This is a genomic window from Micromonospora sp. L5, assembly GCF_000177655.2.
GTDB classification, from domain to species: Bacteria; Actinomycetota; Actinomycetes; order Mycobacteriales; family Micromonosporaceae; genus Micromonospora; species Micromonospora aurantiaca.
Genome location: NC_014815.1, coordinates 2,779,130 through 2,891,792, shown reverse-complemented (window position 1 = coordinate 2,891,792; position 112,663 = coordinate 2,779,130). Strand labels below are relative to the sequence as shown.

Annotated in this window: 102 protein-coding genes, 1 tRNA gene, 3 pseudogenes and 2 riboswitches (2 of these 108 cut by a window edge); of the genes and pseudogenes, 46 read left to right on the top strand and 60 right to left on the bottom strand. The window is 73.6% G+C overall.

What is annotated here, in order from left to right:
- Together ML5_RS13755 and ML5_RS32345 are read left to right on the top strand one after the other, a co-directional pair.
- Positions 1-81 carry the 3' end of a co-chaperone GroES gene (locus ML5_RS13755; protein ID WP_013288840.1) on the top strand. 267 nt of this gene lie to the left of the window's left edge, so only the last 81 of its 348 coding nucleotides appear in the window; its start codon lies beyond the left edge, outside the window; the stop codon is at positions 79-81.
- A gap of 118 nt (positions 82-199) precedes the next feature.
- Positions 200-358, top strand: a complete 159-nt coding sequence (locus tag ML5_RS32345) for a hypothetical protein (protein WP_162881441.1) — start codon at positions 200-202, stop codon at positions 356-358.
- A 27-nt stretch (positions 359-385) separates the two neighbouring features.
- Here ML5_RS32345 and ML5_RS13750 read toward each other — a convergent pair whose 3' ends face one another.
- Positions 386-1,936 (bottom strand): PrsW family intramembrane metalloprotease, encoded by a 1,551-nt coding sequence (locus ML5_RS13750; protein WP_201766726.1) that lies wholly within the window; start codon positions 1,934-1,936, stop codon positions 386-388.
- A 23-nt stretch (positions 1,937-1,959) separates the two neighbouring features.
- Positions 1,960-2,082, top strand: a riboswitch (SAM riboswitch).
- A gap of 45 nt (positions 2,083-2,127) precedes the next feature.
- On the opposite strand from ML5_RS13750, the gene ML5_RS13745 reads away from it, so the two are divergent.
- Positions 2,128-3,390 carry an aminotransferase class V-fold PLP-dependent enzyme gene (locus ML5_RS13745; protein ID WP_013475095.1) on the top strand — a complete coding sequence of 421 codons (1,263 nt, stop codon included), beginning with the start codon at positions 2,128-2,130 and terminating at the stop codon, positions 3,388-3,390.
- A gap of 144 nt (positions 3,391-3,534) precedes the next feature.
- Here the strand turns inward: ML5_RS13745 and ML5_RS13740 are convergent, their stop codons facing one another.
- Complete coding sequence (locus ML5_RS13740; RefSeq protein WP_013475094.1) at positions 3,535-4,788, bottom strand: aromatic acid exporter family protein; 1,254 nt, start codon at positions 4,786-4,788, stop codon at positions 3,535-3,537.
- Positions 4,789-4,857: 69 nt separating this feature from the next.
- Here ML5_RS13740 and ML5_RS13735 point away from each other — a divergent pair, with 69 nt between their 5' ends.
- Entirely contained in the window at positions 4,858-5,493 is a 636-nt protein-coding gene (locus ML5_RS13735; protein WP_013475093.1) for a metal-dependent phosphohydrolase, read from the top strand.
- Here the strand turns inward: ML5_RS13735 and ML5_RS13730 are convergent.
- The gene (locus ML5_RS13730) at positions 5,419-5,751 is read right to left on the bottom strand and encodes a DUF4031 domain-containing protein (RefSeq protein WP_013475092.1); all 333 of its coding nucleotides are present in this window, start codon (positions 5,749-5,751) and stop codon (positions 5,419-5,421) included. The genes ML5_RS13735 and ML5_RS13730 overlap by 75 nt on opposite strands.
- A 33-nt stretch (positions 5,752-5,784) precedes the next feature.
- Between ML5_RS13730 and ML5_RS13725 the strand changes: the two genes are divergently transcribed.
- Positions 5,785-7,185, top strand: a complete 1,401-nt coding sequence (locus ML5_RS13725; protein WP_013475091.1) for an FAD-binding oxidoreductase — start codon at positions 5,785-5,787, stop codon at positions 7,183-7,185.
- Here ML5_RS13725 and ML5_RS13720 read toward each other — a convergent pair.
- Both ML5_RS13720 and ML5_RS13715 read right to left on the bottom strand, forming a co-directional pair.
- A complete protein-coding gene (locus tag ML5_RS13720) occupies positions 7,182-7,685 on the bottom strand; it encodes a hypothetical protein (protein WP_013475090.1) in 504 nt (167 codons plus the stop codon). The genes ML5_RS13725 and ML5_RS13720 overlap by 4 nt on opposite strands.
- 66 nt (positions 7,686-7,751) lie before the next feature.
- Positions 7,752-9,569, bottom strand: a complete 1,818-nt coding sequence (locus tag ML5_RS13715) for a glycerol-3-phosphate dehydrogenase/oxidase (protein WP_030272120.1) — start codon at positions 9,567-9,569, stop codon at positions 7,752-7,754.
- Between the two features lie 68 nt (positions 9,570-9,637).
- Here ML5_RS13715 and ML5_RS13710 point away from each other — a divergent pair, with 68 nt between their 5' ends.
- The 3 genes from ML5_RS13710 (at position 9,638) to ML5_RS13700 (ending at position 13,326) form a co-directional block, all read left to right on the top strand.
- Positions 9,638-12,043, top strand: a complete 2,406-nt coding sequence (locus ML5_RS13710) for a S8 family serine peptidase (RefSeq protein ID WP_013475088.1) — start codon at positions 9,638-9,640, stop codon at positions 12,041-12,043.
- A 43-nt stretch (positions 12,044-12,086) separates the two neighbouring features.
- Positions 12,087-13,013 carry a GNAT family N-acetyltransferase gene (locus ML5_RS13705; protein ID WP_013288851.1) on the top strand — a complete coding sequence of 309 codons (927 nt, stop codon included), beginning with the start codon at positions 12,087-12,089 and terminating at the stop codon, positions 13,011-13,013.
- 70 nt (positions 13,014-13,083) lie between these two features.
- On the top strand, positions 13,084-13,326 hold the full coding sequence (locus ML5_RS13700) for a hypothetical protein (protein WP_013475087.1): 243 nt from the start codon (positions 13,084-13,086) through the stop codon (positions 13,324-13,326).
- 72 nt (positions 13,327-13,398) lie between these two features.
- Here the strand turns inward: ML5_RS13700 and groL are convergent, their stop codons facing one another.
- The 3 genes from groL to ML5_RS13685 all read right to left on the bottom strand — a co-directional run bounded on the left by groL (position 13,399) and on the right by ML5_RS13685 (position 16,992).
- A complete protein-coding gene (gene groL, locus ML5_RS13695) occupies positions 13,399-15,021 on the bottom strand; it encodes a chaperonin GroEL (RefSeq protein ID WP_013288853.1) in 1,623 nt (540 codons plus the stop codon).
- Positions 15,022-15,295: 274 nt separating this feature from the next.
- Positions 15,296-16,678, bottom strand: a complete 1,383-nt coding sequence (locus ML5_RS13690; RefSeq protein ID WP_013475086.1) for a hypothetical protein — start codon at positions 16,676-16,678, stop codon at positions 15,296-15,298.
- 110 nt (positions 16,679-16,788) lie between these two features.
- Complete coding sequence (locus ML5_RS13685; protein WP_013288855.1) at positions 16,789-16,992, bottom strand: cold-shock protein; 204 nt, start codon at positions 16,990-16,992, stop codon at positions 16,789-16,791.
- A 218-nt stretch (positions 16,993-17,210) separates the two neighbouring features.
- Here ML5_RS13685 and ML5_RS13680 point away from each other — a divergent pair, with 218 nt between their 5' ends.
- The gene (locus ML5_RS13680; protein WP_013288856.1) at positions 17,211-17,726 is read left to right on the top strand and encodes a GNAT family N-acetyltransferase; all 516 of its coding nucleotides are present in this window, start codon (positions 17,211-17,213) and stop codon (positions 17,724-17,726) included.
- A 63-nt stretch (positions 17,727-17,789) separates the two neighbouring features.
- On the opposite strand, the gene paaN is transcribed toward ML5_RS13680, so the two are convergent.
- From paaN to thrC, 3 genes are all read right to left on the bottom strand, one after another.
- Positions 17,790-19,463 (bottom strand): phenylacetic acid degradation protein PaaN, encoded by a 1,674-nt coding sequence (gene paaN, locus ML5_RS13675; protein ID WP_176921714.1) that lies wholly within the window; start codon positions 19,461-19,463, stop codon positions 17,790-17,792.
- A gap of 52 nt (positions 19,464-19,515) precedes the next feature.
- On the bottom strand, positions 19,516-20,535 hold the full coding sequence (locus tag ML5_RS13670; protein WP_013475084.1) for a GNAT family N-acetyltransferase: 1,020 nt from the start codon (positions 20,533-20,535) through the stop codon (positions 19,516-19,518).
- Positions 20,536-20,918: 383 nt separating this feature from the next.
- A complete protein-coding gene (thrC, locus tag ML5_RS13665; RefSeq protein ID WP_013288859.1) occupies positions 20,919-22,208 on the bottom strand; it encodes a threonine synthase in 1,290 nt (429 codons plus the stop codon).
- A 12-nt stretch (positions 22,209-22,220) separates the two neighbouring features.
- A riboswitch (SAM riboswitch) is annotated at positions 22,221-22,353 on the bottom strand.
- Positions 22,354-22,523: 170 nt separating this feature from the next.
- Here thrC and ML5_RS13660 point away from each other — a divergent pair.
- A complete protein-coding gene (locus ML5_RS13660) occupies positions 22,524-23,177 on the top strand; it encodes a DUF4232 domain-containing protein (RefSeq protein ID WP_143766936.1) in 654 nt (217 codons plus the stop codon).
- A gap of 55 nt (positions 23,178-23,232) precedes the next feature.
- Here ML5_RS13660 and ML5_RS13655 read toward each other — a convergent pair whose 3' ends face one another.
- The 4 genes and pseudogenes from ML5_RS13655 to ML5_RS33250 all read right to left on the bottom strand — a co-directional run.
- Positions 23,233-23,679, bottom strand: a complete 447-nt coding sequence (locus tag ML5_RS13655; protein ID WP_013288861.1) for a DoxX family protein — start codon at positions 23,677-23,679, stop codon at positions 23,233-23,235.
- A gap of 151 nt (positions 23,680-23,830) precedes the next feature.
- The gene (locus ML5_RS13650; protein WP_013288862.1) at positions 23,831-24,748 is read right to left on the bottom strand and encodes an ABC transporter permease subunit; all 918 of its coding nucleotides are present in this window, start codon (positions 24,746-24,748) and stop codon (positions 23,831-23,833) included.
- Positions 24,748-26,805: pseudogene (locus ML5_RS13645) on the bottom strand (ATP-binding cassette domain-containing protein); the annotation flags it as partial. The pseudogene ML5_RS13645 and the gene ML5_RS13650, both read right to left, overlap by 1 nt.
- 104 nt (positions 26,806-26,909) lie before the next feature.
- A pseudogene (locus ML5_RS33250) lies at positions 26,910-27,612 on the bottom strand (alpha/beta hydrolase); the annotation flags it as partial.
- A 374-nt stretch (positions 27,613-27,986) separates the two neighbouring features.
- Between ML5_RS33250 and ML5_RS13640 the strand changes: the two are divergent.
- The 7 genes from ML5_RS13640 to ML5_RS13610 are packed head-to-tail and all read left to right on the top strand — an operon-like array spanning position 27,987 to position 36,311.
- A complete protein-coding gene (locus ML5_RS13640; protein WP_013475081.1) occupies positions 27,987-29,165 on the top strand; it encodes a hypothetical protein in 1,179 nt (392 codons plus the stop codon).
- Entirely contained in the window at positions 29,152-31,848 is a 2,697-nt protein-coding gene (locus ML5_RS13635; protein WP_013475080.1) for a nitrate- and nitrite sensing domain-containing protein, read from the top strand. The genes ML5_RS13640 and ML5_RS13635 overlap by 14 nt, the downstream gene beginning before the upstream one ends.
- Entirely contained in the window at positions 31,845-32,309 is a 465-nt protein-coding gene (locus ML5_RS13630; RefSeq protein ID WP_013288866.1) for a roadblock/LC7 domain-containing protein, read from the top strand. Before ML5_RS13635 ends, ML5_RS13630 begins: the two co-directional genes overlap by 4 nt.
- Positions 32,306-32,755 (top strand): DUF742 domain-containing protein, encoded by a 450-nt coding sequence (locus tag ML5_RS13625; protein ID WP_013288867.1) that lies wholly within the window; start codon positions 32,306-32,308, stop codon positions 32,753-32,755. Before ML5_RS13630 ends, ML5_RS13625 begins: the two co-directional genes overlap by 4 nt.
- Positions 32,733-33,494, top strand: a complete 762-nt coding sequence (locus tag ML5_RS13620) for an ATP/GTP-binding protein (RefSeq protein WP_013288868.1) — start codon at positions 32,733-32,735, stop codon at positions 33,492-33,494. Before ML5_RS13625 ends, ML5_RS13620 begins: the two co-directional genes overlap by 23 nt.
- A 45-nt stretch (positions 33,495-33,539) precedes the next feature.
- The gene (locus ML5_RS13615) at positions 33,540-34,034 is read left to right on the top strand and encodes a hypothetical protein (protein ID WP_013475079.1); all 495 of its coding nucleotides are present in this window, start codon (positions 33,540-33,542) and stop codon (positions 34,032-34,034) included.
- Between the two features lie 36 nt (positions 34,035-34,070).
- The gene (locus ML5_RS13610) at positions 34,071-36,311 is read left to right on the top strand and encodes an AAA family ATPase (protein ID WP_013475078.1); all 2,241 of its coding nucleotides are present in this window, start codon (positions 34,071-34,073) and stop codon (positions 36,309-36,311) included.
- A gap of 19 nt (positions 36,312-36,330) precedes the next feature.
- Here the strand turns inward: ML5_RS13610 and ML5_RS13605 are convergent, their stop codons facing one another.
- The 4 genes from ML5_RS13605 to ML5_RS13590 all read right to left on the bottom strand — a co-directional run bounded on the left by ML5_RS13605 (position 36,331) and on the right by ML5_RS13590 (position 39,533).
- Complete coding sequence (locus tag ML5_RS13605) at positions 36,331-37,362, bottom strand: SRPBCC family protein (protein ID WP_013475077.1); 1,032 nt, start codon at positions 37,360-37,362, stop codon at positions 36,331-36,333.
- 3 nt (positions 37,363-37,365) lie between these two features.
- Entirely contained in the window at positions 37,366-37,821 is a 456-nt protein-coding gene (locus ML5_RS13600) for a hypothetical protein (RefSeq protein WP_013288872.1), read from the bottom strand.
- A gap of 149 nt (positions 37,822-37,970) precedes the next feature.
- Entirely contained in the window at positions 37,971-38,480 is a 510-nt protein-coding gene (locus ML5_RS13595; protein ID WP_013288873.1) for a GNAT family N-acetyltransferase, read from the bottom strand.
- Between the two features lie 150 nt (positions 38,481-38,630).
- On the bottom strand, positions 38,631-39,533 hold the full coding sequence (locus tag ML5_RS13590; protein WP_013475076.1) for a hypothetical protein: 903 nt from the start codon (positions 39,531-39,533) through the stop codon (positions 38,631-38,633).
- 152 nt (positions 39,534-39,685) lie between these two features.
- Between ML5_RS13590 and ML5_RS13585 the strand changes: the two genes are divergently transcribed.
- Positions 39,686-39,898 carry a hypothetical protein gene (locus ML5_RS13585; protein ID WP_013288875.1) on the top strand — a complete coding sequence of 71 codons (213 nt, stop codon included), beginning with the start codon at positions 39,686-39,688 and terminating at the stop codon, positions 39,896-39,898.
- Positions 39,899-39,904: 6 nt separating this feature from the next.
- Here the strand turns inward: ML5_RS13585 and ML5_RS13580 are convergent, their stop codons facing one another.
- The 4 genes from ML5_RS13580 to ML5_RS13565 all read right to left on the bottom strand — a co-directional run bounded on the left by ML5_RS13580 (position 39,905) and on the right by ML5_RS13565 (position 43,466).
- Positions 39,905-40,393, bottom strand: a complete 489-nt coding sequence (locus ML5_RS13580; protein WP_013475075.1) for a DUF3263 domain-containing protein — start codon at positions 40,391-40,393, stop codon at positions 39,905-39,907.
- Between the two features lie 136 nt (positions 40,394-40,529).
- Positions 40,530-41,543: an ABC transporter permease subunit gene (locus ML5_RS13575; protein WP_013475074.1), complete on the bottom strand. Its 1,014-nt coding sequence runs from the start codon at positions 41,541-41,543 to the stop codon at positions 40,530-40,532.
- Positions 41,540-42,538 carry an ATP-binding cassette domain-containing protein gene (locus ML5_RS13570; RefSeq protein WP_013475073.1) on the bottom strand — a complete coding sequence of 333 codons (999 nt, stop codon included), beginning with the start codon at positions 42,536-42,538 and terminating at the stop codon, positions 41,540-41,542. The genes ML5_RS13575 and ML5_RS13570 overlap by 4 nt, the downstream gene beginning before the upstream one ends.
- A gap of 142 nt (positions 42,539-42,680) precedes the next feature.
- A complete protein-coding gene (locus ML5_RS13565; protein ID WP_013475072.1) occupies positions 42,681-43,466 on the bottom strand; it encodes a DeoR/GlpR family DNA-binding transcription regulator in 786 nt (261 codons plus the stop codon).
- Between the two features lie 199 nt (positions 43,467-43,665).
- Here ML5_RS13565 and ML5_RS13560 point away from each other — a divergent pair, with 199 nt between their 5' ends.
- The 4 genes from ML5_RS13560 to nagA are packed head-to-tail and all read left to right on the top strand — an operon-like array spanning position 43,666 to position 46,803.
- Entirely contained in the window at positions 43,666-44,595 is a 930-nt protein-coding gene (locus tag ML5_RS13560; protein ID WP_013475071.1) for an SIS domain-containing protein, read from the top strand.
- Positions 44,592-44,768 (top strand): hypothetical protein, encoded by a 177-nt coding sequence (locus ML5_RS32340; protein ID WP_013475070.1) that lies wholly within the window; start codon positions 44,592-44,594, stop codon positions 44,766-44,768. Before ML5_RS13560 ends, ML5_RS32340 begins: the two co-directional genes overlap by 4 nt.
- Positions 44,765-45,697: an ROK family protein gene (locus tag ML5_RS13555; protein ID WP_013475069.1), complete on the top strand. Its 933-nt coding sequence runs from the start codon at positions 44,765-44,767 to the stop codon at positions 45,695-45,697. The genes ML5_RS32340 and ML5_RS13555 overlap by 4 nt, the downstream gene beginning before the upstream one ends.
- Positions 45,694-46,803: an N-acetylglucosamine-6-phosphate deacetylase gene (gene nagA / locus ML5_RS13550; RefSeq protein ID WP_013475068.1), complete on the top strand. Its 1,110-nt coding sequence runs from the start codon at positions 45,694-45,696 to the stop codon at positions 46,801-46,803. Before ML5_RS13555 ends, nagA begins: the two co-directional genes overlap by 4 nt.
- Positions 46,804-46,816: 13 nt before the next feature.
- Here nagA and ML5_RS13545 read toward each other — a convergent pair whose 3' ends face one another.
- A complete protein-coding gene (locus ML5_RS13545) occupies positions 46,817-48,025 on the bottom strand; it encodes a DUF4032 domain-containing protein (protein ID WP_013288884.1) in 1,209 nt (402 codons plus the stop codon).
- A gap of 141 nt (positions 48,026-48,166) precedes the next feature.
- On the opposite strand from ML5_RS13545, the gene ML5_RS13540 reads away from it, so the two are divergent.
- Together ML5_RS13540 and ML5_RS13535 are read left to right on the top strand one after the other, a co-directional pair.
- Complete coding sequence (locus ML5_RS13540) at positions 48,167-48,904, top strand: phosphatase PAP2 family protein (RefSeq protein ID WP_176739874.1); 738 nt, start codon at positions 48,167-48,169, stop codon at positions 48,902-48,904.
- A gap of 85 nt (positions 48,905-48,989) precedes the next feature.
- Complete coding sequence (locus tag ML5_RS13535) at positions 48,990-51,542, top strand: glycosyl hydrolase family 18 protein (protein WP_013475066.1); 2,553 nt, start codon at positions 48,990-48,992, stop codon at positions 51,540-51,542.
- Positions 51,543-51,639: 97 nt separating this feature from the next.
- Here the strand turns inward: ML5_RS13535 and ML5_RS13530 are convergent, their stop codons facing one another.
- Positions 51,640-52,785 carry a hypothetical protein gene (locus ML5_RS13530; RefSeq protein WP_013475065.1) on the bottom strand — a complete coding sequence of 382 codons (1,146 nt, stop codon included), beginning with the start codon at positions 52,783-52,785 and terminating at the stop codon, positions 51,640-51,642.
- A gap of 298 nt (positions 52,786-53,083) precedes the next feature.
- Here ML5_RS13530 and ML5_RS13525 point away from each other — a divergent pair, with 298 nt between their 5' ends.
- Positions 53,084-54,325: an APC family permease gene (locus ML5_RS13525; protein WP_041784185.1), complete on the top strand. Its 1,242-nt coding sequence runs from the start codon at positions 53,084-53,086 to the stop codon at positions 54,323-54,325.
- Positions 54,326-54,433: 108 nt separating this feature from the next.
- On the opposite strand, the gene ML5_RS13520 is transcribed toward ML5_RS13525, so the two are convergent.
- A complete protein-coding gene (locus ML5_RS13520; protein ID WP_201766725.1) occupies positions 54,434-56,218 on the bottom strand; it encodes a TrkA family potassium uptake protein in 1,785 nt (594 codons plus the stop codon).
- Between the two features lie 87 nt (positions 56,219-56,305).
- On the opposite strand from ML5_RS13520, the gene ML5_RS13515 reads away from it, so the two are divergent.
- The 4 genes from ML5_RS13515 (at position 56,306) to ML5_RS13500 (ending at position 60,376) form a co-directional block, all read left to right on the top strand.
- Complete coding sequence (locus ML5_RS13515; protein ID WP_013475062.1) at positions 56,306-56,785, top strand: MSMEG_6728 family protein; 480 nt, start codon at positions 56,306-56,308, stop codon at positions 56,783-56,785.
- Between the two features lie 196 nt (positions 56,786-56,981).
- The gene (locus tag ML5_RS13510; RefSeq protein WP_013475061.1) at positions 56,982-58,535 is read left to right on the top strand and encodes an FAD-dependent oxidoreductase; all 1,554 of its coding nucleotides are present in this window, start codon (positions 56,982-56,984) and stop codon (positions 58,533-58,535) included.
- Between the two features lie 46 nt (positions 58,536-58,581).
- Positions 58,582-59,718, top strand: a complete 1,137-nt coding sequence (locus ML5_RS13505; protein ID WP_013288892.1) for a hypothetical protein — start codon at positions 58,582-58,584, stop codon at positions 59,716-59,718.
- 217 nt (positions 59,719-59,935) lie between these two features.
- Positions 59,936-60,376 (top strand): HNH endonuclease, encoded by a 441-nt coding sequence (locus ML5_RS13500; protein WP_013475060.1) that lies wholly within the window; start codon positions 59,936-59,938, stop codon positions 60,374-60,376.
- Positions 60,377-60,451: 75 nt separating this feature from the next.
- Here ML5_RS13500 and ML5_RS13495 read toward each other — a convergent pair whose 3' ends face one another.
- On the bottom strand, positions 60,452-61,075 hold the full coding sequence (locus ML5_RS13495; protein ID WP_041784184.1) for a TetR/AcrR family transcriptional regulator: 624 nt from the start codon (positions 61,073-61,075) through the stop codon (positions 60,452-60,454).
- A gap of 69 nt (positions 61,076-61,144) precedes the next feature.
- Between ML5_RS13495 and ML5_RS13490 the strand changes: the two genes are divergently transcribed.
- A complete protein-coding gene (locus ML5_RS13490; RefSeq protein WP_013475058.1) occupies positions 61,145-61,696 on the top strand; it encodes a peroxiredoxin-like family protein in 552 nt (183 codons plus the stop codon).
- A 48-nt stretch (positions 61,697-61,744) separates the two neighbouring features.
- On the opposite strand, the gene ML5_RS13485 is transcribed toward ML5_RS13490, so the two are convergent.
- Entirely contained in the window at positions 61,745-62,509 is a 765-nt protein-coding gene (locus ML5_RS13485; RefSeq protein WP_013475057.1) for an enoyl-CoA hydratase/isomerase family protein, read from the bottom strand.
- A gap of 76 nt (positions 62,510-62,585) precedes the next feature.
- Entirely contained in the window at positions 62,586-64,985 is a 2,400-nt protein-coding gene (locus ML5_RS13480; protein ID WP_013475056.1) for a M4 family metallopeptidase, read from the bottom strand.
- 170 nt (positions 64,986-65,155) lie between these two features.
- Between ML5_RS13480 and ML5_RS13475 the strand changes: the two genes are divergently transcribed.
- Both ML5_RS13475 and ML5_RS13470 read left to right on the top strand, forming a co-directional pair.
- Positions 65,156-65,605, top strand: coding sequence for a hypothetical protein (locus tag ML5_RS13475; RefSeq protein ID WP_041784183.1), 450 nt, complete (start codon positions 65,156-65,158; stop codon positions 65,603-65,605).
- Between the two features lie 75 nt (positions 65,606-65,680).
- Positions 65,681-66,337, top strand: coding sequence for a type 1 glutamine amidotransferase domain-containing protein (locus tag ML5_RS13470; RefSeq protein ID WP_232236698.1), 657 nt, complete (start codon positions 65,681-65,683; stop codon positions 66,335-66,337).
- Between the two features lies 1 nt (position 66,338).
- On the opposite strand, the gene ML5_RS13465 is transcribed toward ML5_RS13470, so the two are convergent.
- Both ML5_RS13465 and ML5_RS13460 read right to left on the bottom strand, forming a co-directional pair.
- The gene (locus ML5_RS13465; RefSeq protein ID WP_013475053.1) at positions 66,339-66,950 is read right to left on the bottom strand and encodes a histidine phosphatase family protein; all 612 of its coding nucleotides are present in this window, start codon (positions 66,948-66,950) and stop codon (positions 66,339-66,341) included.
- Between the two features lie 64 nt (positions 66,951-67,014).
- Positions 67,015-67,434, bottom strand: a complete 420-nt coding sequence (locus ML5_RS13460; RefSeq protein ID WP_013475052.1) for a VOC family protein — start codon at positions 67,432-67,434, stop codon at positions 67,015-67,017.
- Positions 67,435-67,594: 160 nt separating this feature from the next.
- On the opposite strand from ML5_RS13460, the gene ML5_RS13455 reads away from it, so the two are divergent.
- The gene (locus ML5_RS13455) at positions 67,595-69,475 is read left to right on the top strand and encodes a hypothetical protein (protein ID WP_013475051.1); all 1,881 of its coding nucleotides are present in this window, start codon (positions 67,595-67,597) and stop codon (positions 69,473-69,475) included.
- Here ML5_RS13455 and ML5_RS13450 read toward each other — a convergent pair.
- Together ML5_RS13450 and ML5_RS13445 are read right to left on the bottom strand one after the other, a co-directional pair.
- Entirely contained in the window at positions 69,444-69,932 is a 489-nt protein-coding gene (locus ML5_RS13450) for a helix-turn-helix domain-containing protein (protein WP_013475050.1), read from the bottom strand. The two genes, ML5_RS13455 and ML5_RS13450, sit on opposite strands and share 32 nt — an antisense overlap.
- A gap of 39 nt (positions 69,933-69,971) precedes the next feature.
- Positions 69,972-70,472 carry a GNAT family N-acetyltransferase gene (locus ML5_RS13445; protein ID WP_013475049.1) on the bottom strand — a complete coding sequence of 167 codons (501 nt, stop codon included), beginning with the start codon at positions 70,470-70,472 and terminating at the stop codon, positions 69,972-69,974.
- A gap of 160 nt (positions 70,473-70,632) precedes the next feature.
- On the opposite strand from ML5_RS13445, the gene ML5_RS13440 reads away from it, so the two are divergent.
- Positions 70,633-71,019 (top strand): VOC family protein, encoded by a 387-nt coding sequence (locus tag ML5_RS13440; RefSeq protein ID WP_013288904.1) that lies wholly within the window; start codon positions 70,633-70,635, stop codon positions 71,017-71,019.
- A gap of 83 nt (positions 71,020-71,102) precedes the next feature.
- Here the strand turns inward: ML5_RS13440 and ML5_RS13435 are convergent.
- Positions 71,103-71,179: transfer RNA gene (locus tag ML5_RS13435), tRNA-Thr, on the bottom strand.
- A 365-nt stretch (positions 71,180-71,544) separates the two neighbouring features.
- Between ML5_RS13435 and ML5_RS13430 the strand changes: the two genes are divergently transcribed.
- A complete protein-coding gene (locus ML5_RS13430; protein WP_013475048.1) occupies positions 71,545-72,636 on the top strand; it encodes an ABC transporter ATP-binding protein in 1,092 nt (363 codons plus the stop codon).
- 57 nt (positions 72,637-72,693) lie between these two features.
- Here the strand turns inward: ML5_RS13430 and rlmB are convergent, their stop codons facing one another.
- Entirely contained in the window at positions 72,694-73,809 is a 1,116-nt protein-coding gene (rlmB, locus tag ML5_RS13425; RefSeq protein ID WP_013475047.1) for a 23S rRNA (guanosine(2251)-2'-O)-methyltransferase RlmB, read from the bottom strand.
- Positions 73,809-75,224, bottom strand: coding sequence for a cysteine--tRNA ligase (gene cysS, locus ML5_RS13420; RefSeq protein ID WP_013288907.1), 1,416 nt, complete (start codon positions 75,222-75,224; stop codon positions 73,809-73,811). Before cysS ends, rlmB begins: the two co-directional genes overlap by 1 nt.
- A 63-nt stretch (positions 75,225-75,287) precedes the next feature.
- Between cysS and ML5_RS13415 the strand changes: the two genes are divergently transcribed.
- Together ML5_RS13415 and ML5_RS13410 are read left to right on the top strand one after the other, a co-directional pair.
- Complete coding sequence (locus ML5_RS13415) at positions 75,288-75,935, top strand: IclR family transcriptional regulator (RefSeq protein ID WP_013475046.1); 648 nt, start codon at positions 75,288-75,290, stop codon at positions 75,933-75,935.
- 368 nt (positions 75,936-76,303) lie between these two features.
- Complete coding sequence (locus tag ML5_RS13410; RefSeq protein WP_041784182.1) at positions 76,304-77,593, top strand: hypothetical protein; 1,290 nt, start codon at positions 76,304-76,306, stop codon at positions 77,591-77,593.
- Between the two features lie 68 nt (positions 77,594-77,661).
- Here the strand turns inward: ML5_RS13410 and ML5_RS13405 are convergent, their stop codons facing one another.
- The 3 genes and pseudogenes from ML5_RS13405 to ML5_RS13395 form a co-directional block, all read right to left on the bottom strand.
- Complete coding sequence (locus tag ML5_RS13405) at positions 77,662-79,350, bottom strand: S8 family serine peptidase (protein ID WP_030272055.1); 1,689 nt, start codon at positions 79,348-79,350, stop codon at positions 77,662-77,664.
- A gap of 88 nt (positions 79,351-79,438) precedes the next feature.
- Positions 79,439-80,124 (bottom strand): annotated as a pseudogene (locus ML5_RS13400) (HAD family hydrolase).
- Complete coding sequence (locus ML5_RS13395) at positions 80,121-81,083, bottom strand: DMT family transporter (RefSeq protein ID WP_013475045.1); 963 nt, start codon at positions 81,081-81,083, stop codon at positions 80,121-80,123. The pseudogene ML5_RS13400 and the gene ML5_RS13395 overlap by 4 nt, the downstream one beginning before the upstream one ends.
- Positions 81,084-81,155: 72 nt before the next feature.
- On the opposite strand from ML5_RS13395, the gene ML5_RS13390 reads away from it, so the two are divergent.
- Positions 81,156-81,704: a CGNR zinc finger domain-containing protein gene (locus ML5_RS13390; protein ID WP_013475044.1), complete on the top strand. Its 549-nt coding sequence runs from the start codon at positions 81,156-81,158 to the stop codon at positions 81,702-81,704.
- Here the strand turns inward: ML5_RS13390 and ML5_RS13385 are convergent.
- The 6 genes from ML5_RS13385 to ML5_RS13360 form a co-directional block, all read right to left on the bottom strand.
- Positions 81,668-82,267, bottom strand: a complete 600-nt coding sequence (locus tag ML5_RS13385; protein ID WP_013475043.1) for a GNAT family N-acetyltransferase — start codon at positions 82,265-82,267, stop codon at positions 81,668-81,670. The two genes, ML5_RS13390 and ML5_RS13385, sit on opposite strands and share 37 nt — an antisense overlap.
- Positions 82,268-82,321: 54 nt before the next feature.
- Positions 82,322-83,722, bottom strand: a complete 1,401-nt coding sequence (locus ML5_RS13380) for a class II fumarate hydratase (RefSeq protein WP_041784180.1) — start codon at positions 83,720-83,722, stop codon at positions 82,322-82,324.
- A gap of 53 nt (positions 83,723-83,775) precedes the next feature.
- Positions 83,776-86,757, bottom strand: a complete 2,982-nt coding sequence (locus tag ML5_RS13375; protein WP_013475041.1) for an AfsR/SARP family transcriptional regulator — start codon at positions 86,755-86,757, stop codon at positions 83,776-83,778.
- 248 nt (positions 86,758-87,005) lie between these two features.
- Positions 87,006-88,673: a fumarate hydratase gene (locus ML5_RS13370; protein WP_013288918.1), complete on the bottom strand. Its 1,668-nt coding sequence runs from the start codon at positions 88,671-88,673 to the stop codon at positions 87,006-87,008.
- 76 nt (positions 88,674-88,749) lie between these two features.
- Positions 88,750-90,186: a PQQ-binding-like beta-propeller repeat protein gene (locus tag ML5_RS13365; RefSeq protein ID WP_083816979.1), complete on the bottom strand. Its 1,437-nt coding sequence runs from the start codon at positions 90,184-90,186 to the stop codon at positions 88,750-88,752.
- 121 nt (positions 90,187-90,307) lie between these two features.
- Positions 90,308-90,796, bottom strand: a complete 489-nt coding sequence (locus ML5_RS13360) for an Lrp/AsnC family transcriptional regulator (RefSeq protein ID WP_013288920.1) — start codon at positions 90,794-90,796, stop codon at positions 90,308-90,310.
- Between the two features lie 140 nt (positions 90,797-90,936).
- On the opposite strand from ML5_RS13360, the gene hppD reads away from it, so the two are divergent.
- The 4 genes from hppD to hisC are packed head-to-tail and all read left to right on the top strand — an operon-like array spanning position 90,937 to position 95,032.
- Entirely contained in the window at positions 90,937-92,142 is a 1,206-nt protein-coding gene (gene hppD, locus ML5_RS13355; protein WP_013475039.1) for a 4-hydroxyphenylpyruvate dioxygenase, read from the top strand.
- A gap of 10 nt (positions 92,143-92,152) precedes the next feature.
- Positions 92,153-92,857, top strand: coding sequence for an RDD family protein (locus tag ML5_RS13350; RefSeq protein ID WP_236619412.1), 705 nt, complete (start codon positions 92,153-92,155; stop codon positions 92,855-92,857).
- A gap of 55 nt (positions 92,858-92,912) precedes the next feature.
- Positions 92,913-93,932 carry an RDD family protein gene (locus ML5_RS13345; protein WP_013475037.1) on the top strand — a complete coding sequence of 340 codons (1,020 nt, stop codon included), beginning with the start codon at positions 92,913-92,915 and terminating at the stop codon, positions 93,930-93,932.
- The gene (gene hisC / locus ML5_RS13340; protein ID WP_013475036.1) at positions 93,929-95,032 is read left to right on the top strand and encodes a histidinol-phosphate transaminase; all 1,104 of its coding nucleotides are present in this window, start codon (positions 93,929-93,931) and stop codon (positions 95,030-95,032) included. The genes ML5_RS13345 and hisC overlap by 4 nt, the downstream gene beginning before the upstream one ends.
- A 121-nt stretch (positions 95,033-95,153) precedes the next feature.
- Here the strand turns inward: hisC and ML5_RS13335 are convergent, their stop codons facing one another.
- The 5 genes from ML5_RS13335 to ML5_RS13315 all read right to left on the bottom strand — a co-directional run bounded on the left by ML5_RS13335 (position 95,154) and on the right by ML5_RS13315 (position 99,636).
- Positions 95,154-96,407 (bottom strand): PQQ-binding-like beta-propeller repeat protein, encoded by a 1,254-nt coding sequence (locus ML5_RS13335; protein ID WP_013475035.1) that lies wholly within the window; start codon positions 96,405-96,407, stop codon positions 95,154-95,156.
- A gap of 67 nt (positions 96,408-96,474) precedes the next feature.
- Positions 96,475-96,957 carry an SRPBCC family protein gene (locus ML5_RS13330; RefSeq protein WP_013288926.1) on the bottom strand — a complete coding sequence of 161 codons (483 nt, stop codon included), beginning with the start codon at positions 96,955-96,957 and terminating at the stop codon, positions 96,475-96,477.
- Positions 96,958-97,071: 114 nt separating this feature from the next.
- Entirely contained in the window at positions 97,072-97,281 is a 210-nt protein-coding gene (locus ML5_RS13325) for a DUF397 domain-containing protein (RefSeq protein WP_013288927.1), read from the bottom strand.
- Positions 97,282-97,459: 178 nt separating this feature from the next.
- The gene (gene fahA / locus ML5_RS13320; protein ID WP_041784513.1) at positions 97,460-98,659 is read right to left on the bottom strand and encodes a fumarylacetoacetase; all 1,200 of its coding nucleotides are present in this window, start codon (positions 98,657-98,659) and stop codon (positions 97,460-97,462) included.
- 110 nt (positions 98,660-98,769) lie between these two features.
- Positions 98,770-99,636 (bottom strand): hypothetical protein, encoded by an 867-nt coding sequence (locus ML5_RS13315; RefSeq protein ID WP_041784178.1) that lies wholly within the window; start codon positions 99,634-99,636, stop codon positions 98,770-98,772.
- Positions 99,637-99,730: 94 nt separating this feature from the next.
- Here ML5_RS13315 and ML5_RS13310 point away from each other — a divergent pair, with 94 nt between their 5' ends.
- On the top strand, positions 99,731-100,897 hold the full coding sequence (locus ML5_RS13310) for a homogentisate 1,2-dioxygenase (protein ID WP_013475032.1): 1,167 nt from the start codon (positions 99,731-99,733) through the stop codon (positions 100,895-100,897).
- Positions 100,898-100,952: 55 nt separating this feature from the next.
- Here ML5_RS13310 and ML5_RS13305 read toward each other — a convergent pair whose 3' ends face one another.
- The 3 genes from ML5_RS13305 to ML5_RS13295 are packed head-to-tail and all read right to left on the bottom strand — an operon-like array spanning position 100,953 to position 104,615.
- Positions 100,953-101,993, bottom strand: coding sequence for an NAD(P)-dependent alcohol dehydrogenase (locus ML5_RS13305; RefSeq protein ID WP_013475031.1), 1,041 nt, complete (start codon positions 101,991-101,993; stop codon positions 100,953-100,955).
- 45 nt (positions 101,994-102,038) lie between these two features.
- Entirely contained in the window at positions 102,039-103,190 is a 1,152-nt protein-coding gene (locus ML5_RS33175) for a lipopolysaccharide assembly protein LapB (protein ID WP_013475030.1), read from the bottom strand.
- Between the two features lie 48 nt (positions 103,191-103,238).
- The gene (locus ML5_RS13295; protein WP_236619411.1) at positions 103,239-104,615 is read right to left on the bottom strand and encodes a BTAD domain-containing putative transcriptional regulator; all 1,377 of its coding nucleotides are present in this window, start codon (positions 104,613-104,615) and stop codon (positions 103,239-103,241) included.
- Between the two features lie 150 nt (positions 104,616-104,765).
- Between ML5_RS13295 and ML5_RS13290 the strand changes: the two genes are divergently transcribed.
- Entirely contained in the window at positions 104,766-105,296 is a 531-nt protein-coding gene (locus ML5_RS13290) for a hypothetical protein (RefSeq protein ID WP_013475028.1), read from the top strand.
- Positions 105,297-105,333: 37 nt separating this feature from the next.
- On the opposite strand, the gene ispF is transcribed toward ML5_RS13290, so the two are convergent.
- The 3 genes from ispF to ML5_RS13275 form a co-directional block, all read right to left on the bottom strand.
- Positions 105,334-105,816, bottom strand: coding sequence for a 2-C-methyl-D-erythritol 2,4-cyclodiphosphate synthase (gene ispF / locus ML5_RS13285; RefSeq protein ID WP_013288935.1), 483 nt, complete (start codon positions 105,814-105,816; stop codon positions 105,334-105,336).
- A gap of 106 nt (positions 105,817-105,922) precedes the next feature.
- Entirely contained in the window at positions 105,923-106,618 is a 696-nt protein-coding gene (gene ispD / locus ML5_RS13280) for a 2-C-methyl-D-erythritol 4-phosphate cytidylyltransferase (RefSeq protein WP_013475027.1), read from the bottom strand.
- Between the two features lie 53 nt (positions 106,619-106,671).
- A complete protein-coding gene (locus ML5_RS13275; protein WP_013288937.1) occupies positions 106,672-107,157 on the bottom strand; it encodes a CarD family transcriptional regulator in 486 nt (161 codons plus the stop codon).
- Between the two features lie 328 nt (positions 107,158-107,485).
- Here ML5_RS13275 and ML5_RS13270 point away from each other — a divergent pair, with 328 nt between their 5' ends.
- A complete protein-coding gene (locus tag ML5_RS13270; RefSeq protein ID WP_013475026.1) occupies positions 107,486-108,181 on the top strand; it encodes a hypothetical protein in 696 nt (231 codons plus the stop codon).
- 96 nt (positions 108,182-108,277) lie between these two features.
- Here ML5_RS13270 and ML5_RS13265 read toward each other — a convergent pair whose 3' ends face one another.
- From ML5_RS13265 to ML5_RS13250, 4 genes are all read right to left on the bottom strand, one after another.
- Positions 108,278-108,880 (bottom strand): hypothetical protein, encoded by a 603-nt coding sequence (locus ML5_RS13265; RefSeq protein WP_013475025.1) that lies wholly within the window; start codon positions 108,878-108,880, stop codon positions 108,278-108,280.
- A gap of 39 nt (positions 108,881-108,919) precedes the next feature.
- The gene (locus ML5_RS13260; RefSeq protein WP_013475024.1) at positions 108,920-109,972 is read right to left on the bottom strand and encodes a type III polyketide synthase; all 1,053 of its coding nucleotides are present in this window, start codon (positions 109,970-109,972) and stop codon (positions 108,920-108,922) included.
- Positions 109,973-110,077: 105 nt separating this feature from the next.
- Positions 110,078-111,244 carry an acyl-CoA dehydrogenase family protein gene (locus ML5_RS13255; protein WP_013475023.1) on the bottom strand — a complete coding sequence of 389 codons (1,167 nt, stop codon included), beginning with the start codon at positions 111,242-111,244 and terminating at the stop codon, positions 110,078-110,080.
- A gap of 41 nt (positions 111,245-111,285) precedes the next feature.
- Positions 111,286-112,044 (bottom strand): methyltransferase domain-containing protein, encoded by a 759-nt coding sequence (locus ML5_RS13250; protein WP_013475022.1) that lies wholly within the window; start codon positions 112,042-112,044, stop codon positions 111,286-111,288.
- A 45-nt stretch (positions 112,045-112,089) separates the two neighbouring features.
- On the opposite strand from ML5_RS13250, the gene ML5_RS13245 reads away from it, so the two are divergent.
- Positions 112,090-112,663, top strand: partial view of a UbiA family prenyltransferase gene (locus tag ML5_RS13245; RefSeq protein WP_013288943.1) — the 5' portion only. The gene runs 257 nt beyond the window's last position; the window shows 574 of its 831 coding nt (coding positions 1-574); its start codon is at positions 112,090-112,092; its stop codon lies beyond the right edge, outside the window.

Genomic DNA, 112,663 nt, shown 5'->3' with positions numbered 1-112,663 from the left:
CTGCGCGAGCGGGACGTGCACGCCGTGGCGGCCGAGCGGGTGGAGAGCACCGCCGCCGGCTCCACCGGTCTCTACCTGTAGGTCCTTACCTGTTGCGGCGCTCCGGTGCCGGTCGCTCTGCGGCGGTGCTGTTTGCGGCGCTGCCCGGCGGGAAGCCCAGGCACCTCAGCGCGCCCTGGGGAGGGACACCATGCCGGTAGTGATCAAAAAGATCCTCGCCTGGGGATTCCTTGCGTTCCTGATCTACTTCATGGCGTTCCGGCCGGACGGCGCGGCGCAGGTGTTCAAGGGCATCGGCGGCGCGCTGATGGCCATCGCCCAGGGGCTCGGCGACTTCCTGACCGGCCTGATGAGCTGACCGGCGCCCCCGACTAGCCGGCCGGTCTCAGCGCCCGGGATGCCAGGGCGCGCCCGGGTCGTGCCAGCCGCCCGGGCCGTGCCCGGCACCCGGGCCGCCGTGCCAGCCGGCCGGGCCGTGACCGCCCGGGCCGCCGTGCCAGCCGCCCGGTCCGTGACCGCCCTGCGGGAAGGCGGGCGGCTGGGCCAGCACCACCGGGATCGGCACCACCGGGTCGTCCGGCGCCTCGACCGGGCGCTGCGAACCGTCCGGGAACCGCAGGTGGTAGCGCTGACCGTCCCAGACCCCGACCGGCGCCTGCGGGTCGCGACCGACGAAGAACGACCGGTACGCGGTGATCGCGTCCAGCAGCTCCCGTTCCTCCCGTGCCGTCCGCTCCCGCTCCTCCGGCTTGCGGTCCAGCCCTCGGCGCATCCCGTCGCGCAGCAGCGCCAGGCGGGTCGCGGCGAACTGGTAGCCGCGCATCGCGCGTACCCCGCCGTCACCGGCGACCCGCCGTGCCCAGGTGCGCGCCGCGTGCCGGCGGCCCAGGCTGCCCAGCGCCGCCACCTCGGGCGGGGTGAGCCAGCCCGCGCGGACGTAGTCGGGCAGCGTGCGCTCGGTCAGCCGGCCCTCCCAGGCGCGCAGCCAGACCGCCAGCCCGACCATCGCGAAGAAGATCGGCACCATCACGCCGATGTAGCCGTAGAGCACGATCACCACCTCCCCGGTGGCCTGGGCCAGCGAGGGCAGCAGGTTCCAGGTGCCGTGCAGGATCATCGCCAGCAGCAGCCCGGCGAGCGGCGCGAGCACCCGCACGCGCCGGTCGGCGGTACGCGCGGCGACGCCCAGCCCGACGCCGGTCATCGACGTGAACAGCGGGTGGGCGAAGCCGAACAGCAGGATCCGGACGATGAAGATCGCGATCACCTGCTGCGCGCCGGTGGCCGGGCCGTACTCGTCGGCGCCGGCGCGGTAGCCGTGCCCGCCCAGGTAGAGGATGTTCTCCACCATGGCGAAGCCGACCGCGGAGAGCCCGCAGTAGACCAGGCCGTCGGTGATCCCGGAGAACTCCCGCCGCCGGAAGATCAGCACCAGGAGCGGACCGGCCGCCTTGGTCAGCTCCTCGATGAACGGCGCGACCAGCACCGCGGTCAGCGCGACCGGCAGCCCTCGGTCCTCGAACAGCCCCGCGCTGGCCGTGTTCACCAGCAGCGAGATCGCGGTGGAGACGAAGGCGCCCCAGGCGAAGCAGAAGATCAGATACTTCAGCGGCTCCGGCTCGTAACGGTCGAGCCAGAGGAAGCAGAAGACCAGCACCGGCACCGGCAGGATCGCCGCGATCACGCCGATCAGCAGCGCCTCGGCGCCCAGGCTCTCGCCGAGCGAGAACACCATGAACAGCGCACCGGCCGCGATCAGCAGCACCACGCCGGCCAGCACCAGGAAGCGCCGCCAGCCGAGCCGGCGCAGCGGCATCCGGGGCGTCGGCGCCCCCGGCGGGGCGGCGGGCGCATGCGGTGGCGGCGGGGCTGCGCCGGGCGGGGTGTCGGCCATGCGGTCAGCGTAGTCACCTGCGACCCACTGGTCCGGTCGCATCGTGAGGGCTATGCTCCCGAACAGGTCACGAGCGCCAGCGTCAAGCCCCGGCTTGCTGGCCGGCAACCCTCGTCGAGGTTCGCGGTGGGGTGCCCCGGGTGATGACCGGGCCCGGTGCCGCTCCGCGCGCCGGGCAAGCGCGGACCCCGTCCCGGCACCACCTGGGGTCCTGTGACCCGGGAGGCTCCGGCATGACCGTCACCCTCGTACCCTCGCTGCCCGTGCTGCCCGCGCCGGTCCGGCCCGACCCGCTCGGCGTGCTCGGCGTACCGGGGGAGATCAACCTGGACCACGCCGCCAGCGCGCCGTGCGCGCGGGCCGCGGCCGACGCGGTGGCCGGGCTTCTTCCCTGGTACGCGAGCGTGCACCGCGGCGCGGGCGCGCTGTCGCGACGCTGCACACTGGCGTACGAGCGGGCCCGGCAGACGGTCGGCGACTTCCTCGGCGCCCGCCCCGACGACCACGTGATCTTCACCCGGAACACCACCGACGCGCTGAACCTGCTGGCCCGGGCGCTGCCCGCCGGCACCACCGTGATCACGTTCTGCGCCGAGCACCACGCCAACCTGCTGCCCTGGCCGCGCGGCTCGGTACGGCTGCCGGTCCCGGACAGCCCGGCCGGAGCGGTACGGTCCCTCGCGGCGGCGCTCGGCGAACTCACCCGCGACGCCCGGCCCGGCCTGCCCGTGCTGGTCGCGGTCACCGGCGCCGGCAACGTCACCGGCGAGTGCTGGCCGGTCGCCGAGCTGGCTCGGGTGGCCCACCGGCACGGCGCCCGCATCCTGGTCGACGCCGCGCAGCTCGCCCCGCACGCCCCGGTCGACCTGACCGCGCTGGACGTGGACTATGTGGCCCTGTCCGGGCACAAGCTGTACGCCCCGTTCGGCGCGGGCGTGCTGGCCGGGCGCGCGGACTGGCTGGACGCGGCCCCGCCGTACCTGGCCGGAGGCGGCGCCACCAGCCACGTCGGCGCCGCGACGCACGAGGTGCGCTGGACGACCGGCCCGGCCCGGCACGAGGCCGGCACCCCGAACCTGCTGGGTGCGGTGGCGCTCGCCGCTGTCTGCGAGGCGCTCGGCGCGGCCGACCGGGACGCGCTGCACGCCCGGGAACAGGCGCTGCTGGCCCGGCTGCGTACCGGCCTGGCCGCGCTGCCGGACGTGGTGGAGCTGCGCATGTTCTCCCCCGACGCGCCCCGGGTGGGCATCGTCAGCTTCGTGGTCGCCGGACGGGACTCCGCCGAGGTGGCCGCCCACCTGGCGAGCCGGCACCGGATCGGGGTACGCGACGGCCTGTTCTGCGCGCACCCGCTGACCCGGCGTCTGCTGGCCGAGGCCGCCGCCCGTACCGGCCGCACCGACCTGCCCCCGACCGCCCTGCGCGCCAGCCTCGGCCTGGGCACCACAGAGCCGGAGGTAGACACCCTCCTGACCGCCCTGACCCACCTCCCCTAGCTCTCTCCCCACCGCACCTCGAGCGGTGATCAAGGAGTTTGTGCACTAGTTGATCTCCTCGGAGTCCGGTAACTCCTTGATCAACGCGGCAGGGCGCCAGGGCGGGAGCGCGGGAGCCAGGGCGGAAGCGCGACCGGGCGGGGGTCAGCCGACGGGTGGGGCTGTGGGGGGATGAGCGGCGGGGTTCCGGGCTGCGGGTTCGCCCTGGCGGTTCTCGCCGAACGCCTGCCGGACCAGCCGGTTCGCCTCCTCCTGTTCGATCCCGGAGGCCACCATCAGGTCGCTCGCCGTGGTACGCACCTGGGCGATCACCACGCTGCCGGAGAAGCCGACCCCCTCGGCGTACGCCCGCCCGGCCTCGCTCACCGCGCGCAGCGACCGCTCGCGGGCCTCCTGCGGCTCCTGCCCGGCGGCGAACTCCTGGCGGAGCAGGCGCACCGACTCGGCCAGGTGACCGATCGCGTCCGGCATCGGCTCGGGGGCCGGTTCGTCGTCCTCGATCATGGTGACGGCGCGGCGGATCAGCGTGCCGGTGTTGCGCATGGCCCGGTCGATCGGGTCGGCCGCCTCCGCGTAGTGGGTCAGCTCGCTGCGCCGGTGCCAGCGGGCCGGGGACAGCGTGCTGGTCTCCTTCGCGCCCTCGATCGCCTCGGAGAGCGCGGCCAGCTCCTCCTTGTTCTCCCGCAGCCGGAACAGCGCCTGCTGGGCCGCGTCCCGGTCCCGGTTGCGCACCGCGTCGGCGCAGGCGTCGAGCTGGTCGGCGAGCAGGTCCAGCGCGGGCCGGGCGGCCCGGTTGATCACCCGGAGCGGGTTGAGCGGCAGCAGGATGGCAGTGACCAGCAGCGCGATGCCGCCACCGAGTAACGCGTCGATGAAGCGGGGGAACTCCAGGTTCTCGGTGGACGGGCTGAGCGTCACGATCAGCACCGCGGTGGCCGCGGCCTGGATCACGATGGCGACGCTCGCCCCGGCGAAGATGCTCAGCAGGATCGCCGAGGTCACCACGAGCGCGAGCTGCCACGCGCCGGTGCCGACGAAGTAGATGAGCGCGTCGCCGACGAGCACGCCGACCGCCACGCCGACAATCAGCTCGACCGTACGCCGGAACCGCTGCCCGACCGAGGCGGCGAGCGTGCCCACCGCGGAGATCGGTGCGAAGACCGGCTGGGGGTTCTTCAGCAGCCGGTGCGCGACCAGGTAGGCCAGGCCGGCGGCGAGGCCGGCCTGTACGGCGAGACCGAACGCGGTACGGACCCGGTGCAGCCGGTCGTGCAGCGTCGCCTTGCCCCGGTGCCGCAACTCCTCCATCGCCGAGGCGATCCGCTGCCCGTCCCGGTCCGCCAGCCCTTCGCGCAGCTTGCCACGACGCAGGAACTGCAGTCGTCCGTCCCGGGCCATGGCCGGTACTACCCGTACCGCTCCGGCTGAATCCCTCCGACCGGGCCGGAGTGGGGCAGACTGCACCCGATGGACGACCTGACGGCACGCTGGCGGGACACGGCACGGGCGGCGGGCGCGACCGATCCGGCGGCTGCCGACCGGGCCGGTGCCCGGCTGCTGGCGGGCTGGCGGGAGCCGCACCGGCGCTACCACGACGAGGCGCACCTGCGGGCGGTGCTCGACGTGGTCGACGCGTACGCCGGTCTGGCCCGCGACGCGGACCTGGTCCGGCTGGCGGCGTGGTGCCACGACGCGGTCTACGACCCGCGCGCGGCGGGCGACGCCAACGAGCGTGCCAGCGCCGACCTGGCCGTCGAGCTGCTGGCCGCCGCCGGCCTCCCGGCCGCGACGGTGACCGGGGTACGCCGCCTGGTGCTGCTCACCGCCGGCCACGCGGCCGGGCCGGACGACCCGGACGGCGCGCTGCTGTGCGACGCGGACCTGGCGGTGCTCGCCGCCCCGACGGAGCGCTACGACAGGTACGCCGCGGCGATCCGCGCCGAGTACGCGCACGTCCCCGAACCGGACTTCCGCACCGGCCGGGCCGCGGTGCTGCGGCACCTGCTCGACCTGCCGGCGCTGTACCGCCTACCCGAGCCGCACGCCCGCTGGGAGGACCGGGCCCGGGCCAACCTGTCCCGGGAGCTGGCCGCGCTCACCTGAGACGCGGTGCTTGGGGCGGCGCAGACCGGCGTCCCGCAGCAGCCGGACGATCTCCCGCGAGGGCACGACCGTGGCGCCCAGCCAGACCGCCGCCCGGAACCGCTCGGCGGGCACGTCGTAGTGGTCGCGGTCGAAGCCGCGCCGGGGCGCGCCGAGCATCTCGGCGAACGCGTGCAGCTCGGCGTAGGAGACGTCGCTGATCAGGTGCGACCAGAGCCGGCCGCGCCAGGGCACGGCGGGCGGGTCCAGGTAGAGCACGGCAACAGACGGTACGCCGGTAGCCTTCCCGGCATGGCCGCCCATCCCCTCCTCGACGACCTGCGGGCCGCGCTCGGTGACGCCGCCGTGCTGACCGACCCGGATCTGCTGGCCGGGCACGAGCGCGACGAGGCCGACCTGTGCGACTCGGGCACCCCGCTGGCGGTGGTGCGTCCCCGCGACACCGACGAGGTGGTGGCGGTGGTCCGCGCGGCCGGGCGGCACGGCGTACCCGTGGTGCCGCAGGGTGCGCGGACCGGGCTGGCCGGCGCGGCGAACGCGGTCGACGGCGCGGTGGTGGTGAGCACCGTGGCGATGGACGCGGTGCGGGAGATCGACCCGGTCGGGCGGATCGCCGTGGTGCAGCCGGGCGTGGTGAACGCGGCGCTGGCCCGCGCGGTACGGGAGCGCGGCCTCTGGTATCCGCCGGACCCCGGCTCGTGGGAGTCGTCCACGATCGGCGGCAACGTGGCCACGAACGCCGGTGGCATGTGCTGCGTGAAGTACGGCGTGACCAGCGAGTACGTGCTGGGCCTGGAGGTGGTGCTCGCCTCCGGCGAAGTGCTGCGCACCGGGCGGCGGACCGCCAAGGGGGTCGCCGGGTACGACCTGACCCGCCTGTTCGTGGGTTCGGAGGGCACGCTCGGCGTGATCACCGAGGTGACTGTGGCGTTGCGTCCGGCCCCGGAGGAGTCACTGACCCTGGTCGCGGTCTTCCCCACGGTGGCGACGGCAGGCGGTGCGGTCGCCGGGATCGCCGAGCGCGGGCTCACGCCGAGCCTGCTGGAACTGCTGGACCGGACGCATCTGCGGGCTATCGAGGCGTACCGGCCGATGGGTCTGCGCACCGATGCCGAGGCGCTGCTGCTCGCGGCGGTGGACACCGGCGCGCGGGCCGCCGACGACCTGGCCCGGCTCGCCGAGGTGTGTACGGCGGCCGGCGCCGACGAGGTCTACGCGGCCACCGACGCGGCCGAGGCGGCGGCCCTGCTCCAGGCGCGGCGGCTGGCCCACCCGGCGATGGAGCGGTTCGCCGCCGAGACGTTCCCGGGCGGCAACGGCGGCCTGGTCATCGACGACGTGGCGGTGCCGCGCGGCCGGCTGGCGGAGCTGCTCGACGGGGTGGCCCGGATCGCCGAGGCGTGCCGGGTGCCGATCGGGGTGGTCGGTCACGCGGGCGACGGCAACATGCACCCGAACATCGTGGTCGACCGGGCCGATCCGGCGAGCCTGGCCCGGGGACGGCGGGCCTTCGACGAGATCATGCGGCTGGGGCTGGAACTGGGCGGCACCTGCACCGGGGAGCACGGCGTCGGGCTGCTCAAGCGGGACTGGCTGGCCCGCGAGATCGGGCCGGTGGGCGTACGCGTGCACCAGGCGATCAAGGCGGCGCTGGACCCGGCCGGCCTGCTCAACCCCGGCAAGGTCTTCTAGCCCTTGTCCTCGGCCGGCGTGGCCTGGGTGACGAGCAGCAGCACGTCGTAGGCCACCTTCGGCTTCGGCTCGCCCGGGCAGTCCTGGATGGTGACTGTCAGGTCCGGCGGCACGAGCAGCGTCGAGGTCAGCACGCCGATGCAGCCCTGCTTGTAGCTGCGGGCCTGGTCGGTCTCCTTCGCGATCGCCGGGTCCGCGAGCATCCGCTGGAGCCGCGTGGTCTGCTCCGGGCTCAGCGTGCCGGTGGCGTCCACGCCGTCACCGGCGCAGTCGCGGCACTGCCAGCGGCCGGACGGGTCCACGTCGAGGTTGCGGACCGGGCCGTCGCCGAGCCGCTGCACCAGGGAGACGCGTCTGCCGTCCGGTGTCGGGCTGGCCGTGCCCGCCGCCCCGGGTGCGGTGGCGCCCTCGGCCCGTCCGAAGGAGCAGCCGGTCAGAGCGGCCGCCAGCAGGACGACGGCGGACAGAGCGGGGACGCGCGACCAGGATGGGCGAACCACGCGGGGAAACCTACACTTCCGTAGGTAGCGCGCACTACCGGCCGAGCGGCCCGGGTCGGGGATCCCCTACCTGGGGGAGGCCGGAAGTTCAACGCCCGGACCGTCGGTCCCCCGGTCGGCCTCGAATCCGCGGACGTCGGGCGCGCCGAGGCGGGCCGCGTCGGCAGCGATGTCGTCCGGCATGAGCTGCGACTCCCGCTCGGCCAGCACCCGCGCCCGGTAGTGGGCGACCTCCCGGTCCCGGGTCGCCGCGTCCCAGCCGAGCACCGCACCCATCAGCTCCGCGGCGTGCTCCGCCGACTCCAGGCCGCGGTGGCTGGTCTCGATCGAGATCCGGGTACGCCGGGTGAGCACGTCCTCCAGGTGCAGCGCGCCCTCGGCGCGGGCGGCGTACGTCACCTCGGCGGCCAGGTATTCCGGCGCGCCCGCGAGCGGCGAGCCGAGCAGCGGATCGGCGTCGACCAGGGCGAGCAGTTCCAGCGTGAGGCTGCCGTAGCGCTCCAGCAGGTGCTCGACCACGCCGACCGCCACCCCGTGCCGGCGGGCCAGGTCGGCCCGGTCCCGCCACATGGCGGCGTACCCGTCGGCGCCGAGCAGCGGCAGGTCGGCGGTACGCGAGGAGCGGGTCCGGCCGAGCCGGTGCATCGCGCGGTCGACCACGTCGGAGGCCATCACCCGGTAGGTGGTGTATTTCCCGCCCGCGACCAGCAGCAGGCCGAGCATCGGCTCCACCACGGCGTGCTCGCGGGACAGCTTGGAGGTGGAGTCCGCCTCGCCGGCCAGCAGCGGGCGCAGCCCGGCGTAGACGCCCTCGATGTCGGCGGTGGTCAGCGGCCGGTCCAGCACCATGTTGACCTGCGACAGCAGGTAGTCGATGTCGCTGGCGGTCGCGGCCGGGTGGGACCTGTCGAGTTGCCAGTCCGTGTCGGTGGTGCCGATGATCCAGTGCCCGCCCCAGGGGATGACGAACAGCACGCTCGTCGCGGTACGCAGGATCAGGCCGGTCTCGCCGACGATCGCCGAGCGGGGCACCACGAGGTGCACCCCCTTGGAGGCCCGGACCCGCAGCTTCGGGCGCAGCCCGACGTCGTTGAGCATCCGCGACATGTCGTCGCTCCACACGCCGGTGGCGGCGATCACGGTGCGGGCGCGTACCTCGAACTCGGCGTCCGGCGAACCGGCGGGCGCCTCCAGGTCGCGGACCCGCACGCCGGTGACCTCCCGGGCCTGCCGGGTCAGGCCGACCGCGCGGGCGCTCGTCACCACAGTCGCGCCGAGGCTCGCCGCGGTACGCGCCAGCGTCACCACCAGGCGGGCGTCGTCGACCTGGCCGTCGTAGTAGCGGATCGCGCCGGCCAGCTTGTCCGGCCGGAGGCTGGGGAAGATCCGGCGGGTGCCCTCGCGGGTGAGGTGCCGGTGCAGCGGCATGCCGCGACCGCCGCCGAAGATCCCGGCGAACGCGTCGTACGCGGCCACGCCGAGGCCGTAGTAGGAGCGGCGGAAGAACCGCCGGGGCAGGTCGCCCGCGCCGCCCTCGGCGGGCAGCGGCACCAGGATCGGCACCGGCCGGACCAGGTGCGGCGCGAGCCGGGTGGCGAGCAGACCGCGCTCGGTCAGCGCCTCGTGGACCAGGTGGAACTCCAGCTGCTCCAGGTAGCGCAGGCCGCCGTGGATCAGCTTGCTGGACCGGCTGGACGTGCCGGCGGCGTAGTCGCGCGCCTCCACCAGGGCGACCTTCAGCCCTCGGGAGGCGGCGTCGAGCGCGGCGCCCGCTCCGGTGACGCCACCGCCGATGACCAGCACGTCGAACCGCTCGGCCCGGAGGCGGCGCAGGTCGTCGGCGCGGCGCTCGGCGGACAGCCGGCCGGCCGTGGATCGGGACACACTCGGGTCACGCACCAGTCAACGGTAACCGTCCCGGGCGCGCGGCGACACGGCCCGGCCGTACCGTGATGACCATGCTGACCGGTCCGCCGCTCGCCCCCGTACCGCCGCCACCGCGCGAGACCGGTCCGTGGCCGGTCGTGGCGGCGGTGGCGACCGGGGTGTGGATCGTGCTGGTCACCGTGCCGGGCCAGATCACCGGCTGGCTGGTCGACCAGGTGGCGCTGGTCATCGGCGCGGACCGGCCGGTGGCGGCCTGGCCGGTGGTCGCGGTGGCCACGGTGCTGCTGGCCGGCGCCCCGGCGCTGGCGCTGGCGCTCGCGCCCCGCTCCCCCGCGCTGCGGGCGACCGGCCGGGCCTGGACCGCCGCCGTGGTCGCGCTCGGCGCGACCACGCTGCTGCGGACGGTGCCGCCGGTGCACCACGAGGCGTACCTGGCCGCGCTCGCGGTGACCGCCGCGGCGCTCGCGCTCGTCGCCGTCCGTCTCGGCCGCGTCCGGCCACCGGTCGTCGTGGACGCGGCCCCGGAGGGCCGGTTCGGGTCGGTGTCGCTGCTGGCGATCGCGGCCGGGCTGGCCGTACTCCTGCCCTGGGCCTGGGTGGGCGCGCTCGGCGGAGCGCTGGAGACGTTGCTGGCCGGCCTGGCCGCCGCCGCGCTGGGCGCGCTCGCCGGGGCACTGCTCGGCGCCGGTTTCTGGGCCGCGTTCGGGCCGGGTCCGGTCCGGGTGGTGCTCGTCGGCGGTCTGGTCGCGGGGGTCGCGTTGACGCCGCTCGCGGCCGGTGCCGGGCAGTCGGGCGTGCAGTTGCCGGCGCTGGTGCTGCTGCCGCCGCTCGGCTTCGTGCTGGCCGCGCTGGAGGCGGCGGCCCGCCACGCGGGCCGTCCGGCCGGGCCCGCGCCGGTGCGCCGGCTGGTCGGGCTCGCCCTGCTGGGGCCGCTCGCGTTCACCGACCCGGAGGAGATCAGCCTCCTGCTGTCCGCCACCCGCGACGCGCCGTTCTGGGTCGCGGTGGGCACCGGCGTGGCGTTCGCCGTCGCGGTCCTGCTCGCAGTCGGGTACGGCGTGCTGCTCGCCCGGTCCCGCGCCCGCGCGCCCCGGCGCGGTCCGGCCGCGCTGGTCGCCGCCGCGCTGCTCGCCGCCGTCGCCGTGGTGTACGTGGTCCCCGGCCGGCCCGGACTGTACGGCGAGCGGCTGCTCGTGGTGCTGCGCGAGCAGGCCGATCTGACCGGTCTGCCGGCCGGGACGCCGGGCCGGGCCGGACGGGACGTCCGGGCGACCGAGGTCTACCGGCGGCTGGTGGCCACAGCCGACCGCACGCAGGGCGACCTGCGCCGCACGCTGGCCGGGATGCGGCTGAACCCGACGCCGTACTACCTGGTGAACGCGATCGAGACGGACGGCGGGCCGGCGGTGCGGGCCTGGCTGTCGAGTCGTCCCGAGGTGGCCCGGGTGCTGGTGAGCCAGCGCCTGCGCCCGCTGCCCGCGCTCGCCCCGCAGGCGCGCGGCGACGCCCCGGCGCCGGCCGGCCCGGCCTGGAACGTCTCGCTGATCGGCGCGGACCGGGTCTGGTCGGACCTGGGCGTCACCGGGTCCGGCGTGGTGGTCGGCAGCTCCGACTCCGGGGTGGACGGCCGGCACCCGGCGCTCGCGGGCGGCTTCCGGGGCGGCGACGACTCGTGGTACGACCCGTGGGAGGGCCGCCGCGCCCCGGCCGACCGGGGTGGCCACGGGACGCACACGCTGGGCAGTGCGGTGGGCCGGGACGGGATCGGCGTGGCGCCGGGTGCGAGCTGGGTCGGCTGCGTCAACCTGGAGCGCAACATGGGCAGCCCGGCCCGCTACCTCGACTGCCTCCAGTTCATGCTGGCACCGTTCCCCGAGGGCGGGAACCCGCTCACCGACGGCCGTCCCTCACGCGCCCCGGACGTGCTCACCAACTCGTGGGGCTGCCCGCCGGTGGAGGGGTGCGACCCGGGGGCGCTGCGACCGGCGACCGCCGCGCTGACCGCGGCCGGCATCCTGGTGGTGGCCGCGGCCGGGAACACCGGCCCGTCGTGCGGCTCGATCAACGATGCGCCCGCGCCGTACCCGGACGTGCTGACCGTCGGGGCGGTGGACCGGCAGCGGCGCGTCACCGAGTTCTCCAGCCGCGGTCCGGCGCCGGACGGTCGGGCCAAGCCGGACCTGGTCGCCCCGGGCGCCGCGGTGCTGTCCGCGATGCCGGGCGGCGGGTACGCCACCCTGGACGGCACCTCGATGGCCACGCCACAGGTCGCGGGCGTGGTGGCGCTGATGTGGTCGGCGAACCCGGCGCTGGTCGGAGACCTGGAGCGGACCAGGGCGATCCTGCGCGACACCGCGCAGCCGGTCACCCAGCCCGCCGACGCCTGCGGTGGACCGCAGGACGTCTCCGGCGCCGGGCTCGTGGACGCGTACGCGGCGGTCCGCGCGGCCCGGTCGGTGGCGACCGGTTAACAACCCTGTCCATTGGTCTGCCGATGCCCTAGGGTCGGCGTCCATGGACGTGGAGATCATCGAGCTGGGCCGGGACCGGCTGCCCGAGGTGGTCGAGCTGTGCCGGCTGTCGTTCGATCTGCCGGAGGACGCGGCCGAGGCGTCAGCCGTGGTGGTCACCGTGGCGGAGCGGGCCGCAGCCGACCGTCCGGTGCTGCGCCTCGGTGCGGTACGCGACGGCGCGCTGGTCGGCGTACTCGTCGGGTCGCTGTCGGCGGCCGATCCGCGCCTCGGCCACGTCGACCTGGTCGCTGTCGCGCCCACTGAGCGCCGCCAGGGCGTGGGCGGGGCGCTGCTGACCGAGGCGGAGAGCCGGCTCGGCGCGCTCGGCGCGGCCGAGGTGCTGCTCGCCGGCAACCCGCCGCACTACGCCTGGCCGGGCGTCGACGTGCGCTACACCCCGGCGGTCTGCGCCGCGCAGCGGCTCGGCTACCGGCAGGACCGTACCGCCTGGAACATGACCGCCGAACTGTCCGAGGGGTCGGCGGCGCTGCGGCCCACCGAGGCCGCCGAGCAGCGGCTGGCCGGGCGGGGCGTGACGGTACGCCGTGCCGCCTCCGACGACCTGCCGGCGCTCGCCGCGTTCGCCAGGTCCACGTTCGGCGGCGCCTGGGACGGTGAGCTGGCCGGTTCGGTGGGGCGGCCGGACGCGGGTGTGCACCTGGCCGAGCGGGACGGCGAGATCCTCGGGTTCGCCGCGTACGGTTCGGCGCGGCCTAGCTGGTTCGGGCCGATGGGCACCGCACCGGCGGCGGAGGGCTCCGGGATCGGCGGCGTGCTGCTGCGCCGGTGCCTGCGCGACCAGGCGGCGGCCGGGATCACCGCGGCGCAGATCGGCTGGGTGGGGCCGGTGCCGTTCTACTCGAACGCGGCGGGCGCCCGGATCGAGCGGGTGTTCTTCCTCTACCGGAAAGCCATCAAAGGGGCATAGACGTCAATAGTGCCATTCAGCCTCCTTCGCCATCGACCGGGCTCTACGGTCGGAGCAGAGGAGGCGGTGCATGACCACGAATGACGAACGGGCCGAGGATCCGGCGGCGGCCCGGCGCCCGGCCGACGAGCTTCCCGGCCAGCTCCCGTTCGACCGGCTCGACGTCGGCGACGCCGAGCAGCTCGCCGAGCTGACCGGCGCAGACGCACCACCGGTGGAGGAGCCACGGCAGCCGGTGGACGAGCCGAGGCGGCCGCCACCGCCGTACGACAGGGCGCACAAGCGGCGCAACCAGCGCCCGCTGCCCACCTGAGCCGGATACGCGGAAAGGGGGCGGACCGCTGACGCGGCCCGCCCCCTTTCGGCGTACTGGGTGGAGCTGGACTCAGAAGTCCATCTCCCCGCCACCCGGGCCCGCCGGGGCGGCCGGGGTCTTCTCCGGCTTGTCCGCCACGACGGCCTCGGTGGTGAGGAACAGCGCGGCGATCGAGGCGGCGTTCTGCAGCGCGGAACGCGTCACCTTGGCCGGGTCGATGATGCCCGCGGCCAGCAGGTCCACGTACTCGCCGGTCGCGGCGTTGAGGCCGTGACCCGGGTCGAGGTTGCGGACCCGCTCGACGACGACGCCACCCTCCATACCGGCGTTGACGGCGATCTGCCGCAGCGGGGCGTCCAGCGCGATCTTGACGATCTGCGCGCCGGTCGCCTCGTCGCCGGCCAGGTCCAGCTTGTCGAAGGCGGTCTTGCCGGCCTGCACCAGCGCGACGCCACCACCCGGGACGATGCCCTCCTCGACGGCGGCCTTCGCGTTGCGGACGGCGTCCTCGATGCGGTGCTTGCGCTCCTTCAGCTCGACCTCGGTGGCCGCGCCGACCTTGATCACCGCAACACCGCCGGCCAGCTTGGCCAGACGCTCCTGCAGCTTCTCCCGGTCGTAGTCGGAGTCGCTCTTGTCGATCTCGGCCCGGATCTGGTTCACCCGGCCCTGGATCTGCTCGGCGTCGCCGGCACCGTCGACGATGGTGGTCTCGTCCTTGGTCACCACGACCTTGCGGGCGCGGCCCAGCATCTCGAGGCCGGTCGCGTCCAGCTTGAGGCCGACCTCCTCGCTGATGACCTGGCCACCGGTGAGGATGGCGATGTCGGTCAGCATGGCCTTGCGGCGGTCACCGAAGCCCGGCGCCTTGACGGCGACCGACTTGAAGGTGCCACGGACCTTGTTGACCACCAGGGTGGCGAGGGCCTCGCCCTCCAGGTCCTCGGCGATGATCAGCAGCGGCTTGCCCGACTGCATGACCTTCTCCAGGATCGGGAGCAGGTCCTTCACCGACGAGATCTTGCTGTTGACGATCAGGATGTACGGGTCGTCGAAGACGGCCTCCATACGCTCCGGGTCGGTCATGAAGTAGGCGGAGATGTAGCCCTTGTCGAAGCGCATGCCCTCGGTGAGCTCGAGCTCCAGGCCGAAGGTGTTGCTCTCCTCGACGGTGATGACACCTTCCTTGCCCACCTTGTCCATCGCCTCGGCGATGATCTCGCCGACGCTGGGGTCGGCGGCGGAGATGGAGGCGGTGGAGGCGATCTGCTCCTTGGTCTCCACGTCCTTGGCGAGCTTGAGCAGCTCCTCCGAGACGCTGGCCACGGCGGCCTCGATGCCCCGCTTCAGGGCCATCGGGTTGGCGCCGGCGGCCACGTTGCGCAGACCCTCACGGACCAGGGCCTGGGCCAGGACGGTCGCCGTCGTCGTGCCGTCACCGGCGACGTCGTCGGTCTTCTTCGCGACCTCCTTGACCAGCTCGGCGCCGATCTTCTCGTACGGGTCCTCGAGCTCGATCTCCTTGGCGATGCTCACACCATCGTTGGTGATGGTGGGGGCACCCCACTTCTTCTCGAGCACGACGTTGCGGCCCTTGGGGCCGAGGGTCACCTTCACGGCGTCGGCGAGCTGGTTCATGCCCCGCTCGAGGCCGCGGCGCGCCTCTTCGTCGAACGCGATCATCTTGGCCATACGGCGTTGTCCTCCTGGACACTCACGGGCCACCCGGATGCCCGGATGGGCCGTCTGGTGTACGCACCTTGGGGACGTCGCCACCTGGCGACGACGACGTCTCCTCGGTCGGGCCGGACAGCCCGCGACGACCGGCCTCGTACCGCTCCGGCGTCCCTTCGGACACCGGCGCGGCCGTGGCCCTACCGCCCCGACCTTCTGGCACTCACCGTACGCGAGTGCCAATGACTTGTTTAGCACTCTCCCTAGCCGAGTGCAAGCACGACAGCCCCGCTCAGCCGAGTTCCGCCGCCAGCCGGGCCGCGTTCACCGGGCCTTCCTGAGCCCGCTGTTCGGCGTACGTGACGACCAGCCCGACCTGCTGCGCCAGGTACGCCGGGGCAGCCAGCAGGGCGCCGAACACGGCGAGCGCCACGGCGCCGATCGCGGTGCCGACGGCCTTCATCGGCTCGACGCCGAACACCGCCCCGCTGATCCCGCCCACGACCGCGTCCAGCACCGTCGCCGCGAGGAGGACAGCCATCACCAGCGCGACCCGGCCCAGCACCATGCCGAACCGGCTGTGGAACATCCGCCACGCCCGCCCGATCGGCTCCCGCCGCTCGAACAGGTAGACCGGACCGAACAGGGCCAGCGCGAACGCGGCGTAGAGGCCGGGCAGCAGGCAGAAGCAACTGCCGATCATGACCAGCAGCGAGACCAGGAGCGTCCAGCCCCACAGGCCGAGGGCACGGCGCAGCCCGTACCGGAAGGCGGCGCCGAGTCCGGTCGGTTCGCCGGCCGCCTGGCGGGCGACCACCCAGGTGCCGGCGGCCCAGCCCGCCGCCTGGAGCAGGCCGAAGACCAGCCCGGCGGACAGGAGCACGCCGTAGAAGGCGAACATCTGCCCCCAGAAGCCGGCCGGCAGCACCGGCGCACCGTCCGGGGCGGTCGCCATCTCGCCCTCGGGGCTGAAGACGAGCGTGAGGACGCCGATCACCGCCGCCGGGACGACCTGGGTGAGCAGCACGATGGGCAGCAGTTGCCGCCAGCCGCGCCGCAGCGCGGCGGTACAGCGGGCGAACCAGGGACCGATGCCCGCGTGCGGCGGGTTGACGAGCGGATCCTGCGGGTCGATGCCCGGGAACCAGCCGGCGTACGCCCCGGGACCGGCCGGCACCGGGTACGCCGCACCGGGGACCGGGTAGGCCGCACCGGGCATCGGATAGCCCGGGTACGCCGGACCACCCCATCCCGGCGGCGGGGTGCCCGGCGGCGCGTTCCAACCGTGCGGAGGAGTGCCCGGCGCGTTCCAGCCCTGCGGAGGAGTGCCCGGCGCGTTCCAGCCCTGCGGAGGAGTGCCCGGCGGCACGGTCCAGCCCTGCGAGGTGTGGCCGGGTGAGGTGTCATCCGGCGCGGTCCATCCGGGCGGGGTGGCCGGGAACGGGGCGCCGGGCTGCGGGGTGTCGTACCCCGGCTCGGCCGGGACGATCGGCACGGGGCCGGTGTGACCGGCCCACGGGTCGGCGCCGGACGCGCCGGAGGCGGGCGTGGCCCCTCCGGTGGTCCCCGACGGTCCCGGTGCCGGCTCGGCGGCGGGCGGCGGGGGCGCGGTCGGGTCGGCCGGAGGGCCGGACGCCGCCGGCTCGGTGAAACCCGACGGGGGCAGATCGGACATGGGCCCTCCTCAGCGACTACGGCTGGAACGGCTCATGATCTTCCATGGTGGTCGGCCGCAACGCAGCCCCCGGGCCGGGGTCCGGTCGCGGGAGCACCGCCCGCCGCAGGTCAGGCGATGACGCGGACCCGCTCGGCCTGCGGACCCTTCTGCCCCTGCGCGATCTCGAACTCGACGCGCTGGCCGTCGTCGAGCGCCTTGTAGCCGTCCATCTCGATCGCGGAGAAGTGGACGAAGACGTCCTGCCCGCCGTCGACGGCGATGAAGCCGTAGCCCTTTTCGGCGTTGAACCACTTCACGGTGCCCTGTGCCACGGTGCACTTCCTCACTCTGCGCGGCGTTCCAACACCCGGAAACCGGCGGACCGGCACCGGTGGCGCACCGGTCCAGCGATCGGCGACGCTGAATTCGGTGACCGAAATCGCACGCTACACGAGGCGTGACGACGGCGCACGACCACAAATCGGGCATATTCCGGGGCGTACCCGGGCCTGTCGCACACCCGCTGCGGGCCGTCCGGTATGCATGCGGCATGACCAGCGTGAGCACCACGACCACCGTCCGCCGGGTCCGGCCGGAGGACGCCGGCCGGATGCGGGCGCTCCGGCTGGAGATGCTGGCCGACTCCCCGCTGGCCTTCCTGGAGACGGTGGCCGAGGCCGCCGCCCGGCCGCACGCGGAGTTCGCGGCCCGGGTCGCGGCCGTCTCCCGGGGCGACCACACCGCGCAGTTCGTGGCCGACCCGGGCGGCCGTCTGGTCGGCCACGCCGGCGGCATCGCCGCGCCGGACGAGCCGGGCCTGACGCTCGTCTACGCGGTCTACGTGACGCCGGCCCGACGGGGCAGCGGCCTGCTGGCGGCGCTCGTCGACGAGGTGGCGGCCTGGTCGCGCGCCTGCGGACGGCCCGAGCTGATGATGGAGGTGGTGGTCGGCAACGACCGCGCCTACCGGGCCTATCAGAAGCTGGGCTTCGTGGACACCGGCGTACGCGTGCCGCACCCCCGGATCGCCGGCCTGCACGAGCTGCAGATGCGCCGTCCGGCCTGAGCCGGCGCGGCGTTAATAAGGGGCCCCTCCTCTACCGGAGGCGTTAAGAAGGGGCCCCTCCTTTCAGACGTGCCGGCGGCTCTGCACGATGCGGAACCGGTTGGCCACGTACGCGCCGTCGGTCAGCGCCGAGTTGGCCGCCGCGTTCGCGCCCGAGCCGTGGAAGTCGGAGAACGCCGCCGACTGGTTGACGAACACCCCGCCGGTCAGGTTGCAGGACAGGTGCACCCCGGCGTCGATCGCCGCCGCCTCGGCCGCGTCCAGCACCGCCTCGTTCGTGGAGTAGACGCCCGCGGTCAGCGCGCCCTTCTCCCCCACCGTTTCGCGCAGGATGCGCAGGCTGTGCTCGGTGGAGTCGGTGGCGATGGCGAACGAGATCGGCCCGAACCACTCCCGCGAGTAGGTGGCGGTGTCGGACGCGTCGAGCTTCACCACAGTCGGCGTACGCACCACCGCGCCGGGGAAGGACGGGTGCTCGACGGTGCGCGACTCCAGCACCGGCTCGCCGACCTTGGTGACCTCCTCCAGCCGCTCCAGCACGCCGTCGTTGACGATCGCGCCGGTCAGCTCGACGCCCCGGGCCGGGTCGGCGGTCAGCTTGGCGACCGCGCCGGCGATCCCGGCCGCCACCTCGTCGAAGCTCTTGTGACCCTGGTCGGTCTCGATGCCGTCCCGCGGGATCAGCAGGTTCTGCGAGGTGGTGCACATCTGGCCGCTGTACAGCGTCAGCGTGAAGCCGAGGTTGCGGCAGAGCCCGGCGAAGTCGTCGGTGGAGTCGATCACCACCGTGTTCAGGCCGGCCTTCTCGGTGTAGACGGCGGCCTGCCGGGCGTTCGCCTCCAGCCAGTCGCCGTACTCGGTGGAGCCGGTGAAGTCGACGATCTTCACGGCCGGGTGCAGGGCCAGCGTGGTGGCGAGCTTCTCGCCGTCGGTCTCGGGGGCGAGCTGCACCAGGTTCGGGTCGAAGCCGGCCTCGGCGAGCACCTGGCGGGCGTACCTGACGGTGATCGCCAGCGGCAGCACCGCGCGCGGGTGCGGCTTCACCACCACCGGGTTGCCGGTGGCGAGCGAGGCGAACAGACCGGGGTACGAGTTCCAGGTCGGGAACGTGTTGCAGCCGATGACCAGCGCGACCCCGCGCGGCACCACGTGGAACGTCTTGGTCATCCGCAGCGGGTCGCCCTTGCCCGCGGCCTTCTCCCAGCCGGCGGTCCCCGGGTGGCGGGTCATCTCGGCGTACGCGTAGGCGACCGCCTCCAGCGCGCGGTCCAGTGCGTGCGCGCCACCGGCCTGGAACGCCATCACGAACGCCTGGCCGCTGGTGAACTGCACCGCGTTGGCCAGCTCGAACACGTTGCGGTGCAGCCGGTCCAGGATCTCCAGGCAGACACCGGCCCGGGCCTGCGGGCCCGCGTCGCGCCAGGCGGGCAGCGCGGCGCTCGCGGCGGACACCAGCTGGTCGGCGCCCGCGTGCGGGTAGCGCACGTCCAGCGCCACCCCGAACGGGCTGGCCTCGGTGGCCACCGTGGTGCCGTCACCGGCCTGGTCGAGCGGGAAGTCCCCGCCCAGGTACGCCTCGAAGGCGGCCTTGCCGTCGGCGGCGGCGGTCTCGCCGTACACCCGGGGGCTGGGCGACTCGGGATAGGCCGACCAGTACCCGCGCTCCGCGATGGCGGTCAGCGCCCGGTCGAGGGTCTCGCGGTGCCTGTCGTACAGGGGGTGCGGGGTCTCCGTCATGCCCGCCATCATGCAACAGAAAGGCACCAGATCAGTAGGGGCGTGTCACAACTCAGATCGTCAACTGCCAGTCGACCGAACCGGCGGCGGGGCGGAACCCGAGTTGCTCGTTGATCGCGATCATGTGGCGGTTCACGGCCGCGTTCCAGGTGTCGACGGCCCGCAACGCCGGTTCGTGCGCCAGCGCGTACTCCAGGTTCCCGGCCTTGCAGAGCAGGCCCAGCCGGTGGCCGCGGTGGCCGGGGTCGACGAGGGTGATCTGCTGCCAGGCGTGGTCGGTGCTGCTCGCGTCCAGGCTGAGCTGGGTCCACCCGACCAGGCGGCCGGTCGCCTCGTGCACCGCGCCGGTGTTGTACCGGCGTACGCCCCGGGCGTCCAGTGCCCGCTCCGCGTCCCACACCCGCGCGGCGTCCATCTGCTCCGGCTCCCAGTCCAGCTCGCCCATCGGCGCGTCGAGCAGCAGCCGGCCCTCCAGGTAGGCGACGTCCGCGACGTACTCCTCGGGCGTGTGGTCGCGCCACCGCACCGGCCGGTAGCCGGTCGCCGCGGCGCGCGCGTCGGCCAGCAGCGCGGCGAGCCGGTCACGGTCGAGCCCGGCCACGTCGAGGCGGCGGCGGACGTCGGCCAGCGCCGGCTTGGCGCCCACGGCGGCGGCGAACGCGGCACCGGGGAAGACCCGCCCCTCCTCGTCGGGCAGCGCGGCGACGGTAGCGCCGACCAGTCGTTTGCCGCCGTGCTCCCGCAGCAGCCGGACACCGTGGTCGTGCAGCGTGCGCCCGATGCCCTGCCGCCGGTACGCCGGGTCCACGGTCAGCTCGACGCTCGCGTTCTCGGTGTTGTCGATCGTGTGCAGGTAGAGCCGGAGCCAGCCGACGGGCTGCCCGTCCAACCGGGCCACCAGCCAGCGCGTGTCGATGCCGGGCATCGGGTGCCGCAGCGGCGCCTCGAACCGCAGCCGGCAGAGGTCGGGCAGGTCCGGCTCGTCGACGGCCTGCGCGCCGCAGGCGATCCGGTAGACCGCGTCGAGCGTCTGCCGGTCGGTCGGATCCAGCGGCGTCACCGTGAGCGTCATGCCACCGAGGGTGCGCCGGACACAGCGAAGAGGCCAGCGGTTTTCCGCTGGCCTCTTCGGACGTTGGTCGGGAGGGACGTCCGCACAACGCCTCCGGCGTTGGGTCGCAAGAACTTGAAAAGTCTCCGGCGGATGCCCTCCCGCACGAAGCATCTTGCGCCGTCCGGTTCCTGCCGTCAAGTCCTTGAGGGCGGTTTTCTGGCACTCACCGCACATCACCGGTTACCCACCGGTCTCACCCGATCCCCCACCCGGGCGAGCCCCACCTCCCCCACCCGGCCACCCCCGCCGACGGCGGTGATCAAGGAGTTCGTGTCACGAAACGGCCCGGCCGGCGACACATACTCCTTGATCACCGCGCAGGTGGCGGAGGACCGGAGGGGTCAGGCCAGGAGGCCGGCGTCGCGGGCGGCGCGGAGGCTGGGCTTGATGCGGTGGGTGGGGCCGACCTGGGTGGCCACCGCGTCGAGCGTCTTCAGGCCCTCGCCGGTGTTGAACACCACCGTCTCGGCGGCCGGGTCGAGCCGGCCCGACTCGACCAGCTTGCGCAGCACCGCGACCGTCACGCCGCCGGCCGTCTCGGCGAACACCCCTGTGGTACGGGCGAGCAGCCGGATGCCCGCGCGGATCTCGTCGTCGTCGGCGTAGTCCATCCAGCCGCCGGTACGCCGCACCGCCTCCAGCGCGTACAGCCCGGCCGCCGGGTCGCCGATGTTCAGCGACTTGGCGATGCCGGCCGGCTTGACCGGCACGATCGTGTCGGTGTCGCCGTGCAGCGCGGTGGCGATCGGGTTGCAGCCGGCCGACTGCGCGCCGAACACCTTCCAGCCACCGGCCGGCGCCTCGACCAGCCCGATCTCGACCAGCTCGGCGAACGCCTTGTCGATCTTGGTGAGCAGCTCGCCGCTGGCCATCGGGATGACCACCTGGGCCGGGATCCGCCAGCCGAGCTGCTCGGCCACCTCGTAGCCGAGCGTCTTGGAGCCCTCCGCGTAGTAGGGCCGGACGTTCACGTTGACGAACGCGGTGTCCTCGAACTCGTCGGTCTCCACCAGCTCGCCGCAGAGCCGGTTCACGTCGTCGTACGAGCCGTCGATGGCGACCAGGTCGCCGCCGTACACAGCGGTGGTGACGACCTTGCCCTGCTCCAGGTCGCCGGGGATGAAGACGATCGACGGCACGCCGGCCCGGGCCGCGTGCGCGGCGACGGAGTTGGCGAGGTTGCCGGTGGAGGCGCAGGCGTAGCGGGCGAAGCCGAGCGCGCGGGCCGCGGTGAGCGCCACCGAGACGACCCGGTCCTTGAACGAGTGGGTGGGGTTCGCGCTGTCGTCCTTGACCCAGAGCGGCGCGGTGAGCCCCAGTTCGGCCGCGAGGTGCGGGGCGGCGACGAGCGGGGTCAGCCCCGGGTCGAGCGTGACCCGGGTGGCCGGGTCCTGACCGGCCGGCAGCAGCGCCGCGTACCGCCAGATGTTGTCCGGACCGGCCTCGATCTGCTCACGGGTGACGGTGGCGAGCGCGGCGGTGTCGTAGTCGACCTCCAGCGGCCCGAAACACTCGTAGCAGGCGTGCTGCGCGGCGAGCGGGTACCGCGCCGAACAGGCACGGCAGACCAGGGCGCGGGCCGGGCTGAGGGTGGTGTCGATACCGGTGGCGACGGGAAGCGTCGACGTCATGTCGAGGAGTTCCTCTCATCTTTCCCCGCATCGCCGGGTGCGGCGGGGACGGAATTGGCACCTGCCCGCTGTCGCTCGTCGTCGAGCGTGCGGGTGGTTGCCGGGGCGTCGTCGGGCCGTATCCCTCAGCCCCTCTGGATGAGGTATTCAGTTGTGCCGCCGAGTCTAGGCGCTGCTCACGGCCGCGCCACCTCGGGATCCCACGCTGTGGGCCGGCTCGGCGTCCGACCACCGCGACCGGCTCCACCACAGCGGGCTACCCGGGCCTGCTCGATGCGGTCCTCGCCGAGCGCGGCCGAGTGGCATGATCACTCGATGCGGAGATCGGCGCGCCTGATCGGCGCCCTCACCGGCTTGACGCTGATGGCAGCCTGCGCCCCGGCGCAGGGGCCCGCGGAAGGACTGTCCGATCCGGTGCCCACGGCGCCGCCGCGGCCGGGTGCCCCCACGGCCGAGCCGACGCCCGCCGCCACCTGCTCCCCGGAGGGCATCGCGATCACCGAGCTGGGGGTGAGCGCCGCGATGGGGCTGCGGGCGATGGGCCTGGACCTGCTCAACTGCGGCGACCGGCCGTACGAGCTGCGCGGCTATCCGGCGGTCGCGCTCCGGGACGCCGACGGCGACCCGATCGAGGTGCGGATCATCCCGGGCGCCAAGCCGATCACCTCCGGCTTCGACCACCCGCCCACCCGGATCGTGCTGGCCCCCGGCGAGCGGGCCGGCGCGGCGCTGATCTGGCGGAACCTGGTCACCGACGCGACGGTGCCGGCGACGAACGGCACCGGACTCGACGTCGCGCCGGTGGCCGGCCGGCCGGCGCACCCGGTCGCCCTGGACGGGCCGATCGACCTCGGCAACACCGGCCGGCTGGGCGTCAGTGCGTGGGAGCGCCGCAAGCCCGGCCCGGCCGACACGCCCACGCCGGCCGCCCCGCCCTCGCCCACGACTCCGCCGGTCAATCCGCTCTAGGAACCAGAGCCCGGCACGGGAGCACCCCGACCGGGATCTGGTTCGGTGCGAACGCTCAGACCGGGACCGAGGCCGGCGCGGCGGCGGGCTCGGTCGCGGTGGACCGGCGGCGGGCCAGCAGCGCGTCGAGCGCCCAGTTTCCCGGGCCGAGCACCGCGACCAGCAGGAACGACCAGCAGAAGAGCGCGGCCAGCTCGCCGCCGTTCTGCATCGGCATCAGGTGGTGCGGCTGGTGCACCACGAAGTACGCGTACGCCATCGAGCCGGAGGCGAGCAGCGCGGCCGGCCGGGTGAACAGGCCGACGAGGACCAGCGCGCCGCACACGAGCTGGATCAGCGCCGCCCACCAGCTGGGCCAGGTGGCGAACGGGACGGCACCGCCGGTGGCCGGGTTGCCGCCGAACAGGCCGAAGATCGAGGCGGCGCCGTGGCAGAGGAAGAGCAGGCCGGTGACGATGCGGAACAGGGACAGCACGGGGTCTTTCAGCTGCGCCGGGATCATAGGGAACCTCCTGGTACGGGTGCCGGACGCCGTCCAGGATGGCGGGAGTATTGATTGATGTTAATCGATATCTTTGCAGGCGGGACAATCGCATGGGAACGCTCCCATGATATGGGCCGAGGCGCTCCCGTGGTGACCCCGTCCGATCACCTCAGCTCGTGACGTCCTTGCGGGTGAAGCGCCAGAAGGCCAGGCCCCAGAACAGCGTGGCGTAGACGACCGCCGAGAACGCGCCCTTGACCACGTCGTCGGTCTGCATCGGCGTCGACAGCAACCCCAGCCAGGCGCTGCTGTAGTGGGTCGGCAGCAGGTTCCGCAGCCCGCCCAGCGCGGTGATCTGATCCAGGATGCTGGACAGGATCCACAGCAGCACCGCGCCGCCGACCGCGCCGAGCGCGGCATCGGTGGTCACCGACAGCAGGAACGCCAGTCCGGCCACCACCAGCAGCACGACCGCGAGATAGCCGAGCACGCCGAGCAGCCGCAGCAACCCGTCCGCCGGCGCCAGCTCGGCCGAGACCTGGCTGCTCAGCGGCTTCCAGCCGTACCGGAGCGTGCCGGCGAGCAGCGCCGTGCCGGCCAGCAACAGCAGGGCCAGCCCGGAGTACGCGAGCGCGACGACCAGCTTCACCGCGAGCAGCCGGGCCCGGGGCACCGGCACCGCCAGCAGATAGCGCAGGCTGCCCCAGCTCGCCTCGCTCGCCACCGTGTCGCCGCAGAACAGCGCCACCACCACGACCAGCAGGAACGACGCGGACACCAGGATCGAGAACAGGGTGAAGTTGAGCCCGCCCGAGGTGGCCAGGTCGGCCAGGCTGGAGAACTCGCCCCGCCCGCCGCCGTCGTCGTCCCCGGCGTCGAACTGGAACGCCACCAGGATGATCAGCGGCAGCAGCACCATGAACCCCAGCGCGAGCTGGGTACGCCGGCGCGACGCCTGCCGCCGGAACTCCGCGCCGAACGGGAGCGTGGCCGAGGGCCGGTAACCGGCCGCCGCCCCGCCCGCGCCCGGCGCCGCCGTACCGGACGTGCCGCCACCAGGCGACGATGCCACAGACGAACCCGCCATCACCGGTCCCCGCTTCCCCGAGAGTTCTCGCCCACCAGGGCGAGGAACGCGTCCTCCAGGCGGCGCCGGGGCACCACCCGGTCCACCCCGATGCCGGCGCGGACCAGTTCGGCCACCACCTCGCTGCGGGCGGTGCCGTTGGTGTCGACCACCAGCCCGCCCTCGGTGTCGGGCAGCACCCGTACGCCGTCGAGCCGGTCGAGCACCGTACGCGCCGCGTCCGGGTCGCTCACCTCGAACAGCACGCTCGGCGACTCGCCGACGATCTCCTCCACCGGGCCGGACGCCACGATCCGCCCCTTGTTCACCACCACCGCGTGCGTACAGGTCTGCTCCACCTCGGCAAGCAGGTGGCTGGAGACCAGCACCGCCCGGCCGTCGGTGGCGTACCGCTGGAGCACCCGGCGCATCTCGGCGATCTGCGGCGGGTCCAGCCCGTCCGTCGGCTCGTCCAGCACCAGCAACTCGGGCAGGCCGAGCATGGCCTGGGCGATGGCCAGCCGCTGCCGCATGCCGTGGCTGTACTTCTTCGTCCGCCGGTGCACCGAGTCGCCCAGGCCGGCGATCTCCAGCGCCTCGTCGAAGTGCGCGTCCTCCCACGGCCGGCCGGTGGCCCGCCAGTACGCCTTGAGGTTGTCCAGGCCGGACAGGTGCGGCAGGAAGCCCGGCCCCTCGACCAGCGCGCCGATCCGGGACAGCACCGGCGAGCCCGGCACCAGCCGGTGACCGAAGACGTAGATCTCCCCGGCGGTGGGCTGGGTCAGTCCCATCAGCACCCGCAGCGTGGTGGTCTTGCCCGCGCCGTTGGGCCCGAGCAGGCCGACCACCTGGCCGGGGTGCACCTCGAAGTCCACGTCGGAGACCGCGACGAAGCCGTCCGCGTACTCCTTGCGCAGGTTGCGCACGGCGAGCGGGACGCCCGCGTACTCCGGGTGCACGGAGTCGTCCTGGCGACGGTGCCGGCGGCGAGTGAGCAGCACGACCACGACGAGCCCGGCCACGATCGCGACGAGCAGGCCGGCCAGAGCCCAGCGCCAGATCGCGGCGGTGGTGGGGATCGGCGTGGCGTCGACGGTGGGCAGCGTCAGCGGCCCGTCGGCGAGCGCCACCGTGTGCACGGCCGGTTCGGCGGGCGAGGCGTACGCCTGGTCCGACGTCGCCACCACGAGCCGCAGCCGGTGCCCGGCCTCGACCCGCCGGACGATCCCCGGCAGCGTCACGGTGACCGGCGTGGCCGCGTCGACGGTGGCCGGCAGGCCGGTCAGGCGCACCGGCGCGACCAGGCCGGAGGGCAGCGTGGCCGCGCCCTGCGGGTCGACGTCGTAGAGCTTCACGAACAGCACCGCCTCGCCGGTCGGTGAGGCGGCCCTGATCCGCACGGTGGGCGCGCCCACCACGTCGACCGGCTCGTCCAGCGGCGCCGACTCGAAGCGGGCGTGCTGGCCGGGGATGTCACCGGCGACGCCGTCCAGCAGCGAGCCGAGCGCGCCCGCGAACGGCACCGAGGAGATCGCCGCCGGGTTGCCGTTCGGCGGTACGGCGACCGGCTGGGGCGGACCGGCGAGCGTCACCTCGCGGCGGTCCTGCCCGGTCAGCCCCGGATAGTCGGCGGTGCGGAAACCGGTCGCCACCAGGCCCCGGTCGAGCGCGTCGAACCCGGCGATCCGGGAGAACGTGAACGTGTCGCCGGGCGCCGCCCCGTCGCCCTTGACGTAGTGGTCGAGCCACTGCGCGGTCAGGAACTTCACCCGGTCGGAGTCGGAGGTGGGCCCGGAGCCGCCGTCGTGGCCGCCGGTGAACCAGGCGACCCGCACCGGCGTGCCGGCGGCGGCGATGCCCCGGGCGTTGGCGTCCGCCTCGGCCAGCGGGAACAGCGTGTCCGCCTCGCCCTGCACCAGCAACGTCGGCGACTTGATCCGGTCCAGCACGCCGGCCGGCGACGACCGGCGCAGCAGTTCGACCGCCGCCGCGTCGGCCCGGCCGGTGGTGGCGATGCGCAGGTACGCGGCACAGACGTCGGCCGCGAAGCGCCCGCAGGACGGGTCGGCGGCGCCGGCCGGCGCGCGACCGGCACCGGTGCCCGGCCCGGCGCCCGGCTGCGGGCTCGGCGGGCCGGCCGACTCGGGTGCGCCCTCCGGTGCGGCGGCGGTGGCCCCGGAGAGCCCGGCCGGGCCGGATCCGGCGTTCCCGCCGCCGCCGAAGAAGATGCCCGCCCAGCCCTTCTTGAACACGCCGTCGGTGGGCTGCCGGCCGCTGCTCTCCGGCAGGAATGCGCGGGACAGGTCGTTCCAGGTGATCATCGGGACGATCGCGTCGATCCGCTGGTCCTGCGCGGCGAGCAGCAGGGCCAGGCCGCCGCCGTACGAGCCGCCGACCACACCGACCCGGGGGTCGCCGGCCGCGTCGAGGCGGATGTCCGGCCGCTGCGCGAGCCGGTCGAGCAGCCGCTGCGCGTCCCGCACCTCGTAGTCGGGGTTGTCCAGGTGGATCTGGCCGCCGCTGCGCCCGAACCCGCGGGCGGTCCAGGTGAGCACCGCGTACCCGCGGGCGACCAGGTCCTCGGCGTCGGAGCGGACCGAGTCCTTGGTCCCGCCGAAGCCGTGCGCCAGCAGCACCGCCGGCACCCGGTTCGACGACGAGGCGTCCTCCGGCAGGTAGAGCGTGGTGTCCAGGTCGACCGGCTCGTCGCCGGAGGGCCCGGAACGCACTGTCACCAGGGCCGGCTCGGTCCGGAAGTCCGCGCCCCGCGGCCGGGCCACCCAGACCAGCGCGGCGGCGACGAGGACGACCACCACCACTGCGGCGACGATGCGGCGCGGACGGCCGGCCAGGGCGCGCCGGAGCCGCGCGGCGGTTGATCTCATGCGCCACACGGTACGGGCCGACGGCTGAGCATTCGCTGAGATCCGCCGTACGTCTGTCCGGTTGCACCGATCGTCGCGTAGCGTCCGTCATCCGCCAAAGGTCCAGAGCATCCCAGCGGGACGTATTCGGATCATGTGAATTCACATCTACAGGCGCAAACCATCGTCGATGTCATTTCTCGGCAACACGATCACACGCTACGTACCTTTCGCCCTGACGCAGGGTCACCCAAAATGGACTGACGTGAAGCCGACTCATCGGCCGAGGTCTCACGCGCGTCCGGTTCGGCTACTTTTCCGGTCCGGTGCACGGGACTGCGTACGGCGACCTCCCGGGGCACCGATCGCCCCGCCGTCGCCGGAGGAGACACACCATGACAGTCCCCGCGTCGCGGGTTCGCCGGCGGCCCGCCGTACCGGGCCGCACGCTCGCCCTGGTGCTGGTGCTGGCGCTGCTGGCCCCGCTCGGGCTGATCTTCGTCCAGGCCGAACGCGACTTCGCCGACGACCACGACCTGGTGAGCCGGGAGCGGCTCGGCGTCCGCTATCTGCGCGCCCTCGGGTCGGTCACCGACACGCTGGTGGAGGCCCAGGCCATCGCCGTCGCCGAAGGGGCCGTCTCCCGGGCCTCGCTCACCGCCGCCATCGAGGGCGTCGCGGAGGTGGACAACGCCGTCGGCGACGAGCTGCGCACCCACGAACGCTGGGCCGGGCTGCGGGCCAAGCTGGAGGCGCTGCCGGACCGCGGGATCGGTGACCCCGAGGCCGCGTACCGAGCCTACGGCGAGGCGTCCGACCTGCTCCTGGCCCTCTACCGGAAGGTACGGGAGAGCTCCGGCCTGATCCGCGACCCGCGCTCCGACTCGTTCTTCCTCCAGGACGGCATCGGCGGGGACCTGCCCACCGCGACGGTGCTGGCCGGGCGGCTCGTCGACCTGGCCCGGCTGTCCGCCAAGCGCCCCGCCGCCGAACGCGCGCGGGTCGGCGCGGAGCTGGCCGAGCTGCGCGTCTCCGCGCTCGGTCCCGCCACCGACCTGGTCGCCGACCTGCGCTCGGCGGTCGACAGCTCGGAGAGCACCGACCTGGGCGCCAACGTGCTCACGCCGCTGGACACCTACCAGCGCTCACTGGAGACGTTCGCTGTCTACTCGGCGCCCGGCGCCGGCCGCTCCGCGCCGAGCACCGACCAGCTCACCCGCGCCGGGATCAGCGCGCAGAACGCCGCCAAGCAGCTCCGCACGGTCATCCTCGACCAGCTCGACGCGCTGCTGCGGGAACGACTCGACGCCCTGGAGCGGGACCGGCTGCTGGGCCGGATCGCCGCCGGGGCGGCGGTGGTGCTGATCGCCGGGATCGTCGCGCTGCACGTGGCCGCGCTGCGCCGGGACCGGTCCCGGGCCACCCCGGCACGCCGGGAACCGGCCGAGGCCGGGCCGGCGCCGACTGTCCACCCGGAGCCACCGCTCTCCGCGCCCGGGGCCGACCGCCAGCCGGTCGCGGTGGGACACGGTGGCGACGCCGACCGGTGGAGGCCGTTCGATGCTGCTCGGTAGGTTACGCATCCGGGGCAAGCTCGCCCTGCTGGTCATCATTCCGCTGCTCAGCATGGTCGGACTCGCCGTACCGGTCGTCATCGACCGGGTCACCGCCGCCCGGGAGGCAGCCGACACCGCCGAGACCGTCCGCGTCGCCAGCCGGGTCGGCAGCCTGGTCCAGGATCTCCAGCAGGAACGCCTGCTGTCGGTCGGGCTGCTGCTCGGGCGGGTGAGCCGGACCGAGCTGATCCAGAAGTCGGCCACCGTCGACGACCGGGTCGCGGACCTGCGCGCCGAGACGCTGCCGACGGCGGTCCGCAAGAGCCTCGACGGGGTACGCCGGCTGGAGGACGTCCGCAACGCCACGCTCGGCGGCCGGGCCACACCGCAGCAGATCCTGACCGTGTTCGGCGAGGTCGACACCGCCCTGATCGACGCGCTGCGGCTGCCCTTCCAGGTGGACACCGACACCGCGGCCGGACGGCAGGTGCTCGCCCTGGACGCGCTGCTGCGCGTCGACGAGGCACTGAGCTCGTGCACCACGCAGATCGTGCTGGTGAAGGCGACGGGCGATCCGCAGGTGGCCCGGTCGTTCGTGGCCTGCATGGCGGGGCTCAACGTCGACAACCGGCGGTTCCGCAAGCTGATCACGCCGGAGCAGCTGAAGGTGGCCGAGCTGGACGACGCGGCGGTGGCCGCCCGGACCAGCCCGACGTTCCTGGTGGACAGCCTCCGGGATCCGGACAAGGCGATCGCGCCGGTGCCGCTGGACGTGCTGTTCCCGTCGGCCCGGTCGATGATCACGCTGGGCCAGTTCGTGGAGAAGAAGGTCGTCGCGGACGTCATCGCGGAGACCCGCGCCCGGGAACGGGAGGCCCTGACCGCGGCCTGGCTGGTCAGCCTGGCGGCGGCGGCGATCCTGCTCGTCGTGGTGCTGCTGAGCATGACGGTGGCGCGTACGGTGGCCCGGCCGCTGAGCCGGCTCACCCGCTCCGCCGAGCGGGTCGCCCGGGTCACCGAGGCCGAGCTGACCCGGGTCGCCGACGACGAGTCCGAAACGGTCCCCCCGGTACGCCTCGACCCGGTGGAGGTCAGCGCCCGGGACGAGATCGGCGACCTGGCCCGCGCGTTCGACCGGGTGCAGCACACCGCCGCCCGGCTGGTCGAGCGGCAGGTCGCCGGGCGGCGCAACGTGGCGCAGATGTTCGGCCACGTCGGCCGGCGTACGCAGAACCTCGTCGGCCGCCAGATCGCGCTCATCGACCGGCTGGAACGGCAGGAGACCGACCCGGGCCGCCTGGAGCACCTCTATCGGCTGGACCACATCTCCAGCCGGCTGCGCCGCAACGCGGGCAGCCTGGTGGTGCTCTCCGGCGCCACCGGCTCGGACGGTCACGTGGCGCCGGTCCCGCTGGCCGACGTGGTCCGGCTCGCGCTCGGCGAGATCGAGGACTACACCCGCGTCGACGTGGAGGTACCGCCCGGCGTGGCGGCGGCCCCCGCCATCGCGGGCGACCTGGTGCTGACGCTCGCCGAGCTGATGGAGAACGCCACCTCGTTCTCGCCGCCGCACACCCGTGTGGTGGTGACCGGTGAGCTGACCGAGGGCGGCGCACGACTTGTCGTGGTCGACCACGGCATCGGCCTGACCGAGGACCGGATGACCGAGGAGAACGCCCGGTTCACCCGGCGGGAACGCCTCGACCTCGCCCCGACCGAGGTGCTCGGCCTGTTCGTGGTCGGCCGGCTGGCCCGCCGGCACGGCTGGAGCGTCCGGCTGAGCCACACCCCCGGTAGCGGCGTCACCGCCGCCCTGGAGATCCCGGGCGCCTCGCTCGTGATCCGCCGCCCCGAGCCGGTCGGCGCCGGCGCCGGCCGGGCCGCCGTGTCCGGCACCCGCGAGCCGGAGCCACCGGCCGTCGAGGCGCCGTCCGGCTTCGACGCCGAGCTGCTGACCCGGGCCACGCGCAGCATGTCCAGCGGCGACCCGTGGAACGCCTTCGGCCACCAGGCCGACACCGCGGAGCCGATCGAGGACCAGGGTCGGGCCACCGGCGGTCCGCCGCCGGCCTGGCCGCCGTCGGACACCCGGCCGGTCGGACCGGCGGCGCGTCCCGGGCACGTCTCCCCGCCGACACCGGTCGTCGGCCCGGCCCCGGCCGCTCCCCCGGCCGCCGGGCCGGCGACCGGCCCGACCCTGACGCCGCCGGCCACCCGCCCGGCCCCGGCGCCCGCCGGGTCATCCCCGGTCATGCCGGCGCCGACCGGGCCGAACCCGGTCGGGCCGCCCGCCGGGCGGCCCGGTACCCGCTCGCCGATCCGGCAGCGGGTGCCCGGCGCGAACCTGCCGGCCACCCCGCCCGCCGGCCCGGCCGGACCGGCCACCGGCGGACCACTGATCGGCGTACCGGCGGACCCGTCGAGCGTCCGGGCCCTGGTCGAGGCGTTCCAGGACGGGGTACGGCGGGCCGAGGGCGACGTCGACCACGCGCCCCCGGCTGCGGAACGGCCCCGGCTCAGCCGCCGGGTGCCCGGCGCGAACCTGTCCGTCTCCCCGGCGCAGTCCGTGCCCCCCACCAGCTCCGACCCCGGCGACCCCGTCGAGGTACGCAACCGGATCAGCGAGTTCGAGGCGGGCGTCGCCCGTGCTCTGCGCGAAGTCAGTACCGACCGCCGCTACGAAGAGGACCCATCACGGTGACCAGCCCCTTCCTCCACGAGAACGTCGAACAGAGCACCACCGGCGATCTCAGCCCCGAGGCACGCACCTTCAACTGGCTGCTCGACTCGTTCACCTCCAGCACCGCCGGGGTGATGGAGGCGATCGCGGTCTCCTCGGACGGGCTGCTGATGGCCATGTCCGCGATCAAGGACCGGTCCAACGCGGAACGGCTCGCCGCCGTGGTCTCCGGCATGACCAGTCTCGCCGGGGGCGCGGCGAGCTGGTACGCGCTCGGCGCGCTCAACCGGGTGATCGTCGACATGGCCGAGGGATACCTGCTGATCAGCGCGATCAGCAGCGGCTCGGTGCTCGGCGTCGTCGCCGACCGCACGGCGAACCTGGGCACCGTGGCGTACGAGATGACGCTGTTCGCCGGCCGCGCCGGCGGCGCCCTGAGTCCGCGCCTGATCGCCGAGCTGAAGAACGCCGTACAGCAATGATCCCAGGGGCCGCCGGCGCGGACCCGGAGCCGGAACCCGGCGTCCGGATCCGCCCCTTCCTGCACGCGTCCGCTCCGGTGCCGGAGCCGGACGCGGGCGACGGGGAGCCGACCGGCCCACGCCCCTTCGTGCTGACCTCCGGACGGGTGGACGGCGACCCGGCGATCGGCCTGGAGACCCAGGTCACCGCTCGTCCGGGCAGCACCTCGTGGGCGGTGACCGCCCGGTTGGCCCCGGAGCTGGCGGCGATCGTCGCGATCTGCGCCGAGCCCGTCTCGGTGGCCGAGATCTCCGCCCGGACCCGGATGCACTTCGGGGTGACCCGGGTGCTGGTCGGCGACCTTCGCGCCGCCGGCCATCTCGACGTGCACGTCGCGGACGTCGACGACGCCCTCGATCCCGACATCATCCTGCGAGTGATTGATGGACTTCGTGCGATCTCCTGAATGGCCGGCGGCCGCCACGGGTGGGCCGGCCGCCAACAGCGCCCCGAGCCGCTACGGCGGCCCGGCGCCGCTGATCGGCCGGGCCACGCCACCCCCGCCCACGCCGCCGCTGCCGTACCTGCCGCCGGGTGTGCCGCCGGCCGAACCTGCCCCGATCGTCAGCCGGGTACCGGCGCCCCGGCCGCCGATCCCGGTCAAGATCCTCATAGCCGGCGGGTTCGGGGTCGGCAAGACCACCACTGTCGGCGCGATCTCCGAGATCGCGCCGCTGACCACCGAGGCGGAGATGACCACCGCCGGCATCGGCATCGACGACCCGGGCGGGGTCGCCGGCAAGACCACCACCACCGTCGCCATGGACTTCGGCTGCGTGACCATCGACCGCAGCCTGAAGCTCTACCTCTTCGGTACGCCCGGCCAGGCGCGCTTCGGGTTCATGTGGGACGACCTGGCCCGGGGCGCGCTCGGCGCGCTCGTGGTGGTGGACAGCGCCCGGCTCGACGACTGCTACCCGGCGATCGACTTCTTCGAGCGGTCCGGTCTGCCGTTCGCGGTGGGCGTCAACGCCTTCGACGGCCGGCTGGCCCTGGACCTGCCGTCGATCCGCTGGGCGCTGGCGATCGGCGAGCACGTGCCGCTGGTGCAGTTCGACGCCCGGGACCGCCTCTCGGTACGGGACGCCCTGCTCGTCGTCCTGGACCGTGCGCTGGACCGGGCCACCCGATCCCGGGCAGGCTGAACTCGCAGTCGTTTCGATCCGTTGTCTGGCGAAGGGGTGGACGCCATGAGAGGTGATCTGGACGAGACACTGGCCCGGATGGCACGGCGCGAGGAGGCGCTGCGCCGCCGGGCGCCGATGCCCGGCGAACCCGCCGGGACGCCCGAGCGGGACGTGCCCGTGGAGGCGGCGGACGAGCCGGGCGACGAGCGGGCGGGGCGCGGCGCGTACCGGCTGCGCGGTGGCGAGGCGCCGGTTCGGCGTGACCCGGTCGAGGAGGTCGCCGAGGCGGTCCGGAGGGTGGTGGCGGAGCACCCCGGGCTGGCCGTGACGCTGCGCGTGGAACTGGGCGAGCAGGCGTACCCGCTGCGGGTCTCCTGGTCCGGCGCGGCGGTGACGGTGGGGACGGCGGCGCCGCCCGCGCCGCCGCCGGCGTGGCCCATGTCGGTGAAGACGGTGCCCGCGCCCGGCCACGACCCGCTGGAGTCCGACCCGGCGGCCCGGCTGGCCGAGATGATCCGGCGCGACCCCTCGCTGCTGGACGATCCGGGCCCGCGCTGACCGGCACCCGATGATCGGGGCGGCTACTGTCGGCGGGTGGCCGAACCCGACCTGACCCTGACCGCGACGCTGCGGCCGGCCGCGCTCGACGCCCGCCGCGGCGTGGTGCGCCTGCATCCCGAGGTGCTCACCGCGCTGGCGCTGCGCCCCGGCGACCCGGTACGCCTGACCGGCCGCCGGGTCACCGCCGGCATCGCGGCCGCCGCCGAGCCGAGCACCAGCGGCGCCCTGCTGCACGCCGACGACCTGCTGCTGGGCAACCTCGGCCTGCGGGCCGGCGGCCAGGTCACTGTGAGCCCGCTGCCGGCGACCCCGGCACGCCGGCTCACCCTCTCCGGCCCGGCCGCTGTGGTCGCCGCGGTCCCGCCGGAGATGCTGCGGCTCGCGCTGCTGGGCAAGGTGGTCACCGCCGGGGACGACGTCTCGCTGCTGCCGCAGGACGTGCTGCCGGACGCCGCCGTGCGCGGCCTGATCGAGGCCGCGCGGCGCAGTCTGGCCAGTTCCGTCGGGTACGCCTGGACGAGCACGCTGCTCACAGTCGTGTCGGCCGAACCGGCGGTCGGCGCGCTCGTCACCATGGACACGGTGGTGGGCTGGGAGCACGGCGCCGCCACCCGCGGCTCCGGCCCGGCGTCCTCGGCCTCCCCCGCGCGGTTCTCCGCCCCCGCCACGCCGCCCGGGACGGAACCCGACGGGGACCTGCTCGGCCCGGAGGACGCGCCCGACGTGGACGAGCTGCCCGGCCTGCGCGCCCAGGCCGAGGAGCTGACCGAACTGCTGGATCTGGGCTTCCACCACCGTGAGGTGCTGGGCCGGCTCGGCACCACCGTCTCGCTCGGTGTGCTGGTGGAGGGCCCGGCGGGCTCGGGCAAGTCCGCGCTGGTGCGTGCCGTCGCCGCCCGGGTCGGCGCGGGCGTACGGCCGCTCTGGGCGCCGGAGCTGGCCGCGCTCAGCAATGACGCGGCGGCCCGCCGGCTGCGCGAGGCCGCCTCGGCGGTACGCGCCGGTGGTCCCGCCGTGCTGCTGGTCACCGACGTGGAGTCGATCGCCCCGGCCGACGAGCCGGGCCCCCTGGCCACGGTGTTCCGCCAGGTGGTGGCCGAGACGCTGCGGGCCGGTGCCGCTGTGGTGTGCACCAGCGGACGCCCCGAGGCGGTGGATCCGGCGCTGCGCGGCCCGGACCTGCTCGCGCTGCGGATCACCGTGCCGCTGCCCGACGCGGCGCTGCGCCGGGAGCAGTTGACGGTGCTGACCCGTGAGGTGCCGCTCGCAGGTGACGTCCGGCTGGACGAGGTGGCCGCCCGTACCCCCGGGTTCGTCGCGGCGGACCTGGCGGCGCTGGTACGCGAGGCAGGGGTACGCGCGGCGCTGCGCCAGAAGACGGCGGAGACGCCGACGGTGGCGATGGCCGACTTCACCGCCGCGCTGGAGGTGGTCCGGCCGACCACGATGTCCGCGTCCACGCTGGAGCTGGCGTCGGTGACGCTGGACGACGTGGGCGGGCTGCACGAGGTCAAGCAGACGCTCACCGAGTCGGTGCTGTGGCCGCTCACCTATCCGGACACGTTCGCCCGGCTGGGCGTGACGCCGCCGCGCGGGGTGCTGCTCTACGGTCCGCCCGGCTGCGGCAAGACCTACCTGGTGACCGCGCTGGCCGGGTCCGGGCGGGCGAACGTGCTGTCGGTGAAGGGCGCGGAGCTGCTCTCGAAGTGGGTGGGTGAGAGCGAGCGGGCGGTCCGGGAGCTGTTCCGCCGCGCCCGCCAGGCCGCACCCACGCTCGTCTTCCTCGACGAGGTGGACGCGCTGGCCCCGGTACGCGGGCAGGCCACCGACGGCGGTACGACCGACCGGGTGGTGGCGGCGCTGCTGACCGAACTGGACGGGGTGGAGGCACTGCGCAACGTGGTGGTGGTCGGCGCGACCAACCGCCCCGAACTGGTCGACCCGGCGCTGCTGCGTCCCGGCCGGCTGGAACGGCTGGTCTACGTGCCGCCGCCGGACGGCCCGGCGCGTACGGAGATCCTCCGCGCCTCGGCCCGGGACGTCCCGCTCGCGCCGGACGTGGACCTCGACGCGCTCGGCGCGGAGCTGGACGGCTTCTCCGCCGCCGACTGCGCCGCGCTGATCCGGGAGGCGGCGCTCGCAGCCATGCGGGAGTCGCTGAGCGCGAGCACCGTGACCGCCGCGCACGTCGAGGCGGCCCGGAACCGGGTCCGCCCCTCCCTGGACCCGGTGCAGCTCGCGCACCTGGAGTCGTACGCCACCGGCCGGTCCTGACGAACCGGCCCGCCTCCGGTCAGCGCTCGTCGCGGCGGCGGGCGGCCGGGCGGCGGGGCCTCTCCGGGACACGGCGGCGGCGCTCGGGTTCGCGCTGCCCGCGTGCCGTCCGGCTGCGGGCACGCTCCGGCTCGGTCAGGACCGGCTCGTCGGCGTACTCGTCGTCGTCGAAGTCGTTGCCCTCGTCGTAGGCGGCGTACTCGTCGTCGGCCGGCCCGGCGTCTCCCCGCTCCTCCCGGAGCGCGGTCTCGTGGTCCTTGACGACCTGGGAGTCCTCGATCTCGCCGCGCCAGCCCTCGACCGCGTCCGGGTCGAGCACGGTCCGGGTCATCACGTGCCGGACGAAGTGCTTCAGCTCCAGCCGGACCCGCCGGCCCTGCGCCCGCCACAGGTTGCCGGTGTGCTCGAAGAAGCCCTGCGGGTGGTACTCCAGCACGACCAGGATCCGGGTCAGCTCCGGGGCGACCTCGTGGAAGCTGACGGTGCCGTCGACCGAGCCCTTCTCGCCCTTCGACCGCCAGTGGACGAGCCGGTCCGGGATCTGCCGGACGATCGTCGACTCCCAGCTCCGGTGCGACCAGAGCACCTGCGCCTTCCAGGTCATCTTCTCGTCGGCGTCGCAGTCGGCCTGCTCGACCTTCTTCATGAAGCTCGGGAAGTCGCCGAACGTCGTCCACTGGTTGTAGGCGACCCGGACCGGCACGCCGACCTCGACGGTCTCGACGATGTTGGTGACCTTGAGCTTCTGGCCGCCGTCCCGGCCACCCTTGCGACCGAACGCCGCCATCAGCTTCTCCTTACCGCCGGCCAGGCCGGCATGGAACATCGCCCTCACCGGGGAGGCACCCTCGGCGAGCCGTTGCGCGCCGGTGGCGGCGGCGACCAGGCCAGGATCGCCGCCCTGCTTCGCGTACTCGCTCAGCCGCCCGGTGGCGTCGGTGACCCGTTCGGTGACCACCTGCACGGCCCGCTCACCGAGCGCGGAGGCGAGGTTGCGCAGCTCACCGCCGATCTGGTCGCGGGCCCGGTCGGCCAGGCTGCCCGTCGCCACGGCTCACCGCCCCCGATCGGCTCGGGCCGGCACCGGCGCGCCGGGCTGGTCGTCCAGTTCCTGCTCCTCGTCCGGCGCGGAACGCTCGGCGCCCGGCCCGGAACGGTCCTCGTCCGACGCGGAACGCCCGGCGTCCGGCCGGCCCGTACCCGCCTTGCGGCGCAACGCACCGGCGCCCTCACGCAGTCGTCCGCCGATGGCGTCGATGCCGTTGCCGGCGGCGGCGGTCGCGGCCGCGCGGCCCGCGGCCACCAGCGGCGGTGCCAGCCCGCCGAGGTTGCGCAGCTGCGGGTTCGCGGCCATCAGGTCCGCGCCGAGCTGCTTCAGGCCGCCCGGGCGCCGGCTGGCCCGCCCGGCGGCGACCGCCGCGGCGAGCGTCAGCGCGGTACGCATCTTCTTCCGGCGACCCAGCAGGTAGCCGAGACCGACGGCGAACGCCACCCGTGTTCCGCTCTTCATCCGCTCTCCTCCGCGCTCCCCGGGAAAGTCAGGGCCCGGAGACGCGGGCAGTACCCGTCACCCCCTCGGCAAAACACTTCCGTGCAAGCACGAAACCACCCACCGAGGCGACTCTGAGCAGGAGAAACGTGATCGGGGAAGGAAGCGGGTCAGCGGATCGGCAGGGCCGAATCCAGGGACATCCGGGCGTGCAGCACTCCGTCTTCCTCACGCAGTTCCGCGCCGCACTTACGCAGCACCGAGATCGCCCCCGCGTTGTCCGGCGTGGTGTTCGCGACCACCGTGTGCATCCCGGCCCCGGCGGCGACGTGCAGCAACTGCCGCAGCGCCGCGGCGCCCAGGCCCCGGCCACGCGCGGACCGGCCGAGCCACATGCCGGTCTCCACTGTTCCCGGCTCGTCCCGGCGGGTCATCCGCACCATGCCGACGACCTCACCGCCGGAGACGATCGCGTACATGGCGGTGCCGGTCGGGCCGTTCAGCCCGCCGAGGCTGGCGCGGTGGAACTCGCGGAACGCGTCGCGGCGGGCCAGCGACCAGCCCGCGGGGGCGTCCACCGGAGGCATGACGTCCTCCGGTTCCGCCTCGGCCGCCGCTACGGAGAGCAACGGTTCCAGGTTCCGTTCGTCCACCGGCTCCAGCCGTACAGCACCCGTCACGTCGCGCAGTCTGCCGCGCGTGGTCCGGGTCGTCCACCCCTTTGGGGAGGGATTGCCGCTATGGCCGACCGCCTCGTCCGGTCGTACCCCCGGGGTGTTCCCGCCTCACGCTGCGTTGTCATCCGACCGGTCGTTCCGACGTGAGCGTGCTCACGCCGAAGGGCCGAACTCGCAGAGCACAGCCGAGGCGTCGTCGGTGCGCTTGTGCCGCCGCAGCCGGTCCGGGTGGTCCCGCTCGGCAGCGCGGACCCGGTCGATCAGCCCTTCCGGACCCTCCACGGTGAGCACCTCCAGCAACCCGGCCCAGTCGAACAGGCCGAACTGGTCGACAGCGCAGGAGGCGCCGTCGCTGAGCAGCGCGGCCCGGCGCAGCGCCCCCGGACCGCGCAGCGGAAGCGTCCCGGTGAGCGCGTGGTAGGCCGCGTCCGGGTCGCTCGCCGCCGCCCAGTAGCCGTGGGTGCGGTTCATCCGGGTCCGCTGCACGGTCGTCGCGCGCCGGAACCGGGTCACCGGGTCGGTCTCGCCGTCCGGCAGTGCGGCGACGCTGCGGCGCAGGTCCGCCACCGCGTCGGCCAGCCGGTCGTCGGTGACCACCTCGATCCCCTGGTCGGTGTCGAGCACCAGCGGGCTGTCGCAGAGCACCAGGTAGTCGACCCGGTCGCCGCTGTGCCGGAGCAGGCAGACGGTGGAGGACGGGGTGCCGGGATGGTCGAGGTCACACGTTCCGCCGTGATCGGCCCGCACCGCGAGGATCGCCGCCGCGAGGCTGCTCATCAGCGTGGCGGCGGGGCGGGCCGCGATCGCCAGGCCGATCCGGGCGGCCAGGTGCCGGACGTACCAGGCGGGACCGTGCGCGCAGCCGGTGTCGAAGCCCTCGGGCACCGTCGCGCCGTCGAGGACGCCGACGAGCGGGCCGAACCGGAAGACCGCGTCCTCGTTCTCCGGTCGGCCGGGCGCCGGGTCGGAGGCGGAACGCACCCGCATAACCGGCGCCTCCGCGACCGGGCGGGCCGGCCTGCTGCCGATCGCGTACCGGCGGTCTGGTGCCCCCATCGTCGGCCTCCGTTCGTCGTCGCGGACCGCCTACCCGGACCGCGGCCGGTCATCCGCCGGCCGACCCGATCGAGGTAACCGTGCGTCATCTTCTCCGGACTTTCGGTAGCGTCGGACGCGACCGGGTCGGTCCCGGCGACAGGGGGTTCGAGATGTTGGAGCGGTTGCACGAGGGCGGCATCCGGGCGGAGCACGCCTACCTCGCCGGGTTCGTCAGCATCGGCCTCTCGGTGACCAGCTGGTTCCTCTCCAAGCACATGGAGCGCGCCGGGGTGGCGCGGGCGGACCGCTGGGGCATCTTCATCGGTGAGTGGGCCCCGACGTTCTTCGCCATCGGCAACGGGTTGCGCACGTACGAGAAGTGACGCCGGTCAGCGGCGCCGGTTACGGGCACGCGACGAGCGCAGCCGACGCAGCCGGCCGATCAGCACCGGCTCGGCGGCGAGCGCGGCCGGCTGGTCGAGCAGGGCGTTGAGCAGCTGGTAGTAGCGGGTCGCGGAGAGCCCGAACGTGTCCCGGATGGCCTGTTCCTTGGCGCCGGCGTGCTTCCACCACTGCGCCTCGAACGCGAGGATCCGCTGCTCCCGCTCGGTCAGGCCGGCCGGCGTCGTGCCTACAGCGGCCGCCTCTGCCGCGTCTGGACCGGCCTGCTCGACCGGGGTGGCGGACTCGACGGGCGGCGCGGCGGGCCCGGCCGCGGCGGGCTCGGCGGGCCGGGCGGACTCCGACGGCTCCGACGGTGCGGTGGACTCGACGGGCGGAGCGGTGCGCGGTGGCGGAACCGTCCCGCCCGCGTGGCGCGTACCCGCTGCCGGGCCGGACCGGTCGACGGCGGCCCGCTGCGAGGCGTCGGCGGACATGGCGCTCCTCTCCGACGGCGGGTGACCGGCACGCGGAGCGCGCCGGCCGGGGGAGCCCCAGCGTAACCAGGGTCGCCCCCGGCCGCATCGGACGCGGGGTCCGCGCCGCCGGCACCGGCCGACGGCGCGGACCAGGTCAGGCGATGTCCCGCCGGCGCATCGTCCAGAACGCGGCCGCCAACGCGCCCACCAGCGCCACGCCGAACACCACAGCCGACTGCTGCCAGGTGACCACGTACGTCGCAGGCTCGCAGGCGCCCTGGGAGAACTGGCAGGTGTCGTAGTCGAACAGTTCCGCCTGCTTCAGGAACCACGACTGGGCGTACGTGGACAGCACGTACCGGTCACCGAACTGGACCCCGAGCACGGCGACCGCGATCCGGATGCCGATCTCGCTCACCGCGAAGATGCCCACCGCCGCGCCGAGCGCCATCGCCGTGTGCCGGCCGAGCGAGGCCAGCGCGAACCCGACCGCCGCCACGAGCAGCGTCATCCCCAGCGCCCGCAGACCGTCCAGCCCGATCGACTGCCACACTCCGGCGGTCATCTTCGCGGTGCTGCCGCGCTGGCTGGCGATCAGCCAGAACGCCGCCGTCCAGAGCGCGCCGAGCACCACGGTCAGGCCGAACACGGTGGTGAGCAGGGCGGCCAGCTTCGTGCCCAGCACGGTCAGCCGTTTCGGCCGCCAGAGCAACAGGTTCATCATTCCGCCGGTGTTCCACTCGGCGCCCACGAAGGAGGCGCCGACGATGAAGCCGAACAGCGCCACGGAGGCGGCGAACACGGCGATGAACAGGGGGAACTCGGCCCGGAAGTCGAACTGGTACGGCAGGTACCACTTCGCCTCGAACATGTCGGGCTGCGGCTGGTAATCCTTGCCGCAGTTCGGGCCGTACCGTTCCTCGGTCTTCTCGCCGCGCGCCTGGGCCGCCTCGCACTCCGCGATGGTGCGCTTCCATTCCGTCATCGCGGACTGGTAGTCGTTGTTCGCCTTGGCCTCGGCCTCGGCCACCACGACGGGCGAGAGCTTCTCGCTGGAGAAGCTGAACGCGGTCGCGACGGTGGCCAGGCCGAGCACCAGCAGCACGAGCATCAGCCGGGTCACCCGGCGCTTGCCGAGCCGGCGCAGCTCGGTGACGAACAGGCTCATGCGCCCCAACCTCCTGCGGTGCCGGTCTGGTCGACCTTGGCGGACTGATCGACCTGACGGTGCTGGCCGGGGACCGGCGCGGTGGCGGTCAGTTCGAGGAAGACGCTCTCCAGGTCGACGGCGACCGGGGTGAGCTCGCTGACGTACAGGCCCTGCTCGGCGAGGAGCCGGCTGACGGTGGCCGGCTTGTCCACGCCGGACAGCATCAGGTGGTCCGGCTCGGCGGCCACGTGGACCCCGGCCCGGGTGAGCGCGTCGGCGGCCTGGGGCAGGTCGCTGACCGCCTCCAGGCGTACCCGCACGGCACCCTGGGAGTGGGCCGCGAGCACCTGGTCGACCGGACCGAACGCGACCCGGCGGCCGAGTGAGATGATGGTGACCGAGTCGCAGATGAGCTGGATCTCGCCCAGGATGTGGCTGGAGAGCACCACTGTCATCCCGGCCTCGGACAGCTCCCGCATCAGCCCGCGCATCTCCCGGATGCCGCCCGGGTCGAGGCCGTTCGCCGGCTCGTCGAGGATCAGCAGCTTGGGGTTCTTGAGCAGCGCGGAGGCGACCGCGAGGCGCTGCTTCATGCCGAGCGAGTAGGTCTTGACCCGCTCGCCGGCCCGGTCGCGCAGCCCGACCAGCTCCAGCACCTCGTCCACACGCTGCTTGGGCAGCTCACCGGCCTGGGCGAGCAGGCCGAGCGTGTCCCGCGCGGTGAAGTGCGGGAAGAACTGCGGACTCTCCACGATGGCGCCGACCTGCCCGGCGACCGCCGGCAGCGCGTGCGGCAGCTCCTGACCGAGGATGGCCATCCGGCCGCCGTTCGGCTTGATCAGGCCGAGCAGCGTCCGCAGCGTGGTGGTCTTGCCCGAACCGTTCGGGCCGAGGAAGCCGTGCACCTGGCCGGCTTCCACTCGCATGTCGAAGCCGTCGAGCGCGTGGCGAACCCCGCGTTTCCGGCTTCGGTACGTCTTGCGGAGACCTTCGATCTCCAGGACAGCCGACACAGCTGACCTCCCCCGATAAGTAGGCGTCAGCGACACCATACGCGGTATGCACCGGAAGGCAATACCCGGTATGCAGTGTCGGCGCGTTAAAAAGGGGCCCCTCCTCTACCGCAGGCGTTAAGAAGGGGCCCTTCCTTGCACGTCAGGCGCAGACGACGTGGACGCCCGCCTCACGGAACGCCGCCACCACGTCCGGCGACGCGCCGGAGTCGGTCACCAGCGTCTCGACCCGGTCCACCGGGCAGATCCGGGCGAACGCGTGCCCGCCGAGCTTCGACGAATCGGCTATCACGACGACCCGCTTGGCCCGGGCCACCATGAGGCTGTTCATGGCCGCCTCGCCCTCGTGGTGCGCGGCGGCGCCGAGCTGCGGGTCGATCGCGTCCACGCCGAGCAGCGCCACGTCCAGCGTGACCTCGCGCAGCAGCGCCCCGCCGAGCGGGCCGACCAGCTCGAACGATTTCGGCCGGACCACGCCGCCGGCCACCACCACCTTCATCCGCGAGCGCACCAGCAGCTCGTTGGCGATGTTCAGCGCGTTCGTCACCACTGTGAGCTGGGCACCCTCGGCGCTGGTGTTGAGATCCGGGCGGACCGCGAGCGCCCGCGCCACCTCGGTGCTCGTGGTGCCGCCGTTGAGACCGACGACGGTGCCCGGCGACACGAGCGCGGCGGCCGCCGCGCCGATCCGCTGCTTCTCGGCCGAGTGCTTCGCGGTCTTGTAGCGCAGCGGCAGGTCGTAGGAGACGCCGTTGGCGACCGCGCCACCCCGGGTCCGGGTGATCATCTGCTGCTGGGCCAGCTGGTCGAAGTCGCGGCGGATGGTGGCCTGGGAGACGTCGAGCCGCTCGGCCGCCTCCTCGACGGTGACCCGCCCGCTGTCGGTCAGCATCTCCAGCAGCGCGTTCCAGCGCGCGTAGCGGTCCACCGCGGGGCCCTCCCCAGACTGTGCGTGAACGGTGATCGGTTGCGTGCACAGTAGTGCGCGAAACTGGGTCCGCGCAAAACCCTGCGCTGCGCGAACGGAGAGACGGTTGCCACGACCACCAGGTTTCGCGCAGAATGACGCGCGAAAGGCGGCCGTATCGCGCCGTATTGCGCAAGGTCTCCCCTGGGGAGGAGTTGTCATGGCGTACGTGCACGCGGAGATCGCGAGCCAGCCCGACTGCTGGCGGGAGGCGGCGGGACTCGCCCCGACCGTCGCCGAGCACCTGCCGCGCCCCGGCGAGCGGGTCGCCGTGGTCGGTTGCGGCACGTCGTGGTTCATGGCGATGGCGTACGCAGGGCTGCGTGAGGCCGCCGGCCAGGGCGAGACCGACGCCTTCCAGGCCAGCGAGTTCCCGGCCGGCCGCCACTACGACCGGCTGATCGCGATCACCCGCTCCGGCACCACCACCGAGGTGCTCGACCTGCTCACCGCGCTGCGCGGGCGGATCCCCACCACGGTCCTGGTCGGCGACCCCGACTCGGCAGCCGTCGCGCTCGCCGACGCCACGGTCGCGCTGCCCTTCGCCGACGAGCGGTCGGTGGTGCAGACCCGCTTCGCCACCACCGCGCTGGCGCTGCTGCGCGCCCACCTCGGCGAGGACCTCGGACGGCTGGCTGCCGACGCCGAGGTGGCCGTACGCGCCCCGCTGCCGATCGACCCGGCCGGCATCGAGCAGGTCACCTTCCTCGGTCGCGGCTGGACCGTCGGGCTGGCCCAGGAGGCCGCTCTGAAGTGCCGCGAGGCGGCCACGTTCTGGGCCGAGGCGTACCCGGCCATGGACTACCGGCACGGCCCGATCTCGGTCGCCGCGCCCGGCCGGCTGGTCTGGGCGCTCGGCGAGATCCCGGACGGCCTGCCCGAGGACGTGGCCGCGACCGGCGCCGCTTTCGTGCACAGCCGCACGCACGGCTGGCGCACGGTGCTGACGAGCTGGTCGGCCGGCCGCAACCCGGTCGACCCGATGGCCGACCTGATCCTGGCCCAGCGCTTCGCGGTCGCGCTCGCCACCAGCCGCGGTCTCGACCCGGACGCGCCGCGCCACCTGACTCGGTCCGTGGTCCTGGCATGAGCGAACGCACCGAGCGCAGCGAGGGCCGTGAGCGCATGCGCAGCCAGCACGGCATGAGCGAACGCACCGAGCGCAGCGAGGGCCGTGAGCGCATGCGAAGCCGGCACGGCATGAGCAAACGCACCGAGCGCAGCGAGGGCCGTGAGCGCATGCGCAGCCGGCAGACGGCATGAGCGCAGGCGACGAGGTCGTCGTCGCGCTGGACGTGGGCGGCACCGGGATGAAGTGCGCCCTGGTCCGGCCGGACGGCACGACTGTGCACACCGAACGGCACGCCACCGACGCGCAGCGCGGCCCGGAGGCCGTGGTCGGCACGATCCTCGACGTGGCCGAAGGGCTCGCCGGCAAGGCCCGCGCCGACGGCCGCACCCCGGTGGCCTGCGGCATCGCCGTACCCGGAGTGGTCGACGAGGCGCGCGGCGTGGCGGTCTGGTCGGCGAACGTGGGCTTCCGGGACGTACCCCTGCGGGAGCTGGCGGGCACGCGGCTGGGACTGCCGGCGGCGCTCGGCCACGACGTGCGGGCGGGCGGCCTGGCCGAGGCCCGGCTCGGCGCCGGACGGGACGGCGGGCATGTGCTGTTCGTCGCGATCGGCACCGGCATCGCCGCCGCCCACGTGGTCGACGGGTCGGCCGCCACCGGCGCGCACGGCGCCGCCGGGGAGATCGGCCACATCCTGGTACGCCCCGGCGGCCCGCGCTGCGGGTGCGGGCGGACCGGCTGTCTGGAGGCGGTGTCGTCGGCGTCGGCGATCGGACGCCGGTACGCCGAGCTGTCAGGTGCGCCCACCACCGCCGCCCAGGTGGCCGACCGGGCGGCCGCCGGTGAGCCGCTCGCCGTGGAGGTGTGGCAGGAGGCGGTCGAGGCGCTCGCCGACGGACTCGCCACCGGGCAGGCGCTCTACGATGTCTCGACAGTGGTGCTCGGCGGCGGGCTGGCCCAGGCCGGTCCCCGGCTGTTCGACCCGCTGCGGACGGCGTTGCGCGAGCGGCTGACGTTCCACCGCGAGCCGCGCCTGGTCGCGGCCGACCTCGGTGACGAGGCCGGCTGCCTGGGCGCCGCCCTGCTGGCCCTGGACACCCTGGCGAAGGAGAGTCGATGACCCGGCGCGTGACCGGCAAGGTGGTGACCCCGACCGGCGTCATCCGGCAGGGTTGCGTGGAGATCGCCGACGGGCGGATCACCGCTGTCGCCGAGTATCCGTCGGTGCGCGACGGCCACTGGATCGTGCCGGGCTTCGTGGACATGCACACCCACGGCGGCGGCGGGCACACGTTCACCACCGGCGACGCGGAGTCGGCCCGGCAGGCTGCCGCGTTCCACAGCGGGCACGGCACCACCACGCTGCTGGCGAGCCTGGTCAGTTCCCCGTTCGAGCTGATGCGCGACGCGACCGCCGCCTACCGTCCGCTGGTGGAGTCCGGCGTGCTCGCCGGCGTCCACTTCGAAGGCCCGTACCTGTCCGCCGACCGCTGCGGCGCGCAGAACCCGGAGTTCCTGCGCGACCCGTCCACCGCGGAGCTGACCGAGCTGATCGAGCTGGGCGGCGGCGCCGTACGCATGGTCACCATCGCTCCCGAGCGGGACGGCGCCACCGAGGCGATCGAGCTGCTGGTGTCGCACGGCGTGGTCGTGGCGGTCGGGCACACCGACGCCACCTGGGAGCAGACCCGGGCGGCGGTGGCCGCGGGCGCGACGGTCGGCACCCACCTGTTCAACGGGATGCGCCCGGTGCACCACCGCGAGCCCGGCCCGGTGGTGGCGCTGCTGGAGGCCCCGAACGTGGTGTGCGAGCTGGTCGCCGACGGGGTGCACCTGCACGACGGCATGCTCGGCTTCGCCACGTCGGTGGCCGGCCCGGAGCGGGCCGCGCTGATCACCGACGCGATGGCCGCCGCCGGGATGCCGGACGGCGAGTACGAGCTGGGCGGCCAGGCGGTCACCGTGTCCGGTGGGGTGGCCCGGCTCAGCCGTGACGGCGCGATCGCCGGCAGCACGCTCACGATGGACGCGGCGCTGCGGCACGCGGTCGGCGCGGGTGTGGCCCTGCCGGACGCCTGCCGGATGGTCGCCACCACCCCGGCCCGCGCGATCGGCCTGGGCGACCGGGTGGGCGCGCTGGTCGCCGGGCTGCGCGCCGACCTGGTGATGTTGGACGACGACCTGAACGTGGTGCGGGTGATGCGCGGCGGCGACTGGGTGGAGTGATCCGCCCCCGGCGTCAGGCGCTCGGCACCTCGACGCCGAGCACCGCCTGCTCGTCCGGCCGGTGCACGAGCACGTCGGCCAGGTACGACTGCACCGCCCGGCGCATCCCGACGTCCCGCCCGGCCTGCTCGGAGAGCAGCCACTTGTGCTCGATGATCTGGGCGAACAGCTCCTGCGGCTCCAGCTTGTTCCGCAGGTGCGCAGGCACGGCCCGGACCACCGGCTCGAAGACCTCGGTCAGCCAGCGGTGCGCCGCCTGCTGCTCGTCAGTCAGGTCGCTCTCCAGCCGGTAGGCGTCGAGGTCGTTGAGGAGCCTGCGGGCCTGGTTCTCCTCCGCGTCCAGGCCGGTCAGGCGCAGCAGCCGCCGGGTGTGGTAGCCGGCGTCGACCACCTTCGGCCGGACCAGGTAGCGCCCGTTGTCGACTGTCGACATGGCCACCTCGGCCACGTCGAAGCCCAGCTCGTTGAGGCGGCGGATGCGCCCCTCGATGTCGTGCCGGGCGGCGCGCTCGACCTGCTGCTCGTAGGTGATCTCGTGCCAGAGCCGCTCGTAGCGCTGCACGACCTCCTCGCAGACCACCTCCGGGTCGATCGACTCGTGCAGCAGGCCGGCGGCCTGGAGGTCGAGCGCCTCGCCGAAGATGTTGACCCGGGCGATCTCCAGGTCCTCGCCGCGCTGGCCGTTCGACAGCGACGGGTGCAGCGCGCCGGTCTCCGCGTCGACCAGGTACGCGGCGAACGCGCCCGCGTCCCGCCGGAACAGCGTGTTCGACAGCGAGCAGTCGCCCCAGAAGAAGCCGGTCAGGTGCATCCGCACGATCAGCGCGGCCAGCGCGTCGAGCAGCCGGTTCATGGTCTCCGGGCGCAGCGTGTTGGAGAACAGCGCCCGGTAGGGCAGCGAGAACTGGAGGTGACGGGTGATCAGCACCGGGTCCAGCGGTTCGCCGTCGTCGGTCTGCCGGTCGGCCACGATCGCGATGGCCTCGACCGACGGGAAGTCGATCCGCTCCAGCGCCCGCAGCAGGTCGTACTCGCGCTCGGCGACCCGCTCGCCGGTTTCCTTCACCGCGTAGACGTACCCGCCGAGCCGGACGAACCGCACGATGTGCCGGGAGATGCCCTGCGGCAGCGCCACCAGGTGTTCGGCAGGCCACTGCTCCAGCGGTGTCGACCAGGGGAGGTCGAGCAGCGCCGGGTCGACGAGAGCCGAGGTGATCCGCACGGCAACCAGTGTGACCGCTGACCCCCGCGCCGCGCTTCCCTTCGTGGTTGGGCACACAGCCGCCGATGCCCGCGCCGCCCCGCCGCCGCCGGCGGCCGGTAGCGTGGTCGCGTGCGTCAGACCTCGGGGGTACGCGGTGACCTGCGGCTGCGGCCCGTCCGGCCGGCCGGGTGGTGGTTCGACCTGCTGCTGCTCGCGGCAGTGGTGGCGCTGACCGTCGCGCTCGCCTCCGGTCACCTGTTCGACCTCGACCGGGCGGTGGCCGACTGGTCCGACGAGAACCGCCCGGCCGCCGCCCGCTGGGTGGCGATGACGCTGAACCTGCTCGGCCAGGGCACGCCGCTGACGCTGCTCGCGGCCGGGCTGGGCGTGCTGCTGGCGTGGCGGCTGCGCTCGGTGCGGCCGCTGCTGCCGCCGGTGGCCGGGTTCGTGCTCACGTTCTTCACGATCGGCCCGCTGAAGGTGTGGACGGCCCGCCCGGCGCCGAGTGCCTCGGTCAAGGAGCCGTTCCTGTCGCCCGAGCAGACGCTGCCGCTGTTCCAGCACGACCTGCCGGTGCGTTTCGCGCAGTCGTACCCGTCGGGGCACGTCGCCAACTCGATCGTCTGGTACGGCGTCCTGGCCCTGCTGCTGGCCCCGATCGTGCGTACGCTCGGCCGCACAGTGCCGCCCCGACTGGTCACAGTGGTCCGGGTGGTGCCACCGGCGGTGGTCTTCTGCACCACCGTCTACCTGGGCTGGCACTGGCTGACCGACTCGGTCGCCGGGCTGCTGCTCGGCCTGCTGCTGGACCGCCTGCTGCACCGGGTGCCCTGGAACAGCCTGCCGCTGCCGGCGCGGCTCCACGGCTGGGCCCGGCCGGCGGAGCATCTCGACTAGCAGTCCGCCTCTTGTCTCGGCGTATCGACACCGGTATACATTTAGCAACCTTAACAGTTAAGTTTGTTAAATGTAGGAGGTGCGCGTGCTGGCGAGACGAATCAGCCGCTGGCTGTCGGCCGGCGCCGCCGGTCTGCTGACCGCGATGACGGCGGTGGTCGTGGCCGCCCCGGACGCCCGGTCGGCCGCCGCCGACGACGAGGCGTGCCGGCCCGACGGGCTCTACCGCACGCCCGGGGTCTCGGTGCCCTACTGCACCGTCTACGACACCGCGGGCCGGGAGAAGATGGGTGCGGACCACACCCGCCGGATCATCGGTTACTTCACCAGCTGGCGGACCGGCCGCAACGGCGCCCCGGCCTACCTGGTGAACCAGATCCCCTGGCAGAAGGTCACCCACATCAACTACGCGTTCGCCCACGTCGACGGCGGCAACCGCATCTCCGTGGGCGACCCCGGCGCCCCGGACAACCCGGCGACGAACATGACCTGGCCCGGCGTGGCCGGCGCCGAGATGGACCCGGCCCTGCCGTACACCGGGCACTTCAACCTGCTCAACAAGTACAAGAAGCAGAACCCCGGAGTCCGCACGCTGATCAGCGTCGGCGGCTGGGCCGAGACCGGCGGCTTCATCGACGACAGCGGCAACCGCATCGACTCCGGCGGCTTCTACCGGATGACCACCACCGGCACCAACACGGTGAACACCGCCGGCATCAACACGTTCGCCGACTCGGTGGTGACGTTCCTGCGCACGTACGGCTTCGACGGGGTGGACATCGACTACGAGTACCCCACCTCCAACAACAAGGCCGGCAACCCGCTCGACTTCGCCCAGGCCGACGCCAAGCGGGCCGGTCTCAACGCCTCGTACCAGGTGCTGATGCGCACGCTGCGGGAGAAGCTCGACCGGGCCGCCGCCACCGACGGCAGGCACTACCTGCTCACCGTGGCCGCGCCCGCGTCCGGCTGGCTGCTGCGCGGGATGGAGTCCTACCAGGCGTTGCAGTACCTCGACTACGTCAACGCGATGTCCTACGACCTGCACGGCGCATGGAACCACTTCGTCGGGCCGAACGCGGCGCTCTACGACAACGGCGACGACGCCGAGCTGGCCGCGGGCGGCGTGTACGGCGCCTACTCCGGCATCGGCTACCTGAACACCGACTGGGCGTACCACTACTTCCGGGGCGCGCTGCCCAGCGGCAGGGTGAACATCGGCGTGCCCTACTACACCCGGGGCTGGCAGGGCGTCACCGGCGGCACCAACGGCCTGTGGGGACGGGCGGCGCTGCCCGACCAGACCAAGTGTCCGGCCGGCACCGGCGGCTCGATCGGCTCCACCACCCCCTGCGGCAACGGCGCGGTCGGCATCGACAACCTCTGGCACGACCTCGACGCCGCCGGCAACGAGGTGCCCGGCGGCGCCAACCCGATGTGGCACGCGAAGAACCTCCAGGCCGGCATCACCGGCGACTACCTGGCCGGATACGGCCTCACCCCGGCCACCGACCCGGCCGACCGGATCAGCGGCAGCTACGCCCGTAACTACTCGGCCGCGCTGGTCGCGCCCTGGCTGTGGAACGCGGAGAAGAAGGTCTTCCTCTCCACCGAGGACGACCAGTCGCTCGCCGCCAAGGCCGACTACGTCGCGGCCAAGGGCCTCGGCGGCGTGATGATCTGGGAACTCGCCGGCGACTACGCCTACGACTCCGCCAAGGGCCGGTACGGCATGGGCGACACGCTGACCACGCTGCTCTACGACCGGCTGAAGGCCGCACCGGCGTACGGCGCCCGCAAGGCGGGCATCACCATGCCCACCCGGACGCTGGACGTGGCGGTCGGCATGGGTGGTTTCGCGCTCGGCGACAACAACTACCCGATCAACCCCGAGCTGCGGCTGACCAACAACACCGGCGCACCGATCCCGGCCGGCGCGCACCTGGAGTTCGACTATCCCACCACCACCCCGGCCACGCTCAGCCAGCAGTCCGGCTGGGCGCTCACCACTGTCACCACCGGCCACACCGGCAGCAACGTGGGCGGCCTGAAGGGCGACCACAACCGGGTACGCCTCACCGTGCCGGCCGCAATCGCGCCCGGCTCGTACGCCGAGGTGACGCTCAACTATCAGCTCCCGATCTCCGGCCCGGCCAACTTCACGCTCGCCTTCGGCGGCCAGACGTACGCGCTGGCCGGGGACTGGGCACGTGGTGGCGAGGTGGTCACGCCGTCGCCCAGCCCGAGCGGTTCCGTCCCACCCGGCGGGGGCACCTGCACCGCGCCGGCCTGGTCGGCGTCCACCGCGTACTCCGGCGGTGCAACCGTCTCGCACGCCGGACGGACCTGGAGCGCGAAGTGGTGGACCCAGGGCGAGACGCCGGGCAGCGCCGCGGTCTGGGCAGACCAGGGTGCCTGCACGGGCTCCCCGACGCCGACCACCTCCCCGACGCCCACCGGCTCGCCGTCACCCACCGGCGGTGCATGTGCCGCGCCGGCCTGGGCCGCGGGCACCGCGTACCCCGGAGGCGCCGTGGTGTCCTACGGCGGACACCGGTGGACCTCCCGGTGGTGGACCCAGGGAGACGTGCCGGGGACCAACAGCCAGGGCGTGTGGACCGACAACGGGCCCTGCTGAACCCGATCCCGGTGCCGCCGGCGGAATCCTGCCGGCGGCACCGGCCGTTCACCCGGGGGACCCGGGCCTCCGGTGTGTGGAACGGCGGGCACGGCGCTCAGCCTGCCGTCCGGATCTCCACGATGCTGATCCGGGTACGGGTGCTGTAGGTCAGCCTGCGGCGGTGGTCGTCGTCCGCCGGCCGCACCGCCACCTGGACGCGGATCTGGGTGCCCTTCGGCAGCTCGACCCGTTCGTCCGGCGTGCTCACCACGAACACCCCGCCGGTGGTATCCGGGTCGACCGACACCCGCTCCTGCCGCAGCAACGGGGTGTCGTTCTCCGCGTCTCCGGGCCGGGTGTACTCGGCGCGTATCCGGACCAGGTCGTCACGTCGCAACCCGCGCAGGTCGACTGTCGCCTGGATGCTCACCAGCCCGGTCTCCGGCACCGTCCAGTGGTACAGGCCGGTGGCCCAGCGGATGGCGTGGAACCGGTCGGTGGTGTCGAGCGTGTCGCCGGCGTGCGCGGTGCTGTGGAAGGTGGCTATCACGTCCCGCTTCGTCGGCGTGGACGTCTTCTCCCCGATCATCTTCGCGAAGTCGTCGGCGGTGCCGCGGAACGCGTCCGCGTCGCAGGTGTGCTGGCGGCCGATGATCGCCGAATCGGTGAACTGCCAGATCCGCGGCGTCTCCGCCGGCTTGCCGTAGCGCGTCCAGCCCGGGCCGGAGTCCCCGCCGGCCCGCGCGTACGCGGCCTTGAAGTCCTCGGCCGCCCGGTACGGGTAGTCGGCGTTCCAGCGCGGGAAGTCGCCCAGGTCGTCGTCGCCGTACTGGCCGCGCGACGCGTACATCACCGCCACCTTGCCGGTGCGTTCCTCCAGTTCCCGGCCCACGTCGACGCCGATGTGCGGGGGCACGTCGTCGGTCGGCCAGCGCTCCAGGTCGATCTGCCAGAAGAACCCGTCGTACGTGCGCCACCAGGGGGTGTGCTTGTCGGCGTAGTCGATGGCGGTGCTGGCCTGGTCCTCGATGGAGACGTCGGAGTGCACCACCACGTACATGCCCAGGAACGGGATGCCCGCGTCCTTCGCGGCGGTGAGCATCACCCCGTAGTACTGGCTGTGGAACGTGCCGTCGCGCGACTGTTCCGTGCCCTTGTAGGTCATGAAGTCGATGCCCGCGGCGCGGGCGTCCCGGATCCGGTCGGCCGTCAACCCCCGGTCGACGTCGTAGTCACTGGCGTCCCAGCCGAAAAGCGTCATGTGCGGTACCTCCCGCGTTCGCGGAGAAGACGTTCCCGAAATTGCCGGAGCCGATTCGAGGGCACCATTGCCCGATCGACGCAGAAAGAATCTGATCATCGCCATCGGATAATCGGCACGGAACATTTGCGAACCGCGCTGGCGGAGCGATTCGCTCCCGCTTTGACCTGCGTAAACGACTCTACCGAGGGGTTCGGCGATCGGCCACCGCTGAACGTCGATTAATTATGCAAATCATTTTCGTCAATTTCCGGGCGGCGGGCACCTGCCGTTCACCTGAGCGCCCTAGGCTGCCGGTGTGGAACAACTGGCGCGGCGACTCGGCGTACCCGATGCGGTGGTCATCGGTCTGGGCTCGATGCTCGGCGCGGGCGTCTTCGTGGTCTTCGCACCGGCCGCGGCTGCCGCGGGCGGTCCGGGCCTGCTGGTCGCGCTGGCCGTCGCGGGCTTCATCGCCTACTGCAACGCGACCAGCTCGGCCCGGCTCGCCGCCCGCTACCCCGAGTCCGGCGGCACCTACGTCTACGGCCGGGAACGGCTGCACCCGTTCGCCGGTTTCCTCGCCGGCTGGGGATTCGTGGTCGGCAAGACGGCGAGCTGCGCGGCCATGGCGCTGACCGTCGGGGCGTACCTGTGGCCGGGGCGGGCGCGGCTCGTCGCGGTCCTCGCGGTGGTGGCGGTGACAGCGGTGAACCTGCGCGGCATCGGCAAGACCGCCACCGCCACCCGGGTCCTCGTCGCCGTGGTGCTCACGGTGCTCACCGTGGTGGCGGTGACCGGCGCGCCGCAGGTGGCGGCCGACCGGCTCACCGCGCCGGCCGGAATCGGGGCGGGCGGCGTGCTGACCGCCGCCGGCCTGCTGTTCTTCGCCTTCGCCGGGTACGCGCGGATCGCCACGCTGGGCGAGGAGGTCCGCGACCCGGAGCGCACCATCCCCCGGGCGATGCCGCTGGCGCTCGGCGCGGTGCTGGCGATCTACCTGACGCTGGCAGTGGTCGCGCTCGGCGTGCTCGGCGCCGACCGGCTGGCGTCCACCGACGCGCCGCTGGTCGAGGTGGTGACCACCGCCGGGCACCCGGGCCTGGCCTGGCTGGTCCGGGCCGGCGCCGCAGTCGCGGTGACCGGGGTGCTGCTGTCGCTGCTGGCCGGCGTCGGCCGCACGATGCTGGCGATGGCCCGGCGGCACGATCTGCCGGGCGCGCTGGCAGCGGTCCATCCGCGCCACCGGGTGCCGCACCGCGCCGAGCTGGCGGTGGCCGCCGTGGTCGCCGCCGTGGTGACAGTGGGCGACATCCGGGGCGCGATCGGCTTCTCCAGCTGCACGGTGCTGGTCTACTACGCGATCACCAACGCGTCGGCGCTGACGCTCGGCCCGGACCCGGCCCGGCGCGTCCCGGTACGGCTGCTCGCCGCCCTCGGGCTCGTCGGCTGCCTGGTGCTGGCGGTCAACCTGCCGCTGCCGAGCGTCCTCGCCGGGTTCGGCGTGCTCGCCCTCGGCGCGCTCGGGTACGCGGTCCGCAGCCGTCGTCGACCTGCCTGACGCGGCCCGGCCGCCTTGACGCGGCCCGGCCGCCTTGATGCGCCGGCTGCCCTTGAGGCGCCCGGCGGCCTTGAGGCGCCCGGCGGCCGTCACCGCTGGCGCGTCCGGTCACTCCTGCGGGCGGCGTGCGGCGGGCGGGCCGGTGGGTGCCGGCGGCGGCGCGGGCGTGGTCTCCCGGAGCAGGGCGGTCAGCCCGGCCCGCCGGGCCACCACAGTCAGCCGGTCACCGGCCTGGATCACCATGCGGGGGTCGGCCGACCAGTCGGCCTTCTGGCTCGGTCGGGTGTGCGCGAGCAGGCGTACCTCGCCGGGCCGGGCCACCGCGCTCAGCGGACTCCCGTCCAGCGGCGAACCGGCCACCACCGGCACCTCGGTGACCAACAGCGCGTGCCGGTCGACCGGGATGGTGGCGACCACAGCGCGATCCAGCAGGGCCGCCGCGAACGCCGGCGCGGCCAGATAGGACACGCTGCGCGAGATGCCGATGCCGAACGCCTGCTGGATCCGCTCGGCGAAGTCGCCGTCGAACAGCCGCAGCACCACGCGCAGATCCGGGTCGAGGGACCGGGCGATCAGCGCCGCTCGCAGGTTCGTCCCGTCGTCGGTGGACACCACCACGAGCGCCTGGCAGGTGTCCACCGAGGCGGACCGGAGCGTCTCCTCCCGGCCCGCGTCGCCCACGATCAGCGGCACCCCCAGCCGGCGCGCCAGCGGGGCGCCGCGCGCGTCCGCGTTCTTGTCGATCGCCACCACCTCGACACCGAAGTCGTGCAACTGCGCCATCACCCGGGTGCCGATGTTGCCCAGCCCGACCATCACCACGTGCCCGGAACGGTCCGGCTGGACCCGGCCCGCGTGCAGCGCCAGCCGGGCGTTGACGATGCCGTCGACCACCGCGGCCGTGATCAGCGGGATCAACGCCAGCCCGGCCAGGTTGAGCACCACCTGCATCACCTGGGCCGCGACCGGCTTGTTGACGTCCGGATCCTGGCCGGTGAGCGTGGTGACCAGCGTCAGGTAGACCGCCTCGCTCCAGCTCACGTCGGCGGCCCGCGCGTTGAGCCAGCCCAGCGCCGCGATCACCCCGAGCAGCACCAGCACCGCGATACCGATCTTGCGGGTGGCGAAGTGACGGACCGCGCGCAGCAGGACGGCGACCGGCTGCCGGCGCCGCCGCGCCCGTACCAGCCGCCGCGCGGCGACCTCGGTGCCCGCCGGCCGCCCGGTCGCCTCGGCCAGCACCACGTCAGCCGCCGCCTCGTCAGCGGGCAGCACCCGGACCAGGTCCGGATCGGTGGTGACAGCAAGGCCGCAGACCACGTCCTGCTGGCGTACGTCGTCGCGGCGGGCCACGTAGAGCGTGCGCCCCGCGTGCCGGAAGTGGGTCGGCGCCACCTCACCCAGCGCGGCGGCCACGAAGGCGGGTGCGGCGATCGAGGCGTCCGAGAGCACCGCCGAGTCGGGGAAGAGCTGCCGCAGCCCGTCCGCCAGGTTGGTGTTGAACATCCGCACCACCAGGCGCAGCCGCGACTCGACCTCCTGCGCGCAGAGCGCGGCGTGCATGTTGCCCACGTCGTCCTGGTGCAGCAGGGCCAGCCCGGCAGCGCCGGCCAGCCCGGCCCGGCGGAACGCGGCCTCGTCGAGGCGCTCCGCCGTGACCACACGTACCCCCGGCACGTCCCGGCCGTCGGGGCCCTCGGACCGGCGGCGGCCCGGCACCACGAGCGTGACCCGCACCCGGCCGTCGGCGCTGTCGGTGGCGAGCAGCGACCGGACCACCCAGTAGGCGAGCGGGTCGGAGCCGCAGACCACGTAGTGGGGGCGTTCGTCACCGTTCATCCGGAGCCGCCAGCCGGTTGCGCGGCGCGCGCGGTCGCGCAGTGGCTCGGCCATGTCCGGATCGTAGTCAGCCGCTCGCGATCCGCGCAGCCCCGGCGATCATGAACGCATGGCACGGCCGGGTACGGGTAGAGCACCGCCATGCAGACGTTCCTGCCGTATCCGGACTTCCTGGCCAGCGCGCGCACGCTGGACCAGAAGCGGCTGGGCAAGCAGCGCGTGGAGGCGATCCAGGTGCTGCGCGGGCTGACCCGGCCGGACTACGGCTGGCGCAACCACCCCGCGGTGAAGATGTGGGCCGGGTACGAGGAGGCGCTGACCCGGTACGGGCTGGACATGTGCGCGGTGTGGTGCGAGCCGGGCCGGGCCGACACCTGCGCCGGGACGCTCGCCACCGACCTCGCCGCCGCCTGCGGCATCTCGGTGATCCGGACCCAGGACGAGCTGGCCGCCGCCGGTGAGCTGCCGCCCTGGCTGGGCCGCGACGACCTGCACCGCAGCCACCGGTCGTCGCTGCTGCGCAAGGACCCCGCCCACTATGCACGGTTGTTCACCGACGTCTCCCCCGACCTGGAGTACGTCTGGCCCCCGTCGGACCGCCCCCGCCGCTGCCTGCCGTGAAAGGAAGGGCCCCTTATTAACGCCTGCGGTAGAGGAAGGGCCCCTTGTTAACACCTCGCCCCACACACCCGCGCGGCGCACCCAGCACGGGGCGACGCGGCGTTAAGAAGGGGCCCCGCACATCCGTATGCGTTAAAAGGGGCCCCTTCCTTTCACCTCGGGCAGACTGGGGGGACCGCCGACTGGAGGATGCCCCGTGGGTCTGTCGCAAGTGGTAGGTCGACTGATCGGCGTACGCGAGCACGTGGTGGACCCGGGCGGCGGTGGCGCCGACCGCGTGCCGCGCCCGGTCCCGGCGCTGGTGGTCGGCGGCGGCATCGCCGGCATGTCGGCGGCGGTGGTGCTGGCGGAGCGTGGGGTGGCGGTGACGGTGCTGGAGGCGGCGCCGCACCTCGGCGGGCGGCTCGGCGCCTGGCCGGAGGAGTTGTCCGACGGCGTCCAGCGCAACGAGCACGGCTTCCACGCGTTCTTCCGGCAGTACTGGAACTGGCGGTCGATCCTGCGCCGCGTCGACCCGGCGCTGGGCTTCCTCAAGCCGATCCCGGGCTACCCGATCCTGTCCGAGCAGTGGCCCACGGAGGAGTTCGGCAAGCTGCCGCCCGCGCCGCCGGCGAACCTACTGGCGCTGCTGCTGCGCAGCCCGAGCCTGCGCCTGGCGGACCTGCGCACGATGGACCGGGACGCGGCGCTGCCGCTGCTCACCTACGACCCGGTACGCACCTACGAGGAGTTCGACGAGCGGACCGCCGACGATCTGCTCACCTCGCTGCGGCTGCCGGACCGGGCGCGGGCCATGCTGTTCGAGGTCTTCTCGCACTCGTTCTTCAACCACGAGGCGGAGATGTCGGCCGCCGAGATGATCGCGCAGTTCCACTTCTACCTGCTCGGCAACCCGGAGGGGCTGGCCTTCGACTGCCCGGACCGGGACTACGGCACGGCGATCTGGGAGCCGCTGACCCGGCACGTGGAGAAGCACGGCGGCCGGGTGCTGACCGGCGCGGCGGCGGCCCGGCTGGACCGTACCCCGGCGGGGTGGCGGGTGACCGGCGCGGACGGCGACGTCTGGGAGGCGCCGCACGTGGTGCTCGCGGTGGACCCGCCCGCGCTCGCCGCGCTCGTCGACGCCTCGCCCGGCCTGGCCGCGGCGGCACCCGAGCTGGTGGCGCGGATGCCCGCATTCGGCAGACCCGGACCGCCGTACGCGGTGGCGCGCTACTGGATGGACGGGGACGTCCGGGCCGACCGGGCGGTGTTCAGCGGCGTCTCCCGGCAGCCCACGCTGGACTCGGTGACGCTCTACCACCGGCTGGAGGACGAGCCCCGCCGCTGGGCCGAGCGCACAGGCGGCTCGGTGGTGGAGCTGCACGCGTACGCCTGCGAGCCGGACGTGCCGGCCGACGAGCTGGCCGCCCGGATGCTGCGGGAGCTGACCGCGCTCTGGCCGGAGGTGGCCGACCTTCGGGTACGCGAGCTGCGGGCCCGCGTCGAGGCGCAGGCGCCCGCGTTCACGCCTGGCAGCCACGCCTGGCGCCCGGGAGTGGAGACCGACGCGCCGGGCCTCTACCTGGCCGGGGACGGCATCCGCACCGACTTCCCGAGTGCGCTGATGGAACGGTCGGCGGCCACCGGGATCATCGCCGCGAACCACATCCTCCGTGCCGAGGGCGCGGCGGCCGAGCCGGTCCGGTCGATCCGGCCGCGCGGCCTGCTGGCCGGCAAGGCTGGGCCGAAAACGGTCATAAGTACATAAAATCGGCTCTACGCTCGACTGATCCGGCGACACGGGAGGTCGGGCGGTGAGCACCGCGACGCGGGATCGGCGCGACGAGGAGCACGGGACACCGCGGGACGAACGGACCGCGGTGGTCACCGCGCTGCGACTCGGCTGGTCCATGGCGGACGCCTACCACCACGCGCAGACCGCCGACCTGACCGGGGACGGGCACCGGCCGGCGCCCGCGCCGCCGAAACTGTCGAACCTGACCGAGCTGGCCGGGCGGCACCGGCTCGGCATGTACCTCGACGGCGTGGACGTCGCGCTGGCCCAGATCGCGCCGCTGACCACTGCGGGCCGTACGGTGCCGTCCACCGCCGCCGCCCGGGGCGCCACCGAGGCGGGCCGGGAAACGCTGCTGCGCGCGCTCGACGACCTCAACATCGACGTGCTGCGCTGGACGATGGCGACGAACCACCGGGTGGGTGTGGCGTACCGGCTCGGGCGCTCGCTCGCCGACACCGTGCGGCGCGGCGACGCCGGCCAGCTCGCCGCACGCTTCGGCGGCCGGCATCTCCAGATCAGCAGGTGGCTGGACGAGCTGGCGAGCGTGCTGCCGCCGTACTCGGCCGCCGTGGTGCGCCGCTCGCTCGCCGCCTGGGCGACGGCTGTCGGTCGTGCCACTGTGGGCGACCCGGGCGAGGCCGGGCTCGCCGAGCTGGCCCGCGAGCTGCGCAACCAGGGCGACCTGTGGCAGGACGTACTGACCGGCGGCCTGCACCCGCGCGACCTGCTGGACGAGGAGAACTGGGCGGTGATCGCCCGCAACGTCGTCATCCGGGACCGGAAGCTGGTGGCGCAGGCCGCCCGTGGGATCTTCTGGCCGGTGCTGGCACCCCTGCTGGTGGTGCTGCTGGCGGTCGTCGGGGTCAGCGCCGCCGCGGCGGCCGGCTCCCCCACCACCCGGGCGGCGGTGGCGCTCGTCGGTCTGGGCGCCGGGCTCACAGCGATCTGGCGGTCGATCTCCACGCCCACGCTGTCGGTGGCGGCCGAGGTGAACCGCCCGCTGCTGGACAGCGAGCTGGTGGTGCAGATGACCGCCCGCATCGACCGGCCGCTCGCCGCCGCGAGGCGCGCCGGCCGGGCCGGACGGCAGCGGCGGCCCGCCGACGACGGATCGAAATACGTTGCCCACGATTCCCGGATCGATCTACCGTGAGCGCGCAAGGTCAACCACCGCTCCGGGAGCCGTCGATGTCGCTACGACCCGCCACCACGATGACGTCGTGGCTGCTCGGCGACGGCTGCCGGGAACACGGTCCCTGGCCCGGAGGGCACGACTGACGCGCCTCGCGCGTCCCCGTCGTCGCCGCCCGGTCCCCGTGGACCGGGCGGCTTTTTCGTCGCCGTACCGCCGATCGTGAAGGGAGAACCCGGTGGACGCCGTCCTCGTCGTCAACGCCGACCTCGGCCCGCTGCACCGGGTCACCGTCAAGCACGCGATCCGGATGCTCTGCCGCCGGGTCGCCGAGATCCACGAGGCCGAGCCCGACCGGGTCATCGGCGTCTTCCCGCTGCCGCGTGTGGTCCGCCTCGTCCGGTACGTGGTGACCCGCTGGCGGTTCAGCGCCGGCCCGGCCTGGTCCCGGGCCGGGGTGCTGGCGCGCGACCGGCGGAAGTGCGCGTACTGCGACGGCGCGGCGAGCACGATCGACCACATCCTGCCCCGCTCGCGCGGTGGCCGGAACACCTGGGGGAACACCACCGCCGCCTGCTACGCGTGCAACCAGCGCAAGGGCGACCGGACCCCGGCCGAGGCGGGCATGCCGCTGCGGCGGGAGCCGGTGACGCCGAGCTGGGCCGCACTGGCGCGGTGACGGACGGCCGGCGGGCACAGGGGGCGGTGCCGGGGGTGAGCCCCGGCGCCGCGCCCGCCGGTCCCACCAAGTCGCCTAGCTGTCGAGACGCCGGGCCAGCCCGTCGAGCAGGAGGTCCAGCCCACCGCCGAACTCGTCCTCCGGTGCGACCGCGCCGGCCTCGCGCGCGGTCGCGGCGAGCAGGGGGAACTCGTCGCGGGGCAGCGCCGCGATGACTGCCGTGCCGGGGCCGGCGAGCGCGCCGAGGTGTTCCATCTGGATCGCGCCGACCACGTAGCCGAGCAGGGCGCGGAACGCGATCACCCGTCCGACGCCGGTGAAGCCGGCCCCTGTCAGCACCGCGAGCACCGCCTCGCCCCAGCGCAGGATCGTCGGCGAGCGGTGCCGGTACGCGGGGAGCAACGGCACCACTGCCGGATGGACGCCGACCGCGCGGCGGACCCGGTCGGCCAGGTCCCGGATGCCGTCCGGCCACGGCACGTCGCCCGGCGGACGGGTGTCCACCCGTTCGAGGACCCGCTCGACGACGAGCGCCTCCAGTTCGTCCCGGTCGGCGACGTAGCGGTAGAGGCCCATCGTGCTGGTGCCGAGCTGCGCGCCGACTGCGCGCATGGTGAGGCCGGCGAGGCCGTCCCGGTCGAGCACCGCGAGCGCCGCGTCGGCGAGCCGGGCCGGGGTCAGGGAACGGGGACGGGGCATGACCTTGACAGCGTACAAGATACGCCTACGGTTGTAGGAGTACGTCGTACGCCTACAACGGGAGCGCGCATGGACGTCGTCACCCCCCGCCACCTGACCAGCGTGACCGGCACCGGGATCGACCTGCCGGATCCGGACCGCCTGATCCACCTCCAGTTCCGGCGCTTCGCCGGCTGCCCGGTCTGCAACCTCCACCTGCGCTCGATCGTCCGCCGGCACGCCGAGATCGAGGCCGCGGGCGTACGCGAGGTGGTCCTCTTCCACTCCCCTGCCGACGAACTGCGCGAGCACATCGCCGACCTGCCGTTCGCCGTGGTGGCCGATCCGGACCGGCGGCTCTACCGGGAGTTCGGCGTGGAGTCGGCGCGGCGGTCGCTGCTCGACCCGCGCGCCTGGCTGCCGATCCTGCGAGCAGTGGTGACCGGCACCTGGCACGTGCTGCGCGGCCGGGAGCGACTGCCGTCCACCTCCCCGCACGGCGGGCGGCTCGGGCTGCCGGCCGACTTCCTGATCGCACCCGACGGGCGGGTGCTCGCCGAGAAACACGGCGAACACGCCTCCGACCAGTGGTCGGTGGACGAGCTGTTGGCCCACGTCAGCGCGGACCGCGCGTCGCGGTGACGGCGGACCGTGCCGGCCGGCCGTTCGCGGCTGACGCCTGCCGGCCGGTCAGACGGCGGGCGGCGTCCAGCCGAAGCGCGGCGGGCGGCGCTCGTTGATCGCGGCCACGCCCTCGCGGGCCTCGCCGCTGTCCCGCACCTGGTCGTGCCACCAGGCGAGCCGGTCGGCGTCGGCGCGCCCGTCGACGATCTCCTTCGCGGCGGTCACTGTGAGCCGGGACCGCTCGGCGACGGTGGCGGTCAGCGCCGCCACCCGCCCGGCCAGCTCACCGGCCGGCAGCACCTCGTCCACCAGGCCGATCCGCAGCGCCCGCTGGGCGTCGACCAGCTCGCTGGTGAACAGCAGGTGCTTGGCCGCCGACGGGCCGACCAGCGCGGCCAGCCGCCGCGTGGTCGGTGCCGGGTAGACCAGGCCGAGCCGGGCCGGGGGTACGCCGAACCGCGCGTCCGCCGCGGCCAGGCGCAGGTCGCAGGCGACGGCGAGCTGACAGCCGCCACCCACGCAGGCGCCCTCGATCGCGGCGACTGTGGGGCGGCCGAACGCGGCGAGCCGTTCCTCGGCGGCCACCGCGATGCTGCCGTCACCGGCTGCCAGCAGCTCGTCCAGGTCGCCCAGATCGGCGCCGGCGCAGAACGTGCCGCCCGCGCCGGTGAGGACCAGCACCCGTACCGCCGGGTCCGCCTCCAGGCCGTCTAGCAGCACCGGGAGCTGCCGCCACATGGCCGGGGTCATGGCGTTGCGCCGGGCCGGGTTGTGGATGACGACAGTGGCCACCGGGCCGTCCAGGGTGACTGTCAGTTCCGCGTCGGACATGGGTCCGACCGTAACGGCCGGGGCCCGCCGACCACCCGCGTGGGGTGGCCGCCGGGCCCCGGGAGCGGCGGTCAGGTCAGGAGACGTTGATCGCGGTGTCGTCGATCACGAACGAGGTCTGCAGCGAGACGTCCTCGGTGCCGGTGAACTTCAGCGTGACGGTCTGCCCGGCGTACGCCGCCAGGGAGAACGACTTCTGGCTGTAGCCGCTGGCCTTGTTCAGGTTCGAGTAGGTCGCCAGCGTGGCCAGCACCGAGCCGGACGAGTTGAGCACCTGCACGTTCAGCTTGTCGTACTGGACGCTGGTGGTGCTCTCGGCCGAGTCGATGTGCAGCCAGAACGAGAGGTTGTACGCGGAGCAGCCGCTCGGCAGGCTCACCGACTGCGACAGCGTGTCGGTGCGGGTGCTGCCGTAGCCGTTCAGCCACGCGTTCCACGTACCGGTGCGGGTCGGCTGGCCCTGCGAGCCGTACTGGCCGATCACGCCGGAGGTGGTGGCCCAGACCGTGTTGCCGGACTCGAAGCCGGGGTTGCCGAGCTTCTGGCCGGCGCCGGTGCAGCCGCCGCCCGTGCCGGTCACCGTCAGCGAGTACGTGGCGGTCTTGGTGCCCGACGCCGCGCTGCCGGTGACGGTCACCGAGTAGGTGCCGGTCGGGGTGCCGGAGCTGGTGGCGATGGTGAGCGTGGACGAGCCGCCCGAGGTCACCGAGGCGGGGCTGAACGACGCGGTGGCGCCGGTCGGCAGGCCGGACGCGGAGAACGTCACGGTCTGCGCGGTGCCGCTGGTGGTGGACGTGCCGACGGTGGCGGAGGCCGATCCACCCGCGGTCACCGACCCGGAGGTCGGCGAGAGCGAGACGGAGAAGTCGTTACCGGTCGAGCTGCACGGAGCGTCGTTGCCGGCCACGTTCACCGCGGTCCACGCCGCCTGGACGGTCTTGTACTCGGTGGAGCAGTTGCCGTACAGGTCGGTAGCGGCCCGCAGGGTGTACGCGCGGGCGGTGTTGGCCGGGTTGCTGGTGTTGACGTACGAGGTGTTCGAGGTGAAGTACACGTCGAGCGCCCGGTACCAGATCTTCTCCGCCTTGGCGCGGCCGATGCCGGTCACCGCCGGGGCCGAGCCGCAGACCGGCGAGGTGCCGTACGCGGTGGCGCCGGTGCCCTCGGCGAGGTTGAAGAAGAAGTGGTTGCCGACGCCGGAGGAGTAGTGCACGTCCTTGTTCTTCGTGCTGGTGGACCAGCAGGAGTCGGACGAGCCGTCCAGCGACGGGTTGTACATGTAGCGCAGCGGCGTACCGTTGCCGTTGATGTTGATCTTCTCACCGACCTGGTAGTCGCCCGGGTCGCTCGGCGCGGCGGCGTAGAACTCCACCATGTTGCCGAAGATGTCGCTGGTGGACTCGTTGAGGCCACCGGACTCACCGGAGTAGACCAGCCCGGCCAGCGCCTCGGTGACGCCGTGGCTCATCTCGTGACCGGCCACGTCCAGCGAGACCAGCGGGCGGGAGTTGCCCGAGCCGTCGCCGTAGGTCATCTGGGAGCCGTCCCAGAACGCGTTGACGTAGTTGTTGCCGTAGTGCACCCGGCTCGGCACGCCCTGGCCGTTGCCGAAGATGCCGTTGCGGCCGTGCACGTTCTTGAAGTAGTCGAACGTCTTGGCGGCGCCGAAGTGCGCGTCCACGGCGGCCGACTGCCGGTTCGAGGTGGCGCCGTTGCCCCACGCGTTGTCCGCGTCGGTGAACGTGGTGCAGGTGGAGGTCCCGTTGTTCATGTCGCAGGTGCGGCCGTTGCCGCGCACCGGGTCGATCATCTGGTACGTGCTGCCGGAGAGCGTCGTGTCGATGGTGACCGAGCCGCTGTAGACGCCCTGGCCGGTGCCGGCCACCGTCTCGATCTCGTCGTACGAGCCGATCACCTTGCCGGTGGTGGCGTCGGTGATGACGTGCAGCTTCGACGGCGTCTGCTTGTCCGCCTTCCAGCCGGTCGCGACGGTCTCCCAGGCGAGGCGGCCCTTGCCGCTGCTGGCGTCGACGAACAGTTCCGGCGCGCCGACCGAGGTGAGCGACCCGGAGAACGTCTTGCGGGCGCTGGCCTTGGCCGCGTCCGCGCCGACCTTCGCGGTGGTGCTCAGGGTCAGCGGGGCGGACAGGCTGACCGACGCGCTGGTCAGGGTGCCGTTCGGGGCGGTGTGGATGACGAAGTCACCGCCGTACACGCGGAGACCCTGGTAGGTCCGGCTGTACCGGGTGTGCGCCGCCCCGGAGGGGTCGACCTTGGTGCGGACGGCCTGGTAGGCCTCACCGCCGGCGCCCTGGACGACGCCGGGGTTGGCGCGCAGCAGGCTCGCGGCCTTGGCTGCGGCAGAGGTCTCGGGGCTGGGGGCGGTTGGCGCTGCCGCTTGCGCCGAGGTGGTGACGCAGGCCAGCACGCTGCTGGTGAGCAGCGCTGCGCTGACGGCGGCGACGGATCTTTTCACGGGCCCTCCTGGAAGGCGAAGTTGTGACGGGGGTAGTCACTGATGTAGATATAGCGATACATCGAAGAACGTGAAAGAGGCTGGCGAGATCCCGCCTGAGACATTGACCGAACGGATGAGGAGGACCGGTGGGCCGGAACCGGGTGGTCCCGTCGCGCGTCCGATCGGGTATGAGAGCTGCCTCCGCCGCGGCGGCCGTCGCCGCCCTTCTCCTCCCGCTCGCCGGCTGCGCCCGCACCGACGCCCCACCCGTCCTCACGGACGGACCCTCGCCGCTGGCCACCGAGGTCGTACTCGTGAAGTCGGGCGGCATCGCCGGGCTGTCCGACACCGTCCGGGTCGAACCAGACGGCCACTGGACGAGGACCGACCGCGGCGGCGCCTCCCGCGAGGGACAGCTCGCCGCGGAGAAGCTCACCCGGCTGCGGCAGCTCGCGGCCGACCCCCGGCTCGCCGCCGAGGCCGCCGTCACCGTGCCGCCGACGATGTGCGCCGACGCGTTCACCTACCGGCTCACCATCGGGCCGAACCAGGTCGGCTACGTGGACTGCCCGCCGGAGACCACGCCGCCGGCCGTCACCGCGCAGGTGGTGGACCTGCTCAACGGCGCCACCGGCTGACCGGCCCGTCAAACCCGTTCCGGCTGTGACATCGGCCTATGGCCGGGGCGGGCCGGCCGCGCCAGCATGGAAGGCATGACTCGCGCACTCATCGCCCTGACCAGTCACTCCGAGCTGGGCCGCACCGGCCGCTCGACCGGCTACTACGTCGGCGAGGCCGCCGAGCCGTGGGAGGTGTTCCGGGCCGCCGGGTACGACGTCGACCTGGTCTCCGTGGCCGGCGGGGAGCCGCCCGTCGACGGGCGGGACGAGAACGACAGCACCCAGAACGACTTCCTCGCCACCGCCGGCGTCACCGACACCCCGAAGGCCGCCGACGTCGACCCGGACGGGTACGACGTGATCCTCTTCGCCGGTGGTCACGGCACCATGTGGGACTTCCCCGACGACCCCGACCTGGCCCGGATCGCCCGCTCGGTCTACGAGCGCGGCGGCGTGGTGGCCGCCGTCTGCCACGGCCCGTCGGCGCTGGTGAACCTCACCCTCACCGACGGCTCCCGGCTCGTCGCCGGCAAGCGGGTGGCCGGGTTCACCAACAGCGAGGAGGCGGCCGTCGGCCTCACCGACGAGGTGCCGTTCCTGCTCGCCGACAAGCTCGGCGAAGCGGGCGCGCAGCACGTGCCGGCGCCTGATTTCACCGAGCACGTGGTGGTCGACGGGCGCCTGGTGACCGGCCAGAACCCGCAGTCCGCCCGCGCCGTGGCCGACGCCGTGGTGAAGCTGATCGCCTGAGTCAGATCCGGTAGTCGTCGGGCAGGCCGGTGGCACGCAGCTCGGGCGGCAGGTGGGCGACGTCGTTGAACGCGACGAGCGCCGGCGGGCCGCCCGAGCTGTAGCGGATCACGGTCAACCCGCAGTTCTGCTGGTTCAGCCCGATCCACCGGCGCGCCGGCGCGTCCACCGCGTGCAGTACCAGCCACGCGACCAGGAAGTTGTGGGTGACGACCAGCTCGCGCACGTCACCCTCCGCGGGAGCGGCGGCGAACCGCGCCACCGACTCCGCGGTCACGCGCGGTCCGTCGCGCCGCTCCCGCTCGGAGAAACCGGCCAGGAACGCCGCGTACGACTCCGGCAGGCCGGCCGGGTCGGTGTCGTGCGGCATGTGGTCGCCGGCGCGGTCGTCCTCGCGTGCCGGAACACCCGGCAGCGACGCCGCGACCAGCGCGGCGGTCTCCGCGGCCCGCCGGGCCGGCCCATGGTGTACGGCGGCGAAGCGCGTGCCGCGCAGCCGCTCGCCCAGCAGCGTCGCCTGTCGGCGGCCGCGCTCGGACAGTCCGGTGTCCGCCTCCTCCTCCGGCCGGTCCTGCTCGCCGTGACGGACCAGGTAGAGCAGGCGGCTGGGCATCGGCACCTCCACGGTCGGGGACCGCGAGACTAGCCCGCCGAGCGCCGCCCGGGTGGCCCGCCGGTCACGGGCGCTGGTGCATCTGCCCGATCCGGATGCGGTTGCCGAACGGGTCACGGATGCCGAAGTCGATGCCGTACGGCCGGTCGGTCGGCTCGTCGGTCACCTCCACGCCCTTCGCGACCAGGTCCGCGTACGTCTTGTGCGCGTCGTCGGTGGTGAAGAACAGGAAACCGCCGGCGGCGCCCTTGGTGAGCAGTTCCCGGACCTGCTCGGCCGTCTTCGGGTCCAGAGCCGGCGGACCCGGCTTCTCCAGCAGGATCTCCCGGCCCGGGTCACCCGGCACGTTCACGGTGAGCCAGCGCATGAAACCGAGGTCCTGGTCGGTGCTGACCTCCAGGCCGAGCTTGCCGACGTAGAAGTCGAGCGCCTCGTCCTGGTCGAGCACGTAGATCTGGGAGCGGGAAGTCGAAGTCATCGTCATGCCGACGACGCTAGAGCAGCGCCCCGACCTGCTGCTTATCCGAAACTGCGCAGTCCCGCCGTCGAGCCACCTCGCCCGAGTTGCGTCGTTTGTCCGCGCGGGGACACCGCCCGGACATCCGCTGTTAACGTCCCCGTGACATAAGCCGGGGGGTTACTCGATGCAGCTGATGGTGGCCTGGGCCGCGACCGGGGCGTTGCCACAACCGCGCCTCGATGCCGCCGTGGCCCGGTTCGACAAGGCCGTGGCCGACCTCGTACCCGAAAGCTGGCACCGCCGGCGCTTCGGCGGCACCGACTGGGGCGTGCTGGTGCTGCACCCGGCCGATCCGGGCGGATACCGGTGGCCGCCCGTCGCCACCGACGGCCCCGTCACCGCCGTCTCCGTGGGCATCCCGGTAGGGGCCGACGGCGACGACCCGGTGACGCTCGCCAACCGCCTGCTCACCGGCGAGGACGTGCACCGGGACGTCGTACCGCCGTTCGCGCTGCTCGCACTCGACCGCGACCGTCTCGCCCTGCAACAGGACTGGCTGGGCATGGCCCGGGTGTTCACCGGCGCGGCCGACGGGATCACCGCCTGGTGCACCCGGCCCGGTCTGCTCGCCGACTTCCTGCACGGCGAGGCCCGCCCCGACCCGGCCGGCTGGACGTCGTACCTGCTCACCGGCCACTTCGGCGGCGACCTCTCGCCGCTCGCCGGCATCCGGCTGCTCCAGCCGGGCGAGCGGGTCACCGGCCGCCGCCGCGCCGACGGCGGCTGGCAGCTCACCACCGAGATCCGGTACGCCGCCGACGACGTGGTCCGCAGCGGCCTCGCCGACCGGGACCGGCCGACCGACGAGCGGCTGGACCTGGCCGCTGACGCGTTGACCCGATCCGTCGCCGGCCTGCACCGGCTGCACGACGGCGAGGTCACGCTCGGTCTCTCCGGCGGCAAGGACTCCCGGCTCATCGCCGCGACGCTCGTCGCCGCCGGCCGTACGCCGGACCTGGTCACCAACGACGACACCCCCGCCGAGGGCGACGTGGCCCGCGAGCTGGTGCGGCTCCTGCGGGACCGGCGCGGCCTGGAGCTGCCGCACCGCCTCACACCCGCAGCGCCGCCGGAAACCGTCCTCGGCACCGGCCTCCGGGACCGGGCGCGACGGCTCGCCGCGCTGCACGACCACCAGTTCCCGTCGACCTACCTGACGCGCCCGGCGGCGCGGACCCGGCTGCCGGACCAGGTACGCCCGCCGAGCCTCACCGGAGCGGCAGGCGAACTGGTGGTCGGCTTCTGGTATCCCCGCCCCGACGCCGACCCGGCGCCCACGCCCGAGCAGGCGGCCATGAGCAAGCTGCTGGCGGCCGTGCCGCGCGGGACCACGACGCCCGAGGCGCTGGCCGCCGAACGGGACCGCGTCACCGCGCTGACGGCCCACGCCCGAGAGCTGGGCCTACGCGACGAGCACCTGATCGACTACGTCTACCTGGTCGAGCGGATGCGCCGCTGGTGCACAGCCGCGTACACCACGGGCATGGTCACCCCGTTCCTGGCGCCCGGCTTCGTCGCGGCCAGCTTCGCGTTCACCGCGGCCGAGAAGCGGGCGCGACTTCCGCACACCGCGCTGATCGCCCGGCTCGTACCGGAGTGGGCGGACGTGCCGTTCGTCAGCTCCGCCACCGGACCGTCCCGCGCCACCCGGATCTGGGAGGGCGACGGCGTCGCCGCCGTGGCCGACCTGCTGGACACCGTCCACGGGCCGCTCACCGAGCTGATCCGGCGTCCGGCCGTGGAGCGGGAGCTGCGTACCGCCGCCCGGGGCGGCCGGCCCGATCCGCGGGTGCTGGCCCAGTTCACCGCGCTGGCGGTCGCCTCCGAACGGCTGGAACCCGACTTCACCGGGCCGTCGACCGGCGCCACCTACGAGCGGGTCACCGCGCCGCCGCGCCCGCGTACGCCACCGGAGAGCCGGCTGGCCGGACTGCGCTGGCTACGGCGGACCCGGCTCGGTGACCGGCTCTGGGTCATGGTGCGGCGGCAGGTGCGGGGGCGCTGACCGCGGCGGCTGGCTTCTTGCCCTCCGTGGCCGGCTTGGCGGCGGTGGCCGGCTTGCCTGCCGTGCTGCTCGGGCGCATCCAGGCCTTGGTGAAGCAGCTCGGGACGTCGGCCGGCGCGGCCTTGCGGCGCCGGTAGGCCGACGGCGACTCACCGACGATGCCGTGGAACGTCCGGCTGAACGTGCCCAGGCTGCCGAAGCCGACCAGGTGGCAGATCTCGGTGACCGGTTCGCTGGTGCACGCCAGCAGGTACATGGCGCGTTCCACCCGTCGGCGTTGCAGGTAGCGGTGCGGCGTCTCGCCGAAGGTGGCCCGGAAGGTGCGGATGAAGTGCGCCTCCGAGACGTGCGCGATCCGGGCCAGGGCGGGGATGTCGAGCGGCTGCGCGTACGCCCGGTCCATCGCGTCGCGGGCGCGCAGCATCGCCCGGTTGGACTCCTCGACCGCGCGACTCATCGCTGGTCAGCCTACTGCGCGTGCCGCGCCCCGCACCGTCTACGGCTGGTCCAGGAGGCTCTTGGTCATGATGTGCTCGCGGCGCACGCCGTCGGGCATCAGGCCGCCGGCTTCGCCCGTGTCCCGGAAGCCGTTGCGCAGATACAGGGCCCACGCGTTGGGGTTGCCCTCCGCCACGGCGAGCCGCAGCGTCCGCGCGCCTGCCTGCCGGGCCCACTGCTCGACCTCCCGGACGAGGTGGTCGCCCACGCCCCGGCCGCGTCCGACGGGTGCCACGTACATCGAGATCAGCTCGACCACCCCGTCCTGCTCGGTCGGCATCCCGCTGGCCATCCCGACCGGTTGCCCGTCGAGCATCACCACGACGTTGTACGAGCCGGGGACGGCCAGCCGCCCGCGCCAGCGTTCCTCACGGTCGCCGTCGCCCTGCCAATCAGCCAGTCGGGCGCCGAAGGCGTACCCGGCCTCGGCGAGCGCGGCGAGCCGCAGTTCCCGCCACACCTTCCAGTCGTCCTCGCCGAGGACGCGCGTTTCGAGCATGCGGAGAGGGTGGCGCAGGCGTGCCGAGCAGGCAACCGGTATCCGGCAACCGTGACGATCGGGCGTTGTCGAATCCCGCCCGAGTCGGGTCTAGCCTGAAGTCGGCAGGCTCAGCCAGGTCGAAGAGGGCACGGACAGCGCCCAGCGGGGAGAAGACATCGTGGAACGTGTGACGGGCATCGGCGGCGTCTTCTTCCGCGCCCACGACCCGGACCGGATCAACCGCTGGTACGCCACCCATCTCGGGGTCGAGCTGGCACCGGAGTCCTACGACGTGTCCTCCTGGTGGCAGAAGCCCGGTCCTACCGTCCTGGCGGCCATGTCGGCGGACTCCGAGCACTTCGGCGGCCCCGAGCACTCCTGGTCGCTCAACTTCCGGGTCGTCGACCTGGACGCGATGGTGGACCAACTGCGCGATGCGGATATCGACGTCGAGGTGGACCCCGAGGAGTACCCGAACGGCAGGTTCGCGAGCCTCAGAGACCCAGAGGGCAACATGATCCAGCTCTGGGAGCCCGCGGGGGCCGACGCCCGTGGGCCCGCCTGACCCCTCGCGGGTGTACCGTCAGGTCGCTGCTGACGGAGCCGGGCGTCCCGCGGCGACATCGGCCCCGGAACGCCTTGTGGAACTGGAGCCCCCGGCCGGGATCGAACCGGCGACATCTCGCTTACAAGGCGAGTGCTCTGGCCAGCTGAGCTACAGGGGCGCGTGCGTCGGGCTCAGCATAGCGACTGAGCCCCGGAATTCCCGCCTCGCAGGGCTCCCGAGCACGGAAAACGTCGGCATCCCGACCGGTACGACCGATGGATCATCGCTCGGCCGCGCTCACAGGCGGGGAGATTGATGCCTCACAGTGCCTTCCTGACCGTTATGCGTATGCCATCCGTCCCACCCGACGTGCCACGTCTTGGCACGATCGCGAAAGCCGTTTACCGTGCAGTGACACGGACGACACTCCGGCCGGCCTCGGCTGCCTGAGCGACGACCCCGTTGGCCGGTGCCTTGGGCGCCGGTCGCTCCTTCACTCGGATCGTCCGGCACGTTCCTGCCGGTGAAAGGAAGCGCTCCATCATGGCTACGGTCACCTACGCGAAGGCGTCCCGGATCTATCCGGGCACCGAGCGCCCCGCCGTCAACCAGCTCGACCTCCAGATCGGTGACGGGGAGTTCCTCGTCCTGGTCGGCCCGTCCGGCTGCGGCAAGTCCACCAGCCTCCGGATGCTCGCCGGCCTGGAGGACGTCGACGACGGCGCGATCTACATCGACGACCGGGACGTCACCCACCTCCCGCCGAAGGCCCGCGACATCGCGATGGTCTTCCAGAACTACGCCCTGTACCCGCACATGACGGTGTACGAGAACATGGCGTTCGCGCTCAAGCTGCGCAAGACCTCGAAGTCGGAGATCGACCGGCGGGTCAAGGAGGCGGCCGGGCTGCTCCAGCTGGAGGAGTTCCTCAGCCGCAAGCCGAAGGCGCTCTCCGGCGGTCAGCGCCAGCGTGTCGCCATGGGCCGCGCGATCGTCCGCGAGCCGCAGGTCTTCCTCATGGACGAGCCGCTGTCGAACCTCGACGCCAAGCTGCGCGTGCAGACCCGTACCCAGATCGCCTCGCTGCAGGCGAAGCTGGGCGTCACCACGGTCTACGTCACCCACGACCAGGTCGAGGCCATGACCATGGGTCACCGGGTGGCGGTCATGCTCGACGGCGTGCTCCAGCAGGTGGACACCCCGCGGGCGCTCTACGACACCCCTTCCAACGTCTTCGTCGCCGGCTTCATGGGCTCCCCGGCCATGAACATCAAGACGGTGAAGCTGACCGAGCAGGGCGGGGCGTTCGCCGAGATGATCGTGCCGCTGACCCGCGAGCAGGTCCAGGCGGCCGGCGCCGACGGCGGCGACGGCAAGGTCACCGTCGGCTTCCGGCCGGAGGACTGCGACCTGGTCAGCCCGTCCGAGGGCGGCATGCCGGTCGTGGTCGAGCTGGTCGAGGACCTCGGCTCGGACGCCAACGTCTACGGCCACGCCGCGCTGGAGGGCCACAACGAGCGGTTCGTGGTTCGTACCGACCGCCGCAGCATGCCGAACATGGGCGACACCGTGTTCGTCAAGCCGCGTACCGGCCGCAGCCACGTCTTCCACGCCGCCACCGGCCAGCGGATCTGACGTACGCGAGAAAGGGGCGGCCCGCCACGGCGGACCGCCCCTTTTCGTTGCTCTCGATCAGGCCTCGACGGACCGGCGGCGGGCGACCTCGGCGAGCGTGACCGCGGCGGCCACGCTGGCGTTGAGCGACTCCACGTCGGAGACCATCGGGATGCTGACGGTCAGGTCGCAGGTCTCCCCGACCAGGCGGGACAGCCCGCGCCCCTCCGAGCCGACCACCACGACGAGCGGGCCGACGGCGGCCTCCAGGTCGTACAGGTCGGTCTGTCCGTCGGCGTCCAGTCCGACCACGACGAAGCCGGCCTCCTTGCACGCCTTGAGCGACCGGGTCAGGTTGGTGACCTGGGCGACGGGCACGCGCGCGGCCGCGCCGGCGCTGGTCCGCCAGGCGGTCGCGGTGATCCCGGCGGCACGCCGTTCGGGTACGAAGACACCCTGCGCGCCGAACGCGGCGGCCGACCGGATCACCGCACCGAGGTTGCGCGGGTCGGTGACGCCGTCCAGCGCGACGAGCAGCGGGGCTGCCTGTTCCAGCGCGGCGGCGACCAGGTCGTCGAAGGGCTCGTAGGCGAACGGCGGCACCTGGAGGCCGACACCCTGGTGCAGCACCCCGCCGGTCATCCGGTCCAGCTCGGCGCGGCTGACCTCGAGGATCGCGATGCCCCGGTCGGCGGCGGTCCGGATGATCTCCTTGACCCGGTCGTCGACGTCGATGCCCTGCGCGGTGTAGAGCGCTGTCGCGGGCACCTGGGTGCGCAGCGACTCCAGCACCGGGTTGCGCCCGACCAGCAGTTCGGGGCTGTCCTTCGCCGGGTTGGCCTTGCGGCCCGGCGCGACCCGGGGACCGCCCCGGCCGCCGGGCTTGCCCTTGCCGCCCTTGAGCGGCACACCGGCCCGGCTGCCCTTGCCCCAGGTGGTGTCCTTGGTGCCGGGCTGGCCGATCTTGGGCGCGCGGCCCTCCTCGGCGGCGGCGCGGCGCTCCTTGTCCTGCTTCCAGGCGGTGCGCTGGGGCAGCTTCTCGGTGCCCGAGTACGCCTTGTGCCAGGGCCGCTCGTCGGCGGGCAGCGTGCGACCCCGCCCGGCGAGCGAGTCCTTGTTCTTGCCACCGGTGCCCTTGGGGGCGCCCGCCTTCGGCGTCAGTCGCCGGCCACGGCGCTGCGAGTTGCCGGCCATCAGTCCTGCTCTCCAATAGTCCAACGCGGGCCCTGGGGGGTGTCCTCGACGACCACGCCGGCCTGCTTGAGCTGGTCGCGTACGGCGTCGGCGGCAGCCCAGTCCTTGCGGCTGCGGGCCTGCGCGCGCTGCTCCAGGGCCAGCGCGATCAGGGAGTCCACCACGCCGCGCAGGTCGTCCGTGCGGCCGCCGCCGGTCCAGGCCGGGTCCAGGGGGTCGACGCCGAGGATATCCAGCATCGCCCGGGTGGCGGCCAGCGTCGTGCGGACGGTCACATCGTCCCCGGCGGTGAGCGCGGTGTTGCCGTCGCGGACCACCTCGTGCAGCGCCGCCAGCGCCGCCGACGTGTTGAGGTCGTCGTCCATCGCGGCCACGAACCCGGCCGGCAGGTCGCCAGGCCGGCCCGGGCCGACCCGCTCGGCCGCCCGCTGCACGAAGCCCTCGATCCGCCGGTACGCGACGGCGGCCTCGCGCAGCGCGTCCTCGGAGTAGTCGATGCGGGACCGGTAGTGCGCGGCGACGTAGTAGTAGCGCAGCTCGACCGGGCGGACGCCGAGCGCGGCCACGTAGTCGAGGTCGAGCGTGTTGCCGAGCGACTTGCCCATCTTGGTGCCGCCGATGCCGAGCAGGCCGTGGTGCACCCAGTAGCGGGCGAACGGCAGGTCCGCGGCCTGCGACTGGGCGATCTCGTTCTCGTGGTGCGGGAACGTCAGGTCGAGCCCGCCGCCGTGGATGTCGAACTCGGGACCGAGGTAGCGCCAGCACATGGCCGAGCACTCGATGTGCCAGCCGGGCCGGCCGCGGCCCCACGGCGACGGCCAGTAGGCATCGGCCGGTTCGCCCGGCTTGGCGCCCTTCCAGAGCGCGAAGTCACGCGGGTCGCGCTTGCCCCGGTCGGGGGCGTCGCCGGCGGGCTGCATGTCCGCCGGGGACTGGCCGGACAGCGAGCCGTACGCGGGCCAGGAGGCCACGTCGAAGTAGACGTCGCCGGAGCCGTCGGTGGCCGGGTAGGCGTGACCGGTCTCGATCAGCCGGGCGATCAGCTCGTGCATCTCCGGGACGTGCCCGGTCGCCCGCGGCTCGTACGTCGGCGGGAGCACGTTCAGCGCCCGGTAGGAGGTGGTGAGGATCTGCTCGTTCGCGTACGCGATCGACCAGAACGGCCGGTCCTGCTCCATCGCCTTGGCCAGGACCTTGTCGTCGATGTCGGTCAGGTTGCGGATGAACGTGACCTCGAAGCCCTTGCTGAGCAGCCATCGGCGCAGCACGTCGTAGTTGACGCCGGAGCGAAGGTGACCGATGTGCGGCGGGGCCTGGAGCGTGAGACCACACAGGTAGACCCCCACCTTGCCGGCTTCCCGCGGGACGAAGTCCCGCACCGATCGGGTGGCGGTGTCATACAGGCGTAGCGTCACCTCACAAGGGTAGCCGTCCGCACATTTCCGGGTTGGCCGGAGCCGGGTCGTACGCTGCGTGCTGTGGACACGGCGGCGCGCACGGGAGAGACGGCACAGACCCTGGACCGGGGCCTGCGGCTGCTGCACCTGGTCGCGGACGCGCCGGGCGGGCTCACAGTCACCGAGGCGGCGCACCGGCTGGGCATCGGCCGGGCGGCCGTCTACCGGCTGGTCGGCGCGCTGACCGGCCACGGCATGCTCCGGCGTGACGGCGAGGGCCGCCTGCGCATCGGCGTGGGCGTGCTGCACCTGGCCCGCCGCGCCCAGCCGCTGCTGGCCGAGGGTGCGCTGCCCGCGCTGCGCCGGCTCGCCGAGGGCACCGGGGCGACCGCCCACCTCACGGTGGTCGAGGGCGGCGAGGGGGTCGCGCTCGCGGTGGTCGAGCCGAGCTGGACGTCGTTCCACGTGGCGTACCGGACCGGCACCCGGCACCCGCTGGAACGGGGCGCCGCCGGCCGGGCGGTACTGGCCGGGCGGGCCGGCGATCCGGGGCCGGTGAGTACCAGCGGCGAGCTTCAATCAGGCGCATACGGGGTGGCGGCGCCGGTGATCGGTGTGCCCGGGCTGGAGGGGAGCGTCGGGGTGGTGTCGCTGACCCCGCTCGACGTGGCGGACGTCGGCGCCCAGGTCACCGCCGCCGCCGAGGCGGTCGCCGCCGCGCTCTCCTGACCCCGCATGCCCCCACGCCCTCGCGCCCTCGCGCCAGCTCGGGGAAGTGGCTGCATCAACGCGGCCCGGACACCGCCACCTCCCCGAGGTGGAGTCGATCAAGCCAGCTCAAGGCACCGGCGGCCACACGGCCCAGCCCACCCCGGAACCCTCACACCACAGACCCTCACGCCAGCTCGGCGACGTGGCTGCATCAACGCGGCCCGGATGCCGCCACCTCCCCGAAGTGGAGTGGATCATGCGCTGATCGAGGGCCATAGCACACGGACAGGGGCGGTCGGGGGTTGTCCACAGGGCGCGGCGGGTGGCACGGCTGCGGCTGTCCACAGGGGTACCGATCTCGACCCGTACGCCGCCACGCTCGTCACATGCCACCTCATCCTCATCGACCATCGGAGTTGGCCTGGCAGGTCTTCCGGGGCTCGGAAGCGATCCGGCGCGGGCTGCTGTCCCGGCATCATCTGCGGGGTGCGTCCTGGATCCGGCTCCGGCAGGACGTCTACGCCGACGCGCGGCTCGACCGCGACCACGCGCTGGCCTGCCGCGCGGCGCTGCTACGCATGCCACCCGGTGCGGCGATCGCCGGCCCGTCGGCGGCCTACCTGCACGGGGTCGAGCACGCCGCCGACTTCACCGACGACGTGCACGTCCTGCTGCCGGCCACGGTCCGGGCCGACTCCCAGCCGGGTGTCCGGGTGCACCACGCCCCGATGTCGAGCACCCGCAGCGGCCTCCTGGTCCCCGCCGCCGCAGCCGCGCGAACGAGCCCAACCGCCGGCACGAACCCACGCGCCAGCACGAACCCACACGCAGGCACGAACCCATACGCAGGCACGAGGTCGCCCACCGACACGAAGCCACCCGCAAGCACGAGGTCGCCCGCAAACACGAGCCCACCCGCAAGCACAAGGTCGCCCGCCGGCACGAAGTCGCGCGCCGGCACGAAGTCGCCCGTCGCGGCGTCGTCCGCGGCGGACCGCCCACCGGGCACACCGGGCCGGACCAGACTGCTGGACCCGGCCGACCTCCGCAACCGGCCCGCATCGCCCGGTCCGGTCATCCCGTCCTCAGCCGCGGCATCGAACCCGTTCGCGGGGTCGTACCCCGGCGCGGCGATGATCCTGGCCGGGCCGCCGCCCCGCACCGAGCCGGCCGCCTGTGCCTGGGAGACAGCGGTCTGGGCCGATCCCGTCAAGGCGGTCGGCATCATCGACGGGCTGCTGCGTACCGGTTCGGTGAACCGGTCGGCGCTGGCGAGCGAGGCGGCCCGGAACGCCTGCCGCCCCGGTGGGCGGCGAGCCGCGTGGGTGTTCGGCCTGACCGACGGGCTGGCCCAGTCCCCGCCCGAGTCCCACCTGCGGGTCCGCCTCGTCCTCGCCGGCCTGCCCCGCCCGGTGGCCCAGTATCCGGTGCGTGTGCCGACCGGCCTGATCCTGCACCCCGACCTGGCCTGGCCGGAGTTCCGGGTCGCCGTCGAGTACGACGGTCAGTGGCACTCCGACGCGGACCGGATGCACCTCGACCGGCGGCGGCTCAACCAGCTCGTCGCGGCCGGCTGGCTCGTGTTGCACGTGACCGGCCGCCGTCTGCGTAAGGAGTTCCCCGCCCTGGTGCGGGAGATCCGCGCCGCACTGGTGGCCCGGGGGTGGCGGCCGTGACACCCGCCGGAACGCCGAGGTGGCGGCGTCCGGGAACTCCGGACACCGCCACCTCGGGGAAACTGTCGTTACGGTCGTACGTTCGGCTTGACCGGGGTCTTCACCGCGGCGTAGGCGTCGACGATGCCGTAGCCGTAGAAGCCGTTGAAGTTCAGCGAGCCCGCGCAGTACGCGTCGAACTCGGCGTCCCGGCCCTCGTTGGTGTAGCTCTGCAGCCGCGGCTCCGGGCAGGCGTGCTCGGCCGCCGTCCGGTAGAGGTGCTGCTCGACCAGGTTCGGCGCCATGCCGTAGCCGTTGCGGCCCTGCTTCTTGCCGTGCTTGCTCACGATCAGCGCCGCCACGCCCGAGACGTGCGGGGACGCCATCGAGGTGCCCTGGAGGTAGGTGTAGTAGCCACACTCACCCTTGGCGGTGCACTGCTTGAACACCGAGTTCTCGAAGCCGGCGACGATGTCGCCGTTCTCGTCGACCGACCCCTCCTCCTGGAGCACCTTCTTCGGGTACGTGGAGAGGATCATGTTGGCGTCGGTGCGGTACGTGTCGGTGCCGAAGCCGTCCCGGAACCAGCCACCCGGCGCCGCCACCGAGATCTGCTCGGTGCCGTAGTTCGAGTAGTCCGACTTCTTGCCGGACGGGCCGACCGCCGACACGCCGATCACGTGCGGGCCCTCGACCGGCAGGTCCCAGCAGGTCGCGTTGTCGATCGGGCGCGGGTACGGGTCGGCGCCGTAGTCCGGGCTGCTCACGTCGGTGCGCGGCGCGCCCAGGTCCTCGTGGTTGTTGCCGAGCGAGCCGACGAGCGTGACGCCCTTGTGGTGCGCGAAGTTCAGCGCCCGCTTCATCGCCTCGATGACGGTCCGCTGCTCGGCCTGCGCCTCCGGCGAGTCCGCCGGGTTGGCGGTGCAGTTGTAGAGCCACGGGTCGACGTAGAAGGACATGTTGACCACGTCCAGCCCGGAGCGGCCCGCGTGCACCAGGGAGTTCACCACGGGGTTGAGGAAGAAGTAGCCGCTGTCCTGGCCACCCTTCAGCTCGACCAGGGAGACGTTCGGGGCCACGCCGGAGAGGCCGAAGCCGTTCGCGGCGGCGCCGATGGTGCCGGCCACGTGCGTGCCGTGCCCGCCGTCGTCGGTGCCGACCGGGTCGAGGCAGCTCGCCACCTCGCACGGGCCGTCGACCTCGGGGATGTCCGGGGCGAAGTTGCGCGACAGCGCCCAGTTGAAGTTCGGCGCGAGGTCGGGCTGGCTGGCGTCGACGCCGGTGTCCAGGATGCCGACGGTGACCCGGCGGTCGCCCGGCTCGATCTTGCGGGCCTTGTCGGCCCGGATCATGTCCAGACCCCAGAGCTTGTCGTCGAGCGGGTCCATCTTCTTGCCGTTGTTCCTGGCGGCCTTGCCCTTGGTCGCCGCGGCGGCCAGCAGGTGCTCCTGCTCGACCCGGTCCAGCTTCGGCTTGCGGCCGATCGCCTTCTCCTCGGCGGCGCCGACCAGCGCGCCGGCCGCGGTGGCCCGGCTGGCGAAGTCCGCCCGGTCGCTGGTGACCTGGAACAGGCCGACGTCGTCGGTGCGGGCGACGACCTTGCCACCGGCGGCGGCGATCGCGGCGATCGCGGCGTCGGTGGAGACGCCGCTCTCGGCCAGCACGGTGAAGGTCCGGGTGTCCGACGGCGCGGCGTTCGCCGGGATGCTCAGACCGGTCACCGTGAGTGCCAGCGAGGCCGCAGCCGCGACCGCGCCGACGGTGAAGCGCTTGCTCACCACATCAGATCCTCTCGTTGAGGGACGTGGTGTCATCCCACATCACGGGAGCGGGTTCCGCCAGATCGACGTCCGTTATCGGCGGCAACTAGGCATTCGCGTTCGCCACGGTGGTGAGCACCGTGGACAGTCCGGCGAGCGTGGACACTTCGGCGTCCGGTTCGAGGCCCCGCGGGCGGGGCAGTCCGGCCCGGTTGAGCCAGACGGCACGCAGTCCGGCCCGCTGGGCGGCGGCCACGTCGTGCTCCGGCGAGTCGCCCACGTGGACGATGCGCGCGGCGGGCAGCCCGGACGCCGCCACCACCGCCGTGAAGAACTCCGGCGCCGGTTTCTTGGGCACGCCGCCCTCGTGCGCGTACACCTCGAAGGCGAACTGTTCGGCGAGGCCGCAGCGTTCGGCGCGGCTGTTGCCGTTCGTGGCGAAGCCCAGCATGTGGTGCGGGCGCAGCGCCGCCAGCGCGGGCAGCACGTCCGGGAAGGGGCGGCTCAGCGCGTACCGGCGGGCGAAGAACAACGCCGCGAACTCGTCCAGGTCCGCCTCCAGCCCGGCCCGGGCCAGCGAACGGGCCAGGGCGGCCCGCCGGATCTCCTGCACCGGGGCGGCGCTGAGCGCGCCGAAGACCGCACCCCAGTCCCCCTCCAGGTCCGCGAGCGCCACGGCGGCCGCCGCCGCATCTCGTCGAGTACGGCGACGAGCGCGCCGGTGACCGCCGGGCGCAGGTCGACGAGTGTCTCGTCGGCGTCGAAGACGACGGCGCCGCGCGGGCCGCTCATCGCTCGCCGGTCAGCACCGGCTCGGCCGGCGCAGTCGCCGAGGTCGACGGTGTGCCCCGCAGTTCGTCCGCCCGGACCAGTGCGACGCCGCCCAGGATGAGCGCCCCGCCGGCCAACTGGATCAGGCTGGGCAGTTCGTCGAGCACCAGCCAGGCGATCAGCACCGCGAACATCACCTCGGTCAGCCCCACGAAGGAGGACAGCCGTGCCCCGAGCAGCCGGGTGCCGGCGACACCGGCGAGGTACGCGACCACGGCGGCGATCAGCGACAGCCCGGCGATCGGCACCAGCCAGCTCACCCGGTGCCCGCCGAAGGTGACATCGGCGGTGCCGGCCGCGAGCGGCAGCGCTCCGAGGCCGCCGAGCAGCAGCAGCGCCACCGCGCCGACGGCCATGCCAGCGCTGGCCATCACCACCGAGGGCAGGCCCGCGTCGATCCGCCCGGCGATGACGAAGTATCCGGCCAGCCCGACGCCCGCGCCGAGACCCCAGAGCACGCCCACCGGGTCGAGTCGTCCGGCGCCGGTGAGGTCGAGGACGAGCCCCAGCCCGCACAGGGCGGTGACCGAACCGGCCACCGTGAGTAGCCGGGGGCGCTGACCGTGGACCAGCCACATCCATCCGACCACGAGCACGATGCCGAGGTATTCGAGCAGGAGCGCCACGCCGACCGGGAGGTAGCGGACCGCGTTGAAGAAGCAGGCCTGCGCAGTGGCCACGCCGAGCAGCCCGAACAGCACCACGCTTCCCGCGTTACGGCGCAGCACTGTCCACCTGCCGCGCAGCGCCAGCACGGCGGGTACGGCGAGCACCAGCGCGGCGATGCCGACCCGGGCGATCACCACGGCGACCGCCGACCACTCGCCGGTGATCAGCGGGCGGGCGAAGGTGCCCGAGGTGGCGAACGTGATCGCGGAGAGCAGTGCCAGGCCGAGCCCGACGCTTGACCGTTCACGCATCGGCATCTCCTGGTCATGAGTCAAGGGAGGTTATGCTGATGACGCTAGGCGTAGCCTCCGACAGGAGTCAAGTTGCTTTTCGCCCATGACACCGAATGCGCGCTGGTCAGCGTCGCCGCACTGGTGAACACCGCCGGCGACGATCGGGAAGGGCTGCCCGACGTGGCCGCCCTGGACGCCTTCTTCACCGCCCACGGGTGGAGCGGCCGGCACGAGCACACCGACGCCGAACTGCGCCAGGTCCGCGCGCTGCGGCCCCGGCTGCGCCGCATCTGGTACGCCGACACCGACGAGGTGGTGGCGATCGTCAACACGCTGCTGCGCGAGTCGCACGCGCTGCCGCAGCTCGTCCGGCACGACGACGAGCCGTACCACCTGCACGCCGTGCCGCGGGACGCGCCGCTGGCGACCCGGATGGCGGTCGAGGCCGCGATGGCGATGGCCGACCTGGTCCGGATGGGCGAGCTGAGCCGGCTGCGGCACTGCGACCACCCCGACTGCGACAACGTGCTCGTCGACCTGTCCCGGAACCGGTCCCGCCGGTTCTGCGATGCCGGGTGCGGCAACCGGGCCGCGGTGAGCGCCTACCGGGCCCGCAGGGCCGCCGCGTCCCACTCCTGACGCGTCGCGGGCCAGGCGTCGCGGCGCAGCTCGTACTCCACCTCGCCGTGCTCCGTACCCGGGATCGGGTCGTCGAAGGCCAGATGGAAGCTGCGGACGTAGCGCAACCCGGCGCGGGCCATGACCGCGCGGGAGCGGTCGTTGACGGCCATCGTCTGAGCCCACACCCGGCGGACGCCGACCGTGTCGAACGCGTGCCGCACCAGCGCCCGCGCGCCCTCGGTGGCCAGCCCGTGTCCCCACGTCGCGCGGCGCAGCCGGTAGCCCAGCTCCGCCTCGCCGCCGTCGTCGGACGGGTCGAGCGAGTGCCAGCCGAGGAACTCTCCGGTGAACCGGTCGAGCGTCGCCCAGCGGCCGAGCCCGGGATGCCGGGCGTACTGCGCGAGCACCCGGGGCAGCACCTCGTCCCGGTACGTCGCGGCCGGGGTCGGCGCGCCGCCGGTCAGGAAGCGCATGACCTCCGGATCGGCGTCCAGCGCCACCAGCCGATCCACGTCGTCCATCGTGAACCGGCGCAGCGTCAGCCGCGCGGTCTCCAGCAACACACCGCCGTCGTCACGCACGGTCGGATCATGCCGCGCCCACTGTGACGGGTCGAGGCAATTACCGGCGGCGGCTCAGGGGTGGGTCATCCGGAGCAGGTCCAGGGCCTCGTCCAGCTGGGTCTCGGTGAGCTTGCCCGAGTCGACGTGCCCCCGGGCGATCACCACCTCGCGGATGGACACCTGCTTGGCCAGCGCCTCCTTGGCGATCGAGGCGGCCTCGTCGTACCCGAGGTGGCGGTTGAGCGGGGTGACGATCGACGGTGAGCCTTCCGCGTACGCCAGGCAGACCTCGGCGTCAGCGACCAGGCCGGCCACCAGCCGCTCGGCGAACAGGCGGCTGGACGCGGCGATCAGCTTGATCGACTCCAGCAGGTTGCGGCCCATCACCGGGAGCATCACGTTCAGCTCGAAGTCGCCCTGCGACCCGGCGAAGGCCACCGCGGCGTCGTTGCCGATCACCTGGGCGCAGACCTGCCGCATCGCCTCGGCCACCACGGGGTTCACCTTGCCCGGCATGATGGACGACCCCGGCTGGAGGTCGGGGATGCGCAGCTCACGCAGCCCGGCGCGAGGGCCGGAGCCCATCCAGCGCACGTCGTTGGCGATCTTGTAGAGACCGACCGCGATGGTACGGAGCTGGCCGGACGTCTCCACCAGCGCGTCCCGGGCGCCCTGCGCCTCGAAGTGGTTGCGCGCCTCGGTCAGCGGCAGCCCGGTCGACTCCCGCAGCTTGCCGATCACCCGGTCGGCGAAGCCCAGCGGCGTGTTGATGCCGGTGCCCACAGCGGTGCCGCCCAGCGGCAGCTCGGCCAGCCGGGGCAGCGCCGACTCCAGCCGCTCGACGCCGTAGCGCACCTGCGCGGCATACCCGCCGAACTCCTGCCCGAGCGTGACCGGCGTGGCGTCCATGAGGTGGGTACGCCCGGCCTTGACCACCGTCTCGAACTCGGCCGACTTCTCCTCCAGCGCCCCCGCGAGCTGCTTCAGCGACGGGATCAGATCCTCCACCACGAACTGGGTGGCGGCCAGGTGGATCGAGGTGGGGAAGACGTCGTTGCTGGACTGCGACGCGTTGACGTGGTCGTTCGGGTGCACGTCACGGCCCAGCTCGCGGCTCGCCAGGGTGGCGATCACCTCGTTGGTGTTCATGTTGGACGACGTACCGGAACCGGTCTGGAACACGTCCACCGGGAACTGGTCGTCGTAGCCGCCCTCGGCGACGTGCGCGGCGGCGGTGGCGATCGCCTGCGCCACGTCCGCCTCGATCACCCCCAGCTCACCGTTCACCAGGGCCGCCGCCCCCTTGATCTGCGCCAGGGCCTTGATCTGGGCCGGTTCCAGCCCGCGCCCCGAGATCGGGAAGTTCTGCACCGCGCGCTGGGTCTGCGCCCGCCACAGCGCCTCGGCGGGCACCTCCACCTCGCCCATCGAGTCGCGTTCGATCCGGTAGCCGGTCGCCTCTGGAGTCGTCACGCGTTCCATCCTGCCGCGCCACCGGTCGGTGTGCAGGGAAAGTGGCGTGGCCCTCAGCCCAGCTCGGCGAGCAGTCTCTCGGTCTCCCGCCGGTCCGGCGACTCGACCTGGCGGAACAGCGCCAGCGCCCGCCCGGCGTACCGGCGGGCCTGGTCGGGGTCGGTGTGACGCAGGCAGCGGGCCATGCCGTCGAGCGCGCAGGCCTGCTCGTAACGGGCGCTGAGCCGGGTGGCGTCGGTGAGCACCCGGCGGTGCAGGTCCAGCGCGCTGGCGACGTCCTCCTGGTCCAGCATCGCCCGGGCCAGGAGGTTCCGGGACGCACACTGCCCGCCCAGGTCCCCGGCGTCGTTCATCGCCATCAAGGCCTCCCGATGCAGCGCGGCGGCCTGCTCCGGCCGGCCCTCCTCGCGCTCCATCATGCCCAGCTCGTTGAGCAGCTCGCCCTCGCCGTAGCGGTTGCCGATCTTGCGCTTCAACGTCAGACCGGTACGCAGGAGCCGCCGGGCCGGTCCACGCTCGCCGCGCCGGTGCCGGACCATGCCCAGGTGGCCGACGGCGTTGCCGAGCTGACGCGGGTCGCCGACCTGCCGGGCGAGCGCCAGATGGTGGCGGCACTTCCGCAGGGCCTCGTCGTACCGCCCGGACCACATCAGGCAGAGCGAGAGGTTGTTCAGCATGTTGGTCAGCGCGAACGGATCGCCCAGCCGGCGGGCCAGCGCGGCCGACGCGTCGTACATCTCGATGGCCTGCCTGTGGTGCCCGTCCACCGCGTAGGCCGTGCCGAGGTTGTCGAGCGCCTTCCGCAGCTCGACCGGCCGGTCGAGCCGCCGGTAGATGCCGACCACCACCTCCATCCGCCGGATCACCTCGGCGAAGCGCGCCCGGCGGTAGTCGGCCGACGCGAGATAGTTGTGCATCGTCGCCACGGCCTCGTCGTCGCCCAGACGCTCGGCGGCCCGCAGGCCGATCTGGTGCGTCTCGATCAGGTCGTCGAGGTGACCACCGTAGAAGTTGACGGTCCAGCCCACCCGGGCCAGCTGCCAGCTCTGCCGGAGGAAACCCTCGGCCTCCGCCAACCGGACCAACGCGGTCAGCGTCGGGCGGTTCTCCTCCAGCCACGGCCGGCCGAGAACGACGGTGGCCGCCACCAGGTCGGGCCGTACCGGCTCCGATCGGGCGAAAATGCCGTGCGGAGCGGTCTGCTCCAGAGTCAGCGCGACGGCGGCGGCGACGTGCAGGTGATGATCGAGCAGCCGGGCGATCGCCGCCCGTCGCTCGTCGCCGGTCTCGCGTTCCGCCCCGAGCGTGTGGGCGTACTCCCGGATGAGGTCGTGCAACCGGTACCGGCCGGGTTCCACCTCCTCGACGAGGTGCGCGTCGACCAGTTCGTCGAGTGCGTCCTGCGCCTCCGACAGCGGCAGCTCCGCGAGCACGGCCGCCACCCGGTTGTCGATGCGGCTGCCCGGGTGGAGTCCGAGCAGCCGGAACACCCGCTGCACCACCGGCGGCACCTGCTCGTACGACAGCGCGAAGGCACGCGCGACCGAGCGCTCCCCGACGGTCAGCTCCGCCAGGGGATCGGCCGCCCCGGCCAGGCGTTCGGCCAGGTCGGCCACCCGCCACCGCGGCCGGTGCGCGAGCCGCGCCCCGGCCAGCCGCAGCGCGAGCGGAAGGTGTCCGCAACGGCGCGCCACCTCCGCCGCCGCCTCCGGCTCGGCGTCGACCCGTTCCGCGCCGGCCACCCGGGCCAGCAGCTCGACCGCCTCGTCGGCATCGAGTACCGGCAGGGAGGTGGGCCGCCCCGCGTCCACGCCGACCAGCCTGCGGCGGCTGGTGATCAGCACGGTGCAGTCCCGCCCGTTGGGCAGCAGCGGGACGACCTGCGCGGCGTCCGCGGCGTTGTCGAGCACCACCACGGCCCGCCGGTCGGCCAGTTCGGAACGCCACATCGCCAGCCGGCCCGCCAGGTCGGCCGGAACCCGCTCGGCCGGCACACCGAGCTGCTGGAGCAGGATGGCCGCCGCAGCGGCAGTGCTCAGCGGGCTGCGGTCGCTGTGCCCGTGCAGGTCGACGAAGAGCTGCGCGTCGGGGAACCGGTCGACGAGCGCGCTCGCCACCTGAACGGCCAGTGTGGTCTTGCCGCTGCCGGCCATACCGTCCAGGAGCTGGACCCGGCTTCCCTCCTCGGCGACCTCCTTGACCAGTCGGGCCACAGTCTGCTGGCGCCCGGTGAAGTCGCTGATCGCCCGGGGCAGCGCCCGGACCGGCGCGGTGACCCGGCTCTCCGGCACGCCCAGCACCAGGTCGCCGCCGAGCACCCGCTGGTGCAACTCCTGCAACGCCGCGCCGGGCTCGATGCCCAGCTCCTCGGCGTAGATCCGGCGGCCCTCCCGGTAGACGGCGAGCGCGTCCGCCTGCCGGCCGACCGCCGAGAGAGCCAGCATCAGCTGCCCTCGCAGCCGTTCCCGCAGCGGGTTGTGCTCGACCGCCTCGGTCAGCTCGTCGACCAGTTCGGTCCCCCGGCGCAGCCGCAACTCGACGTCGACGCAGTCCTCCAGCACGGCGAGCCGCTGCTCGTCGAGCGCCTGGGCCCGCAGTCGCACCAGCCGGGCCGGGATACCGGCGAGCGCCGGACCGCGCCACAGCGCCAGCGCCGCCCGATAGTGACGGCGGGCCTCGGCAAACCGGCCGGCGGCGGCCTCGGCGCGGGCCGTCTCCACGGCGCGGGCGAACATGTCGGCGTCGAGGTCGTCCGGCTCGATCCGGATGCCGTAGCCCGCCGGGTCGGTCACGATGGTCCCGGCCGGCAGCCCGAGCGCCGCGAAGCGCTGCCGCAGTCGCGACACACAGATCTGGAGCTGGGTCCGCGCGGTCGCCGGGGGACGTTCCTCCCAGACGGCGTCGACCAGATCCTCCACCGGCACCACCCGGCCGGGGCGCAGCAACAGCATGGCGAGCACGGTGCGATCCCGGCCCGCGGTGACGGTGGCTTCGCCGCCGCCGACCCGCAAGGGCCCCAAGATCCCGAATCGCATCCGCGCCCCCGCCTGCCGCCATGCAACTTCCAGCAGCGTAGCCCGGCGGTCACCGAGCGGCGCGGCGAGGCGATAGCGATCCGATAGCGACGGCGCACAGACTCGTCACCGGTTGTCGGTGACGACATCCGACGGGGGCGGTGCGCCTGTCCGGCCACCCTGCCGGGCAGGCGCACCGATGTCGATGCATGACGAACACGCCGAGGGGCGCCCGGACCATCCCGGACGCCCCTCGTGTACGTCTGCCGTCAGCGCCGGCCGACGGTGAGGACCGGCTTGGTGACCTCGGCGAAGAAGTCGTTGCCCTTGTCGTCGACGACGATGAAGGCGGGGAAGTCCTCCACCTCGATCTTCCAGACCGCCTCCATGCCCAGCTCGGCGTACTCGAGCACCTCGACGTGCTTGATGCAGTCCTGCGCCAGGCGGGCGGCCGGGCCGCCGATCGAGCCGAGGTAGAAGCCGCCGTGGGCCTGGCAGGAGCGGGTGACCTGTGCGGACCGGTTGCCCTTCGCGAGCATCACCATCGAGCCGCCGGCCGCCTGGAACTTCTCCACGTACGCGTCCATCCGGCCCGCCGTGGTGGGACCGAACGAGCCGGAGGCGTAGCCCTCGGGGGTCTTCGCCGGGCCGGCGTAGTAGACCGCGTGGTCGCGGAGGTATTGCGGCATCGGCTCGCCCGCGTCCAGCCGCTCGGCGATCTTCGCGTGCGCGATGTCCCGGGCCACGACGAGCGGGCCGGTCAGGGACAGCCGGGTCTTCACCGGGTACTTCGACAGCTCGGCCCGGATCTCGTCCATCGGCCGGTTCAGGTCGACGCGGACGACCTCCTCGGTCTCCAGCGTCTCGTCGGTGACGTCGGGCAGGTAGCGCGCCGGGTCGGTTTCGAGGCGCTCCAGCCAGACGCCCGACGGGGTGATCTTCGCCACCGCCTGCCGATCGGCCGAGCAGGAGACCGCGATCGCCACCGGGCAGGAGGCACCGTGCCGGGGCAGCCGGACCACCCGTACGTCGTGGCAGAAGTAGCGCCCGCCGAACTGAGCGCCGATGCCGAAGTTGCGGGTCAGCTCCAGCACCTCGGCCTCCAGCTCCAGGTCACGGAAGCCGTGCGCGCTCATCGAGCCCTCGGTGGGCAGCGCGTCGAGGTACTTCGCGGAGGCGTACTTCGCGGTCTTCAGCGCGTACTCGGCGGAGGTGCCGCCGATGACGATCGCCAGGTGGTAGGGCGGGCAGGCCGCGGTGCCGATGAGCCGCAGCTTCTCCTCCAGGAACTGCATCATCCGCGTGGGGTTCAGCAGCGCCTTGGTCTCCTGGTAGAGGTAGGACTTGTTGGCCGAGCCGCCACCCTTGGCCATGAAGAGGAACTTGTACGCGTCGGCGTGGCCGTCCGGGTCCTCGGCGTACAGCTCCACCTGGGCGGGCAGGTTGCTGCCGGTGTTCCGCTCGTCCCACATGGTCAGCGGGGCGAGCTGGGAGTAGCGCAGGTTCAGCCGGGTGTACGCCTGGTAGACGCCGCGCGAGATCGCCTCCGCGTCGGTGCCGTCGGTGAGCACGTGCCGGCCACGCTTGCCCATCACGATCGCGGTGCCGGTGTCCTGGCACATCGGCAGCACACCGCCGGCCGCGATGTTGGCGTTGCGCAGCAGGTCGAGCGCGACGAAGCGGTCGTTCGGCGAGGCCGCCGGATCGTCGATGATCGCGCGGAGCTGAGCCAGGTGGGCCGGGCGCAGGAAGTGGGCGATGTCGTGCATCGCCTCGGCCGTCAGCGCGGTCAGCGCGCCCGGATCCACTGTGAGGAACCGGCGGCCCCCGGGGCCGTTGACGACGTCCACGCCCTCGTCGGTGACCAGGCGGTATTCGGTCTGGTCGGGACCGGTCGGCAGCAGGGGTGCGTACGAGAAGGCGGCGGCACTGCTCATGACCGAAAAGCCTAGGGCAGAGCTGTCGATCGGTGGCACCCGCAGGTCGGTCCTGGGACGACGCTCTCACCCGCTGTCACTTGCCGTCGGCGCAGAGTTCCCGTTTCGGTCCGCAACTTCCCTGGTCGCTGGGTGGGCGCCAGCTGCCTCCGGGGTTCGGCGCCACCGGCGCGCCGTCCTGGCCCGGCCCCGGCGCCTCGGACGTGCCGGCGCCCCAGCGGACGTACCCGATCTCCCGCCCCTCGCCGATGATCATGCCGTTCGGGCCGACCGCCAGCGCGTTCGCCGAGGTACGCAGCTCGACCAGCACCCGGCCCTCCCGCGGCTCGACCGCGATCAGCCGCGACGGCTTCTCCTCGCTGATCACCGCCGCGTACGGGGTGAGCGCCGCACCGCTCTTGCCGCCCGCCGGCCGGGTCCAGCGGGTCCGGTCGGCCGACAGTTCCCGCCCGAGCAGCGAGCCCTTGTCGGCGCTGCGCACCACGGCGTACCGGTCGTCCACGGCGAGCAGCTTCTCACCGTCCGCGCCGACCTGGAGCAGCCGGCCGTCGTACCCGTCGAGCACCGCCTCACGCCCGTCCGGGGCGACCCCGATGATCACGTTGCGCCCGCCCTGCGGATCCTCCCGCTGCACGCAGCCGGCGTAGTCGGCGGTGCGCAGGTTGATCCCGGTACGCCGCCACACCTGCTGACCGGTGGCCGGGTCCACGGCGGTCACGGCGTAGTAGCAGCTCCCGTCGCGGGAGGTGGCCGCGATCCGCAGCAGCCGGCCGCCGACCACCGCGAGCCGCTCCTCGCGGCCGGGCTGGACGTTCTGGAGCACCCGGCCGGTGGCGGTGTCCACCACGTGCACCCGCCCGTCGACCGGGAAGCCGAGCAGCGGCGGGACGGACTCCGGCCCGGCCACCCCACCGTCGATCCGGGTGGCGCCGAGCCGCCGGGTGCCCAGTAGTTCCGGGTTGTCGGCGAGCACGCCGCTGTGCACGCCGGGCAGGAACGCGCTCCACAGCGGAGCGGTGCCGCGCGGCTCCCAGGCGCGCAGCGTGCAGTCGGTGGCCTGCACGCAGTACGCGTCCAGCAGCCGGTTCCGGTAGGTCCAGACGGCGATCGCGCGGTCGTCGCGGCGGCGGGTCACGCCGCTGACCGGGTCGAGCACCTCGTACCCCTTGTCGAGCAGCCGGCCCACGGCGACGACCGACTCCCGGCCGCTGCCCGCGACCGCCGACCAGTCGGCCTTGCGCTCCCACAACTGGCCGCCGTCGGCGAGGTTGCGCGCCTCGATGCGGGTGCGCTGCTCGACGATCACTGTGTCGCCGGCGATGGTGACGCTGCGCGGCGTGCCGCCGACGCGCTGCTGCCAGACCACGTCCGGCTCGGAGATCGGCTTGCTGCGGTCGACCCAGTCCCACAGCGCCGGGAACGGGTTCCAGACGCCTGTCGCGGCGAGTACGACCACGGTGACGAGCCCGAGCAGCAACCAGCCGCGTACCCCTAGGCCCTTCACACCGCACACGGTAGCGACGATCACCGGTCCCCCGGGCCGCGTGCGGTGCGTGTCGCGGCGCTTCTTGGGCGGTCCGGGGTGTTAATAAGGGGCCCTTCCACCTCCGGAGGCGTTAACAGGGGGCCCTTCCTTACCCGCGGGCGGCGGAGCGGACCAGCGGCAACGTCCGGTACGGGATCTGCTCGGCCAGCGCGATGATGGTGGACGCGCGCCGGATGCCCTCCGAGGCGACGATCTGGTCGATGACCCGCTGGAGGTCGGTGTTCGACCGGGCGACGATCCGGCAGAGCAGGTCGCTGGAGCCGGTGATGGTGTGCGCCTCCAGCACCTCGGGGATCGCGGCCAGGTGCGCGGTGACCTGGTCGTGGCCGTGCCGCTGGCTGATCTCCAGGGTGACGAAGCTGGTCACCCCGAAGCCGATCGCGGCGGGGGTGATGTCCGGCCCGAACCCGGTCACCACTCCCCGGCCGACGAGCTTGTCGAGCCGGGCCTGGACCGTGCCGCGGGCCACGCCGAGGCGACGGGAGCACTCCAGCACGCCGATCCGGGGCTCCTCCGCGAGCAGTTCGATCAAGCGAGCGTCCAGCTCGTCGAGCTGTACATCCTGACCAGTGTTCATGGTGTCCCACCGTACCGAATGCACAACCTGACCAGGAATAACGTCAACTGTTGCCCAACTCACTGCGGTCCGTAGATCCTCGCCGGAAGAGCACATCCACGGCGGCCCACGAGGCCGGCCGGTACGCGAGGGAGGCCACCATGACCCAGGCGATCGACCGACCCCAGTCGACCGAGGAGGTCGACGTCGACGCTCTCGTCGGCGCAGTCGACCACGACATCACCCGCGACCCGTTCCCGGTCAAGGGCATGGACCACGTCCACTTCCTGGTGGGCAACGCCAAGCAGGCCGCGCACTACTACTCCACCGCGTTCGGCATGACGTGCGTGGCGTACCGGGGGCCGGAGCAGGGCTACCGCGACCACGCGCAGTACGTGCTGACCAGCGGTTCGGCCCGCTTCGTGCTGACCGGCGCGGTCCGCCCGGACGCCGACGGCGCCGGGCACGTGGCGAAGCACAGCGACGGCGTCTCCGACATCGCGCTGGAGGTGCCGGACGTGGACGCCGCGTACGCGCACGCCGTGGCGCAGGGCGCGACCGGCCTTGTCGAGCCGCACGACGTCAGCGACGAGCACGGCACCGTCCGGATGGCGTCCATCGCCGCGTACGGCGACACCCGGCACAGCCTGGTCGACAGGTCCCGCTACACCGGCCCGTTCCTGCCCGGCTTCGTCGCTCGCGGCCCGATCGTGGACCGGCAGCCGATGATCGACGCCGGCCTCCAGCCGAAGCGGTTCTTCCAGGCGGTCGACCACGTGGTCGGCAACGTGGAGCTGGGCCGGATGGACGAGTGGGTCGAGTTCTACAAGCGCGTCATGGGCTTCTCGAACATGGCGGAGTTCATCGGCGACGACATCGCCACCGACTACTCGGCGCTGATGAGCAAGGTCGTCGCCAACGGCACCCGCAAGGTGAAGTTCCCGCTCAACGAGCCGGCCGTGGCCCGCAAGAAGTCGCAGATCGACGAGTACCTGGAGTTCTACCAGGGCCCCGGCGCCCAGCACATCGCCGTGGCCACCAACGACATCCTGGCCAGCGTGGACGCCATGCGCGCCGCGGGTGTCGAGTTCCTGGACACCCCGGACTCGTACTACGAGGACCCGGAGCTGCGCGCCCGCATCGGCAACGTCCGGGTGCCCATCGAGGAGCTTCAGTCCCGCAAGATCCTGGTCGACCGGGACGAGGACGGCTACCTGCTCCAGATCTTCACCAAGCCGGTGCAGGACCGCCCCACCGTCTTCTTCGAGCTGATCGAGCGGCACGGCTCGCTCGGCTTCGGCAAGGGCAACTTCAAGGCCCTGTTCGAGGCGATCGAGCGCGAGCAGGAGAAGCGCGGGAACCTGTAACACTGTCCGCGTGACCCAGCCTCCTCCGAACCCGATGCCGCCGCCCGCCGGACATCCAGCCGCGGGCGGCGGCTTCGCGCCGCCCGGCGGACCGGCGGTGCCCGCGCAGCACGTTCCCCCGGGGTACGCCGGCCCGCCCGGCTACCCGCCGCCCGGTTTCCCCCCACCCGGGTACGCCCCGGCGCCCGTCCCGCCCCCGGTGGCGCCGAACGGGCAGCCGCTGGCGGGCTTCGGCGACCGGTTGCTCGCCTACCTGATCGACACCGCCGTCGCCATGGCGGTGACGATGGCGCTGTTCGTGCCGGTGTTCTTCCTCGTCTTCTTCCGGATGATCGACGAGATCGAGCAGGCCGGCCCGAACGGTCCCGACGCGGTCGAGGTCTGGACGAGCGTGTTCCTGCCGCTGCTCGCCGCCGAGCTCGGGGTCCTGCTGCTGATGCTCGCCTTCTACTGGGTCTACCACGTCGAGTACGCCCGCCGGACCGGGCAGACGCTCGGCAAGAAGGTGATGAAGCTGCGGATCGTGCCGGTGCAGCCGGACGCCGCGCTGACCCGGGGCATGCTCGGCAAGCGCTGGGCCGTCGAATTCGCCGGCGGGATGTTCGTGCCGTTCCTCAGCTACCTCGACGGTTTCTGGCAACTGTGGGACAAGCCCTGGCAGCAGTGCCTCCACGACAAGTTCGCCGGTACGGTCGTCGTTAAGGTTGGCCCGTGAGCGCGAGGAGTGAGCCGGGTCTGCGAGCCCCGCAGTCGGGAACTAGGACGGCATCGTGAGTTTGGAACCCGGCTGGTACGTCGACCCCGCCGACACGGAGACCCGCAGGTGGTGGGACGGCGAGGGCTGGATCGGCGCGCCGATCCCGGTCGACGTCACCCCGCCCGACGGCCCGCCGCCCCCCGAACCGGAGCCCGCGCCGGCCACCCCGACGCCGGCCACCGAACAGCAGGCCGCCAGCCCCGGCGGCCGCCCCGACGCGGCTTCGACGTCCGGCGCGCCCGGCCGGCCGGGCCCGTGGCCGGGACAGCCGGGACAACCGGGTCAGCCCGGCCAGGCCGGCCTGTGGCCGGGACAGCCGGGTCAACCGAACCCGTGGCCGGGCCAGCCCGGGCAGCCGGGACAGGCCGGGCCGGGCATGCAGGGACCGCCGCCGGGCTGGCCGTACCCGCACTGGCCGGGCGCACAGCCGATCCCCCGCCCGCACGGACTGCCGCTGGCGTCGTACGGCGCCCGGCTGGTCGCGCGCCTGATCGACTTCGGCGTGGTGTTCCTGCTCAACGCCGTTGTCAACGGCTGGTTCGTCTGGCGCTACGTCGAGGCCGTCTCCCCGTACCTGCGTGAATCGGTGCGCCGGGCGCTCAACGGCGACACGTCCACCGAAGGGCTGCCCCAGATCGACGACCAGGCCGGCGGCCTCCAGATCGCCATTCTCGTGATCGCCACCGCGCTCTGGTACGCGTACGAGGTGCCGTCGATGGCGGCGCGCGGTCAGACCTTCGGCAAGCGGCTGATGGGCATTCGCGCGCTGCCGGTCGAGGCGGACCAGCCGCTCGGCTTCGGCCGGGCCACCCGGCGCTGGAGCACGCTCGGCCTGCCGACGCTGCTCTGGTACTGCTGCGGGCTGGGTCTGCTGCTCCAGCTCATCGACGCGATCTCGCCCCTGTTCGACCACCCGCTGCGCCAGGCCCTGCACGACAAGCGGGCGCAGACGGTGGTGGTCCAGCTCCCCCGCAAACGTGACACCGGTACCGCCCCGCCCGAGAGCGCCGACACCCCGGGAGACACCCCATGACCGAGACCGGACGCCACCAGCCTGCGCCGCGGCTCACCCGCGCCGACCTGGACGCGCTGCCCAACTACGTGCCCGGCCGCAGCCCCGCCGACCTGGCCCGGGAGCTGGGCCTGGCCGAGGCGATCAAGCTGGCCAGCAACGAGGTGCCGTACGGCCCGCTGCCGGGTGTGGTGGAGGCGGTCGCCGAGGCGGTCGCCGGTTCGCACCGCTACCCGGACATGGGCGTGGTGGCGCTGCGCCAGGCGCTCGCCGAGCGGTACGGCGTGGACGCCGACCGGATCGCCACCGGCTGCGGTTCGGTGGCGCTGGCCGAGCACCTGGTCCGCGCCACCTGCCTGCCCGGTGACGAGCTGCTCTACTCGTGGCGCTCCTTCGAGGCGTACCCGATCATCGCGGCGACCAGCGGCGCGACAAGCGTGCGGGTGCCGAACGACGCCGGCCACGGCCACGACCTGGACGCGATGGCGGCGGCGGTGACCGACCGGACCCGGATGGTCCTGGTCTGCAACCCGAACAACCCCACCGGTACGGCGGTGCGCCGGGCCGAGCTGGACCGCTTCCTCGACGCGATGCCGGACGACGTGCTCGTGGTGATCGACGAGGCGTACCGGGAGTTCGTCACCGACCCCGAGGTGCCGGACGGCCTGACCTACCTGGACCGGCCGAACGTGGCGGTGCTGCGCACGCTGTCCAAGGCGTGGGGCCTGGCCGGTCTGCGGATCGGCTGGCTGGTCGCGGCGCCGGAGGTGGCCGCCGCAGTGCGCAAGGTGGTCACCCCGTTCTCCACCAGCATGGCCGCCCAGGCCGGCGCGCTGGCCGCGCTCGCGCAGGCCGACGAGGTGGAGCGGCGCTGCGCGCTGGTCGTGGCCGAGCGGGACCGGGTCACCGAGGCGCTGCGCAAGTTCGTCCCGGACGTGCCGGACAGCCAGGCCAACTTCGTCTGGCTGCCGCTGGGCGACCGGGCGGTGGAGTTCGGCCGGGCGTGCGAGGCGCGTGGCGTGATCGTGCGCCCGTTCCCGGGCGACGGCGTCCGGGTCACCATCGGCACCCCGGCCGAGAACGACGCGTTCCTGGCCGCCGCCGAGGCCGCTCTGGCCTGACCGGACGCGCCCGGCGCCGGTCCGTCAACCCCCTACGGACCGGCGCCGGGCGTCTTCGTCCGACCGATCAGACAAGAGCACTATAGGTGCTTTTGTCCGTTTTTAGGCTTGACTCGCCAGATCAGGTCACCGCCAGCAACACCGGCTCGGCCATCAGGAAGTAGCCCTGGTCGTCGTCCTCCGGAGCGGCCTGCTCCCGCAGCCGCTCCACAGCGACGTAGCCGTCCACCGCGTACGCCCGGCCCGGCCGCCAGCCGATCCCGTCCCGGCCCAGGTCGAGCACGAAACCCGACCGGGTCGTACCGGTGAGCGGGTCGACGGTGACCAGTTCCCGCCGGTCGGTCAGCAGGTGCACCCGCCCCGGCTCGGTCGCGAGCACCCGGGCCGGATGGATGTCCGCCCGGCGCCACAGCTCCTCGCCGGTACGCGCCGAGCGCCCGACCACCACCGGGCCGGACGTGTCCACCGCCCGCTCACCGTCGAGCACCGTGTCCGGGTGGTCCAGGCCCGGCGCGGCGGCCGGCTCACCCGGGTCGGTCACCAGCCAGCCCCGGCTGCCCGCGCCGTCCGGCCCGGCGGTACGCAGCCCGCGGCAACCGGAGTGCCCGTCGCGGCAGCCCACCGGCGTGACGACGAGCTGTTCCGGCGCGCCCGGCGGCCGCCAGCGGGTCCGCACCACACCGGTCGCCGCGTCCCGCAGCTCGACCGCGGCCGGGCCGTCGCAGCTGTCCACGCCGACCAGCTCACCGCTGGCGGTCGTGCCCACGTCGGACCGGCAACCCCTGCTCACGTCCGCGCGCCAGAGCCGGCGGCCGTCGGTGAGGTCGTACCCGCCGATGCCGCCCGGACCGGTCGCGAGCAGCACGGCCCGCCCCTCGGACGTGCGCGCCACGTGCAGTCCGGCCGGATCCCAGACCGTGGCGGCAAAGGTGCGTCGCGGCTCCGGCACGGACCCGGGCTGCGGGCCGTCGGCCCGCCAGGCCACCCGTCCGGTACGCGCGTCGAGCGCCACCAGCTTCCCGTCGGACCAGCGGCTGACCACCGTAGTGCCCTCGGCGAGCACTCCGACCAGCGTCGCCGGCCAGCGGCGGAAGGACCAGAACGGGGTGACCCGATGCCGTCCGGTGACCGGCTGGTCCGCGTACACCTGACGGGTGCCCGCGTAGACGCGGAGCCGGCCGTCCACGACGAGGGGCGCCACCGGCAGCCGCGCGAGCACCCCGGCGGTCGGCGCGGGCACCGCCGGGTAGGGCTTCCGGGCCGGGGTGTCGACCTCGGCGGGCGCCAGCACCCGGACGACCACGGCGACCGACGCCGCGACGGCGAGCACCGCCACCAGCGCCACCACGGCCCGCCGCCTCGCGGCCTTCGCCATCCGTCACCTCCGCCCCGGCACCCTACCGGCCGCGTGCGGGCCGGGTACGGGGAGCGGCCGGGTCGGCTCAGGCGGCCTCGGTGGATCGGGCGGAACCGGCGGCCAGCGCCAGGTCGGCCAGGTCGCGCCGGAGCGCGCCCTCGACCGCGCGGGCGGCCAGGCCACCGAGGATCAGGGCCAGCACCCGCCCGTACGCCCGGGTCGGCACTGCCTCCTGCTCGACGGTGACCTCGGTGCAGCCGCGCCGCCGCCGCTCGACGGTGCGCAGCGTCCAGGTGATCCGGTAGTCGGCGCCGGCACCGCGCGACCCGAGCACCAGGCGGCCGGGCGCGACCGCCTCGATCACCTCGAACTCCTCCGGTTCGGTGCCGCCGTCCGGCCGGACGCGGGTCTCCCGCCACACGGTGCCCGGCCCGAACCCGCCGGTGCCGAGGACCTCGACCGCGTCCACCGCCGAGAGCCAGTCGGCGCGGGCCGGGAGGTCGGTGAGCAGCCGCCACAGATCGGCGTCCTGCGCTTCGATGAATGCGGAAACCGTCACCGTCGACATGGCACCTCCCGTGTCGTACACGGTACGGGCCGTGACCGGAAACGGGGAGCCTCCCGGTGACATTTCCACCACCGGTGCCCCCGGCCGGGGCACCGGTGTGTGGCGCAGGAGCGGTCAACCGCGGAGCGCGCCGCCCCGCAGCGCGGTGACGAACGCGGCCCAGCCCGGCGGGCTCACCGCGAGCGCCGGACCGTCCGGGTCCTTCGAGTCGCGTACGCCCACCACGCCGTGCTCGGCGACCACGTTCGTCGCCACCTCGACGCAGAGACCCTGATCGTTCGAGCGGCTGCTGGTGCGCCAGACGGCACCGGTCAACTCGGTCATGCTCGGTCCTTCCTGTTTCGGCTTCCGCGGGTACGCCCCGGCCCGGCACCGCGGACGGCTCCCGGCTCGACCGGGGAGCCACCGGCCGGGGCGTAGGTGATCCGGAGCGATCAACGCCGAAGGAAACGGCCCCGGTCGCACATCGGGTGCGACCGGGGCCGGTTCGGAAGGTCGGATCTCAGCGAGCCGGGAGGATCGTCCCGGTGACCTCGCCCAACGCGACTGCGGTGCCGTCCGGGCCGGGCGCGGTGGCGGTGATCGTCACCGTGTCGCCGTCCTCCAGGAACGTCCGCTCGCTGCCGTCGGCGAACTTGACCGGCTCGGACCCGCCCCAGGTCAGCTCCAGGAACGAACCGACCTGGCCGCGCTCCGGACCGGAGACGGTGCCGGAGGCGTAGAGGTCGCCGGTACGCAGCGACGCGCCGTTGACGGTGAGGTGCGCGAGCTGCTGGGCCGAGGTCCAGTACATGCCGGCGAACGGCGGCTCGGCGACCCGCTCGCCGTTCCACTCGACCGACAACGTCAGGTCCAGCCCGAGGCGCGGGGTGTCGCGCAGGTAGTCCTGCACCGGCGGGTCCTGGTCCGGCGCGGGCACGAACGCGTCGGACAGCGCCTCCAGCGGCGTCACCCAGGCCGAGACGGAGGTGGCGAACGACTTGCCGAGGAACGGCCCGAGCGGCTGGTACTCCCACGCCTGGATGTCCCGGGCCGACCAGTCGTTGACGAGCACCACGCCGAAGACGTGGTCGGCGAAGTCGGCAACCGGCACCCGCTCGCCGAGCCGGCTCGGCACGCCCACCACGAAGCCCACCTCGGCCTCGATGTCCAGCCGGACCGAGGCGCCGGTGGTCGGGCCCTGCGCGCTGGCCCGCTGGCCGGTCGGGCGGGTCACCGGGGTGCCGGAGACGACCACGGTGCCGGCCCTGCCGTGGTAGCCGATCGGCACGTGCTTCCAGTTCGGCAGCAGCGGCGGCTGGCCGGGCCGGAAGATCTGCCCGACGTTCGAGGCGTGGTGCTCGGAGGAGTAGAAGTCGACGTAGTCGGCCACCTCGAACGGCAGCGCCATCTCGACCTCGCGCAGCGGCACCAGCAGCGGCTCGACCGCCGCCCGGTGCTCCGGCTCGGTGAGCAGCTCGACGACCCGCTGCCGGACCGCCGTCCACTGCGGGCGGCCGAGCGCCATGAAGGCGTTGAGCGTCGGCCGGCCCAGCGCGCCGCCGGCCAGCACCAGACCGGCGGCCTCCGCGCCGGCAAGGTCCAGCGCGAAGTCACCGATGCGGACGCCGACGCGCGGCTCGCCCTCGCCGTGCCGGAACACGCCGTACGGCAGGTTCGTCACCCCGTACGGCGACCCTGCCACACCCGGAACCCAGCTCATGCCGTGCCGACCGGGCATGCCCTCACGGCCCTCGCTCCGCTCGGTGCGTTCGCTCATGCGGTGCAGGCCGGGCATGCCCTCACGGCCCTCGCTCCGCTCGGTGCGTTCGCTCATGCCTCAAAGCCTCCGTTCACCAGCCCCAGCCGGATCAGATCGGTAAGTGGTTCGGAGATGCTGCACGAGCCGTACCCGACCCAGAGCGGGCGCTCGGCGTCGCGGTGCGCCCGGGCCGGCTCGACCACGCGTACCGGGTCGGTGGCGGCGAGCAGCTCGGCCACGCCGTCCACCTCGGCGCCCCCGACGGCGGCGAGCGTGGCACCCAGCACGTTGACGAAACCGTGGTGGTTGAAGCCGGTCTCCGGGTCGCGGTGCCGGATCGCGTGGTGCAGCCCGGCGGTGAGCTTGAACGGCAGCTTACGGTCCCGGCACGCGCAGATCACCGCGGCCAGCTCGACCGGGGTGGGGAACAGTTCGGCGGCGAGCCCGCCGGTGCGGAACTTGGCCGCCACCGGCAGCCCGCCGGCGCGCGCCTCGGCGAGCGTGTCGAGCGCGCCCATCAGCCCGAAGGTCAGCGGGATCTCCGCGTACACGGCGGCGCCGTCGAGCCGGCCGGCGAGCGTCATCAGCTCGGACAGCCCGGGCTGCGGGTCCTCGCCGCGCTTGGCGACCGGCGCCTCGACCTGCCGGGCGGTCACCCCGTCGGGCGCGAGCGCTTCCAGCGCCTGCGGGAGCTGGTCCAGGCCGGTGTCGCCGATCAGCCCGATCACCAGGCCCTCGGCCGGGTCCACCAGGCCGCTCAGCGACCCGCGCTGGATCTCCGAGGCGGGCAGCAGCAGCGGGCCGACCATGTCCGCGTACCACGCGGTTCGGTGGGTGCGGTGCGCGGTCACCGCGTCGGGCAGCGCGGCGTTGCCGGGCGGGAAGACCGCGGCGTCGTCCACCAGGCCGGAGAGGAGGCGGGGCACCTGCGTTGACACGAGACAAGAATGTACGGGACGCTACGAGGAACGGACAACAGCGTCCGATTATCGGACGCCACCGGCCGGAGAACGGGACATATCGGGAGGCGAGATGCCGTACTACCGCAGCGTCGGCGACGTGCCGCGCAAGCGCCACACCCAGTTCCGCCAGCCCGACGGCACTCTCTACGCGGAGGAACTGGTCGGCCAGGAGGGTTTCTCCTCCGACTCGTCGCTGCTCTACCACCGGCACGCGCCGACCGCGATCCTCGCCGCCGAGGAGTACGCCCCGCCCACAGTCACCCGCGTGCCCAACCTGCCGCTCAAGCCGCGCCACCTGCGCACGCACAAGCTCGACGGCACCGGCGCGGACCCGGTGCTCGGCCGGCAGTACCTGCTCGCCAACGACGACGTACGCATCGCGTACGTGCTCGCCGACCGGCCGTCGCCGCTGTTCCGCGACGCCACCGGCGACCACTGCCTCTACCTGGAGGCCGGGTCGATGCGGGTCGAGTCGCCGTTCGGCGTGCTCGACGCGGTAGCGGGCGACTACGTCGTCATCCCCACCTCGACCATCCACCGCCTGGTGCCCACCGGCGACGAGCCGACCCGGCTGCTCGCCGTCGAGGCGTCCGGCCACATCGGGCCGCCCAAGCGCTACCTCTCCGTACGCGGCCAGTTCCTGGAGCACGCGCCCTACTGCGAGCGCGACGTCCGCGGACCGGACACGCCGCTGCTCGTCGACGGCGAGGAGGTGGAGGTGCTCGTCAAGCACCGCCGCGGGTGGACGAGGTACGTCTACGCCAACCACCCGTTCGACGTGGTCGGCTGGGACGGCCACATGTACCCGTGGGCGTTCTCCATCCACGACTTCGAGCCGATCACCGGGCGGATCCACCAGCCCCCGCCGGTGCACCAGACGTTCCAGGGCCCGAACTTCGTGATCTGCTCGTTCGTGCCGCGCAAGGTGGACTACCACCCGGCCGCCATCCCGGTGCCGTACAACCACCACAACGTCGACTCCGACGAGATGCTGTTCTACACCGGCGGCAACTACGAGGCCCGGCGCGGCTCCGGCATCGAGCAGGGCTCGATCTCGCTGCACCCGTCCGGCTTCACCCACGGCCCCCAGCCGGGCGCGGCCGAGCGGTCGATCGGTGCGGAGTTCTTCGACGAGCTGGCGGTCATGGTGGACACGTTCCGCCCGCTCGACCTCTGCGACGCCGCCGCCGACTGCGAGGACGACGGCTACGCGTGGACCTGGGCGCGCAAGTCCTGACGTACGCGAGAAGGGGCCGCGCCCGGCACGGACGCGGCCCCTTCGCACGCGGTCGTCAGAACGTGGACGCGTCGATGACGAAGCGGTAGCGCACGTCGGAGGCGAGCACCCGCTCGTACGCCTCGTTGATCTTCTCGGCCGGAATCACCTCGATCTCGGCGCCCAGCCCGTGCTCGGCGCAGAAGTCGAGCATCTCCTGGGTCTCCGCGATGCCGCCGATGTTCGACCCGGCGAACGACCGCCGGGCCGGGATCAGCGAGAACGCGTGCACCGACAGCGGCTTCTCCGGGGCGCCCACGTTGACCAGCGTCCCGTCCACGGCGAGCAGCCGCAGGTACGCGTCCATGTCGAGGGTTGCGCTCACCGTGTTGATGATCAGGTCGAACGAGCCAGCCAGCTCGGTGAACGTGTCCTCGTCGGAGGTCGCGTAGTAGTGGTCGGCGCCGAGCCGCAGCCCGTCCTCCCGCTTCTTCAGCGACTGCGACAGCACGGTCACCTCGGCGCCCATCGCGTGGGCCAGCTTCACGGCCATGTGGCCGAGACCGCCCATGCCGATCACCGCAACCCGGCGACCCGGCCCGGCGTTCCAGTGCCGCAGCGGCGAGTACGTGGTGATGCCGGCGCAGAGCAGCGGCGCGGCGGCGTCCAGCTCGATGCCGTCCGGGATGCGCAGCACGAAGTCCTCGGTGACCACGATGGCCTGCGAGTAGCCGCCCTGGGTCGGCTCGCCGTCCCGGCCCACCCCGCCGTACGTGCCGGTGCTGCCCTTCAGGCAGTACTGCTCCAGGCCCTTGCGGCAGTTGTCGCACTCCCGGCAGGAGTCGACGAGGCAGCCGACGCCGACCCGGTCGCCGACGGCGAACTTCGTCACCGCGGAGCCGACCTCACGCACCACGCCCGCGATCTCGTGACCCACCACAATCGGGTAGCGGGTCGGACCCCACTCGCTGCGCGCGGTGTGGATGTCGGAGTGGCAGATGCCGGAGAACTTGATGTCGATGAGAACGTCGTCCGGTCCGAGATCCCGCCGCTCGATGGTGGTCGGGGCGAGCGGTTCGGTCGCGGACGTCGCCGCGTAGGCATTGACGGTGAGCACTGATTCCCGCTTCCTTCAGCCGGTGTTTCCGGTCCTCCTACCCTCTCACCGGCGAGCGAACGCGGTGAATCCGGCCACCACCGACGCGGTGATCGCCCCGACCAGCGGCAACGGGCCGCCGACCAGCGCGTACACGAGCAGCAGCACCACCGCGACGGCGGCCGCGTAGACCGGGACGACCAGGCCGCGCGACATCGCCTCCCGCAGGCCGGGCTGCCACGTCGCCGGGCGCCGCAGCAGCACCGCCACCCCGGCCACCGCCAGCACCGCGAACAGCCGGGACGCACCCGGCGAGGCCGGGGCCAGCGCCGCGACCAGCACACTCGCGATCAGGGACAACCCGGCCACCGACAGCAGGAGACGCCGGATGCCGGCGTCCACGGTCCGGACCGGGTCGGGACGGGCCACCGGCAGGTCGGCCATCGCGGTCAGGTGTTCCAGCGTCTCGGCGTACCGGCGTCGTTCCAGCCGGGCCACGCCCATGTCCTGCCCCGCCTCGCCCAGCCCTGGGTCCAGCCGCAGCGCCTCCCGGTAGGCCCGCTCGGCCAGGTCGAACAGTTGCAGCCGCACCGCGACCAGGCCCAGCACCAGGTGCGCCTCCGGCTCGTCCGGCGACAGCTCCACACCCCGCCACGCCGCGTCCAGCGCCGCCTGCCCGTTTCGCGACGCGGAGAGGACGGCGGCGGCACTGCGCTGCGCGTACGCGTCACCCGGCGCACGCGCCAGGATCTCGTCGGCGGTGGCGGCGGCGGGCTTCCAGCGTTCGAGGTCGAGCAGCGCGAACCCGCGTGCCACGAGCGCCGGCACGACCGCCCCGGCGACGGGCGTCTCTGCGCCGGCCGCCTCCTGGGCGGACGCCTCGTCGGCGGCGGCTCCGGCAGCAGGCGGCACGGCGCCCGGCACGTCGCGGGTGGGCGTCTCCGCGGCGAGCGTCCCGACGGCAGGCGGTTCAGGGGCGGGCGGGCCGCCGGCGGCGGTCACTGCGGCCTCGGCGGCGGCGAGCGCCTCGGACGGCCGGTCGGCGGCCAGGTGCATCCGGGCCAGCATGGTCAACGCGGGCACGTGCGCCGGTTCGGTCGCGATCAGCGCGGTGAGTTCGCCGATCCCCTCGTCGTAGCGCCCCAGCTCGGCGAGCAGGTGGGCGCGTTGCAGGTAACCGTCGGCGGCGGACTGGTCGGGGGCGGCGTCACTCGGCATCCCGGCGAGCGTATCCGCCCGGACCCACCGCGCCGAGGGTGCCCGGCGTCAGGCACTCCGGCAGGACACGCCCGCCCGGCCGCCGCACGTCCCCAGACTGCACCACCGGCGCAGCCCGCTCTCGTCCAGGAACAACCACCCGCACCGCCGGTCCGGGCAGACCCGCACCGTGAACCGGGCCGGATCGGCGAGCAGCTGCGCGCCGCTGAACGCGGCGGCGTGCACCGGCAGCCGCAGCCCGGCCGCCAGGTCCGGCCACCACCTGCCGCGTCCGTCGGTCTCGCGCCGGAAGACGAGCGTACGGGCGGCGGCCTCGGCGGCCCGCGCGACGGTCTCGAAGGCCGGGCCGTCGTCCGGGTCGACCAGGCTGGCGTAGAGCGCGGCGCGGAGCGTACGGGCCTCGTCGAGCACCGCCTCCGCCGCTACCGGGTCACGACGTGCGAGGTGCAGCAGGCGGTTCGTCGAGACCTCGTCCACCAGCCCGACGTGGCCGGCCCAGACGGCGAGGGTCCGGTAGCCGCGCAGCCACTCGGCGCCGGGCAACGGCGGCTCGTGCCCCCACCCGGCGAGGGTGTTGCAGAAGTCCAGGGCCGGGTGGCCGCCCACGCTCCACGGCAGGCTCTCGTCGCCGACCCGGATCTCGTGCATCGGCCGGGCGGCCCGGTCCAGCCGGTCGTCGCCCGCGAGCACCCGGCGCTGCACCTCCCGGAGGCGGGGCCCCGGCTCGACGCCGAAGTCGGCCGCGAGCAGGTCCCGGGTGGCGTTGTAGAGGCGCAGCGCGTCGGCCCGCCGGGCGCCCCGGTACAGGGCGGTCATCAGGACCGCCACGAGGTGTTCCCGCGTCGGGTGCTGGGCGGCCAGCGGCATCAGGTCGGCGACCGCGCGCGTGTGCCGGCCCAGCGCGAGCTGCGCCTCGGCCCGAAGCTCCACGGCGACCAGGCGAAGTTCCTCGACCGTGCCGTGCAGCCGGTCCCGCAGCTCGTCGTCCGCCGCGTCGGCGAGCAACGGCCCGCGCCAGAGGGCGAGCGCCCGGTCGAGCGACCGCACCCGCTCGGCGGGGTCGGCGGCACGCCCGGCCGCCCGGACCAGGTCGGCGAACTCGTCGACGTCGACCCGGTGCCCGTCCTCCTCCACCGCGTAGCCCTCGCCCCGGGTGCTGATCCGCACCCCGTACGGGTTGAGCGAGCCCCGCAGCCGCCCGATGTACGTCTGCACCGCGCTCCGGGCCGTGGCCGGCGGCCGGCCGTTCCAGAGCAGGTCGATGAGGCGGTCGGTCGGCACCACCCGGCCCACGTCGAGCAGCAGCACCCCGAGCAGGCAACGCTCCTGACGCCGGCTGCCGACCTCGACCGGCCGGCCGTCGTGGCGGGCCTCGAACGGCCCGAGCAGGCGGAACTCCATACCGAACAGGACGGGTCGGCCCAAGCCCGGGGTTGTCGCCCGACGGTGATCGCGTGGTGAGGAACCCGGCCGGCCGGGTCCGCCCGCTCGACTGTTGCCGCTCGACGCGGTGATCCGGTGGTGACCGGGCCCGGTGATGCTCGCCGCCCGGACCAGCGAGGGATGGAGTGGAACATGCGGTTCAGGATGAGCATCGTGGTGGCGAGCGTCGTGGCGGCTGTGGTCGCGGCCCTACCAGGCTCGGCGTCCGCCGCGCCGGAGCGGCATCCCGCCCCGGGTGCCTGGGAACCGGCGCCCCAGGCGCCGTTCGAGATGCCAGCGGGCGCGCGATGCGAGTTCGCGGTACGGGTCGAGCCGATCGTGGACGAGGTGCGGAAGCTGACGATCGAGACCTACCCGGACGGCACGCCGAAGCGGGAGTTGTTCACCGGCGCTCTGATCAACCGGGTGACGAACCTGGAGACCGGCGCCACCTCGACGGCGGACGCGAGCGGCACCGCCCTCGTCGTCTACCGCACCGACGGCTCGATGACCTGGTACGTGACCGGGCCGGTGCTGCTCGGCTTCCGGGAGAACGCCGGCACCCTGCCGAAGGGGCTGTGGATCGTCGACGGCCGGTTCCGGGTGGAGTTCTCCCCCACCTACGACAAGACGATCACGATGCTCCACGGCACTACTCACAACGTCTGCACCGACGTCGACTGATCGGGTGACGCGGTGGCCGGCGTCCCCGGTCACCGCGTCAGCCGGCCGGAGCCTCGTAGATCAGGGCCACCGCGATCCCGGCCAGCCCTTCCCCGCGCCCGGTGAAGCCGAGGCCGTCGGTGGTGGCCGCGGAGACGGTCACCGGCGCGCCCACCGCCTCGGAGAGCACCCGCTGCGCCTCCTCCCGGCGCGGCCCGATCTTGGGGCGGTTGCCGACGACCTGCACCGACACGTTGCCGATCTGGAAGCCCGCCGCCCGTACCCGGCGTGCGCTCTCGGTCAGCAGCGCCACCCCGGAGGCACCGGCCCACTCCGGCTGGTCCACGCCGAAGTTCGCGCCCAGGTCGCCGAGACCGGCAGCGGAGAGCAGGGCGTTGCAGGCGGCGTGCGCGGCAACGTCGGCGTCGGAGTGACCGGCCAGGCCGTCCTGGTCCGGCCAGTGCAGGCCCGCGACCCAACAGGGCCGCCCGGCCGCGAACGCGTGCACGTCGGTGCCGACAGCCACCCGAGGAACGATCATGACCAGAGGGTACGCACACCTCGGGAGAGATCTTGGTAGCAAAGGGCCCCTATGAGGGCCGTTTCTTACCAAGATCTCGAAGCCCGCGTGCCGCGCGGGCGGCGCGTCAGGCGCCTGTGGTCAGGAGGTGTTCGGCCAGGGCCATGTCGAACGGGCGGGTGATCTTCAGGGCCAGCTCGGAGCCGGGCACGCACATGACCGCGCCGCCCTGCTTCTCGATCAACCCGGCGTCGTCGGTCAGCGCGTCACCGGCGGACCGGTGGGCCGCGACCAGCACCGACCGGCGGAAGCCCTGCGGCGTCTGCACCGCCCGCAGCGCGGACCTGTCGACTGTGCCGAGCACCCGCTCGGTCGCGTCGACCTCCTTGATCGTGTCGACCACCGGCAGTACCGGGATCACCGCGTCGTGCCCGTCGCGGACCGCCGCGGCCACCGACTCGACCAGGTGGGCCGGGGTGAGCGCGCGGGCCGCGTCGTGCACCAGGACGATCTCCGGACCGCCGGGTACTGCCGCGAGTGCCGCCGCCACCGACTCCTGGCGTTCGGCGCCACCGGGGACCACTGTCACCGGGGCGACGGGGGTGAGCATCGCGCGTACCGCCTCGACCTCGGTCGCCGGCGCGGCCACCACGATCGTGTGCACGGAGGGCGCGGCGGCGATCCGGCGGACCGCGTGTACGAGCAGCGGCTCACCGGCGAGCAGCCGGAGCGCCTTCGGGGCGCCAGGTCCGAGGCGTACCCCGGCACCTGCCGCAGGAACGAGGACCGCGACGTCACCGCGCGGATTGAGCTGCGCGGTCACGTCGCGGTCCTCGGATTCGTTCGCTGCGGGGTGGGTAGAGGCAGAGGCGTGGATCAGGCCTCGGTCAGCACCTTGTCGAGCAGCGTCTCGGCCTCGTCCTTGGTGCTCTTCTCCGCCAGCGCGACCTCGCCGACGAGGATGTCACGGGCCTTGGCGAGCATCCGCTTCTCGCCCGCCGACAGGCCCCGCTCCCGCTCCCGGCGCCACAGGTCGCGGACGACCTCGGCCACCTTCAGCGGGTTACCGGAGGCCAGCTTCTCCAGATTCGCCTTGTAACGCCGCGACCAGTTGGTCGGCTCCTCGGTGTGCGGTGCACGGAGCACGTCGAAGACCTTGCCCAGGCCCTCTTCGCCAACCACTTCGCGCACACCCACGATCTCGGCGTTCTCGGCGGGCACCCGGACCGTCAGGTCACCCTGTGCGACCCTCAGGACGAGGTATTCCCTGGGCTCGCCCTTGATGACCCGAGTCTCGATTGCCTCGATGAGTGCGGCCCCGTGGTGGGGGTAAACAACGGTCTCGCCGACACTGAAAACCATAGGTTCGAAACCCCTTTCGCTGTGTCTAGGGTAACACGCTCAGGCACCGATGTCTCACCGCTGTCCTGATCGTTGGCGCAGCTCAGGGGCCCTGTGAGAGGTATTTCTTCAGCTTGACAGGCGGTCAAACCGATGCTTTCGACACGCTCCGTGAGGAACACGTGACAACCCGGTAAGGGGTGACGGGAGCGTCCAGATCTAGGGCAATGCGCTCCTTCCATGGTAGCTCCGCAAGTCCGTCCGCGCCCAGGTGTGGCGTTACGGCGGTCGGTGCGGGACGCTGGTGAGGGACGTGACGTCCGCTCACCGAGACGTTCCTGGGGGTCCGATGGGCGTGCCTGACGCTGACGGCCAGGGGCCGCCGGACGGGCTGCCCGGCCTGCCTCCGGAGTGGGGCCGGGTGGTCGTCCCGGACGACGCCTCGGCGCTCGCCGACGAGGCCCGGCAGGTCCGCCGGGAGCTGCGCCGCGCGCGGCAGGGCTCCGGCCGGCTTACCGTTCCGGCCCGCCTCGGGCTGCCGGTGCTGATCCTGCTCGTGTCGGTGCTCGTCACGCTCGCCGGGCTGGCCGCCGTCACCTGGCCGCGCACCACCGCGCGGTCCGGCGCGCCGACGGTGCTCCCCCGCTCCACCACCGCGCCGCAACCGGTCGGCCCGCTGCCCGCGCTGGACCTGGTCGGCGCGGACGACACGCCGGTACCGCTGCGCAGCCTGCTGCCCGCCATGATCATCCTGGTCGACGCCTGCGCCTGCGCCGAGCAGGTCGGCACCGCGGCCCGCGCCGCGCCGCCCGGCGTCACTGTGGTCACCGTGACCGAGGGCCGCAGCGCCGGACCCGCGAGCGTCCCCGGGGTACGCCCGCTCGGCGACCCGGCCTGCGGCCTGCGCTCCTACCTGCACCTGTCCGCCCACCCCGGCACCGCCGCCGCGCTGCTCGTGGACCGGCAGGGCTCGCTGGTCCGTGTGGTGCCGGAGCTGGGCCCGCTGTCGGACTACGGCGCCGACCTGGCCCGGCTGGGCAGCTGACAGGCCGGTCCGGGAGCGCCGGCTGGGCGGCCGAGCCGCCGGCCCGAGGACGCGAGCGGGGCCGCTGAGCCGCCGGTGCCCGGCGCGCGACGGCTGTCAGTAGAGCGCTTCGAGCCGGGCGTCCAGCTCGGCCCGGCCGCGTACACCGGTGAACCGCACCAGCACCGGCGCGCCGGTGCCGCCCAGGAAGGGCAGCTCCAGTCGCCCGCCGCAGCGGAGGAACCGCCGCGCGTCGCCGGTCCCGGTGCCGGACAGCTGCACGGCGATCGATCCGTCCCCGGCGCAGCTCACCGTCAGCCGGTAGTCGTCGCCCCGCGACGGATTCACCTGCCGTACGACGGGCGGCCCGTCCGGCGTCAGGTCGGACGTCTCCCGCCACACCACGTGCGACACCTGGAGCACACGCGAGGTGCCGTCGTCCTCGACCCGGATCACCACCGACCGGTCCGGCGCCGTCGCCGGGGCACGGAGTGCCCGGGGCGTCGGGTCGCGCCCCGGTCGTGCCGGCCAGGCGTCGCCGGTCGACGGGTCGACCCGCCAGGTTCGGGCGACGGGTTCGGCGCTCGCGGGCGGCGCCGGCACGGCCGTGACCGCACCCGGCTCGGGTGCCGCCGACCGCCACCAGGCCGCGCCGGCCGCCAGCGCCAGAACGGTCAGGACGGTCAGCGGTACCCGTCCGTCCCGCTCGTCGGAGGCCATGACGGCAGCGTATCCGTGCGGCCCGGGCGGGGCGAGCCGTCAGCCCACCCGTTCCAGCAGCACCGCGTAGAGCGTCAGGCCCGGTCCGAACGCGAGCATCACCGCCCAGCGCGGCGGCGACGGCTCCGTACGCCACAGCCGGTCCAGAATCAGCAGCACGGTCGGGGACGAGCAGTTGCCGTGCTCGGCGAGCGTCCCCCGGGAGGCAGCGAGCCCGTCCGATGGCAGCGCCAGCTCACGCTCCACCACGTTGAGGATCCGCGGACCGCCCGGGTGCACCGCCCAGCCGTCCACGTCGGAGCGCTCGCACCCGTGCCGCGCCAGCAGTTCGTCGATCAGCGTCCGCACGTGCCGGGACAGGACCTGCGGCACCTTCGGCGACAGCCCCATCCGGAAACCGGTGTCGGTGACGTCCCAGGTCATGTGGTCGGCGGTGGAGGTGTCGGTGACCGAGGTGACCTCGCGCAGCGCGTACCCCCGGCCGCCGGGGACGACCACGGCGGCGACCGCGGCGTCCGAGAACAGCGCGTGGGAGACGATCTGCTGGGTGTCCACCCGGGCGCCAGGCGGCTGGATGTGCAGGCTGGTCAGCTCCGCGCAGAGCAGCAGCGCGGGCCGCCCGCGGGCGGTGACGAAGTCGCTCGCCGCGCCCAGCCCGGGCAGGGCCGCGTAACAGCCCATGTGCCCGACGAACATGCGCTGGGTGCTCGGGGACATCCCCAGATCCCGGGCGAGCAGGATGTCCAGCCCCGGGGTGGCGTACCCGGTGCACGAGCAGACGATGAACAGCCCGATGTCGGAGGCGTCCAGGCCGGCGGCGGTGAGAGCCCGGCTGACCGCCTCCTTGCCCAGCGGCAGCGCCTCGACCTGGTAGCGGCGCATCCGGCGCTCGGTCGGCCACTCCGAGACGTCCTCCAGCAGCGGGTTGACCGCCGCCTGCCGCCGGGTCACGCCCGAGTTCGCGAAGATCCGCTCGGCCAGCGCCCGGGTGTTCCCCTGGAAGTGCTTCGCGAAGAAGCCCGTCCACAGTTCGTCCTGCATCGCGGCCGGCGGTTGTGCCGTACCCAGACCCGCGATCACCGGTATGCCCACGTCCCCCACCCCTCGCCCTTCACTCACTCCTCGCGCTCACCCTGGTCACCGTGCCGCATTTCGTTCGCGACTGCGGGGCTCGCAAAACCGGCTCACTCCTCGCGCTCACCAACGAGGGAGCGCACTGTCCCGGTCCGGGTCGCCGCCCAGTGCGGCGATGCCGAGCCAGTCGGCGCACACGTCGGACGTGGCCGGATGCAGCGAGCCGCAGCGGGCGTCCCGGTAGAGCCGCTCCAGCGGATGCCCGCGGCGGGTCGCCGACGTACCGGCCGCCTCCAGCATGGAGGCCGCCACCTCGGCGGCTGTGGTGCCGGCGAGCAGCTTGGCCCGCCACACCCAGCGGTTCGTCTCGGCGTCGCCGGGTGCCTCGTCGACCCGGCGGGCCGCCTCGGCGACCACCAGTTCGGCGGCGGCGGTGGCCGCGTCGGCCCGGCCCAGGCGGGCCCGCACCGCGGGCAGCCCGGCGAGGTTGCGGGCGTTGAGGTGCTCGGCCGCGGCGTCGATGGCGGCCCGGGCCACGCCGACGTAGACCGCCGCATAGCTCGCCACCAGCCAGTGCGGCATGAGCTGGGCGACGACCAGGGCCAGCCCTTCGACGCCGCCGAGCAGCCGGTCGGCCGGGACCGTCACGTCCAGGTGCACGTCGTGCGAGGAGGTGGCCCGCATGCCGAGCGAGTCCCAGGTGGGCTCGACGGTGATCCCGTCCCCGGCCGGGACCAGGAACTGCGACACGACGGACTGGTCAGCGGTGCTGCGGGCGGCCACCAGGTAGCCGTCCGGGTGGCCTGCGCCGGAGCAGAACGTCTTGCTGCCCTTGATGTGCCAGCCGCCGTCGACCGGCTCGTAGGCGGTGCTGAGCTGGGACAACCGGGCGCCGGCGCCGCGTTCGCTCATCGCGACCGCGTACCAGGCGCCGTCGGCAGCCGCGCGCAGCAGCCGGTCCCGCGCCGCCAGCGCCTCGTCCGGTACGCCGAGCGCCTCGGCCAGTTCCTCGGTGACCGCGCCGAGCGCCCCGGTGACCGAGGCGTGCATGTTGAACACCAGCGCGGTCGCGCCGTTGCCCCGGGCCAGCTCGGTGGCGACAGCGGCGTACTCGGCGAAGCTCGCGCCCGTGCCGCCCAGCTCGGGGGGCACCATCAAGCCGAACAGCCCTGCTGCCCGCAGGTCCGCGAAGTCGGCCACGGGGAACGAGCCGTCGCGGTCGTGCTCGGCCGCGCGGGCGGCCAGTCGCGGCGCCAACCGGCGGGCCGCCTCCAGCGCGTGCACAGTCATGTCGCCCCCTTCTCGGCGTCCTTTACCCCGGGCGGCCCCGGCTACCCGCCCCGGCGCCCCCAGCCCTGGTACAGCACCGCCGTCGACCGGGTCGGCACGATGCGCGGTTCGGTCCTGCCCGGACGGTCGGCGCCGCCGCGCATGCGGCGCAGCAGCCAGGCCAGCGTGCCGCCCAGCTCCGGCCGGACCCCGCGCACCGTCAACGACACGCCGTGCCGGGCACACTCGGCGACCAGCGCGCGGGCGTCGACGAACAACCGCGGGTCGTGGATGCCGCGCGGCACTGTGGGCAGCCGTTCGCCCAGCTCCACAGCGATCAGCCGGGCCGGCAGCGTGTCGTTGAGCGTGTCCAGCACCAGCAGGCCGCCCGGGCGCAGCAGCCGGCACGCCTCGGCGACCGCCCGCCGCCAGTCCGGCACGTGCTCCAGCAGCTCACCGGCGGAGACCACCGCCGCGCAGCCGTCGGCCAGCGGCACCGCCGTCGCGTCGGCCTGGACCACTGTCACGCCGTGCGCGGCGGCCTGGTCGAGCGCGGAGCGGGTCAGGTCGACCCCGACGTGGCGGTAACCCTTGCCGGCCAGGTGCGGCGCCAGCAGCCCGGCGCCACAGCCCAGGTCGACGAGCAGGTCGTCCGGGGTGGACGCCGCTGGTACCAGCGCCGCCCGGGCCCGGGCCAGCCAGTGCAGCATCGCGAACGCGCCGTCCGGCCGCCACCACTCGCCGGCCAGGTCGTCGTACTGCCGGGGGTCGTTCGGCGGCAGCACCCGGTACGGAGTGGACACCGGCGACGCGTCGGGCATGCGTCGAGCGTGGCACGACTGCCCGGTAACGACCAGACTTCCCTTATGTCGACACGGGTGTTAGGGCTGGTCAGGGCGAGCCATCCGGAGCCCGCGGCGGCGGTCACGGTGGTCGCCGCGCTGCTCGCCGCCGGTGTCGGGCACTCGGCGGCGGGTGTCGTGCTCGTGGCGCTGACGGTGCTGGCCAGCCAGCTCGCGGTCGGGTGGAGCAACGACCTGATCGACGCCGAGCGGGACGCCGCTGTGGGGCGTACCGACAAACCGGTGACCACCGGCGAGGTCGCCCGGCCGACGCTGGCCCGGGCCACGGCGGTGGCCGCTGTCGCCGTGCCGGTGCTCGCGCTGGCCGGCGGCCCGGCCGCGGCGGCCTGCGCCACGCTGGGCCTCGTCTCCGCGCTGCTCTACAACCGGCCGCTGAAGTCGACGCCGGTGTCGGTGCTGCCCTACGCGGTCTCGTTCGGCGCGCTGCCCGCGTTCGTGGTGCTGGCGCTGCCCGGCTCGCCGGTGCCCCCGGCCTGGCTGGTGGCCGCCGCCGCGCTGCTCGGCGCCGGCGCGCACTTCGCGAACGTGCTGCCGGACCTGGCCGACGACGCCCGGACCGGGGTGCGCGGCCTGCCGC

What these genes read in the sequence shown, in the direction of transcription:
- ML5_RS13750 (WP_201766726.1), bottom strand. Translation starts at nt 1,936, where the DNA reads ATGCGACCGGACCAGTGGGTCGCAGGTGACTACGCTGACCGCATGGCC.
- ML5_RS13745 (WP_013475095.1), top strand. Translation starts at nt 2,128, where the DNA reads ATGACCGTCACCCTCGTACCCTCGCTGCCCGTGCTGCCCGCGCCGGTC.
- ML5_RS13740 (WP_013475094.1), bottom strand. Translation starts at nt 4,788, where the DNA reads ATGGCCCGGGACGGACGACTGCAGTTCCTGCGTCGTGGCAAGCTGCGC.
- ML5_RS13735 (WP_013475093.1), top strand. Translation starts at nt 4,858, where the DNA reads ATGGACGACCTGACGGCACGCTGGCGGGACACGGCACGGGCGGCGGGC.
- ML5_RS13725 (WP_013475091.1), top strand. Translation starts at nt 5,785, where the DNA reads ATGGCCGCCCATCCCCTCCTCGACGACCTGCGGGCCGCGCTCGGTGAC.
- ML5_RS13710 (WP_013475088.1), top strand. Translation starts at nt 9,638, where the DNA reads ATGACCATGCTGACCGGTCCGCCGCTCGCCCCCGTACCGCCGCCACCG.
- ML5_RS13705 (WP_013288851.1), top strand. Translation starts at nt 12,087, where the DNA reads ATGGACGTGGAGATCATCGAGCTGGGCCGGGACCGGCTGCCCGAGGTG.
- ML5_RS13700 (WP_013475087.1), top strand. Translation starts at nt 13,084, where the DNA reads ATGACCACGAATGACGAACGGGCCGAGGATCCGGCGGCGGCCCGGCGC.
- groL (WP_013288853.1), bottom strand. Translation starts at nt 15,021, where the DNA reads ATGGCCAAGATGATCGCGTTCGACGAAGAGGCGCGCCGCGGCCTCGAG.
- ML5_RS13690 (WP_013475086.1), bottom strand. Translation starts at nt 16,678, where the DNA reads ATGTCCGATCTGCCCCCGTCGGGTTTCACCGAGCCGGCGGCGTCCGGC.
- ML5_RS13680 (WP_013288856.1), top strand. Translation starts at nt 17,211, where the DNA reads ATGACCAGCGTGAGCACCACGACCACCGTCCGCCGGGTCCGGCCGGAG.
- paaN (WP_176921714.1), bottom strand. Translation starts at nt 19,463, where the DNA reads ATGACGGAGACCCCGCACCCCCTGTACGACAGGCACCGCGAGACCCTC.
- ML5_RS13670 (WP_013475084.1), bottom strand. Translation starts at nt 20,535, where the DNA reads ATGACGCTCACGGTGACGCCGCTGGATCCGACCGACCGGCAGACGCTC.
- thrC (WP_013288859.1), bottom strand. Translation starts at nt 22,208, where the DNA reads ATGACGTCGACGCTTCCCGTCGCCACCGGTATCGACACCACCCTCAGC.
- ML5_RS13660 (WP_143766936.1), top strand. Translation starts at nt 22,524, where the DNA reads ATGCGGAGATCGGCGCGCCTGATCGGCGCCCTCACCGGCTTGACGCTG.
- ML5_RS13655 (WP_013288861.1), bottom strand. Translation starts at nt 23,679, where the DNA reads ATGATCCCGGCGCAGCTGAAAGACCCCGTGCTGTCCCTGTTCCGCATC.
- ML5_RS13650 (WP_013288862.1), bottom strand. Translation starts at nt 24,748, where the DNA reads ATGGCGGGTTCGTCTGTGGCATCGTCGCCTGGTGGCGGCACGTCCGGT.
- ML5_RS13640 (WP_013475081.1), top strand. Translation starts at nt 27,987, where the DNA reads ATGACAGTCCCCGCGTCGCGGGTTCGCCGGCGGCCCGCCGTACCGGGC.
- ML5_RS13635 (WP_013475080.1), top strand. Translation starts at nt 29,152, where the DNA reads ATGCTGCTCGGTAGGTTACGCATCCGGGGCAAGCTCGCCCTGCTGGTC.
- ML5_RS13625 (WP_013288867.1), top strand. Translation starts at nt 32,306, where the DNA reads ATGATCCCAGGGGCCGCCGGCGCGGACCCGGAGCCGGAACCCGGCGTC.
- ML5_RS13620 (WP_013288868.1), top strand. Translation starts at nt 32,733, where the DNA reads ATGGACTTCGTGCGATCTCCTGAATGGCCGGCGGCCGCCACGGGTGGG.
- ML5_RS13615 (WP_013475079.1), top strand. Translation starts at nt 33,540, where the DNA reads ATGAGAGGTGATCTGGACGAGACACTGGCCCGGATGGCACGGCGCGAG.
- ML5_RS13600 (WP_013288872.1), bottom strand. Translation starts at nt 37,821, where the DNA reads ATGAAGAGCGGAACACGGGTGGCGTTCGCCGTCGGTCTCGGCTACCTG.
- ML5_RS13590 (WP_013475076.1), bottom strand. Translation starts at nt 39,533, where the DNA reads ATGGGGGCACCAGACCGCCGGTACGCGATCGGCAGCAGGCCGGCCCGC.
- ML5_RS13585 (WP_013288875.1), top strand. Translation starts at nt 39,686, where the DNA reads ATGTTGGAGCGGTTGCACGAGGGCGGCATCCGGGCGGAGCACGCCTAC.
- ML5_RS13580 (WP_013475075.1), bottom strand. Translation starts at nt 40,393, where the DNA reads ATGTCCGCCGACGCCTCGCAGCGGGCCGCCGTCGACCGGTCCGGCCCG.
- ML5_RS13575 (WP_013475074.1), bottom strand. Translation starts at nt 41,543, where the DNA reads ATGAGCCTGTTCGTCACCGAGCTGCGCCGGCTCGGCAAGCGCCGGGTG.
- ML5_RS13560 (WP_013475071.1), top strand. Translation starts at nt 43,666, where the DNA reads ATGGCGTACGTGCACGCGGAGATCGCGAGCCAGCCCGACTGCTGGCGG.
- ML5_RS32340 (WP_013475070.1), top strand. Translation starts at nt 44,592, where the DNA reads ATGAGCGAACGCACCGAGCGCAGCGAGGGCCGTGAGCGCATGCGCAGC.
- ML5_RS13555 (WP_013475069.1), top strand. Translation starts at nt 44,765, where the DNA reads ATGAGCGCAGGCGACGAGGTCGTCGTCGCGCTGGACGTGGGCGGCACC.
- nagA (WP_013475068.1), top strand. Translation starts at nt 45,694, where the DNA reads ATGACCCGGCGCGTGACCGGCAAGGTGGTGACCCCGACCGGCGTCATC.
- ML5_RS13530 (WP_013475065.1), bottom strand. Translation starts at nt 52,785, where the DNA reads ATGACGCTTTTCGGCTGGGACGCCAGTGACTACGACGTCGACCGGGGG.
- ML5_RS13520 (WP_201766725.1), bottom strand. Translation starts at nt 56,218, where the DNA reads ATGGCCGAGCCACTGCGCGACCGCGCGCGCCGCGCAACCGGCTGGCGG.
- ML5_RS13515 (WP_013475062.1), top strand. Translation starts at nt 56,306, where the DNA reads ATGCAGACGTTCCTGCCGTATCCGGACTTCCTGGCCAGCGCGCGCACG.
- ML5_RS13495 (WP_041784184.1), bottom strand. Translation starts at nt 61,075, where the DNA reads ATGCCCCGTCCCCGTTCCCTGACCCCGGCCCGGCTCGCCGACGCGGCG.
- ML5_RS13490 (WP_013475058.1), top strand. Translation starts at nt 61,145, where the DNA reads ATGGACGTCGTCACCCCCCGCCACCTGACCAGCGTGACCGGCACCGGG.
- ML5_RS13485 (WP_013475057.1), bottom strand. Translation starts at nt 62,509, where the DNA reads ATGTCCGACGCGGAACTGACAGTCACCCTGGACGGCCCGGTGGCCACT.
- ML5_RS13475 (WP_041784183.1), top strand. Translation starts at nt 65,156, where the DNA reads ATGAGAGCTGCCTCCGCCGCGGCGGCCGTCGCCGCCCTTCTCCTCCCG.
- ML5_RS13470 (WP_232236698.1), top strand. Translation starts at nt 65,681, where the DNA reads ATGACTCGCGCACTCATCGCCCTGACCAGTCACTCCGAGCTGGGCCGC.
- ML5_RS13465 (WP_013475053.1), bottom strand. Translation starts at nt 66,950, where the DNA reads ATGCCCAGCCGCCTGCTCTACCTGGTCCGTCACGGCGAGCAGGACCGG.
- ML5_RS13460 (WP_013475052.1), bottom strand. Translation starts at nt 67,434, where the DNA reads ATGACGATGACTTCGACTTCCCGCTCCCAGATCTACGTGCTCGACCAG.
- ML5_RS13455 (WP_013475051.1), top strand. Translation starts at nt 67,595, where the DNA reads ATGCAGCTGATGGTGGCCTGGGCCGCGACCGGGGCGTTGCCACAACCG.
- ML5_RS13450 (WP_013475050.1), bottom strand. Translation starts at nt 69,932, where the DNA reads ATGAGTCGCGCGGTCGAGGAGTCCAACCGGGCGATGCTGCGCGCCCGC.
- ML5_RS13445 (WP_013475049.1), bottom strand. Translation starts at nt 70,472, where the DNA reads ATGCTCGAAACGCGCGTCCTCGGCGAGGACGACTGGAAGGTGTGGCGG.
- ML5_RS13430 (WP_013475048.1), top strand. Translation starts at nt 71,545, where the DNA reads ATGGCTACGGTCACCTACGCGAAGGCGTCCCGGATCTATCCGGGCACC.
- rlmB (WP_013475047.1), bottom strand. Translation starts at nt 73,809, where the DNA reads ATGGCCGGCAACTCGCAGCGCCGTGGCCGGCGACTGACGCCGAAGGCG.
- ML5_RS13410 (WP_041784182.1), top strand. Translation starts at nt 76,304, where the DNA reads ATGCCACCTCATCCTCATCGACCATCGGAGTTGGCCTGGCAGGTCTTC.
- ML5_RS13395 (WP_013475045.1), bottom strand. Translation starts at nt 81,083, where the DNA reads ATGCGTGAACGGTCAAGCGTCGGGCTCGGCCTGGCACTGCTCTCCGCG.
- ML5_RS13375 (WP_013475041.1), bottom strand. Translation starts at nt 86,757, where the DNA reads ATGCGATTCGGGATCTTGGGGCCCTTGCGGGTCGGCGGCGGCGAAGCC.
- ML5_RS13370 (WP_013288918.1), bottom strand. Translation starts at nt 88,673, where the DNA reads ATGAGCAGTGCCGCCGCCTTCTCGTACGCACCCCTGCTGCCGACCGGT.
- ML5_RS13360 (WP_013288920.1), bottom strand. Translation starts at nt 90,796, where the DNA reads ATGAACACTGGTCAGGATGTACAGCTCGACGAGCTGGACGCTCGCTTG.
- hppD (WP_013475039.1), top strand. Translation starts at nt 90,937, where the DNA reads ATGACCCAGGCGATCGACCGACCCCAGTCGACCGAGGAGGTCGACGTC.
- hisC (WP_013475036.1), top strand. Translation starts at nt 93,929, where the DNA reads ATGACCGAGACCGGACGCCACCAGCCTGCGCCGCGGCTCACCCGCGCC.
- ML5_RS13335 (WP_013475035.1), bottom strand. Translation starts at nt 96,407, where the DNA reads ATGGCGAAGGCCGCGAGGCGGCGGGCCGTGGTGGCGCTGGTGGCGGTG.
- ML5_RS13330 (WP_013288926.1), bottom strand. Translation starts at nt 96,957, where the DNA reads ATGTCGACGGTGACGGTTTCCGCATTCATCGAAGCGCAGGACGCCGAT.
- ML5_RS13325 (WP_013288927.1), bottom strand. Translation starts at nt 97,281, where the DNA reads ATGACCGAGTTGACCGGTGCCGTCTGGCGCACCAGCAGCCGCTCGAAC.
- fahA (WP_041784513.1), bottom strand. Translation starts at nt 98,659, where the DNA reads ATGAGCTGGGTTCCGGGTGTGGCAGGGTCGCCGTACGGGGTGACGAAC.
- ML5_RS13310 (WP_013475032.1), top strand. Translation starts at nt 99,731, where the DNA reads ATGCCGTACTACCGCAGCGTCGGCGACGTGCCGCGCAAGCGCCACACC.
- ML5_RS33175 (WP_013475030.1), bottom strand. Translation starts at nt 103,190, where the DNA reads ATGCCGAGTGACGCCGCCCCCGACCAGTCCGCCGCCGACGGTTACCTG.
- ML5_RS13290 (WP_013475028.1), top strand. Translation starts at nt 104,766, where the DNA reads ATGCGGTTCAGGATGAGCATCGTGGTGGCGAGCGTCGTGGCGGCTGTG.
- ispF (WP_013288935.1), bottom strand. Translation starts at nt 105,816, where the DNA reads ATGATCGTTCCTCGGGTGGCTGTCGGCACCGACGTGCACGCGTTCGCG.
- ML5_RS13275 (WP_013288937.1), bottom strand. Translation starts at nt 107,157, where the DNA reads ATGGTTTTCAGTGTCGGCGAGACCGTTGTTTACCCCCACCACGGGGCC.
- ML5_RS13270 (WP_013475026.1), top strand. Translation starts at nt 107,486, where the DNA reads ATGGGCGTGCCTGACGCTGACGGCCAGGGGCCGCCGGACGGGCTGCCC.
- ML5_RS13265 (WP_013475025.1), bottom strand. Translation starts at nt 108,880, where the DNA reads ATGGCCTCCGACGAGCGGGACGGACGGGTACCGCTGACCGTCCTGACC.
- ML5_RS13255 (WP_013475023.1), bottom strand. Translation starts at nt 111,244, where the DNA reads ATGACTGTGCACGCGCTGGAGGCGGCCCGCCGGTTGGCGCCGCGACTG.
- ML5_RS13250 (WP_013475022.1), bottom strand. Translation starts at nt 112,044, where the DNA reads ATGCCCGACGCGTCGCCGGTGTCCACTCCGTACCGGGTGCTGCCGCCG.